Annotated in this window: 101 protein-coding genes and 2 pseudogenes (1 of these 103 cut by a window edge); 84 read left to right on the top strand and 19 right to left on the bottom strand. The window is 60.3% G+C overall.

The genetic code is table 11. From position 1 onward, the window contains the following. Positions 1–124 precede the first annotated feature (124 nt). The 9 genes and pseudogenes from C3F12_03360 (at position 125) to higA (ending at position 4,390) form a co-directional block, all read left to right on the top strand. Positions 125–274, top strand: a pseudogene (locus tag C3F12_03360) (restriction endonuclease). A gap of 253 nt (positions 275–527) precedes the next feature. Next, the gene (locus tag C3F12_03355; GenBank protein ID PWB47997.1) at positions 528–779 is read left to right on the top strand and encodes an antitoxin; all 252 of its coding nucleotides are present in this window, start codon (positions 528–530) and stop codon (positions 777–779) included. Positions 780–782: 3 nt separating this feature from the next. Continuing rightward, the gene (locus C3F12_03350) at positions 783–1,142 is read left to right on the top strand and encodes a hypothetical protein (GenBank protein PWB47996.1); all 360 of its coding nucleotides are present in this window, start codon (positions 783–785) and stop codon (positions 1,140–1,142) included. Positions 1,143–1,283: 141 nt separating this feature from the next. After that, positions 1,284–2,192, top strand: a complete 909-nt coding sequence (locus tag C3F12_03345) for a methyltransferase (GenBank protein PWB47995.1) — start codon at positions 1,284–1,286, stop codon at positions 2,190–2,192. Between the two features lie 213 nt (positions 2,193–2,405). After that, positions 2,406–2,708 (top strand): hypothetical protein, encoded by a 303-nt coding sequence (locus C3F12_03340; protein PWB47994.1) that lies wholly within the window; start codon positions 2,406–2,408, stop codon positions 2,706–2,708. Beyond that, complete coding sequence (locus tag C3F12_03335; GenBank protein ID PWB47993.1) at positions 2,695–2,982, top strand: hypothetical protein; 288 nt, start codon at positions 2,695–2,697, stop codon at positions 2,980–2,982. Before C3F12_03340 ends, C3F12_03335 begins: the two co-directional genes overlap by 14 nt. Positions 2,983–3,275: 293 nt before the next feature. After that, positions 3,276–3,623: a DNA-binding protein gene (locus C3F12_03330; GenBank protein ID PWB47992.1), complete on the top strand. Its 348-nt coding sequence runs from the start codon at positions 3,276–3,278 to the stop codon at positions 3,621–3,623. A 167-nt stretch (positions 3,624–3,790) separates the two neighbouring features. Continuing rightward, positions 3,791–3,991, top strand: a complete 201-nt coding sequence (locus C3F12_03325; GenBank protein PWB47991.1) for a hypothetical protein — start codon at positions 3,791–3,793, stop codon at positions 3,989–3,991. An 84-nt stretch (positions 3,992–4,075) separates the two neighbouring features. Next, positions 4,076–4,390 (top strand): addiction module antidote protein, HigA family, encoded by a 315-nt coding sequence (gene higA / locus C3F12_03320; protein PWB47990.1) that lies wholly within the window; start codon positions 4,076–4,078, stop codon positions 4,388–4,390. 473 nt (positions 4,391–4,863) lie between these two features. On the opposite strand, the gene C3F12_03315 is transcribed toward higA, so the two are convergent. Then, positions 4,864–5,217 carry a hypothetical protein gene (locus tag C3F12_03315; GenBank protein PWB47989.1) on the bottom strand — a complete coding sequence of 118 codons (354 nt, stop codon included), beginning with the start codon at positions 5,215–5,217 and terminating at the stop codon, positions 4,864–4,866. An 813-nt stretch (positions 5,218–6,030) separates the two neighbouring features. Between C3F12_03315 and C3F12_03310 the strand changes: the two genes are divergently transcribed. Further along, positions 6,031–6,378 carry a carboxymuconolactone decarboxylase family protein gene (locus tag C3F12_03310; protein ID PWB47988.1) on the top strand — a complete coding sequence of 116 codons (348 nt, stop codon included), beginning with the start codon at positions 6,031–6,033 and terminating at the stop codon, positions 6,376–6,378. A 101-nt stretch (positions 6,379–6,479) separates the two neighbouring features. Here the strand turns inward: C3F12_03310 and C3F12_03305 are convergent, their stop codons facing one another. From C3F12_03305 to C3F12_03290, 4 genes are all read right to left on the bottom strand, one after another. Further along, a complete protein-coding gene (locus C3F12_03305; protein ID PWB47987.1) occupies positions 6,480–9,308 on the bottom strand; it encodes a hybrid sensor histidine kinase/response regulator in 2,829 nt (942 codons plus the stop codon). Between the two features lie 419 nt (positions 9,309–9,727). Further along, positions 9,728–10,156, bottom strand: a complete 429-nt coding sequence (locus C3F12_03300) for a protein-tyrosine-phosphatase (protein ID PWB47986.1) — start codon at positions 10,154–10,156, stop codon at positions 9,728–9,730. Between the two features lies 1 nt (position 10,157). Beyond that, positions 10,158–12,029, bottom strand: coding sequence for a PAS domain-containing sensor histidine kinase (locus tag C3F12_03295; protein ID PWB47985.1), 1,872 nt, complete (start codon positions 12,027–12,029; stop codon positions 10,158–10,160). 17 nt (positions 12,030–12,046) lie between these two features. Then, positions 12,047–12,730: a DNA-binding response regulator gene (locus C3F12_03290; protein ID PWB47984.1), complete on the bottom strand. Its 684-nt coding sequence runs from the start codon at positions 12,728–12,730 to the stop codon at positions 12,047–12,049. A gap of 188 nt (positions 12,731–12,918) precedes the next feature. On the opposite strand from C3F12_03290, the gene C3F12_03285 reads away from it, so the two are divergent. From C3F12_03285 to C3F12_03210, 16 genes are all read left to right on the top strand, one after another. Next, complete coding sequence (locus C3F12_03285) at positions 12,919–13,257, top strand: ModE family transcriptional regulator (protein ID PWB47983.1); 339 nt, start codon at positions 12,919–12,921, stop codon at positions 13,255–13,257. A gap of 52 nt (positions 13,258–13,309) precedes the next feature. Next, entirely contained in the window at positions 13,310–13,516 is a 207-nt protein-coding gene (locus C3F12_03280) for a molybdenum-pterin-binding protein (GenBank protein ID PWB47982.1), read from the top strand. A 9-nt stretch (positions 13,517–13,525) separates the two neighbouring features. Then, positions 13,526–14,404, top strand: a complete 879-nt coding sequence (locus C3F12_03275) for a tungsten ABC transporter substrate-binding protein (GenBank protein PWB47981.1) — start codon at positions 13,526–13,528, stop codon at positions 14,402–14,404. A 194-nt stretch (positions 14,405–14,598) separates the two neighbouring features. Further along, positions 14,599–14,937, top strand: coding sequence for a formylmethanofuran dehydrogenase (locus C3F12_03270; protein ID PWB47980.1), 339 nt, complete (start codon positions 14,599–14,601; stop codon positions 14,935–14,937). Continuing rightward, positions 14,930–15,301, top strand: coding sequence for a formylmethanofuran dehydrogenase (locus C3F12_03265; protein PWB47979.1), 372 nt, complete (start codon positions 14,930–14,932; stop codon positions 15,299–15,301). Before C3F12_03270 ends, C3F12_03265 begins: the two co-directional genes overlap by 8 nt. 12 nt (positions 15,302–15,313) lie before the next feature. Further along, positions 15,314–16,249, top strand: coding sequence for a formylmethanofuran dehydrogenase subunit B (locus C3F12_03260; GenBank protein PWB47978.1), 936 nt, complete (start codon positions 15,314–15,316; stop codon positions 16,247–16,249). Between the two features lie 26 nt (positions 16,250–16,275). Beyond that, the gene (locus C3F12_03255) at positions 16,276–17,790 is read left to right on the top strand and encodes a hypothetical protein (GenBank protein PWB47977.1); all 1,515 of its coding nucleotides are present in this window, start codon (positions 16,276–16,278) and stop codon (positions 17,788–17,790) included. 98 nt (positions 17,791–17,888) lie between these two features. Further along, positions 17,889–18,701 carry a molybdate ABC transporter substrate-binding protein gene (gene modA / locus C3F12_03250; GenBank protein PWB47976.1) on the top strand — a complete coding sequence of 271 codons (813 nt, stop codon included), beginning with the start codon at positions 17,889–17,891 and terminating at the stop codon, positions 18,699–18,701. A gap of 47 nt (positions 18,702–18,748) precedes the next feature. Next, the gene (gene modB / locus C3F12_03245) at positions 18,749–19,411 is read left to right on the top strand and encodes a molybdate ABC transporter permease subunit (GenBank protein ID PWB47975.1); all 663 of its coding nucleotides are present in this window, start codon (positions 18,749–18,751) and stop codon (positions 19,409–19,411) included. Then, the gene (locus tag C3F12_03240) at positions 19,411–20,505 is read left to right on the top strand and encodes an ABC transporter ATP-binding protein (protein ID PWB47974.1); all 1,095 of its coding nucleotides are present in this window, start codon (positions 19,411–19,413) and stop codon (positions 20,503–20,505) included. Before modB ends, C3F12_03240 begins: the two co-directional genes overlap by 1 nt. A gap of 144 nt (positions 20,506–20,649) precedes the next feature. Beyond that, entirely contained in the window at positions 20,650–21,348 is a 699-nt protein-coding gene (locus C3F12_03235) for a tungstate transporter permease (GenBank protein PWB47973.1), read from the top strand. Beyond that, entirely contained in the window at positions 21,345–22,436 is a 1,092-nt protein-coding gene (locus tag C3F12_03230) for an ABC transporter ATP-binding protein (GenBank protein PWB47972.1), read from the top strand. The genes C3F12_03235 and C3F12_03230 overlap by 4 nt, the downstream gene beginning before the upstream one ends. Positions 22,437–22,646: 210 nt before the next feature. Further along, on the top strand, positions 22,647–22,895 hold the full coding sequence (locus tag C3F12_03225; GenBank protein ID PWB47971.1) for a DUF465 domain-containing protein: 249 nt from the start codon (positions 22,647–22,649) through the stop codon (positions 22,893–22,895). Continuing rightward, positions 22,892–23,389 carry a cyclic pyranopterin monophosphate synthase MoaC gene (gene moaC / locus C3F12_03220; protein ID PWB47970.1) on the top strand — a complete coding sequence of 166 codons (498 nt, stop codon included), beginning with the start codon at positions 22,892–22,894 and terminating at the stop codon, positions 23,387–23,389. The genes C3F12_03225 and moaC overlap by 4 nt, the downstream gene beginning before the upstream one ends. Further along, positions 23,373–24,596 carry an acetoin utilization protein AcuC gene (locus tag C3F12_03215; protein ID PWB47969.1) on the top strand — a complete coding sequence of 408 codons (1,224 nt, stop codon included), beginning with the start codon at positions 23,373–23,375 and terminating at the stop codon, positions 24,594–24,596. Before moaC ends, C3F12_03215 begins: the two co-directional genes overlap by 17 nt. Positions 24,597–24,723: 127 nt before the next feature. Beyond that, positions 24,724–25,023 (top strand): zinc-binding protein, encoded by a 300-nt coding sequence (locus C3F12_03210; protein PWB47968.1) that lies wholly within the window; start codon positions 24,724–24,726, stop codon positions 25,021–25,023. Positions 25,024–25,244: 221 nt separating this feature from the next. On the opposite strand, the gene C3F12_03205 is transcribed toward C3F12_03210, so the two are convergent. Both C3F12_03205 and C3F12_03200 read right to left on the bottom strand, forming a co-directional pair. Beyond that, positions 25,245–25,664, bottom strand: coding sequence for a PIN domain nuclease (locus C3F12_03205; protein ID PWB47967.1), 420 nt, complete (start codon positions 25,662–25,664; stop codon positions 25,245–25,247). After that, positions 25,661–25,903 carry an antitoxin gene (locus C3F12_03200; GenBank protein ID PWB47966.1) on the bottom strand — a complete coding sequence of 81 codons (243 nt, stop codon included), beginning with the start codon at positions 25,901–25,903 and terminating at the stop codon, positions 25,661–25,663. Before C3F12_03200 ends, C3F12_03205 begins: the two co-directional genes overlap by 4 nt. Before the next feature lie 177 nt (positions 25,904–26,080). Between C3F12_03200 and C3F12_03195 the strand changes: the two genes are divergently transcribed. From C3F12_03195 to C3F12_03140, 12 genes and pseudogenes are all read left to right on the top strand, one after another. Continuing rightward, a complete protein-coding gene (locus C3F12_03195; GenBank protein PWB47965.1) occupies positions 26,081–27,517 on the top strand; it encodes an L-seryl-tRNA(Sec) selenium transferase in 1,437 nt (478 codons plus the stop codon). Positions 27,518–27,562: 45 nt separating this feature from the next. Continuing rightward, positions 27,563–28,249, top strand: a complete 687-nt coding sequence (locus C3F12_03190; GenBank protein PWB47964.1) for a dTMP kinase — start codon at positions 27,563–27,565, stop codon at positions 28,247–28,249. Beyond that, positions 28,228–29,292, top strand: a complete 1,065-nt coding sequence (gene holB / locus C3F12_03185; GenBank protein PWB47963.1) for a DNA polymerase III subunit delta' — start codon at positions 28,228–28,230, stop codon at positions 29,290–29,292. The genes C3F12_03190 and holB overlap by 22 nt, the downstream gene beginning before the upstream one ends. Beyond that, entirely contained in the window at positions 29,289–30,188 is a 900-nt protein-coding gene (locus tag C3F12_03180) for a stage 0 sporulation protein (GenBank protein PWB47962.1), read from the top strand. Before holB ends, C3F12_03180 begins: the two co-directional genes overlap by 4 nt. After that, positions 30,185–32,119: a methionine--tRNA ligase gene (locus tag C3F12_03175; GenBank protein ID PWB47961.1), complete on the top strand. Its 1,935-nt coding sequence runs from the start codon at positions 30,185–30,187 to the stop codon at positions 32,117–32,119. The genes C3F12_03180 and C3F12_03175 overlap by 4 nt, the downstream gene beginning before the upstream one ends. Continuing rightward, entirely contained in the window at positions 32,120–32,887 is a 768-nt protein-coding gene (locus tag C3F12_03170) for a hydrolase TatD (GenBank protein ID PWB47960.1), read from the top strand. 272 nt (positions 32,888–33,159) lie between these two features. Further along, a complete protein-coding gene (locus tag C3F12_03165; GenBank protein ID PWB47959.1) occupies positions 33,160–39,381 on the top strand; it encodes a hypothetical protein in 6,222 nt (2,073 codons plus the stop codon). Then, positions 39,382–40,725 (top strand): hypothetical protein, encoded by a 1,344-nt coding sequence (locus C3F12_03160; GenBank protein PWB47958.1) that lies wholly within the window; start codon positions 39,382–39,384, stop codon positions 40,723–40,725. A 61-nt stretch (positions 40,726–40,786) separates the two neighbouring features. After that, positions 40,787–42,493 carry a hypothetical protein gene (locus C3F12_03155; GenBank protein ID PWB47957.1) on the top strand — a complete coding sequence of 569 codons (1,707 nt, stop codon included), beginning with the start codon at positions 40,787–40,789 and terminating at the stop codon, positions 42,491–42,493. A 191-nt stretch (positions 42,494–42,684) separates the two neighbouring features. Then, a pseudogene (locus tag C3F12_03150) lies at positions 42,685–43,044 on the top strand (hypothetical protein). A gap of 31 nt (positions 43,045–43,075) precedes the next feature. Then, positions 43,076–46,405 carry a hypothetical protein gene (locus C3F12_03145; GenBank protein PWB47956.1) on the top strand — a complete coding sequence of 1,110 codons (3,330 nt, stop codon included), beginning with the start codon at positions 43,076–43,078 and terminating at the stop codon, positions 46,403–46,405. Positions 46,406–46,538: 133 nt separating this feature from the next. Then, complete coding sequence (locus tag C3F12_03140; protein ID PWB47955.1) at positions 46,539–47,060, top strand: hypothetical protein; 522 nt, start codon at positions 46,539–46,541, stop codon at positions 47,058–47,060. A gap of 99 nt (positions 47,061–47,159) precedes the next feature. Here the strand turns inward: C3F12_03140 and C3F12_03135 are convergent, their stop codons facing one another. From C3F12_03135 to C3F12_03090, 10 genes are all read right to left on the bottom strand, one after another. Next, a complete protein-coding gene (locus C3F12_03135) occupies positions 47,160–48,383 on the bottom strand; it encodes a hypothetical protein (protein ID PWB47954.1) in 1,224 nt (407 codons plus the stop codon). 394 nt (positions 48,384–48,777) lie between these two features. Continuing rightward, complete coding sequence (gene thiO, locus C3F12_03130) at positions 48,778–49,893, bottom strand: glycine oxidase ThiO (GenBank protein PWB47953.1); 1,116 nt, start codon at positions 49,891–49,893, stop codon at positions 48,778–48,780. A gap of 68 nt (positions 49,894–49,961) precedes the next feature. Beyond that, positions 49,962–50,279, bottom strand: coding sequence for a hypothetical protein (locus tag C3F12_03125; protein PWB47952.1), 318 nt, complete (start codon positions 50,277–50,279; stop codon positions 49,962–49,964). Between the two features lie 12 nt (positions 50,280–50,291). After that, positions 50,292–50,858, bottom strand: a complete 567-nt coding sequence (locus C3F12_03120) for a cytochrome oxidase subunit III (GenBank protein ID PWB47951.1) — start codon at positions 50,856–50,858, stop codon at positions 50,292–50,294. Positions 50,859–50,869: 11 nt separating this feature from the next. Continuing rightward, the gene (locus C3F12_03115; GenBank protein PWB48003.1) at positions 50,870–52,594 is read right to left on the bottom strand and encodes a cytochrome c oxidase subunit I; all 1,725 of its coding nucleotides are present in this window, start codon (positions 52,592–52,594) and stop codon (positions 50,870–50,872) included. After that, positions 52,591–53,295 carry a hypothetical protein gene (locus tag C3F12_03110; GenBank protein PWB47950.1) on the bottom strand — a complete coding sequence of 235 codons (705 nt, stop codon included), beginning with the start codon at positions 53,293–53,295 and terminating at the stop codon, positions 52,591–52,593. Before C3F12_03110 ends, C3F12_03115 begins: the two co-directional genes overlap by 4 nt. A 106-nt stretch (positions 53,296–53,401) precedes the next feature. Continuing rightward, positions 53,402–56,392: a hypothetical protein gene (locus C3F12_03105; protein PWB47949.1), complete on the bottom strand. Its 2,991-nt coding sequence runs from the start codon at positions 56,390–56,392 to the stop codon at positions 53,402–53,404. Next, positions 56,389–57,189 carry a mechanosensitive ion channel protein MscS gene (locus C3F12_03100; protein ID PWB48002.1) on the bottom strand — a complete coding sequence of 267 codons (801 nt, stop codon included), beginning with the start codon at positions 57,187–57,189 and terminating at the stop codon, positions 56,389–56,391. The genes C3F12_03105 and C3F12_03100 overlap by 4 nt, the downstream gene beginning before the upstream one ends. Before the next feature lie 59 nt (positions 57,190–57,248). Further along, entirely contained in the window at positions 57,249–57,683 is a 435-nt protein-coding gene (locus tag C3F12_03095; protein PWB47948.1) for a large conductance mechanosensitive channel protein MscL, read from the bottom strand. Positions 57,684–57,770: 87 nt separating this feature from the next. Further along, positions 57,771–58,271 (bottom strand): hypothetical protein, encoded by a 501-nt coding sequence (locus C3F12_03090; GenBank protein ID PWB47947.1) that lies wholly within the window; start codon positions 58,269–58,271, stop codon positions 57,771–57,773. 306 nt (positions 58,272–58,577) lie between these two features. On the opposite strand from C3F12_03090, the gene C3F12_03085 reads away from it, so the two are divergent. The 6 genes from C3F12_03085 to C3F12_03060 all read left to right on the top strand — a co-directional run bounded on the left by C3F12_03085 (position 58,578) and on the right by C3F12_03060 (position 64,460). Further along, positions 58,578–59,696 (top strand): hypothetical protein, encoded by a 1,119-nt coding sequence (locus tag C3F12_03085; GenBank protein PWB47946.1) that lies wholly within the window; start codon positions 58,578–58,580, stop codon positions 59,694–59,696. Between the two features lie 278 nt (positions 59,697–59,974). Continuing rightward, complete coding sequence (locus C3F12_03080; protein ID PWB48001.1) at positions 59,975–62,416, top strand: ribonucleotide-diphosphate reductase subunit alpha; 2,442 nt, start codon at positions 59,975–59,977, stop codon at positions 62,414–62,416. Between the two features lie 99 nt (positions 62,417–62,515). Continuing rightward, a complete protein-coding gene (locus C3F12_03075; protein ID PWB47945.1) occupies positions 62,516–62,713 on the top strand; it encodes a hypothetical protein in 198 nt (65 codons plus the stop codon). Positions 62,714–62,717: 4 nt separating this feature from the next. Beyond that, positions 62,718–63,272, top strand: a complete 555-nt coding sequence (locus C3F12_03070; GenBank protein PWB47944.1) for a dCTP deaminase — start codon at positions 62,718–62,720, stop codon at positions 63,270–63,272. Positions 63,273–63,451: 179 nt separating this feature from the next. Then, positions 63,452–64,021 (top strand): hypothetical protein, encoded by a 570-nt coding sequence (locus C3F12_03065; GenBank protein ID PWB47943.1) that lies wholly within the window; start codon positions 63,452–63,454, stop codon positions 64,019–64,021. Continuing rightward, positions 64,011–64,460, top strand: a complete 450-nt coding sequence (locus C3F12_03060) for a hypothetical protein (GenBank protein PWB47942.1) — start codon at positions 64,011–64,013, stop codon at positions 64,458–64,460. The genes C3F12_03065 and C3F12_03060 overlap by 11 nt, the downstream gene beginning before the upstream one ends. A gap of 144 nt (positions 64,461–64,604) precedes the next feature. Here C3F12_03060 and C3F12_03055 read toward each other — a convergent pair whose 3' ends face one another. Beyond that, the gene (locus tag C3F12_03055; GenBank protein PWB47941.1) at positions 64,605–64,859 is read right to left on the bottom strand and encodes a hypothetical protein; all 255 of its coding nucleotides are present in this window, start codon (positions 64,857–64,859) and stop codon (positions 64,605–64,607) included. A 330-nt stretch (positions 64,860–65,189) separates the two neighbouring features. On the opposite strand from C3F12_03055, the gene lptC reads away from it, so the two are divergent. From lptC to C3F12_02885, 34 genes are all read left to right on the top strand, one after another. Continuing rightward, positions 65,190–65,801 (top strand): LPS export ABC transporter periplasmic protein LptC, encoded by a 612-nt coding sequence (lptC, locus tag C3F12_03050; protein PWB47940.1) that lies wholly within the window; start codon positions 65,190–65,192, stop codon positions 65,799–65,801. After that, complete coding sequence (locus C3F12_03045) at positions 65,798–66,361, top strand: OstA-like protein (protein ID PWB47939.1); 564 nt, start codon at positions 65,798–65,800, stop codon at positions 66,359–66,361. The genes lptC and C3F12_03045 overlap by 4 nt, the downstream gene beginning before the upstream one ends. 12 nt (positions 66,362–66,373) lie before the next feature. Beyond that, positions 66,374–67,114, top strand: a complete 741-nt coding sequence (gene lptB / locus C3F12_03040; protein PWB47938.1) for an LPS export ABC transporter ATP-binding protein — start codon at positions 66,374–66,376, stop codon at positions 67,112–67,114. An 11-nt stretch (positions 67,115–67,125) separates the two neighbouring features. After that, positions 67,126–68,550, top strand: a complete 1,425-nt coding sequence (gene rpoN / locus C3F12_03035; GenBank protein PWB47937.1) for an RNA polymerase sigma-54 factor — start codon at positions 67,126–67,128, stop codon at positions 68,548–68,550. 42 nt (positions 68,551–68,592) lie between these two features. Then, on the top strand, positions 68,593–69,135 hold the full coding sequence (gene raiA, locus C3F12_03030) for a ribosome-associated translation inhibitor RaiA (GenBank protein ID PWB47936.1): 543 nt from the start codon (positions 68,593–68,595) through the stop codon (positions 69,133–69,135). A gap of 133 nt (positions 69,136–69,268) precedes the next feature. Then, entirely contained in the window at positions 69,269–70,135 is an 867-nt protein-coding gene (locus tag C3F12_03025; protein PWB47935.1) for an RNase adapter RapZ, read from the top strand. Between the two features lie 133 nt (positions 70,136–70,268). Beyond that, positions 70,269–71,036, top strand: coding sequence for an octanoyltransferase (locus tag C3F12_03020; GenBank protein ID PWB47934.1), 768 nt, complete (start codon positions 70,269–70,271; stop codon positions 71,034–71,036). 253 nt (positions 71,037–71,289) lie between these two features. Beyond that, on the top strand, positions 71,290–71,838 hold the full coding sequence (pgsA, locus tag C3F12_03015; protein ID PWB48000.1) for a CDP-diacylglycerol--glycerol-3-phosphate 3-phosphatidyltransferase: 549 nt from the start codon (positions 71,290–71,292) through the stop codon (positions 71,836–71,838). A 35-nt stretch (positions 71,839–71,873) separates the two neighbouring features. Next, on the top strand, positions 71,874–72,506 hold the full coding sequence (plsY, locus tag C3F12_03010; GenBank protein PWB47933.1) for an acyl-phosphate glycerol 3-phosphate acyltransferase: 633 nt from the start codon (positions 71,874–71,876) through the stop codon (positions 72,504–72,506). Positions 72,507–72,643: 137 nt separating this feature from the next. Beyond that, entirely contained in the window at positions 72,644–73,882 is a 1,239-nt protein-coding gene (locus tag C3F12_03005; protein ID PWB47932.1) for an aspartate kinase, read from the top strand. Beyond that, positions 73,879–74,283, top strand: a complete 405-nt coding sequence (locus C3F12_03000; GenBank protein PWB47931.1) for a hypothetical protein — start codon at positions 73,879–73,881, stop codon at positions 74,281–74,283. Before C3F12_03005 ends, C3F12_03000 begins: the two co-directional genes overlap by 4 nt. A gap of 3 nt (positions 74,284–74,286) precedes the next feature. Beyond that, on the top strand, positions 74,287–75,024 hold the full coding sequence (locus tag C3F12_02995) for a hypothetical protein (protein ID PWB47930.1): 738 nt from the start codon (positions 74,287–74,289) through the stop codon (positions 75,022–75,024). Beyond that, positions 75,008–75,601: an SMC-Scp complex subunit ScpB gene (scpB, locus tag C3F12_02990; GenBank protein ID PWB47929.1), complete on the top strand. Its 594-nt coding sequence runs from the start codon at positions 75,008–75,010 to the stop codon at positions 75,599–75,601. Before C3F12_02995 ends, scpB begins: the two co-directional genes overlap by 17 nt. Further along, entirely contained in the window at positions 75,582–76,586 is a 1,005-nt protein-coding gene (locus tag C3F12_02985; protein PWB47999.1) for a pseudouridine synthase, read from the top strand. Before scpB ends, C3F12_02985 begins: the two co-directional genes overlap by 20 nt. Beyond that, positions 76,583–77,659: a prephenate dehydratase gene (locus tag C3F12_02980; GenBank protein ID PWB47928.1), complete on the top strand. Its 1,077-nt coding sequence runs from the start codon at positions 76,583–76,585 to the stop codon at positions 77,657–77,659. The genes C3F12_02985 and C3F12_02980 overlap by 4 nt, the downstream gene beginning before the upstream one ends. Before the next feature lie 7 nt (positions 77,660–77,666). After that, positions 77,667–78,785: a histidinol-phosphate transaminase gene (locus C3F12_02975; GenBank protein ID PWB47927.1), complete on the top strand. Its 1,119-nt coding sequence runs from the start codon at positions 77,667–77,669 to the stop codon at positions 78,783–78,785. Continuing rightward, positions 78,782–79,795: a 3-deoxy-7-phosphoheptulonate synthase gene (aroF, locus tag C3F12_02970; GenBank protein ID PWB47926.1), complete on the top strand. Its 1,014-nt coding sequence runs from the start codon at positions 78,782–78,784 to the stop codon at positions 79,793–79,795. The genes C3F12_02975 and aroF overlap by 4 nt, the downstream gene beginning before the upstream one ends. Continuing rightward, the gene (locus C3F12_02965; protein ID PWB47925.1) at positions 79,795–80,736 is read left to right on the top strand and encodes a prephenate dehydrogenase/arogenate dehydrogenase family protein; all 942 of its coding nucleotides are present in this window, start codon (positions 79,795–79,797) and stop codon (positions 80,734–80,736) included. The genes aroF and C3F12_02965 overlap by 1 nt, the downstream gene beginning before the upstream one ends. Further along, positions 80,702–81,877 carry a GTPase HflX gene (gene hflX / locus C3F12_02960; protein PWB47924.1) on the top strand — a complete coding sequence of 392 codons (1,176 nt, stop codon included), beginning with the start codon at positions 80,702–80,704 and terminating at the stop codon, positions 81,875–81,877. The genes C3F12_02965 and hflX overlap by 35 nt, the downstream gene beginning before the upstream one ends. 30 nt (positions 81,878–81,907) lie before the next feature. Beyond that, positions 81,908–82,438, top strand: a complete 531-nt coding sequence (gene pgsA / locus C3F12_02955; GenBank protein ID PWB47923.1) for a CDP-diacylglycerol--glycerol-3-phosphate 3-phosphatidyltransferase — start codon at positions 81,908–81,910, stop codon at positions 82,436–82,438. A 63-nt stretch (positions 82,439–82,501) separates the two neighbouring features. After that, positions 82,502–84,460, top strand: coding sequence for an AMP-dependent synthetase (locus C3F12_02950; protein ID PWB47922.1), 1,959 nt, complete (start codon positions 82,502–82,504; stop codon positions 84,458–84,460). Between the two features lie 3 nt (positions 84,461–84,463). Continuing rightward, complete coding sequence (locus C3F12_02945; protein ID PWB47921.1) at positions 84,464–85,792, top strand: ribosome biogenesis GTPase Der; 1,329 nt, start codon at positions 84,464–84,466, stop codon at positions 85,790–85,792. A gap of 153 nt (positions 85,793–85,945) precedes the next feature. Then, positions 85,946–86,215 (top strand): hypothetical protein, encoded by a 270-nt coding sequence (locus C3F12_02940; protein PWB47920.1) that lies wholly within the window; start codon positions 85,946–85,948, stop codon positions 86,213–86,215. 9 nt (positions 86,216–86,224) lie between these two features. Continuing rightward, a complete protein-coding gene (locus C3F12_02935) occupies positions 86,225–86,494 on the top strand; it encodes a DUF2442 domain-containing protein (GenBank protein PWB47919.1) in 270 nt (89 codons plus the stop codon). Positions 86,495–86,565: 71 nt separating this feature from the next. Beyond that, complete coding sequence (locus tag C3F12_02930; GenBank protein PWB47918.1) at positions 86,566–86,688, top strand: hypothetical protein; 123 nt, start codon at positions 86,566–86,568, stop codon at positions 86,686–86,688. A 326-nt stretch (positions 86,689–87,014) separates the two neighbouring features. Then, entirely contained in the window at positions 87,015–88,595 is a 1,581-nt protein-coding gene (locus C3F12_02925; GenBank protein ID PWB47917.1) for a DNA methyltransferase, read from the top strand. Continuing rightward, on the top strand, positions 88,592–89,701 hold the full coding sequence (locus C3F12_02920; protein PWB47916.1) for a DUF1016 domain-containing protein: 1,110 nt from the start codon (positions 88,592–88,594) through the stop codon (positions 89,699–89,701). Before C3F12_02925 ends, C3F12_02920 begins: the two co-directional genes overlap by 4 nt. Further along, positions 89,679–91,007: a hypothetical protein gene (locus C3F12_02915; GenBank protein PWB47915.1), complete on the top strand. Its 1,329-nt coding sequence runs from the start codon at positions 89,679–89,681 to the stop codon at positions 91,005–91,007. Before C3F12_02920 ends, C3F12_02915 begins: the two co-directional genes overlap by 23 nt. 179 nt (positions 91,008–91,186) lie before the next feature. After that, the gene (locus tag C3F12_02910; GenBank protein PWB47914.1) at positions 91,187–91,540 is read left to right on the top strand and encodes a hypothetical protein; all 354 of its coding nucleotides are present in this window, start codon (positions 91,187–91,189) and stop codon (positions 91,538–91,540) included. Next, positions 91,537–91,899: a transcriptional regulator gene (locus tag C3F12_02905; GenBank protein PWB47913.1), complete on the top strand. Its 363-nt coding sequence runs from the start codon at positions 91,537–91,539 to the stop codon at positions 91,897–91,899. The genes C3F12_02910 and C3F12_02905 overlap by 4 nt, the downstream gene beginning before the upstream one ends. A gap of 116 nt (positions 91,900–92,015) precedes the next feature. Further along, a complete protein-coding gene (locus C3F12_02900) occupies positions 92,016–94,958 on the top strand; it encodes a restriction endonuclease subunit R (GenBank protein PWB47912.1) in 2,943 nt (980 codons plus the stop codon). Next, complete coding sequence (locus tag C3F12_02895) at positions 94,955–95,302, top strand: metal-dependent hydrolase (GenBank protein ID PWB47911.1); 348 nt, start codon at positions 94,955–94,957, stop codon at positions 95,300–95,302. The genes C3F12_02900 and C3F12_02895 overlap by 4 nt, the downstream gene beginning before the upstream one ends. A 268-nt stretch (positions 95,303–95,570) precedes the next feature. Then, the gene (locus C3F12_02890; protein ID PWB47910.1) at positions 95,571–96,020 is read left to right on the top strand and encodes a glyoxalase; all 450 of its coding nucleotides are present in this window, start codon (positions 95,571–95,573) and stop codon (positions 96,018–96,020) included. Positions 96,021–96,102: 82 nt separating this feature from the next. Continuing rightward, on the top strand, positions 96,103–96,468 hold the full coding sequence (locus C3F12_02885) for a VOC family protein (protein PWB47909.1): 366 nt from the start codon (positions 96,103–96,105) through the stop codon (positions 96,466–96,468). An 8-nt stretch (positions 96,469–96,476) separates the two neighbouring features. Here C3F12_02885 and C3F12_02880 read toward each other — a convergent pair whose 3' ends face one another. Next, positions 96,477–97,556: a redox-regulated ATPase YchF gene (locus tag C3F12_02880; GenBank protein ID PWB47908.1), complete on the bottom strand. Its 1,080-nt coding sequence runs from the start codon at positions 97,554–97,556 to the stop codon at positions 96,477–96,479. A gap of 320 nt (positions 97,557–97,876) precedes the next feature. On the opposite strand from C3F12_02880, the gene C3F12_02875 reads away from it, so the two are divergent. From C3F12_02875 to accC, 6 genes are all read left to right on the top strand, one after another. Continuing rightward, positions 97,877–98,365: an exonuclease gene (locus tag C3F12_02875; GenBank protein PWB47907.1), complete on the top strand. Its 489-nt coding sequence runs from the start codon at positions 97,877–97,879 to the stop codon at positions 98,363–98,365. Continuing rightward, positions 98,349–99,716, top strand: coding sequence for a tRNA (N(6)-L-threonylcarbamoyladenosine(37)-C(2))-methylthiotransferase MtaB (locus tag C3F12_02870; protein PWB47906.1), 1,368 nt, complete (start codon positions 98,349–98,351; stop codon positions 99,714–99,716). The genes C3F12_02875 and C3F12_02870 overlap by 17 nt, the downstream gene beginning before the upstream one ends. Before the next feature lie 38 nt (positions 99,717–99,754). Then, entirely contained in the window at positions 99,755–100,621 is an 867-nt protein-coding gene (gene mtnP / locus C3F12_02865; GenBank protein ID PWB47905.1) for an S-methyl-5'-thioadenosine phosphorylase, read from the top strand. Positions 100,622–100,707: 86 nt separating this feature from the next. Next, the gene (locus C3F12_02860; protein PWB47904.1) at positions 100,708–101,616 is read left to right on the top strand and encodes a sugar kinase; all 909 of its coding nucleotides are present in this window, start codon (positions 100,708–100,710) and stop codon (positions 101,614–101,616) included. Between the two features lie 18 nt (positions 101,617–101,634). Further along, a complete protein-coding gene (locus C3F12_02855) occupies positions 101,635–103,194 on the top strand; it encodes a methylmalonyl-CoA carboxyltransferase (GenBank protein ID PWB47903.1) in 1,560 nt (519 codons plus the stop codon). A 126-nt stretch (positions 103,195–103,320) separates the two neighbouring features. Further along, positions 103,321–104,178 carry the 5' portion of an acetyl-CoA carboxylase biotin carboxylase subunit gene (gene accC, locus C3F12_02850; GenBank protein PWB47902.1) on the top strand. It continues 645 nt past the right edge of the window, so the window shows 858 of its 1,503 coding nt (coding positions 1–858); it begins with the start codon at positions 103,321–103,323; its stop codon lies beyond the right edge, outside the window.

The raw sequence follows: 104,178 nt of genomic DNA, 5'->3' as shown, positions 1-104,178 counted from the left end.
TCCGCGCTACCGGGGGAAGATCAGGCTGTCTAACTCCGCACTGGATCGGACCGTTGGCTCGCTCCGCTCGCAGCGGCTGAACCGCACCGTTGAAGAGACCCAAGAAATCTGATACATCATGTCCATGAAGCCGGACGACATCCTGCGCGATTTATCCGCCCACATCAGTAAGGCTGTCGCCCACTACTGGAAGACCCGAGCGGGACAAAGAGACAAACAGCGGCAGACCGGCAAGGCCGACCAGGGACTCCGCAGCGCCGTGACCGGCGGCGCTCCTCGACATCGAGCCGCGCCTGAACCGCATCGCGGGATTTCGAGCGCTGCCCGTACTCCGTCAGGCGCTGCAGATCGAACTCGGTGCACAGGCACGACTGGCCGAACAGCAGGTTGGGTGATCTCATGACCGGGAGTTGGCTTCGCATAGTTCAACTAACTTTGGGATTGACTCGCTCAAGCCAGACGGGGAATAAATGTGGCACATTTGACCTCGCAACTGTCATGTGGTCATCAAGAAGGAGAGACTCCCTATGACTATTACCGACCGAATCGAGATGAACCCTAAGGTCATGATGGGCAAACCGGTTATCCGTGGAACACGAGTGCCCGTCGAGCTGATTCTCCGAAAACTGAGTGAGGGAGCACGAGAGAGGGACCTCTTGGCAGCCTATCCCAAGCTCACGCACGAGGACATCCAGGCCGCCATCCGGTATGCAGCCGACACGGTCGCCCATGAAGAGACCGTTCTCCTGAGCGCAGCCAAGCGATCCGCCCGGAAATAGACTGTGCGATTTCTCGTCGATGAAGGTTGCGACTATGGGGTCGTTCGTGCGCTACGCGTTGCAGGATATGACGTGCATGCCATCTCTGAAATGTCTCCCCGCGCGGAGGATACCGACGTGATTGCCCTCGCCGCTCGCGAAGAGCGAATTGTCCTGACCGAAGACGGGGATTTCGGCCAACTCGTGTATGCGCATGGTCAGCAGACGCATGGGGTGATTTTCATACGATACCCTATTGCGATGCGAAAGCAGCTCGGTAAAGACGTGGTCAAACTGGTAAAACAGCGCGGGGAGACCTTGGTTGGGTGTTTTGTTGTGCTCCAGCCCGGTCGGATCCGAATCAGTCGAATCCCTGGCAATTAACCCAGTCTCATAAGTCCCATACCCATGAGATCGCAACCCCACCCGTCATTCGGTATGCGGACTTGGAGGTGGCGTAGGGTGAGAGCCGTTGAGCGGTCGCCCGGACACTCATGGCCCACTTGGTGGCCTTCGCGTGAATCCATGAACACAACCGTTCACAGATTGATCAATGGCGATGCGCGAGAGCTCGCATACGTGGACGATGCGTCGGTTCATCTCGTCGTCACGTCGCCCCCTTATTGGAATCTGAAGCGGTATAACGAGAGCCCCGAGCAGCTTGGCCATATTCAGGATTATGAGGCATTCCTCTTTGAGTTAGAGAAGGTCTGGCGACATGTCTACAGAATCCTGGTCCCCGGAGGGCGGCTGGTGTGTGTGGTCGGGGATGTCTGTGTCGCGCGCCGCGATTTCGGACGCCACCTCGTGTTTCCCTTGCACGCCGACATCTGCGTCATCTGTCGACGGATCGGCTTTGACAATCTGAACCCCATCATCTGGCACAAGATCGCCAATGCGTCCTACGAGGTCGAAAACGGGTCGAAGTTCCTGGGGAAACCCTACGAGCCAAATGCCATCATTAAGAACGACATCGAGTTCATCCTGATGCAGCGAAAACCGGGCGGCTACCGGAAACCGACCAGTAAGCAGCGCGACACCAGCAGGATCGAAAAGGACATCTTTGATCGCTGGTTTCAGCAGATCTGGACGATAACGGGAGCATCGACCAAACAGCACCCCGCTCCGTTCCCGTTGGAACTGGCCATACGCCTTGTCCGTATGTTCTCCTTTACCGAGGACACGGTTCTGGACCCCTTCTGCGGATCGGGCACGACGATGGTCGCAGCACTGCGCACCGGACGAAACAGCATTGGGATCGAAATCGATCCGGAATACTGCCGCATGGCTGCCCGGTACCTCAAAGCAGAGACGGCTGACCTGTTCGCGACGGCTGAGCTTCGGTTTGAAAAAGCGCCGACGGACACCGCCGCCCTCGTGAAGGAAGACTATGCCCTCTATGAAGTCCGGCCGGCCAGGAAACGACTGGCATAGGCGAACGGCAGCATGACGCGGAGGGCGCTTGGCCCCCTACCTTGGCCGAGCGGACGAAAAACTCCTTGCCGATCGCCGTCGGGAAAAGGAAAAGGGTCAAGTCTGCTCTTGACCCATGTCGCTCTCTCGTCAACACGATACCTTGGCCGCCGGACCTTGGCACAGGGCCTTAAGCGCTTGATCACGTGTATATAACTATCGTATACTATCGATATGGCGGTGATACCAGAGCATTTCTCCGGCGTTGAATCGTTCGAGTGGGACGCCGGCAATCTCTCGAAAAGCGAGGGTAAACATGCCGTCACATGGACGGAGGCCGAACAGGTGTTCTTCAATCGACCGATTCTCGTAGCGGAAGCGCATCTGGGCCACGGCGAAGAACGTCACTTCGCTCTTGGTAAGACGAACGCCGGTCGGTTGTTGACGATCGTATTCACTATTCGCGGGAAGTCGCTTCGCGTGATATCGGCTCGCCCGATGAGCCGAACTGAAAGGCGGGCATATGGTAAAGCATAAGAAAATGAAAACTATTCCATCATTTACATCTGAGGCCGAAGAGCGCGCGTATTGGGCGACGCACGATACGGCTGAACACGTGGACTGGGCGAAGGGTAGGCCCGCGGTATTTCCGGACCTGAAGCCGTCAACGGAAACCATCTCTCTTCGTTTGCCTGCGGCGCTCCTGGCTGATCTCAAGATGCTTGCGAATCAGCGGGATGTGCCATACCAGTCACTGCTGAAGATGTTTCTTGCCGAGCGGGTTGCGAAAGAGGTCCGGACGTCCGCGTGAACCAGCGCCTAACGGCTGCATGCAGCCGAACAGGGTCGCAACGTTCTTGCGGGTCGAGATGACAACGAGTAGTCTGACGATAGCGCGGCGGGGCGGCAGTGCCGCCGCCCCGGTCGGCTGAGGCGGAAGGCGTTCGGCCCCTAGTCCCACCGCGGCATGTTGGACCTATTGACAACATGATCACATGCGGGAAAGGCGACCACCGACACTGCGGGGGAACCGATACCGCCACAGATTCACCACGCTCGACCAACTGCTGGCGGACTTCCAATCCGACATTGAGAGGTGGAGTAATGAAAACCGTGACGCTTGATGTTTGTTCGCCGGCCGATGCTATGGCGGATTTTACTCAGGCATGGAAAACCGATAAACCTCGGCGGAGCGCCCGCATCAGCTCTGCCACGCCTGAACTCCCCTGGAAGGTACTGACGGAAAAGCGGTGGGAACTGCTGAAGGCGTTGTGCGGCGCCGGCCTAGTGTCAATCCGTGAAACAGCCCGTCGGGTTCATCGAGACGTCAAGGCTGTGCACGGTGACGTAACGGCCTTGCTCAACGCCGGCGTCCTCACCCGAACCGCCGATGGCCGCATTGAGTGTCCGTTTAAAGCCGTGAAGGTTGAGTTTCTTTTGCGGGCCGCATAGGCTTGTAGGGTAAAGGAATACTGTGGCCACAGCAGCCTTGATCAGCCCGGCAGTGTCAGGAGATAGCCTGTCACGTTTGCAGTGGTCTGAACGGCTCAGTTAATAGTAAACTGATGGAAAGATGGAGAAGGTAGTACGGGCGTATTCTTCGGCTTATGAGGTGACATATGCGCAAACTTGATGAACTCGAGGAGGAGATTCGGAATTTGTCGGGAGCGGAGATTGTCGAATTCCGCAAATGGTACGCGGAGTTTGATGCTCAAGCATGGGATCGGCAGTTCGAGGCAGACGTGAAGTCCGGAAGGCTTGACGCTCTGGGCGAAGCTGCGCGCGGTGCCCGCCGTGAAGGTAAGAGTACTGACCTTTGAACCACTTCGCATCCCCGGAGTTTTGGCTTCACTACCACATTCTTCCGATCGTAGTGGCGGATGATCACTGACGTGAGGTGCAGAATGGGCATTCCAAAAACCAGACGGAAGACGGTGCGCCCGATCCATCCGGGCGAGATGCTTCGGGAGGATTCCCTTCCCGACTACGGGCTTACGGTGTCAGGTTTCGCGCACGTGCTGGGCGTATCCCGCCAGACGGTGAATGAATTGCTTCGTGAGCGCCGGTCGGTCAGCCCGGAAATGGCGCTCAGGCTGTCGCGTCTGTTCGGCAACTCACCAGAGTTCTGGCTCAACGCGCAGCGTGCGGTAGATTTATGGGATGCGGCCCAGAAGATTGCTCCGGAGGTCAAGCGAATCAAACCACTGCCTGCCGCGTAAAACCAGGCTGGATCGGCCCGGCTGCACCGGCCATTCAGCTTACCGGATTACCCTCGCCTGTCACCCCGATCGCAAGAGGTTACATAGGTGTAGTCTCGACTCCGCTGCGTGACCCTGACACTGGTCTGCCCATCCTTTTCGTCGTGTATTCCGGACCAATACCCCATACGCCCGCGGTGCGCCCATGGGCACGAAAGTGTGTGGCGCGACCGTCCCGCCACTGGCTCGTCGTTGCGAGCGACCGACGGGAGCGCGGCGATCTCAGTGTTGTCGAAGCTGCGAAGAACGGTAAGATTGCTTCGTCGCTGCGCGTGCAGAGGTCACGGTCGCATCAGCTATTGCAGCTCGAGAGAAGCCGACGTATAGCTCCAACCCTGCATCTTGAGCAGCCTACTCTCACACTCGCCGACTCCAGCGGAGGGAATGTAGAAGCCGCAGCCGGGATGACAAGTGTAGCCCGTCAAATGTCACTGTTACGGCACAGCCCTCCCATTCACGGTTACCTTCGCGCTGATCTCAGGTCCGACCTCCTGGTGACGCGTATTCGCCGCGACGATCCTGACGACGTGCGGTCCGTTCGAGAGCCCTACGAGTTGCATCGAAGTCCCAAACGGTGGCCCCGGGTTGCGCCCGTCCAGGTAGAGATGGATGTGGTCGATATCCCCTGCCTCCTTGAACTCCCACTGTATCAACATACTGGAACCTATGACTTCCCCGTCCTTCGGCGACAAGAGCTTGACCGTAGCCTGTTGCCCCCAGCCAACAGAGAGCCCCGCGACCAAAATCACTGCAAATACCGCCATCATCGACGTTATCGACCTTCCCATGTGGTGTCTCCCCATGCAAGATGCTGGGGCCTGCCGATGCCCGGACCGACTGCGGAGTGGCTGACCTCGGTGGGGGCCTTGCCGAAGGCGGCGATTATGACGGCTGTTGCCGTAGTAACGACCGCCGGCAGCCGACTGGAGAGCCTTCAGGCAAGGCCCACCGCAACGTTGGTTGTGCCACACCAGGTGGGCACGGAAGATCCCGTTCGAGCCTTCGAAGGCTCAGTGAACACTATTCTCCCGTCGTGTCGGTCCTTGGGCTTGAGAGTCTTTTATCCACTCTAAGCCCTTGGGATAAACCTGCATTGTCGCGTCGATTGTTGTCAAGCAGGTCCTCGTATAGAACTTGGAATACACGTTGATCAGATTGACTTGCTGTAGAATCTTGTCAGCAAATCCTGCTCTCCCCGAAAGCATCATTGCGGAGAATTCACGGGCCGCCTGCCTATTGCTGACCGACAACGGATTGGGGGTCGGGGTCACCGAAACGGTACGGCCCTTCAGGGCTCAATCTGCCCGAAAGGGCCATACGCATGCAGCTTAGCACTGGTCTGGTTCGATTAGGGTCCATGCCCACCGCCATAACCGATGCCTCCCCTGCCGAAGAACAGAAAGTTATCACTAAGCATACATCTTCAGGTTGGATTCACCCCATTGTCAAGGAGAAAGTATACCTGAGGAGATCCCACAGTGCTTGCAACCATGGCGAACGGGGGGTATCATGCGCGTAAGTTGCGAGAGGCAGTGTGTGAAAGATGCCGGCGCGTTCCACGGCTAAGATGGCCCACGTCACCCTCGATGAGGAGAACAATGATGCCGAAGCAGAAGCTCCCGATCCCGTTTCAGCAGTTTACGCAACTCTTCCCTGAGGCGCATGCCGCGTACGAGCGCCTCGGAGGCGCCTGTCACACTGCGGGTCCCCTGGAGGCCAAGACGCGGGAGCTGATCCAGCTCGGCATGGCGATCGGGATCCGGTCGGAAGGGGCGGTCCATGCTCACGTTCGAAAGGCGCTGGAAGCGGGTGCCTCGCCGGAGGAGATCAGACATGCGGTCCTGCTCGGGATCCCGACCCTCGGGTGGCCCGCGACCGTGGCTGCCTTTACCTGGATCGGCGACATCCTCAAATCTGGTCCTCGGTCCCGCGTCAAGAAGAGGGTCTAACGGCGGTTGGTTAGTGATGTAACCGTCGCCGCCATTCATCCACGCGGGCCAAAGCGAGATGCTCGCGTAGCATCTCCCGCGGCAGATCGCTCTTGCTCCGGTCAGTGCTTACCAAGGACTGACCCATCGATGGCGGTGCGGACCGCCGTAGCCAGATCACCCTGACTAAACGGTTTTCGGATATAGCCGCTGATCCTCAGGTGGTTCAGGGTTCGGCGGATCTGATCTGGAGCGTACCCAGTGCAGACCAACACCTGAATATCTGGGTTGAGCGCGCGGAGCGCCGGGATCAGGTCTACCGCCCCCATCCGAGGCATGATTGCGTCGGTGAGCACGAGCGCAATGTCAGGGTGCGTTCGGAAGACTGCCAGTGCTTCGACACCGTCGGCAGCGGCCAAGACGGTATAGCCAAGATCGTTCAGGAGGGTCTCTCCCATCTCCAGGGACACCGGATTATCCTCCACGAACAGAAGCGTCTCACGCCCGTGCGGCATCGCCTCTTTGATCGAAGGCGTGGCGTCTGTCGGGGTAGGCACGATAGGGAGAAAGACATGGAAGGCGCTCCCCTGCCCTTCGGCCGTCTCGACCTCGAGCCAACCCTCATGCTGGTGAACGATCCCGTAGACCGAGGCGAGGCCCAAGCCGGTTCCATGCCCAGGCGCCTTGGTTGTGAAGAAGGGTTCGAAGATTTGGTCTCGAATGGCCGATGGGATGCCGGTTCCGGTATCGGCCACGGTCAGGCAGGCAAACGGACCCGGCCGGCGATGCGGGTGACTGCCCAGGCTCGCCTCCGTGAGGGTCACCGGAACCAGGCGGAGGGTGAGGGCGCCCCCGCAGGGCATGGCATCGCGGGCGTTGGTGGCGAGATTGAGGATAATTTGCTGCACCTCACCCGGATCCGCATTAGCAACAAGGGCTTCGAGAGCGGGTTCGACCTGGATCGTAATCGTTTCGGGGAATGTTTGCCGCAGCAGCTTTCTGATCTCTTTGAGCAGCGGGTTGAGGTCAAGCGGCCGTCGCTCCAGGGGGGCCTTGCGCGCGAAGGCCAGCATTTGGCCGATCAGACCGGCGGCCTGGCGGCCCAGTCTCGGGACTCGGCTGAGGTACGAGGCCCCTTTTGAGCCTTCCGGCAGCTCCTTTAAGGCGAGCTCTGCAAAGCCGATGATTCCGTTCAGGAGATTGTTGAAGTCGTGGGCGATCCCTCCGGCCAGGAGGCCGATCGCCTCCAGTTTCTGCGCCTGGCGCAGGTTCTCCTGCAGGCGCTTAGGCTCGGTCATATCCTGTTTGATGGCAATGAAATGGGCGATGTTGCCGTGTTCGTCCGGCACAGGCGTAATGGTTTGCGCCTCGGTGTAGAGGCTGCCATCCTTGCGACGATTGACGATTTCGCCCTGCCATACGCGACCGGACAGCACAGTCTCCCACAGGTTATGGTAGAATGCCTGATCGTGTCGGCCAGACCTGAGCAAGCGCGGAGTTCGGCCGATGGTCTCCTCGGCGGTATAGCCGGTCAGCCGCGCGAAGGCGGCATTGGCCCACCTGATCGTCCCATTGCGATCAGTAATAATAATGCCGTTTGCAGCGGCTTCCAACGCGGCGGCCTGCAGGCGGATCTGCGCCTCGGTCCGCTTACGCTCGGTCATATCCACCATGATTCCGACGATGCCGGTGGTGCCGCCTTGCTCATCCCGAAGTGGCGCTGTCCAGAGGCTGATATCGATCGGAGAGCCGTCTTTTTTCCGGCGAATGACCTCGACGCCGCCTAACGCTTCACCGGCCAACGCTCGATCGCGCAGCACTCGGTGCTCTTCGCATCTGCCGGACGGAACCGTGGGCAGCGGACGTTCGAGGACCTCTTCCTTGCGCCAGCCAAACATGCGTTCCGCCGCCGGGCTCCACAGCTTGACGTTACCCTCGCGATCCAAGATGGTGATGCCCGCTGTTGAGGCGTCGATGACCGCTTTCAAAAGATCGTACGTCTCGCGCAAGGCCAACTCTGATCGCTTCCGCTCGGTGACATCACGCAGGATCCCCCGGAAACCAGCAACCCTGCCGTCTTCCAGGATGGGAACCGATCTCACCTCAATAAACACGCACTCTCCATCCGGGCGTACGATCTGAGTCTCCACGACGTCAGCCGTGATCCCTGTGTCTACCGCATCGGTAAACACCTCCTTCACGTGGTTCAGCGCGATAGGGGCGATGAACTCGAAGAGGTTGCGGCCCACGAGTTGCTCCGGGCTTTCAAGACCATGAATCTGAGCCAACGCTCGGTTTGCAAAGGTGATCACTCCCCGGGCGTCCACTGCAAACAGCCCATCGTTGATCTCATTCACGAGTACGCGATATTTGTTCTCGCTTTCCTGCAGAGCGTGTTCTGTCCCCTCGTGTTCGGCGATTTCGGCCTGCAATGCTTCAGCAGTGCGTGTCAGCTCCCTGGTCCGTTCGCGAATGCGCTCCTCCATCTCGTCGTACGCCGCGCGCAACGCCTCCTGCGCGTGGTGGCGTTCGCGGACCTCTTCCTGGAGTGCGACATTGGCGGCTTCCAGTTGGGCGGGACTGGGGAGCGCAAGCGCCTTCGGGATCAACGGCCACAGCGCCACCGCGGTCCCGACTGATGCGGCGGCCGTCACGGCCTTCACGGCCGCATCGAGCCAATACAGGGGACTCCAGATGGTCCACAACGCCATGAGGTGCGTAGTCCCGCACGCGACGATGAACACGGCAAAGAACACGAACACCGGTCTGAAGGCGAGATCACGCCGTTTGCGGACGAAGTAGATGAGCGCGATCGGAATGGAATAATACGAGAGTGTGATCAGCGAATCCGAGACGATATAGAGCCACAACAACGGTCGCGTCCACAGAAAGCAGTAGCCGTGCGGCTCAAAGCCTTGTGGGGTCAAAATGGTCCATAGGAGCGATACCATTTTCTCGTTCCTCCCTGCCTCGAGTCTTGCCGACCACCTACGCGAACGCCTTCTCAGGTCGAGTAATACCCGAGAGGGCGCTAGACATTGGTCAGGCACTAAGCATAATCAGTATAGTGTGTACAACTCAGTATTAACTCTTACTGGCTATTGGATGTCAACATAAACTCTAATCTATCACAGGGTCAGATACGGTGCCTCTTCCCACTGTCCTTAGTCCTGTAACAGAAGTGCGGGTTAGATCCCTAGTCTGCACTCGCTCGAAGCCATTTCCGCCTTCGACTCCATGGTGCCACATATTACCGAATTCGTATCCGCATAACTGGCTGGCAGAAGCGAGACCGCACGAAGCAGCGGTTTCACATTGGGCTCAACGGCGGGGAGCGAAAGGCGGGCGCCTGAAGCACTCGGGGGCTTGATCACTGCCACGTGTGATCGGTAAGCCACGCGCGGATACGGGCGGAGATGTCGTCACGCACTCGCCTGAACGTGTTCAGGCGATCCCTATCAGTGCCGGTGGCCTGTGACGGGTCGTCGAAGCTCCAGTGGATGCGGGTCGTCCCACCAGGAAATATTGGACATCGCTCATTAGCGCTGTCGCAGACCGTGATCACGTAGTCCCATCGCTCCTCCAAAAAGGCGTCGACGGTCTTCGAGGTGTGTCCTCTCAGATCGATCCCGACCTCGTCCATTGCTCGGATTGCCAGCGGGTGAACACGCGTGGCCTCGGTTCCGGCGCCGGCCGTCTCGAAACGCTCTCCCGCGAGGGCGCGCAGCCATCCTTCCGCCATCTGACTCCGCGCCGAGTTGTGCGTACAGACGAACAGGACTCGAATCGGGTGAGCCATCTTATGTGGGTTCCTGATTAACGGGGGCGAGCGGGAGCGTAAAGCGGACCGTGGTCCCTTTGTTCAGCTCGCTTTCGATATACAGGTCTCCGTCGTGCGCCTTGACCAGGTGCTTGACAATAGCCAGTCCAAGCCCCGTCCCGCCAAGCTCTCTGGAGCGGGCCCTGTCCACCCGGTAGAACCGCTCCGTAATCCGTGGTAAGTTCTGGGACGGTATGCCGATCCCGGTATCCCGTACGGCGACTTCGATGAAATCGCCAGGGTCTGGGGTATAGGGTTTAGGGTCTGAACGGGAGTCATCACGAGACCCTAGACCCTGAACCCTAAACCCTCCCCGGGCGGTGACCGTCACTCGCCCGCCCTTCGGCGTAAACTTGATGCCGTTATCGATAAGATTGATCAGAATCTGCGCCAGACGGTCGCGGTCGGCCAGGACGCGCGGCAGACCGTCAGGCAGCTCTGTCGCAAGTCCGATCTCCTGCTTCACGGCCTGCGGTCCATAGATCGTCATCACATTTTGCACGACCTCGGTAAGCGCCGTCGGTCGCCGATGCAGCGTCACCTTTCCCAATTCGAGGTTGGACAGGTCCAAGAGATCGCCGACGAGTCGACCCAGACGCTCGGTGTGTTTGTGGATCACCTCAAGGAAGGGACGGGCATGCGCCCGATCCTCAAGCCCGCCTTCCAATAGGGTTTCCAGGTACCCCCTGATCGAGGTGAGAGGAGTTCTCAGCTCGTGAGAGACGTTTGCCACGAACTCGGTGCGCACCATTTCCAGCCGTCGCAGTTCGGTGACGTCGTGCAGCACCAGCATTGCGCCCACGATCTGCGCCCGACCCCTGAGGGGCGAGGCGTGTACTTGCAGGACGCGCTGTACCGGGGCAAAGATCTGAAGTTCCTGTTGGGCAAACGTGCCCTCGGTGAGCGTTCGATTGAGAAGATCGAGCATCTCTTTATTGCGGATGACTTCGAGAAACGGCCTGTCGACGCTGGCATCCGGCGACGTACTGAGGAGACGACAGGCGCCGGCGTTGATGAGCAGGATGCGGTCCGCCCCATCGACCGCCACGACACCTTCCACCATGCTGTCCAGGACGGCCGCTCCCTTCGCGCGCTCTCCTTCCAGTTCCGCCAGCCGGTCCTCCAGCCGCTGCGCCATCAGATTCAGCGTACGCCCCAACTGACCGATTTCGTCGGAGGAGGGCATCGGCATCTTGCGGGAAAAGTCGCCTTCGGCCATGCGATCGGCGACCCTCGTCATCTCCGCGATGGGCCGTGTCACCCGACGAGCAAAGATGGACCCAAGAATTGCGGCAGCGACGAGTGCGAGCAGCCCCCCGATAATCAACGGTCGACGGATCAGTGTCAGCTCCCGGTCCAGATCGGAGAGCGGCATGGCCACGCGAAGCACCCCCGTCATGGTCCCCTGGTGTCGCAGGGGAATCGCTGCGTACAGCATCTTGACGCCCAGGGTGTCGCTTTGGCGAAGAACGCTCCCGACGCCGCCGGCGACCGCCGCCTGAATCTCCGGACGGTGCAGGTGATTATCCATCAGACCGACCTGGTCGGGGGTTGTCTCGGAATCGGCCAGGACCGTCCCGTCCGTCCGGATGACCGTGACTCGGGCGCCGACCTGTCTGGCGAGCCGGTGCGCGATCGTGTGAAGCTGCCCGGGGTCCCGGACGATCAGGGCCGGGTTGATCTCGTTGCCCATGAGCTGCGCCTGGGCCTGCAAGCTGAACTTCAGTCGTTCAATCGAGGCGCGTTGGAGGGAGGTGAGAAGATAGATGCCGGCAACGGCAACGATGGCCAGTACGACGAGGAGATACGTCGCGATCAGCTTGCGCTGAAACCGGCCCTCAATCCACAACATGCTGACGGTTTCGCCGATCAGGCGTCCTGGTCGAATCGATATCCGACACTCTTGACGGTGACGATGCGTGCGGCCTCCGATCCCAACTTTTCCCGGAGACGCCTGACGTGGACGTCCACCGTCCGCGATTCGATCTCGGAGGCCCGCTCGTATCCCCACACCCGTTCCAGCAGGTAGTCGCGCGTGAGTACCCGTCCCCTGGCGAGGATCAGGGCCTTCAGCAGGTCGAACTCTTTTGTCGTCAGCTCGACCGGTCGATTCCGGATGGTAACGGTATATCGGCTGAAATCGATCTGCAAGCTGCCGGCCTTCACAATCTCTTCACCTGGGATCTCTTCGGTTCTTCGAATCAGGGCCTTGACCCTGGCCACCAGTTCCCGCGGACTGAACGGCTTGGTGAGGTAGTCATCGCCGCCCAATTCGAGCCCCAGAACCTTGTCGGCCTCTTCCGCTTTGGCGGTCAGCATCAGGATCGGGAGCCGGGCTGTGTCGGACTCTTTGCGAAGCCGTCGGCAGAGATCCAACCCACTGAGGTGCGGCAGCATCAGATCGAGGATCAGCAAGTGCGGCCGGTCCCGCTTGATCAGCTCCAACGCCTGAAGGCCGTCATGGGCCTGTACGACATGGAATCCTTCCCGTTCCAGATGATAGGCAACGAGGGCGGTAATGTCGTTTTCATCGTCTACGACAAGGACCTTCATGACCGTATCTCCTGCTGGTCAGACCAGGGTCTCCTACTGATTGTTCGATCTCGGGCAAGATGATAGCCTCGTTCACAGACAGGCCGCAAGCAGTTTTGCGTAAGGGCTGCCTGGTAATCAGGCTTGACACGATGAGTAAGTGGTGTAAATATAGCGATATGTTCCATCATACATATCGCAGGTGATCGATGCAGCTTGAGGTAAAGTCGAAGACCTGGCTGGAGGCGGACGGCAAGTTCATCATGGGAGAGCATGGTATTGCGCTCCTCGATGCCATCGATGAGCTTGGGTCGATTCAGCATGCGGCGAAGCGGGTCGGATGGTCCTATCGACGCGCCTGGGGGTATCTGAAAACGATGGAGCGACACGCCGAGGTGCCGATTCTGATTATCAGCCATGGAGGAACGGCCGGCGGCGGGACGCGACTCACGCCGCAGGCACGTAAACTCATACGGGATTATAAGCGGTTGCAGAAGGCGCTGCGTGCCGCCCTCAAAAAAGAATCGCGGATACTATTTTCGTATTGAGCGAAGGCGGGGAGAACAGCAAGAGCGGGGCATGAGGAAGGAGGTGGAGGGGATGCAGATGAGTGCGCGGAATCAGTTGGCGGGCGTCGTTAAGAAGGTGAAAATCGGAGCCGTCATGAGCGAGGTGGTCGTGAAGGTGGGGGATCAGGAACTGGTCTCGGCCATTACCAGCGGCTCGGCCAAGCGGATGAAACTGAAGGCTGGGGACCAAGTCTATGCCGTCATCAAGGCCACAGAGGTCATGATCGCCAAGGAGTAGCGGGAGACGATGAGCACCATGGGTAAGAGATACTTGAGAACTGTTCTTCAGTACCTAATCGTGGGTCTGGCGGTACTTGGCGCCGCACAAGGGGCACCAATCCGCGTCGTCCAGGCTGGAAGTCAAAATGTCATTCTGGCGACCACCACCAGTACGCAGGATTCCGGGCTGCTTGACGTCTTGGTTCCATTGTTTGAGCGACAGACCGGCTACGTCGTGAAAACGATCTCCGTCGGAACAGGCCAGGCGCTGGCTCTTGGCGGTCGCGGCGAAGCAGACGTAGTATTGGTCCACGCCCCGGAGGCCGAGAAGAGGTATGTGACCGAGGGGACACTCACCAACCGTCGCCTGGTCATGCACAACGATTTCATTATCGTCGGCCCGAAGGAGGATCCGGCTCAGATCCGTAGTCTGAAGAAGGCGAGTGAAGCGCTCCGTCGAATCGCGGAGCGAAAAGCGACGTGGGTCTCTCGAGGTGATAATTCGGGGACCCATCAGCTTGAAAAACGCCTATGGAAAGCTTCGGGACAAGAACCTGTCAGCGACTGGTATCTGGAAACAGGCCAGGGGATGGGGCAGACCCTTGGGATTGCGACGGAGAAGCGAGCCTATACCCTCACCGACCGGGGCACCTACCTTGCCTTAAAAAAACGCCTCGCTCTGGAGATTCTCATTGAGCGCGACCCATCGCTCCTGAATATCTACTCGGTCATGGAGGTGAATGCCGACAGATTTCCCAAGGTGAATGCTGCCGGCGGCAAGGCGTTTGCGGACTTTATCATCGCGGCTGACACTCAAGCGATCATCAAGACGTTTGGCGTTGAGAAGTTCGGCGAGCCGCTATTTTATCCGGATGCCGGCAGACAGGAGGAGGAGATCGGACGCTGAAGAGATCGTGATCCTGAACGATAGAAGAAGACGACAAGGGGCGTTCAGCTCACCCGGCCAGGTCGATACTGAACGCCCCGGAGAGATGAAGCGGTCGCCCGCCTCAACGCCCGTTCTATTTCCGCACCGACCCCGATGATTGTCAAGGGGAAAGACGAGCGTGAGTACGACCGTCATCAAGGAGCGTGTGTGAGATGACGAAGAAGCGGTTCACGGTGATCACCTTGCGAACACTGACGCAAGGCCAGGCCATGCACGTCGGAAAGGAGTCGAAGGAGTATATAGAGGAGATCTCAACAGTACGAATGAACCTCAAGGACATCGAAGAACTCGCCCTGCAGGACGGCGACCGAGTTCGATTGTCCACGCCGCACGGTTCGGCCATCCTGAAGTATGCCAAGGGCGATGTCCCCCAGGGGATGGTATTGATCCCGTGGGGACGGATCATTAATCCGATCATCGGCACCGATACCCAAGCGACCGGGATGCCGGACTACAAGGGTATCGAGGCGGAGGTGGAGCGCTATGTCTGAAAATGTCACGGTACAAGCCGCGAAACAGTTGAAGATCTTTACCGATGTGGTCTGCCCATTCTGCGGCACCGCATGCGACGACCTGGAAATCCATGTCGAGGAGGGGCGCATCAAGACGGTCAAGAATGCCTGCGCGCTGGGCAAGGCCACCTATATGCACTACCAATCGGATTTGGCGACACCGAGGATTCATGGGCAACCCGCGACCATCGAGCAGTGCATCGACGCAGCCGCAGCGATCCTCGCCGCGGCCAAGTACCCGCTGATCTATGGTCTGGATTCCACGGAGTTGAGCGCACAAAAGAAGGCGATCCAACTGGCTGAACTGATCGGCGCCAATATCGATCATACATCGTCCGTCTGACACGGCCCAGGTCTGCAGGGTCTGCAGACAGTTGGCCTTCCGACCTGTACGGTCGGGGAAATTCAGAATAGGGCGGACCTCGTCGTGTACTGGGGATCGAACCCGGCTGAAGCGCATCCCAGGCACCCCAGTCGCTACGCCGTGACAGCCAAGGGACTCTTTACCCCAACCGGGAAGAAGGGGCGAACCATCATCACGATCGATGTGCGGCCGACCGCCTCGGCCAGAATGGCCGATATCGCCTTCCAGATCACGCCGAACACCGATTATGAGGTCGCAACGTCGCTGACGGCCCTTGTGAACGGGCACGAGCTGAATCGCGCTGAAGTGGGCGGGGTCCCAGTCGCGGAGTGGAAGGCGCTTGCGGATAAACTGAAGAATTGCAAATTTGGGATCATCTGCTGGGGGATGGGCATTACCATGAGTCGCGGCAAGACGATGAACGCCATCGCCCTCCTGAAACTGGCCCAGGCACTGAATCGATTCACGAAGTTTTCCGGTATGCCGATGCGGGGTCACGGCAATGTCGTGGGGATCGCGCAGGTGCTGACCTGGCAGACCGGCTATCCCTTCGCCGTCAATTTCAGCCGGGGCTACCCGCGCTACAACCCCGGGGAGTTCTCGGTAGCCGATCTCGTCGCGCGAAGAGAGGTCGATGCCGCCATGATTATGGCTGCGGATGCGGTCGGTCATCTGCCCGGCAGGACCTCGGAGCATCTTCGGTCGATCCCGCTGATTGCGATCGATCCCAAGGAGAGCGATACGACAAAGGTCGCCACGGTCGTGATCCCCGTGGCGCAGTCGGCGGTTGCGGCCGCCGGCATGCAGTACCGGATGGATCACATCCCGCTCAAGCAGAAGAAGGTGGTCGACTCGCCCTGGCCGACGGATCGGGAGGTCCTGGAGCAGATCATCGCCAAGGTGGTTGCGATGAAAAACGGCAAGTAATCTGATAAACCAGACAGAGGAGAACCATGACGTCAAGAGGGTGGTGGGTTCGTGGTGTCGTCCTGGGTAGCGCCCTGCTGCTCGCCCCCGTTGGGGCGTGGGCCGACAAGCTGACAGAGCTGGAACAGACGTACAAGACGCAGCAACAGTCGCTGCGGCGGTTGCAACAGGAGTTGCAGCAATTGCGTCAGGAACGGGCCACGCAACAGAATGAGATGACTAGGCGCGTGATGGAGGTGGAGAAGAAGGCCGCCGAGGCCGCGGCCTCGTCTCTCAATACCGGATATGAACCTGGGAAGGGGTTCTTCCTGAAGTCTGCCGATGGGCAGTTTAAGCTGAGCATAAGCGGCTACACGCAGACCTGGATGCAAGTCGAAGGGGCGCGACAGGAAGAAGATTTCCCAGGGATCGTTGATGGCCAGGATGTGACGGCAGCGGGGCTCGCGCGGCACGACCCGAGTACATTTCGGATGCGCCGTACCCGCCTCCTCGTGACGGGCCAGGTCTTCAACGACTATGGCTTCTACATCGAGCCGGAGATTGCGGGCGGTTCTACGGGTACGCGGCTCCAACAGGGCTGGCTCAGCTACACCTATGCCCCCTGGGCCAAGGCGTTTGTTGGGCAGCGCAAGCCCCGATTCGGTCTTGAAGAAATCACCTCCGCTCGGGATCTAGATTTCGCCGAACGGGCGGTCGTCACCAGGGCGCTGGCTCCAGGCCAGGAGGTTGGTGCCACCATCGAAGGCAATCTGCAACTCGCTGCCATGCCGGTCTTTTATGGCGTGGGGATCTATAACGGCTGCGGCCGGGTCGATCAGTGCCCAGGCGGTATCGATAACGACGGTGATAAGGAGTTCACCGGTCGATTGACCGTTTCGCCACCTACGCCGTTCGGGAATCTCACTATCGGTATGAATGCCGATCACCGCACCTTTCGAACAGTGAGAGGCAACGGCGCGACCGATAACAACGGCGTCACAAGACCTATTGGTGGCACCTCGTTTCATCGCTTTAACCCGATCGGTCCGACCGGCGTCACGCTGGCCGGCAACGGGGTCGGCGGCACTCAGAACGGTTTCCGGATCAACGGCAATCGGGTCACCGGCGGGGGCGACATCGTCTTCGACCTGTATCCGTTTATCCTCAAGGGTGAATACCTCTACGCCTCCCAGGAGCGTGACGGTTTGGGCGCCGGCGGCGAGAACCTCGACAACCTCATCATGCAGGGCGGGTATGGGTCGATCGGCTACTGGGTCTTCGGCAACAAGCTGAAGGGTCTGCTGGTCACCGGCCGCTATGAGCATTTTCGTATCGATGACAATAAGGGCGCGTTTACTTCTCCCGACTCGGCCACAAACGAGATCCCGTTGGAGATGCGCTCAGGCACCATCGGCCTGACCTGGTATGTCAATCCCAACGTCCGGCTGCGAGGCAACTACGTTGTTGCCGACCTCAGTCCGGGTCGGAATGTGGTTGGGATAAGCAATAGCGCGGGGGGCAACGCGCATGAAGGGATCGCCGAGTTGCAGGTTCAGTTCTAACGCATCGACAGAGCTGGGCGGCACAGGGAGGTCAGGCGCGAGGGCCGATGCGGGCTCGGATTGCGTTTGGAGGCATACATGGCCTATACTGAACCAGAATGCTACGGTGTCATCGAGAGATGGTTCCACGGAGATTGGATCGGATGCTGGGCGTTCTGGTGGTTGTCGCATGGCTCACCGGCGTATCCGCGGCATCGGGCGCCGAACTGCTGGTGTCGGCGGCGATCAGCCTAAAGGAGCCTTTACAGGAAATCGGTGCGCGGTTTGAACAGCAACATCCGGACTTGAAGGTGGTTTTCAACTTCGGCGCGTCCGGTGTCTTGCAGCAGCAGATCGAACAGGGCGCCCCCGTGGATGTGTATGTGTCCGCCGCGCCGAAACAGATGGACGAGCTTGAGGCGAAGAGCCTCATCCTTCCGAACACCCGACGTATCCTGGCCGTCAACGTGGTTGTCCTCATCACCCACGCGGCCCTCAAGCCATCTCTTCACGCCTTCACCGATCTGACCAAACCGGAGGTCAGGCTGATCGCCATCGGTAATCCGCGTACCGTTCCAGCAGGTGCGTACGCCCGGGCGATCTTGACGAGCCTGGGGCTGTGGGATACCCTGCAACCAAAGCTGATCCTCACCGAGAATGTGCGTCAGGCTCTGGCCTACGTCGCGCGAGGCGAGGTCGACGCCGCCCTGGTGTATGCCACTGACGCGCAGAGCGCCGGTGAAGCGGTTCGCGTCGTCGCCGTGGCGCCGGAGGGGAGGTATCCGCCTGTCCTGTATCCGATCAGTGCGATCAGTGCCTCAACCCAGCCCGCTCTCGCCAGCGCGTTCGTCGACCTGGCTGTGAGCGAGGTCGGACAACAGATTCTGAAAGCCCACGGATTCCTGCCGCCGCCGAAGGGTGCGGCTCGCTGAAGGCGCGGTCCGGACGAGAGACGACCGCTAATCATAGGCGGACAGCCATGACACACATTCCGCTGTCACCTTTGCTCCTATCGTTGAAGATCGCCGGCATGGCGACGGTGGTGACGCTACTCATCGGCACGCCAATCGCCTGGCTGTTGGCCCGAGGTCGATTTCCCGGTCGGGCACTCCTGGAATCGATCGTGGTGATTCCGCTGATCCTGCCGCCGACCGTGACCGGCTATTACCTGCTATGGCTGATCGGCCGTCACGGATTGCTGGGGCGATTTCTGGAGTACGGACTGAATATCGGCCTCATCTTTACCTGGAAGGCCGCGGTGCTCGCGTCGACCATCGCGGCGCTACCGCTATTTATCAAGGCGGCCCAGGGGGCGTTTGAAGGGATTGATCGTCGGATCGAAGACGCCGGTCGGACGTTCAAGCCTATTCTGATCGTCCTGTGCACGATCACCTTGCCGCTCGCCTGGAGGGGCATCTTGGCCGGATCGATTCTGGCATTCGCCAGGGCCATGGGGGAGTTCGGAATTACACTGATGATTGCCGGGAACATCCCGGGGAAAACCCAGACGCTCGCCCTGGCGATCTATGATGCGGTTCAGGCCAATCAGCCGCAGGAGGCGAATGCCCTGTCGATCCTGGTGACGGCCGTGGTGTTGATGATTCTTACGTTGGTCGGACGGATGACCAAGGTCAAATACTGATGCTGGAGGTTACGCTCGACAGGCGGCTCTCCGGGTTTCACCTCCGGACGCAACTGACGGTCGGTGATGAGATCGCCGCCTTGTACGGCCCGTCCGGCTCGGGCAAGAGTCTGACGCTGCTCGCCATCGCCGGTCTGATCAGGCCGACCTCCGGAACCATTCGTATCAATGGCCGGACCGTCTTTGACGGCAGCGCCGGCATTGATCTGGCGCCGCACCTTCGACGTGTGGGTCTGGTCTTCCAGGAATATGCGCTATTCCCGCATAAGACGGTATCGGGGAATCTCTTGTTCGGATTACCGCGAGGGACGCCTCAGAATAAAGCGGCCGATCGGGTCAACGAGATGCTGCATCTTCTGCGGCTGGCGGCGTTTGCGCAGCACTACCCGAATCAGCTTTCTGGCGGACAGCGACAACGGGTTGCGCTGGGACGCGCCCTGATCGGGCATCCGGAGATCCTGCTGCTGGACGAGCCCTTTTCCGCCCTCGATCCGGCCGTTCGCGAAACCCTTCGCCAGGAGCTGCTTCAGATGCTCGCCGACTATAAGGGGACGGTTCTGCTGGTGACCCATGATCTGCAAGAGGCCTATCTTATGGCGTCGACCATCGCCATCATCGACGGCGGCACGGTGCTCCAGACAGGAACCCGGGACGAGGTGCTCCATCGACCGCAGAGTCGGCGCGTCGCCGAGCATACGGGCGCCAAGAATATCCTGCGAGGCGTGGCGTGTGTCGACCCGGACGGCCTCTGGGACATCGTCTGGCGAGGGCATCATCTGCGGGTCCACGGTTTGGAGCCGATGGCGCCTGGGGAGGTGGAGTTCTGTATCCGACCCGAGGATGTCAGGCTGGTGTGGCCGGACCGGGTGGGCCGGCGGGATAATCTTCTGCGCGGCCGGATCGTCCACGAACTCGGGCGCGGCCTGGATTACCTGCTCTTTGTCGGTCTTGCCGACGGAGACAACCGGGGAAAGTATGATCTGGAAATTCAGGTTCGAAGCCGACTGCACGACCTGATGTCGCTGTATGTGGGGAAAGAGGTGTGGGTGTCGTTGCCCCCGGACCGTCTGCGCCTGCTCCAGCCAGACGACTGACGATCAACGGTCGTTCATTCGAAAGCGTCCCGGGTCATTGCGAGGCGTAGCTGAAGCAATCTTGCAGTCTTTCAGGATAATGACGGTGAGATTGCCGCGCTCCCGCTGGTCGCTCGCAATGACGGCATCGGTTAAGGGGCAAAGATGGAACTGATCTGGCAAGGTATGAAGCAGGCGATCCTGCTGCTGCTGCGCGGCGATCCGGAGGTGCTGCGGATCATGCTGCTGTCGCTGCAGGTCTCGGGTGGCGCAACCCTGCTCAGCCTGCTGATCGGTATTCCGTTCGGCGTCGTCCTGGCCTTAAGCCGCTTTCCAGGGCGCCGCATCGCCATCAGCCTGGTCAATACCGGGATGGGCGTGCCGCCGGTTGTGGTCGGCCTTTTCGTCAGTATTATGCTCTGGCGCAGTGGACCGCTTGGCTTCCTGGAGTGGCTCTATACGCCCACGGCGATGGTGCTCGCACAGCTCGTCATTGCCGCCCCGGTGGTGACCGGCCTCACCATCGCTGCCGTTCAGCAGCTCAACCCTCGACTGCATCTGCAGCTTATCGGACTCGGCGCGTCGAGGATTCAGGTCGTCTACCTGCTCCTCAAAGAGGCGCGACTGCCGCTCCTAGCCGCGCTGATGGCCGGCTTCGGCGCGGTCATCTCGGAGATCGGGGCCTCCATGATGGTAGGCGGCAACATCTACCGGCAGACGCGGGTACTGACGACCGCCACCGTCCTCGAAACCGGCAAAGGAAATTTCGATATGGCAATCGCGCTCAGTCTGCTGTTGCTGCTGCTGACCTTTGCCGTGAACGTGACCCTCACCTGGATTCAGCAACGGGGGCGGATATCATGAACGATCCGATCCTCCGGCTCGACACGATCAAAGTCACATATGACGGCAGGGTGGTCCTGGATGTGCCGTCACTGGACATCCCGGAGGGCGAGACGTTAGCGGTCATCGGTCCCAACGGGGCCGGCAAATCGACCCTCCTTCGCATCCTTGGACTGCTGGAGCAGCCCACCGAAGGGTGCGTCGTCTTCGCGGGGCGATCGATCCGGCCGTACCACAATCTACTGAGCGACCGTCGCCGGATGGCCAGCGTCTTTCAGGAGCCGTTGTTGACCGACGGAACCGTAGAGGCCAATGTCGCGCTGGGGCTGAGATTGCGGCGCGTCGATGCGGCTGAGGTCAATAGGCGCGTGGCTGATGGTATGGCAACCTTCAACATCGGGCATCTGGCGAGACGGCGGACGCGAACCCTCTCGGGCGGCGAGGCTCAACGGGTAAGTCTGGCGCGGGCCATGGTCCTCGATCCGGAGGTGTTCCTATTGGATGAGCCGTTCGCCGCCTTGGATGCGCCGACTCGCGAGGCGCTGTTGCTCGACCTTAAGACGATTCTCGACAAGCGGCGGATCACCACGATCTTTGTGACCCACGATCGAAATGAGGCGCTCGTGCTCGGCGATCGGGTAGGGGTGATGATGGGGGGGCAGGTGCTTCAGATCGGCGCCCCCGAGCGGGTCTTTACCGAGCCGGTCAACGAGCAGGTTGCCCGGTTCGTCGGTATTGAGACGATCCTTCGCGGCCATGTACAGCGCGTAACCCTTGGGCTCGCCACCATACAGGTGTCAGGGTGGACCCTGGAAGTTGCTGCGCCAGTGATGCCTGGCGAGCGAGTCCTGATCTGCCTGCGGCCGGAAGAGATTACGCTGTCTCCTCGGACGGCGATAGCACCCGCCTCCAGCGCGCGGAATCAGCTTCACGGTACGGTAGTCCGGCACCTGCCAGCCGGCCCTGCTTACCGGGTAACGATCGACTGTGGCGTTCCGATCGTCGCGATGGTGACCCGACAGTCGTGGGAGCAACTCGACCTGGAGGACGGGGCCGAGGTGATTGCCGCATTCAAAGCGACCGCCCCCCATGTCATTCAGTGTGTTTAACCGTTTTTGTCCTTGACTTTCGCCCGCGTGTTGGGTAGGGTAAAAACGAAAATGGTAGATCCCTCACAGCAGATACGCACCGTGACACACGAGCAGTCGAGCCTGTCAACGCTGACAGGTACCCGCCAGTGCGAGCCGTTCGGCGTTCAATTCCACCCGGCGACGGGCTGTCGCCATCGCAATAAAATCCCACCGGAAAGGAGGTACAAGATGGAAGAAACGGAAGCACAACTCTTTGCTCGCCTCAGGGAGGAGAATCCGGAGTTTCAGCGACTGGCCGAGAAGCACCGAGAATTCGATCTGAAGATCAGTGAGTTGGACCGGATCTATTACCTGACAAGCGAGCAGGAGCGCAAGCGGAAGGAGCTGCAGAAGCTGAAGTTGACCATCAAAGATCAGATGCACGCGATTATGCGTCAGTATCGACGCAACCACACACCGGCCACGTCTCAAAAATGAAACGGCTGACTCACGTCGACCGACGCGGCCAAGCCCGTATGGTCGATATCAGTGAGAAAGATGAAACCAGGCGAGAGGCTGTGGCCAGGGGCACCGTCACCATGCAGCCCGAGACCCTTCGTCTGATTGCGAAGGGGAGGGTCTCAAAGGGCGATGTCCTGGCCGCTGCCAGGCTCGCCGGGCTGATGGCGGCAAAACGCGTACCCGACCTCATTCCCCTCTGTCATCCCCTCCTGCTTTCCAGTGCTGAAGTAGAGTTTACACCCGTCGAGACGGCGGGGCGCCTGGACATCGAATCACGAATCAAGGTCACCGGGCGAACCGGGGCAGAAATGGAGGCCCTGATGGCCGTGGCGATGGCGGCCTTGACCGTCTATGACATGTGCAAGGCGGTAGACAAGGAGATGGTCATCGGCGCCATCCGGCTGGTCGGAAAGACGGGGGGAAAGAGCGGAGTCTATCATCGACCTGGTGAAAATGGGGGCGGAGTCTGAGAGACTCCCGTATCCGATAGACCTCCGTCAAGGATGTAGGACGCCGAGACGCAGCTCGGCATTGACCATGTCTGCAGGATTGGGGACGGCATTTATTTATAGCCCGCGGTTCCTTGACTTCGACTACGGACCGGGGCATCCCTTGCGCAACGAGCGACTTGGGCTTACCTATGATCTGATCCGCGCCTGCGAGTTGCTGTCCCTGCCTTCAATCCGCACCGTCGAACCTGAACCCGCGACCGACGACGAACTCCTGGTGTTTCTGAGGCCCGGCTACTTAGAGGTGCTCAAGGCAGCCGATGTGGGTCGCGCGACCGCCGAGGCGTATCAGTACGGCCTCGGTACCCCGGATAACCCGATTCTGCCGGGCATCTTCCGATGGTCTGCGCTGGTCGCCGGCGCGTCGCTTCATGCCATGCGGATGGTGGAATCCGGTGAGGTCAAGACCGCGTTCAACATCTCCGGAGGCCTGCACCACGCCGGTCCCGGAAGGGCGTCCGGATTCTGCTATATCAATGATGCGGCGCTGGTCGTCGCCGATCTCTGTCGGCGCGGACATCGGGTGGCCTATGTGGACATCGATGCGCACCACGGCGACGGCGTCCAGGGAGCATTCTACGGTACCGATCAAGTGCTGACACTATCAATCCATGAGAGCGGCGCTACCCTGTTTCCAGGCACCGGGTTCGCCGGCGAACTCGGTGAAGGGAAGGGGGAGGGGTACTCCGTCAACATTCCGCTCCCATCTTCGGCCGATGATGAGATCTTTCTCTGGTGTTTCGATGAGGTTATCCCCCCGGTTGTCGATGCCTTCCGACCCGATATCCTGGTGACGCAGCTTGGTATCGACGCCCATCGAACCGATCCCCTCTCCCATATCGGGATCAGTCTTGGGGCGTTTGTCCGGGTCGTCAGACGCCTGAAGGATTGCTGTGGCCGATGGATCGCGCTTGGCGGGGGCGGGTATGACCTGAGAAATGTCGCGCGCGCCTGGACGGCAGCCTGGGCCATTATGAATGAGTGTGAGCTACCGGCCTTACTGCCGAAATCGTTTCTGGCTCGACATCAGGCAATCGAGTGGAACGGCACGGCCTTTGTGGATACCCCGGCAATCATTAAGGGGAAGGCCAAGGCGCGCGCCTGGGAAGAGGTGCGGGAGTCGGTAGCGTATCTCAAGCGGTCGGTATTTTCGCGGCACGATCGCTGATGGTGGACCTTTTTACGGAGGGGCCTATGGCGAGACAACGGTAGGGGTGAGACAAGCACAGTGCTCGGGGAGCGTTGAGACACGGAAACAGGGTAATAACGGGTTACGGTTTGGCAGGAGGCAACCAATGGCATTCCAGGATAGGTCACTGACATGTGTTGATTGTGGGCAGCAGTTTACCTTCACCGCAGGCGAGCAGGAGTTCTATGCGCAGAAAGGGTTCATGAATGAGCCGAAACGGTGCAAGAGCTGCAAGTCGGTCCGCAAAGGGGTAGGCGGCCATGGAGGCCCCCGCCAGGAGTATGAGGTGGTCTGCTCGAACTGCGGCCAGCAGACCTCCGTTCCGTTCAAGCCGATCCTCGACAAACCGGTCTTCTGCAAGCCCTGCTTCGTGGCCAAGCGATCCGGAACTGGGAGAGGTATGTAACGCTCAATAGCCTATCGTCGTCAGCGAGTACACAGGGCCGGGCACGTCTATCGTGACCCGGCCCTGTGTTTTTCGGATACGATCACGGAGTCCGTCATTGCGAGCGTGGCGAAGCAATCTCACCGTTCTTGGCTCCGAGTTCTCCAAGCTCACAGTTCGTCATTCCGGGTTGACCCCGACTTCGATGATCTTGCCGCCCGTTATTGGACATTCATCCGATTTTACGGCAGTGTCCGTAAGATCCGAATCAGTTCATCAGGGGCATACACGCGGAGCGTCGCGTACTTAAAGTCCTGTCCATTGCGCGTCACGATGCCATCGGCCCCCGCGTGCCGAGCGGCTTCATGAATGACCGCATCCCCATAATCCGGAAAGTGCATTTGGAAGGCGTCCTCCAGGACGGCGCGATTTACCGGAGCTACTTCAAACAACTTCAAAATATTCCGAAGATGCACTCGGGCTTGACGGTTTCCGACAATCTTGTGAGCCAGATAGTAGAGGGTGGGGACCACAGATGCGGGGATCAGGCCAGTCAGCATCCCATACTCCACCGTCGCGAACAACCGAACAGCGGTCGGAGCGTGCGGCTCTCGCTTGAGGAGGACGTCCAGGATGACATTGGTATCAAAAAGCACCTTCATCGATGCTTTTCTTTGAGGTAAGTGTAATAGTCTGCTTCATCGAGCCGGCTTGGGGCGAGCGCCCCATAAAGCGACCGGGTCAGCGGGGGCAGCGTGTCTTCACCGGTGGCGGCGGTCTGATCCAGCAGCGCGAAATAATCCGCGACAAGTTGCGAGACCGACTTCCCGGCCTCGCTGGCGTACGCCTTGGCGCGTCGAATCAAATGGTCCTTGAGACGAAGTGTCAGCTTTGTCTGCATAGCGCCTTCTTATGAAAGACGTATAAATCATATGAGGACTATACGTCATTCAAGTACCAGAGTCGAGCTTACTCTGCCCCCACGCGGGGTTGAATCAGGCGGGTAAGTGTGATAGCCTGACAATAACGTAGGCATCCGCCAGCGCCTTCCGGTGTCAATTGTCGATTGGAAAGAAGAGTGCCTGTAGATAGTGGGACCAGACTCCAGCTTAGGCAACTCCCCTCGGTGGATGAGCTGTTGCAGAAGCCGTCGATCCGGGAGTTGACGCAGACGCTGCCGCGCTGGACGGTCGTTGAGGCGATCCGAGAGACGCTTCAGTGTCGGCGGCGGATGATCGCCGACGCGCAGTCCGGTGCCGGGGCCGTCGATCTGCCGTCCAATGCCGCACTGGCAGCCGAGGTCCGGCGGATCGCGCAACGGTTGAACGGACCGACCCTGCGGCGCGTTATGAACGCCACCGGCGTGGTCATCCATACCAACCTTGGTCGCGCCCCGCTCGCCGAGGTGGCCGTTGAACGTATAGTCGAGGTGGCACGGGAGTACTCGAATCTGGAGTACGACCTTGACCGGGGTGACCGGGGGTCCAGGCAGGATCACGTAGCGGGGCTCTTGTGCCGTCTGACCGGGGCCGAGGCGGCACTCGCGGTGAACAATAACGCCGCGGCTGTCCTGCTGACCATTAATACGCTGGCCGATGGACGGGAGGTCATCGTCTCGCGCGGGGAGCTGGTGGAGATCGGCGACTCATTCCGGATTCCCGATGTGATGCGCCGCGCGGGAGGGATCCTGCGGGAGGTCGGGACGACCAATCGGACCTATTTGCGGGATTACGAAGAGGCTGTCGGCCCGGCGAGCGCGATGCTTCTGAAGGTGCACACCAGCAACTTCCGCATCCAGGGGTTTACCAACCAGGTGCCGGTGGCCGAGTTGGCCGCCCTGGGCGAAAAGATCGGCCTGCCGGTGGTGGAGGATGTCGGGAGCGGCGCCCTGATCGATCTGTCGGCGCTCGGCTTTTCGAAGGAGCCGATGCCCTCGGAGAGCATCCGGGGCGGAGCCGATCTGGTGACCTTTAGCGGCGATAAGCTGCTGGGTGGGCCGCAGGCCGGCCTGGTCGTGGGGAAGCGACGGCTGGTCGAACGGCTGCGCCGCAATCCGCTGGCGCGCGTCGTCCGGATCGACAAGCTCTCACTGGCCGCACTGGAGGCGACGTTGCGCCTGTACTGTGATGAGGGGCAGGCTGCGGCCCACGTACCGGTGCTCCGGGCGCTTGTCATGCCGCTTCAGGAGGTCGAGCGTCGGGCCGTGTATCTACATGATCGAATTGCCGCAGTCTCGTCTGGTCACCTTGATGTCTCTGTCATCGAGGGGAGTTCGGAGGTCGGCGGCGGCGCGCTGCCCCTCGAGGCGATCCCGACGCGACTGGTGGCCGTACGGGGCGTCCGTCTGACGGCTGCGGCGTTGGAAGAGCGCCTGCGTCGGACCGACCCACCGGTCATGGTCCGGATCAAGGACGACCGGGTTATCCTGGATCCCCGCACCGTTCTGGCTGATGAGCTGGACACACTGGCCGGGTTGGTGGCCTCGGTCGCATTTTCAAAGGAAGCTGTTAGCTGATAGCTGACAGCTAAAGCGAAGAAGGGCGGAGGGACAAGTAAGGTCATGCGCGGACTATTCGTAACCTTTGAGGGGGGCGAGGGGTCTGGGAAGACGACCCAGCTTGCACTGTTAGCCGATCGTGTTCGCGCCTCCGGTCAAGAGGTCGTTGAAACCCACGATCCAGGCGGGACCGCCATCGGGAAGGAGATCCGTTCACTCCTGCTTCATTTGGGGTCCGGCCCTATCGCACCTGCCACGGAACTGCTGTTGTACGAGGCCAGCCGCGCACAACTCGTCCGCGAGCTGATCGCGCCCGCTATCGGACGAGAGGCCGTGGTGCTGTGCGATCGTTTTACCGATTCGACGGTTGCCTACCAGGGATTCGGGAGGGGGATCGATCTGGATCTGATACGGCGGCTGAATCGGTTTGCGACTGACGGACTTGCGCCGGACCTGACCATCCTGCTCGATCTTGATCCGCAGGTCGGACTGGCACGGTGCAGACAAGTCGACACCCCAGAGAAGCCGATAGGACTGGGCGCAGCATCGTTGTCTTGGGACCGGATCGAGGCCGAGCCGCTGGACTTTCACCGGCGGGTCAGAGACGGCTACCTGACGTTGGCTGCGGAAAATGCGGATCGAGTGATCGTGATCGATGCGGGCTTGGATGCGATCGAGATTGAGGCTATTGTGTGGAATCGGTTTATTCGGCTCACATCGGTGCAACGATGCCGTTTCATGATGTCGTAGGCCAGACGCGGGCTATCGGGTTCCTGCAGCGGGCGCTGGCGACCGGGCGGATCGCGCACGCCTATCTGTTCAGTGGGCCGGCCGGTGTCGGCAATTGCGCCGCCGCGCTCGCCTTCGCCCAGGCGCTGAACTGTGAAGAGGCGGCCCAACCCCCAACCCCCAACCCCCAACCCCCCGAGTCCCCTCACGCCTTACGCCTTACGCCTCACGATGCCTGCGGGGCGTGCCGGTCCTGTCGTAACATTGCCGCCGGACAGCATCCCGACGTCCAGGTGATCGAACCGGACGGCGCGTTTATCAAGATCGAGCAGATCCGGACCCTGGAGGCCGACGCCGCCCTGGTTCCATATGAGGCGCCGTGGAAGGTCTTTATTCTCGACAGCGCCGAGCGCATGACGGAGCAGGCGGCCAACGCCCTGCTCAAGACTCTGGAGGAGCCGGCCAAAGATACCGTGTTCATCTTGCTGACAAGCGCCGTCGCGGCCCTGCTTCCCACCATCGTCTCCCGGTGTCAGTCCGTCACCTTTACCCCGCTGCCGCACGGGGAGATCGAGACCGTGTTGAGGAGACAGGGGATGGAGCCGTCGCAGGCGCGGCTGATTGCCTCCTTAAGCCGTGGGAGCATCGATCGGGCCTTGAGCCCGGAGGTGGCGTCGCTCCCGGCGACGAGGGATCGGTTGCTCGAGGGGATTGGTCGAGGGCTCGGCGAAGGGCCGGCCGCCCTGGTAGAACTGGCCGAAAAGCTGGCGAAAGATCGGGACACGCTTCAACAGCAGTTGGAAATCCTGTCGGCGTGGCTGCGTGATCTGATGGTCGTGAAGGCTTCGGGACATACCAGATGGCTTGTCAACGATGACCGCGGCGAGGCCATCGCCGGACAGGCGAAGAGCATCTCCCTGAATGCCGTTCTGGACGGACTTCGCGCGGTTCATGCCGCCATGGAGAATATAACCCGCAACGCGAACCCGCGCCTGTCAATGGAGGATCTGCTGCTCCGACTGCGGGAGCTGCTTCCGTCAACCCTATTGTCGGTATCAGTATGAAAACGGTACGTATCAACCTGGGCGAGACCGAATATCAGGATCAACATTACGATCCACGAGGGGTCACACTGCAACCCGGTGATCAGGTGGTGGTCGAAACGAAGTGGGGGCAGGGGCTGGGCCGTGTCTTCTCCACCTTCCCGCTCTTTCCTGATCAGAAGATCACCGAGCCGCTGCCGGCCGTCATCCGCATAGCCACGGCACGGGACCGCGCCAACGAGGAACGCATCAGGCGTCTGGAAACGGATGGACGCGCGTTCTGCTCACGAAAGATCACGGAGTTCGGGTTGCCGATGAAGCTGGTCGATGTGAAGGCGAGCTTCGACCGCAGCCGGGTGACATTTTATTTCTACGCCGACGATCGGATCGACTTCCGCGAGTTGGTGAAGGACCTGGCGCAGCACCTGCATACCCGCATCGAGATGCGACAGATCCGGGCCCGGGACGTCGGCAGCAAATTAGGATGCGTCGGGCCGTGCGGCCGGGAGCTGTGCTGCAAGACCTTTTTGAAGGAGTATGAGCCGATTTCGGTCCGGATGGCCAAGGATCAGAACCTCCCCCTTAATCCGAGCAAGCTGGCGGGGATGTGCGGACGGCTCAAGTGCTGCCTTCGCTACGAGCACTCGATGTATGAGGAGGTCAAGCGGCGTCTGCCCAAGATCGGCTCCCCGGCCGAGGCGCCAGAGGGGATCGGGATTGTAAAGACACGGAACCTGCTGGCCGAAACGGTGGTCATCGAACTGGAAGACGGGGCGCAGATCACCGTCAAGGCCGCCGATCTGATTCATGTCGGCCCACCACTGGACGAGGACGGACCGAGAGGCGGTTGCGGCGGCGGAGGCTGCCCCAGCGGTGGCCGAGGGGTCGGCCCCGAGGCAGATCCTACCCACTCATGAGCGATCAGACCTTCTATCTGACCACCCCGATCTACTACGTCAACGCGACCCCGCACCTGGGGCACGCCTATACCACGATCCTGGCCGACGCGATGGCTCGTTTTCAGAGGCTTCGGCTGGGACCTGAGCAGGTCTATTTCCTCACCGGCACCGACGAGCACGGCGACAAGATCGTCCAGGCGGCGGCGCAGGCCGGTGAGAGCCCGCAGGCCTATACCGACCGGATCAGCGGGATCTTCCGGGAGACCTGGACGCGGCTGGGGCTTACGCCGAATCAGTTTATTCGGACGACCAGCGAGCCGCACAAGCGTGCCGTTCAGCGGTTCCTGCAACAGATCTACGGTGCCGGAGATATCTATTTCGGCGAGTACGGCGGGCATTACTGCTACGGCTGCGAGCGGTTCTATACGGAAAAGGAGCTCGAAGCGGGCAAATGCCCGGATCACCAGACGGTCCCCACCTTTATTAAAGAGCAGAACTACTTCTTTCGGATGGGGAAATATCAGGAGTGGCTGATCGACCATATTCACCGCCATCCCGACTTCATCCGGCCGGAGCGCTTTCGGAACGAGGTCTTATCGTTCTTGAGGGAGCCGCTGGAGGACCTCTGTATCTCCAGACCTGCGACGCGCCTCACATGGGGAATCCCGCTTCCCTTTGATGACCGGTACGTCACCTACGTCTGGTTCGATGCGCTGATCAACTATATCTCCGCGCTGGGTTGGCCGGACGGTGAGGCGTTTCACCGTTTCTGGCCCGCCCAGCATCTGATCGCCAAGGATATCCTGAAGCCGCATGCCATCTACTGGCCGACGATGCTGCGGGCGGCGGGGCTCCCGCCGTACCGACATCTGAATGTCCACGGCTACTGGAAGATCGAAGAGGCCAAGATGTCCAAGAGCCGAGGGACGGTGGTCCGACCGCTTGATCTGGCCGACAAGTACGGCGTCGATGCCTTTCGCTACTTCGTGCTGCGGGAGATGACCTTCGGCCTGGACGCCGCCTTCAGCGAGGATGCGCTGGTGGCACGGCTGAACGCAGACCTGGCCAACGATCTGGGGAACCTCTACAGCCGCGTTCTGAAGCTGATCCAGCGATATTATGCCGGTGCTATCACGTACGCGTCCGGTGCCGGAGATCTGGTCGAACCCGCACGCGGCGCCGCGGTGGAGGTCATGGCCGCTATGGAGCGCTTCGCGTTCAGCGAGGCGTTAGCGGCGATCTGGAACCTGATCTCAGCAACGAACAAATACCTGGTCACCAACGAACCTTGGAAGCGCGACCCGAACGATGCACGGACGAAAGCGGTCCTGTCCACGGCAGCGGAGACCCTCCATACGATTGCGTTGCTTCTGTGGCCGTTCTTGCCCCAGACGGCCGAGCGGATGCTTCAGGGCTTGGGGGTCTCCGACACGATGACGCCGATTCGGCTTAATGACGTCACACCGGCGGAAGGGATACAGACGCGAGAGTGGCGAGTCCAGGAGGTGCAGGCCCTCTTTCCCCGTATCCAGACGAGCGCTCCCCGCTTACAACCTGCCGGGACAGGCGCAAGGCAGCCTCATACAGAGAAAGAGTCGCCCATCGTTTCCGAGACCGCACCTGAACAGATCATGATCGAGGAGTTCCGTCGCGTCGACCTGCGCGTCGCGGAGGTGATCGAGGCAGAGGCGATCAAGGGATCCAAGAAGCTGGTGAAGCTGCGGGTGAGGCTTGGGGAGGAAGAGCGGACCGTCGTTGCGGGCCTGAAGGCGCACTATCCGCCTGAAAGCTGGACCGGGAAGCGGATCATTCTGGTGGCCAATCTGAAGCCGACCAGCCTGATGGGGATCGTGTCCCAGGGGATGGTGCTCGCGGCCGAAGACGACACCGGCCGGATCGTTCTGCTGACATCCGAGACCCCGGTGACCTCTGGTGCAAAGATTCGCTGAATGTTCGTCGACACCCACGCCCATATCCAGATGCATGAGTTCGATGCCGACCGGGCCGAGGTGTTGGCGCGGGCCGGAACTGCCGGGATCGACCTGATCATTACCGTCGGCTATCATCAGGCGGCCAACCGGAGGGCGGTGGAGGCCGCGCAACATCACCCACAGGTGTTTGCCGCCGTCGGCATTCATCCGCACGATGCCGAAAGCTACGATGATGCTGTCGACGAGAGCCTGCGCGCCATGGCCAAACAGCCCAAGGTGGTGGCCATCGGCGAGGCGGGTCTCGACTTCTTCCGCAACCGCGCCCCGCGCCCCGCCCAGTTCGATGCCTTTCGCCGCCAGATCCGACTGGCCAGGGAGTTGGATCTGGCGCTGATCGTCCACGACCGAGACGCCCATCACGACACGATGTGCGTCCTTGAGGAGGAGGCGGCACAGGCCGTCCTCCTGCACTGCTTCTCCGGAGATCCGGTAATGGCGGAAGAGGCCTGGCGGCGAGGCTACTACCTGTCTATCGCCGGGCCGGTGACCTATCCCAAGAACGAGGCGCTGCGCGACATCGCGCGAAAGGCGAGGACCGACCGCCTGCTCTTGGAAACCGATTGTCCCTACCTGCCGCCTCAAACCTTTCGAGGACAACGGAACGAGCCGGCGTATCTCGTCCACACGGCCCAGGAGGTCGCCCGCATCCTGGAAATGCCTCTCGAAGACCTCGGTCGCCTCACCACCGACAACGCCCGCCGCCTCTTCCGACTCCCCTCCTTGTAAGATCTTCACCCGATAGAACCGCGTCACATAGGATTTACCACGTGTGGCTATATTGAGTCATAGTGTATGCGCGAAAATGCGTATTGACATAGTCACACTGTGTTAGATAGATTAAGCGGTATTGTAACAGTGTCAAATATTGTGTCCTTGACTTGCTGAGAGTGAGCGTGTATAAAGCTCCGCGATATTGTCTTCACTTCGAATAGAGCCTAGTCCTGCGCAGTAGCCGCATCAGCCTTCGTGGCATACGAAAGCCTGTGGAGGGATCGGTCATGCTCCTGAGCCGGACGGTCCGACATGTTCGCAAGGCAGTGCATGCTGTCGCGAGTGGTGTCCGGCGGAGGCCGGCGCTGCTCACGGCCGTTCTCCCGGCTGCTGTTTTGGCTGGTACGGCCGCCTGGCTCAGTCCCTTGCAGGCCGCTCAGGGCATGATCAAGACAATCACCCCTCGGGCGGCCTACATCGGCGATCAGGCGCGCATCAAAGGCCACGGCTTCGGCGCCCACAACGTCCAGATCACCGTCGGCGGTATCGCGGCCCCAGTCCTCTCCGCGACCGGCCACTCGGCCGTCTTCCTTGTCCCCCCAGGTCTACACCCGGGGCCCACCACCGTCACAGTCACCAACCCCGGCGGCCGATCGGGGAGCATCGCGTTCACCATCCTCAATCACCCACCCCTCGCCAACGCCGGCCTTGACCAGACCGTCTCCGTCGCTACTACTGTCCAGCTTGACGGCACCGCCTCCTCAGATCTCGACGGCGACCCGCTGACCTTCCACTGGACGTTCGTTTCGGTCCCAACAGGCAGCACCGCGACACTGTCCGATCCCACAGTGGTGCGCCCCACCATCCTCATCGATCGCCCGGGGACCTACGCTGTCCAGCTCCTCGTCAACGACGGCTACACCGATAGCTCGCCCGACACCGTGCAGATCAGCACAACCAACTCACGCCCGGTAGGCGACGCCGGCCTCGACCAGACCGTCCACATTGGCAGCCTCGTACAGCTTGACGGCTCTTTATCCTCAGACGTCGATGGCGACCCGCTGACCTACGGCTGGACCTTCGTCTCCGCGCCAACCGGCAGCCAGGCCACCCTGAGCGACGCAACCACAGCGTACCCATCCTTCGTGGCGGATCTTCAGGGTCGCTACATCGTCCAGTTCATCGCCAACGACGGCGCCCTCGACAGCAAACCGGCTACGGTGCAGATCGACACCACCAACTCCCGCCCAACGGCCGATGCCGGCCACGACCAGCAGGCGACCATCGGCGACACCATCCAGCTTGACGGCACCGCCTCCTTCGACATCGATGACGACCCGCTGACCTACCGCTGGTCCTTCACGACTGCGCCGACCGACAGCGCGGCACGCCTGCTCAATCCCACGACAGTGCAGCCCAGGTTCGTGCCGGACCTGCTTGGCGACTATGTCGCGCAGCTCATCGTCAACGACGGCTTCGAGGACAGCCTTCCGGACACCGTGGCCGTCACTGTAGCGCCGTCGCCCAATCGACCGCCCATAGCCGGGGATGATACCGCCGTCACCGACGCAAACGCCTCGATCAGCATCGCCGTGCTGGGCAACGACGGCGATCCTGATGGCGATTCGCTCACGATTACGGCGGTCATGCAGGGGAGCCAGGGCGGGACGGTGACCCTCAACGGCGTCACGGTCACCTATACCTCACCCACCAACTGGAGCGGCACGGACAGCTTCACCTACACCATCAGCGACGGGCGCGGCGGGACGGCCACGGCGAGCGTGACGGTGACGGTCAACGCTGTGCTGCCCACGATCACCGGGTTCACGCCCACCTCAGGCGAAGTGGGCGACAGCGTCACGATCACCGGTACGAACCTTGGCAGCGTCCGCTCGGTGACGTTTAATGAGGTGCGGGCCGGCATCGACGGCAGTACGTCGACGAGCATCCGGACAGTAGTGCCGATCGGCGCCGCTACTGGGCGCATCACCGTCGAGACCGCCGGAGGGGCCGCGACCAGTGGCGACGATTTCGTTGTCCTGCTGAGTCAGGACTTCGCCCTCTCCGTGAGCCCGCCATCGGGGGCCGTCGTCCAGGGGACGTCCACAACCTACATGGTTCGGCTGGCCAGTACCGGCGCGCATCAGTTCACTGGACTCGCGAGCCCTTCCCTGGAAGGTCTCCCCCAAGGCGCGACAGCCTCCTTCAGTCCGGCGTTGCTCGCAACCGGGCAGACCGCCACCCTGCGCGTCAACGCCGCCTCGACGACGCCAGTGGGGATCGTGCCGTTGACCATCGTTGCCGTCGCCTCCATCGATGGCCGGCCTGTCACGCGCTCGGCCTCTGCCTCGCTTGCGGTGGTGGGCGCCGGGATCACCGCCCTCGCCGGACGAGTCCTCGATACCGACGAGCAGCCCATTCAGGGGGTGACGCTGCGGATCGAGACGGCACAGGGCAGCATCGAGGCCGTCACCGATGCGGGCGGCAACTTCCTGATGCAGAACCCGCCGGTCGGCGACCAGGTCGTACTGATCGACGGTCAGACGGCCAGCACCTCCACGAAGCACTATCCTACGATCCCGACCAACGTAACGATCCTGTCGGGCGTGGTGAATCAGCTCCCATTCATCCCCCACCTGCATCTGCAGAAGAATTTCAACTTTACCCAGATCAGCCCGACCCAGGAGACCATCGCCAGCGACCCCGAATTGCCGGGCGTCGCCCTGCGCATTCCGGCCGGCACCCAGATTATCGGCTGGGACGGACAGCCCAACGACAAGGTCTCGATCCGCACGGTGCCGATCGATCGTCTGCCCATCAAGCCGCCGCCACCCGAGGTCCGCGCCCGGACGGTCTACATGTTCTACTTCGGGAAGCAGGGCGGAGGCACCCCCAGTCGGCCGATTCCCTTCGCGGCCCCGAATGACCTCGGCCTCGCCCCCGGGGAGAAGGCGGAACTCTGGTACTTTGACGAGTCGCGCAATCCCGGTGAAGCGCCCAACGACTGGAGAATCGCCGGGACGGGTACGGTGAGCGCCGACGGCAAGACGATCGTCACCGATTCCGGCGTGGGAATCCCCAAGTTCTGCTGCGGGGCGAGCCTCTTCTCCAGTCCCAGTCCCGACGGAACGCCGATTAACATTATCGGCCAGAGCCCTCAAGGCGGCGACCCGGTCGACCTTGCCACTGGCGCGTTCGTGCTTCGCAACACCGACCTGGTACTGCCTGCAAGAATTCCAATTGTTATCGAGCGGACCTACCGCACGATGGACACCGTCCGGGGACCTTTCGGCTCCGGCACATATCTCGGCTACAACTGGCTCGTCAGGCGCACCGTGGACGCGGCTACGCTCATCCTCCCCGGGAATAGCCGCATCGCCTTCAGCCGTCAGCCCGACGGCACCTTTACGAACGGCGACCAACCGTTGTTCCTGGGTGCGAAGCTGGTGTTTAATGTTGACGGTTCCTCCATTCTGCACCTTAAGAACGGCGCCTTCTACACATTCAGTTCAGCAGGCATTCTCGTCGAGCAAGCCGATCACAATGGGAACAAGGTCACGATCAAGCGTGAGTTCGCGAGCGATGCAACCCGTGTGATCGCCCCGGACGGGCGCGAGTTCAGGCTGCAGATGCGAGAGGGTTTCCCGAACCTGATCACCAGGATCACCGACCCGCTTGGCCGCGCGGCGACCTACGAGTATTCGGGCGGCCAACTGATCAGCGCGACCAACCCAGACGGGGGCGTGACCAGCTACACCTACGACGGCAGCAGCCGCATGACCGCCATCACCGATCCCAAAGGGATCACCTTCCTGCGCAACACCTACGACGTGAATAGCCGCGTCTGTGAGCAGCAGCAGGCCGATGGCGGCACGTTCCGGTTCTACTACATCACGGCGGATCAAGCCAGCCTCCCAGAAAGCGCCCAGCTCCTGCAAGAAGCGGCCGGCGGCGGTCCCATCTCCGTGCCGCCGTGCAGCGCCCAGCCCTCCACCGGGATCGTCGGGGCCACCGTCGTCATCGATCCGCTCGGGCGCCCCACCACCTATCGCTTCAACGGTGCCGGCTACCTTACGTCGCAGACCGATGCCGTGGGCCAGACCACGAGAATGGAGCGAGAGGAGGGGACCAACCTGCTGCTCGCTACGACCGACCCCGTTGGGCGCACCACCCGCGTGACCTATGATGACTCTGGCAATGTACGCTCGATCACCGATCCGGCGGGCCAGACGCGCAGCTTCGAGTACGAGCCGACCTTCAGTCGGCTCACGCGCCTGACCGACCCGATGGGCAACGTCACCACCTTCGCCTATGACGGGCTGGGCAACCTGACCAGCCTGACCGACCCCACGGGTGCCAGCACCCGCATCGCCTACAACGAATTCGGCCAGCCCATCTCGACCACCGATCCGCTGGGGCACGTCACCCGCTTTGAGTACGACCTCGTAGGCAACCTCGCCACCATCACGGACCCGTTGGGCTACACCACCCAGCGGACCTACGACCTGGTCTCCCGCCTGCTCACCCAGACCGATCCGCGCGGCCGGACCACCAGCCTCAGCTACGATACCCTGAACCGGCTCACGCAGCTTGTCGATGCCGTCAATGGCCTGACCCGCTTCACCTACGACGGTAACGGCAATCTCCTGACCGTCACCGATGCACAAAACCACACCATCACCCACACCTATGACGACATGGATCACCTGGCCTCCCGGACCGATGCTGTTGGGGCCGTTGAGTCGTTCACCTACGACGGCAATGGGAACCTAACGAGCACCACCGACCGCAAGGGCCAAGCCAGCACCTTCACCTACGATGCGCTCAACCGGCGCACGAAGTCCACCTTCGCCGACGGCAGCAGCACCAGCTTCACCTATGACGCCGCCGGCCGCCTCCTCCAGGCCGGCGACTCTATCGGCGGGACGATCCTGCATGAGTATGACACCCTGGACCGTCTCACGACCCAGATCACGAATCTCGGCGCCATCCACTACGCCTACGATGCCCTCGGCCGCCGGACGCAGATGCAGGTGGGTGACCTGAGCCCGGTGAGCTACACCTATGACGCCGCCTCGCGCCTGCGGACCATCACGCAGGCGCCGCTGAACCCGGCGTCGATCGACTACGACACCCTCGGTCGGCGCACGAATCTCACGCTGCCCAACGGCGTCAGCACCGAGTACCAGTACGACGCTGCGTCTCGGCTCACCGCCCTCATCTACCGCAACGCGGCGGGCTTGCTCGGCGACCTCACCTACACCTACGACCCCGCCGGCAACCGGATCGGCGTCGGCGGCTTGTTCGCCCGGACGCTGCTGCCCGACTCGATTACCGCTGGCACCTACGACCCCGCCAACCGCCAGCAGAGCTTCGGTGACAAGACCATGACCTACGACGCGAATGGCAACTTGACCTCTATCACGGACCCGAATGGCCTCGCCACCTTTACGTGGGACGCGCGCAATCGGTTGGTTGGCCTTGCCGGCCCTGACGCGACTGCCAGCTTTGTCTACGACGCCTTCGGGCGTCGGGTCGTCAAGCAGATCAACGGCTCGGCCACCCAATATCTGTACGATGGCCTCGACATCACGCAGGAGGTACGTCCCAGCGGTCCCATCTCCTATCTGCGCACCCTCACCATCGATGAAGTGCTCGGTAGCCTGCGACAAGACGGCGCCTACTTCTCCATCTATGATGGCCTCGGCAGTACGCTGAGCGTAATGGATCAAACCAGCAATCCCGCCGTGCAATATGCCTATGATCCCTTCGGCACGACCTCCTCGACTAACCCAGCCTTCTCAAATCCATTCCAGTACACTCGCCGAGAAAACGACGACACCGGGCTCTATTTCTATCGTGCCCGCTACTACCATCCTGGGCTGGCTCGTTTCATCTCGGAAGATCCCCTGGGCTTCCGCGACGGACTCAATGAGTACACGTACGTTCGCAACAACCCAACCAATGCCAGCGATCCGCTGGGGCTCCTCACGGTGATGGTGCATGGAGTCCGCTTGGGAGCGCCACGTCCAGGAACCTATGCGGAGAACCCACTCGGACGCGCGATCCGAGAAGCAGGTGAACGGGTTGAGGAGGTTCGCTGGAACGGCAATCCCTTGAGCGTACAAGCCCAGACCGCAGTCTTGAATAAAATTGCCGACTACGCGGCACAGGCTGCGGCGAGGGGTGAACCGTTCAATATTATTGGTCACAGTTGGGGATCTGGTCTTGCTGTCGATTATAACGTGTCAACCTTATTAGCCGGCGGGCAGTCGGTAGATCTGCTGGTCACGATGGGATCTCCGGTGATGGGGGGAGATACCGGTTTTGCAAAAGACTGGGTCAATATCTGGTCGCCCCTCGATCCTATCTCCTGGCCATCGGCGCTCACGCTGGGCGCCGCGCAACAGGTGCGGACTTGGGCTGGACATATGGGCTACTGGGAGGACCCAACGACGATCAATGAGATCGTCAGGCGCATCGCGCAACAGAGGGGACGGCAAAAATAGATGCGCTCATGGCGCCGGGTTCAGAACGGAGAGTGTGACCGAGGGCCGTTATGCTGCGCGCTGGTGCTAGCTACGATGTTCTGGCTCAGCATGATGACCGGGTGTGGGAGATTGGGAGAGGCCGACGTGGCAGATCAGCCAAGAGAACGGTGGGCGTACACGACTAAGGCCCACCTCTTTTTCTATGGGCTTCTCGCCGGGGCACCTATAGCCCGGGAAGAGATCCGCGGTGTGCTGCTTGACCGGGATCGTTGCTATCTTGCCGTCGGTGCTCCGAAGCTCGTGGCGCTGGATCGCCATCGGGGCAACGTGGTATGGGAGAGGGCACTGCCATACAACGGGGGTCCCCTTGGAGACATGTTTGTCGAGGTAGGCGAACGACTGGTGATTGGCCTGTATGACGAGCAGACAAGGGAACTCGTGGTCCTCGGGTTGGATCGCGCAGACGGCACAACCGTCTGGCGAGTGAATCTTCCCGGTGCGAAGGGGCCTACCCTGGTAGGAGATGAGGCGAGCCTCGAGGTTGGCCCACGTGGGGACGCGGTGATCGCGAGCATCCCAGGGCCAGGGGCCAACGAATGGCATCGAATCGTCCTCAGGGCAAGCGACGGCGCCAAGGTGGCCGAGGCTCGGTATCCCGGCTACGTCTGGCGACGGCGACTAGGCACTCCTCAAGTAGCCGGGTTGATCCTTGGGTACGAGGGAGATCCAAGTGGTTCGGGTTGGAAGGCGTACCGCAAAGTGCTCGCGTTTCACGAGAGTACGGGCCAATTGGCATGGAGCCTCCCGCTTGTACCGGAGGGCGCCTCGTCCCCTACTGTTCTAGAGGATTCCTTACTGATCGCCAACGGAACTCAGCTTCTACGGATTGACCTCCGTACCGGTCAGCCCCGCTGGAAGGTCAATCTCGGGGGGCGGATTCCAGATAACGCGGATCCTCCACTGGTAGTCGGGGCGAAAGTTGCCGTGGTCCATAGGGCTACACCGGATCCCAAGGATAGGCTCTGGAAGCTTGGCATTCACCAATTGGAGGACGGCGCGCAGGAGACCCACGTAAACCTTGTACTAACCGAAATCGATGTTCCATCTGATTTACGAGGAATGGGTAACCGTGCCATTACAGGATCAAGCCTTAGAGTCAACGTTGTCGATGTCCAGCGAGCGAGACTCGTTGCCGCGCTCGACTTCAGGAAGATGTTTTCCTCGTTTGTCTATGCCGATCCCCGCTCGATGTGGATCGGCGGTAGCGACGATCAGGGATTCGTCGCTGTGACCACGGACGGGGTCCTTCGCTATTTCGCAGCAGAGGACTTCCGCGACGCTGCTGGGTCACCCGGTAGGTAGACAAGATGCCCGAAGAAGGGTCCATGAATATGGCTTGGACGAGACTGTTTTATCCATTGACATGCGTACACTGCGGTTGAAATCGCTTACGCTCCTTTTGGCACTCCAGGCGATGCTGGGCCTTGCGGTCTCCGCGCAGGCGCAGGTGGCGTCGGTCAGCTATCTCTACGACGACCTGGGGCGTCTGATGCGCGTTGTCAATGAAAACAACGAGTGTGCGACGTACGAGTACGATGCGGTGGGCAACATCCTGTCGATCAAGCGCAGCACGAACTGCCTGAGCGCCCCCACCATCGCGAGCATCGTTCCGAACAGTGCCCAGGCAGGCGATACGGCCTGCATTGCGATCACCGGGACCAACTTCCTTGGGGCGTCGGTGACCACCGACAACCCCGAGGTCCACATCAACGGCGTGCGGGTCTCGGACACGCAGATCGATGCGTGCCTCGCCGTTTCGTTCCTGTCGCCGATTGGGGCCGCCAGGCTCACGGTCAGCACGCCGGGCGGCGCGGCCGAGGGGAGCTTCACGATCACGCCCGCCCCTCCGACGATCACCGGGATCGATCCGTCTTCAGGCCCGCCCACCCGCCTGATCACCATCTCCGGGACGGCCTTCAGCCCGACCGCCTCGCAGAACGACGTCCGCTTTAACGGTGTCAGCGCCCCTGTCTTCAGCGCCACAGTGTTCAGTATCAACGCAGCCGTCCCCGCAACGGTCTCCCCTGGTCCTGCGCCGGTCACGGTCACCGTCGGCGGCCGTGTCTCCAACGCCTTCTCGTTCACGGTCACAACCCCTACAGGACCGCCACCGGTGATTACGTCGGTCACGCCGAACAAAGGCTCTGTCGAGGGGGGAAGTGTCGTGACCATCAGCGGGTCCGGTTTTGCCGCCGGCGGCAAGGTGTTGATTGACGGCAGAGAGGTGTGGACGTACTCTACCATCGACTCCACGGCAATCAGGGTCACCACCCCTCCCGGGACGGAAGGGCCTGCCGACGTCTGGGTGAGCAATCCGAACGGTGATGCCCTCCTCCCCGGCGGCTTCACGTACGTGAGCGGTCCGCCGCTGCGGGTGGCGGCGGTCAACCCCATGCTTGGTTTCTCCGGCGTCCCGACCAATGTCTCTGTCGGCGTGCTGTTCTCGATCCCTATCGACCCGACAACGTTGAATGCATCCTCTTTCGCTCTGACGCGCTGCGGGACCACCGAGCAGGTCGCGGGGAGCTTTGCCTTCGATTTCAACAACGCCGCGGCGATCTTCGCGCCGTCGGCCCCGCTTGCACCCAGTACCTGCTTTACCCTGTCGCTCACCCAGGCGATTCAAGGTGCCCAAGGGGTTCCACTTGACGCCCCCCTGAGTGGCTCCTTCACCACGGCCGGATCGCCGGACACCATCTCCCCCAACGTAAATGTGAATCCCCCCAATGGCGCGACCGGCGTCCCGCGGAACAGTTCTATCGTCTTCGCCTTCTCTGAGCCGATCAATCCGGTTACGGTCAATCCGGTTACGGTCAATTCGACTACGCTGCGGGTCTCCAATAACGGGGAGCCAGTGACCGGGAGCATCACCGTGGGACAGGACAACCGGGTCGTGACCTTCAGACCGGCGGCGCTCTTGCAGGCTAACTCGAGCGTGGAGATCGTCCTCTCACGCAAGGTGACAGACTTGGCCGGGAACCCCATCGTCGGAAGCGGAGGACCGGGGACGGATTTCCTCAGCACCTTCTTTGTGGGCGCCGGGGCCGATCTCTTCCCCCCCCACGGCTGATCGCTGTGAACCCGCCTGATGGCGCCTTTGGGGTTCACGTCAGCAGCAGCGTGTCCGTCACCTTGAATAAGGCGATCGATCCGGCGTCCATCACCACCGAGAATTTCAGGCTGTCGGCGGCCGACACCAACCTGGCGGGCACGATTTCTCTGTCGGGAGGCAATACGATTGCCACCTTTAACCCGGATGCGCTGCTCCCGCCGACGACGCAGATCACGGTGCATGTGGACCAGACCGTACGCGACCTGAGCGGGAACGGTCTGATCGAATCGTTCACCAGCACCTTCACCACCGGCAGTACCCTCGACAACGTCCGCCCCTTCGTCGTGAGCGTCAACCCCGTCGCCAACCAGACGGCCGTCCCCGTCAACACCGAGATCACCATCGTCTTCTCCGAGCCGATGGATCCCACGACATTGCACGCCACCACCACCCCGGTACAGTTTTACACCTGCATCTGGAACGTTTTCTGCCCGGGCTACCAGCCCGTGGTAGGGGCCTACAGCCTCTCGGCCGACGGCCTCACCCTTACGCTGACTCCGGCTGCCCCCCCTGGTCCCCAACAGCTCGCACCGGATCCAGGTGAGCACCGGCGCCAAGGACCTGGCCGGCAACCCCTTGCTCAGCGCCTTCTCCTCGACCTTTACCACCGAGGCAAGCCTCGACCTGACGCCGCCCACCGTGGTGGGGATCAGCCCCCCCGACGGCGGGACCGAGCTTCCCACGAACGGACAAGCCTGCGTGCAGTTCTCCGAGGCGCTCGATCCGACCACCGTCACGGCCGAGAGCGTGGTAGTCACCGGCGGCGGAGTGCTGCTCGAGCTGGAGCGTCGCTTAAGCCTCATGAACCGGGTCCTCTGCGTGCGCCCAGCCAACCTCTTCCCCTTCGCGGCCAGCACCACCTACGTGCTCACGCTCACCCCCGAGCTGACCGATGCGGCTGGCAATCGCCTCCCGGCCCCGGTCGAGAGCTTCTTTACGACCAGCACCACCGCCGATACGGCTCCCCCGATCGTCACCGCCATCAGTCCCATGAGCGGGGCCACCGGGGTCGCGGCCGACACGGCGGTTACGCTGAGCTTTAACGAGCCGATCGAGCCAGCCACGGTGCACCTGGCCTCGTTCACGCTGCGCGACTGGACCACGAGTCGGGTGGTGGCCGGCAGCTACCAGGTCTCCGCCGACCGGCGCCAGGCGAGCGTGATCCCCGCCGAGCCGCTGTGGGCCCAGCACACCTACCAGGTAGAGCTGAGCACCGGGGCGGCATTGACCGACCTAGCCGGCAACGCCGCCGCGCGGCAGACCTTCTCCTTTACGACAGGGGCAGCGCCTGGGACCGACCTCACCACCCTGCCGACCGGGGCGAGCGTGACGGTCAATCCCCCGAGCCTCTTCGCCGACGGACAGAGCAGCGCTCAAGTCACGCTCAGCAACGTCAATCGCAACGGGACGCTGGTCCCCAACGGCACCCGCCTCGGGGTGACGGTCGTTTCCACCACCTTCGCCGACTCGGCGGGCGGGACGCTATCGGGTGGGGTGCCGAGCGCCGCCGATCCGGCCTTCCAGGTGGTGACCACGCTCGACGGCGGAGCGACGCTCACCTACCGCTCCCTCGACCTGAGCGACCTGCCGCCCGGCAGCAGTCGCACCGCCACGGTGCAGGTGGTCTCGCTCGATACAGCGGATCGGCCCGTGCGCCTGATCGGCTCGGCATCGGTTACGCTGTTCCGCAGTGCCAGTGCGACGGTTACCTCGAATCCGACTTGGATACGGCCTGATAATAGCTGTTTTGCCGACGTGACCGTCACCATCGTGGACAATGACGGCAATCCGGTTCCTGTCGGAACGAGGTTTGCGGTTACCGCCGATCCGGTCTTTGCAGTCGGCAGCGCCGGCGGGACGATGAGTGGGTCGGAATGCAGCGCGAGTTCGATCAATCCTCGGTTTCTGCTGTGTGACATCGCATATGGAGGAACGTTAACCGTACAGTATGCACCTCCGACGCTCTCGTTACTCTCCGGCGAGACCCGCACCGCCACCATTCAAGCCGCTGCCGTAAACACGGACGAAGAGATCACCGGAGTCTTGGGGGCAAGAAGCCTGTCCTTGCGGAATGACGGCCTCTGCACCCCGCAGCCAGTCCTGGGCGTTGCCGGCGTCAGCCCAGCGTCGGGTGAGACTGGGGTCGGGCTCAACGCGCCGGTTGTGGCTAAGTTCAGCCAGCCGCTGGATCCGGCCAGCGTGACCAGCGCCAATTTCTACGTCCAACGGACCTCTCCAAATTGCTGTCAGACGATTCCGGGCACGCTTGTCATGGGCAACAGCCCCAAGGGAGCAAATACAGTCGTCACCTTCATCCCGACAAACCCGCTGGCCCCAAAAGCGGGTTACGCCATTACGGTGACGACAGGAATCCGTAGCGCAGAAGGGAATCCGTTGGCAAACAGCTTCTACTCCTCCTTTACCACCGGCCTTGAAAGCGATAGCACAGCACCCGCTGTTGTGCAGATCAGTCCCCGCGAAGGGAAGACGGACGTATCCTTGAATACCGTCATGCAGGTGGAGTTCTCCGAGCCGATGAGACCCGCCTCGCTCACGGCAGAAAGCTTCCGTGTGGAGGTGGGCGCTGTGCCGATCGGCGGGCAGGTGAGTGTGGGCAATGGAGCGCAAGGACCGAATACGCTGGCCACCTTCAGGCCTGACGGACCGCTGGCTCCCAATACGGCGTTTACGATCCGGCTGATGACGGCGGTCACGGACACCGCAGGGAATCCGCTGGAGGCAGAGTTTACCAGTACCTTCGGGACGGCTACCGCGGGGGATCTTGGCCGTCCCAAAGTGGTAAGTGTTGATCCCGCCAGTGGCTCCTTGAATGTGTTGTTCACGGCAGCCGTTTCTGTGAGGTTCAGCGAGCCTGTCAGTCCTATTACGGTGAATGCGTCGACCTTCTTTGTCTCCGACAGCTTAACAGGTCTCCGCCTGGCTGGCGGTATCGCTTTCTCAGAGGGCGATACCGTGGCGACGATCACCTTCGACAATCCGCTGTTTACAGGGAGAGGCTACACGGTGCGTGTCACGCAGGAGGTTCGGGACGTAGCATCAAATCGGCTGCTGAATGCCTTCAGTTCTTATTTCAGCGTTCCCATGGCCTCGGGGACGGGGTCGCTCCCGACGAGCGCCACTGTTCTGATCAACCCGCCCATCCTTTTTGCCGATGGGAGGCTGCCGACCACCGTCACCGTCAGCAACATCAACAGGAATGGAACGTTGGTAGCAAACGGCGCGTTGGTGGCGGTGACGGCCGAGCCGGCGTTTTCCACCTACTCAGCGGGGGGTCTGATCAGCGGGTCCAGCGTTGGGCCGAGCCCTGACGGCCGCTTCCTGCTGTTCGAAACCGTCGGGGCAAGTATAAATCTCTTTTACACCCCCCAAGACCTCACAGGTCTTGCTCGAGGACAATCTCGCACGGCGGTCATTCAAATCGCTTCGGTGGACGCCGGCGGCAGGCCTGTTAATCTTGTCGGTCAAGGGAGTGTGACCCTCGTGGGGATCGATAGCGCGACGGTGGTTGCCAACCCGGCATCTCTGCCCGCCAATGGCACGAGTACGTCAACCATCACGGTGACGGTGAACGATCGAGAGGGCAATCTTGTTCCCGATGGAACTCCTGTGGGGCTGACGGTGGCCCCGATCTATAGCGTAACAACGGCGGGTGGAATGATCATTGACGGCACCACAAGCACCGCCGATCCCCGTGTCCAGCTCTTTACCACGGCAGACGGCCGATTTACGGCGACATATCGCCCCCCCACCTCTCGCGGCTCAGGAACAGCGGTGATCCAGGTGTTAACGGTCGATCTTCTTGAGCGACCGACCAGCCTTGCGACGACGGCCAATATCAGCTTGCAGTAAGCATGTGGGCTGTTTGTGCTCATGCCACTCCTCTTAGGTGACCGGCTCAAGCAAGACACAATAGCCTGGTTGTCTGGAATCCCACCGTCTGTTAAGATGAGGTTAATTTCAACCCCAGAAATGGATACTCACGATGCGCGCGAGCGCCTTTTGGAAAACAGTGACGATAGACCGGACCGATTGTCTTGAGCGGGTGATCGGTCTTCTCACGGATCACGACATCCGATATTGCGTGGTCGGTGGGCAGGCTGTCAACGCGTATGCGGAGCCTCTGGTTAGCCTCGATCTTGATCTGGCGATCGTGGCGGAGCAGCTCTCGAATGTTGAGGTGCCCTTATGCCGGGAGTTTCAGGTCGAGCGATTTGCGCATAGCCTCAATGTGTCTGATCCAGGTTCCGATCTGCGTATCCGGATTCAGACGGATGCCAGATATGCTGCGTTCGTAGACCGAACTGCCATCCGCGAGGTGTTAGGGTACCGCCTGCCGGTCGCCTGCTTAGAAGATGTGATCCAGGGAAAAGTGTGGGCGGTCACAGACGCTGCACGCCGCCCGAGCAAGCGCCAAAAGGATCTCGCCGATATCGCGCGACTTCTCGAAGCTTATCCATTCCTGCGTGATCAGGTATCTGCCGACGTGCTTAGCAAACTGGTGTAACGGAACAAGCCCGACGTACTCCCTCACCTCAGTCCTCTCCCTCATATCTGGAGGAGAGGGGATCGTGGATTCGGGGGGAAGCGGTGGCAGTAGGGGGATCTACGAAAGTATAGTCCCCAACGGGATCGCCCATAATTTCTCACCGAGTCTCACCGCCTGTTCGCCGTTATAGGCGAGAATCCCGGCCACGCATTGCGGTGTTGCCGCAATAAAGGCCCTGAGGCCGGAGAGGTCCTTGTCATCCCAACGGGTTGCCCCCTTGACCTCGATAGCGAGGCATCGTGTGCCTGCCTCGACAATGAAGTCAACCTCGTACCTTCCCTGAATGCTCCAGAAACAGAGACTTGCCTCGGGCCACTTTGTAGCCATGATCGCCGAAAGATTCTGCGCCACATATGTTTCGAGCATAGGCCCCCTGAGAATCTCTTGAAGATCTCGATCGGGACCTTTGATCCCTGCCAGATAACAGGCAAGGCCCGAGTCGCACATATAGACTTTCGAAGACCTGATGAGCCTTGACGCCGGGTTTCTGAGATAGGGAGGAATGCGGTGTACAACAAAAGATGCCTCCAATAAAGCCAGGTATCTCGATGTCGTTGCTACGTTCAGCTTTGCATCTCTCCCGAGTTGACTGATGCTCAAGAGCTGGGCGGACCGCAATGCGGTGAGGTGTAGCAGATGTCTGAACGAGACGATGTGTCCGATCTGGCTCAAGTCTCTGAGGTCCCTCTCAAGGTATGTCTGCTCGTACCCCTTAAACCAGAGGTCCTTGTTCCTTACCTCCCCAAGACATACGGAGGGCATGCCCCCCGTAAGAACATCCTCCGAACTTACCGGCGTTACTGTGACAGAGCTCGGAATCTCCTGTGTATGAAAGAAGTCATAGATAAAAGGGGCTATCGAAATCTCCCCCGTAATTTCCCTACGGGAAAAGGGGTGCAGGGTGAAATAAATCGCCCTCCCGGCGAGTGTTTCAGAGATCCCTTTGAGCATTGCGAAATTTGCAGAACCGGACAGTAAGAACTGCCCTGGCCTTCGGCGGCTATCTACGACCTTCTTGATCGCCGTCAATATCTCGGGACACTTCTGCGCTTCATCAATGGTCACCGGTTGGTCATTCGGTACAAACCTTTCAGGGTCTTCTCTTGCGGCCGCGAAGTATGCAAAATCATCGAAGTTGATATATCGCCGCCCCTTGAGACCGGACTCCATCTTCAAAAGGGTGCTCTTACCAGTTTGTCGTAAGCCGGTAACCACCACAACGGGCATATCCTGTAGGGCTTCCTTAATGGCTTGCGTAATCTCGCGGCGTCTATATATCATAGTGTTTCACAGTATAGTGGCATTATGACACGCCGTCAAGAGATGGTCTTGTACGGCCGGGTGTCCCATAAGACGCTCTTCCTGAGATACCGGGTCGCTCCATGATGCAGTTCCTTCTCCAACGCTGTTGCTATTGAAGCTTGCATAAGTAAGGCGCGGAGTTGATGTCTCATTTCCGTTCGTGGTGAGCCAGTCGAACCATGAACGGAACGGCCTTCGACAAGCTCAGGCTGAACGGATAGGTGTCTGGTTCGCTTTCCATTACTTATGCAAGGATCAATAAGGGGAGCGCGCGAAGAGGGGATGGTTCGGGACAAATCGTTTCTGGCAACGACCCAAGGCGGATCACTGTGTGTGGAGCCGGCGAGAGCTGAAGGACTGTTGGCCGGTGCGATTACCGGCCAAAGCGATCGGGGGAGAAGGCCTGGAGGGGAAAGGCCGGCTCTTTACCCAGGATCAGATCGGCAAGCAGTTCCCCCGTGAGCGGTCCCAGCAGGATCCCCGTCCGGTAGTGGCCGGTCGCCACGTACAGATTCAGGATATCCGCAAAGCGGCCGATGGCCGGCAGGCCATCGGGCAGCCGGGGTCGCAGTCCCGCCCAGACCCGATCGAAGGGCGCGGCCATGAGCGTGGGCGCCATTGCCCCGGCGGCCGCAACCAGCCCCGCGACACCTGCCAGGGTGGGGGTCGAGGCGTATCCTGCCTGCTCCACGGTGGTTCCGATTAAGACCTCGCCGTTCAGTCGTGGTACCAAATAGCCCAACGGACCCCAGACCAGGTGGGTAAGCGGCGGGCGATCGAATCGAGTGCGAACGATCTGGCCGCGCACCGGCTCCGTCGGCAGCCGGTGGCCGATGCGATCCAGCAGATGCCCGGACCACGCCCCGGCGCTGACCACGACGGTGTCCGCGAGGATCGTCTTCCCGCCGACGTTCACACCCCGTACCCGGTCGTCGCTGAGAACGAAATCGACCGCCTCGACCTGCTCGAGAATCTCGGCGCCGCCGGCTTGTGCTGCGGCCGCCAGCGACGAGACGACGGTGCAGGGCCGTACATGCGCCTCGTCGGGAAAGAAGAGCGCGCCGCCGATCTCGGGACTCAGGATCGGCTCCAGGGCGCGTACTTCACGTCCGGACAACTCCTCGACGCGGAGGCCGGCCGCCCGCTGCCACGCGGCTCGCCCTTTGGCGGCCTCATGTTCGGCCGGATCGACAAGGTACAGCAGTCCCCACCGACAATACTCGATGTCCTCCCCAGTCGCGTCTCGAAGCTCATCGGCCAGTGTCCGATAGCGATTTCGTGCGGCAAGGGAGAGGTCGAACAATGGTCCGGGTCCCTCCGCCTCGCCCTGGGGCACCAGCATACCCGCCGATGCTCGCGACGCCTCGCGGCCAAGCCTGCCACGCTCAACCAGGACGACACGTTTCACGTGAGCGCGGGTCAGGGCGTAGGCGCAGGCTACGCCGATAATCCCGCCTCCTATAATAACGACATCCGCGCCTTTAGCCATGGTTCTGCCCAATGCTCCTTACGATACAGGGAATGAGAGATATCATGATGCTACGCCGGACGAGAGACTCAATGACGATAGACGATATCCGGAAACAGGACCAATATCATGGCCACCACCAACAATACCGGCACGATCGCCAGGGCGTAGATCAGCCAATTCTCAGATTTCAGGTGCATGTAGTTCAATGCGACCAGGACGGCCTTGACGGACGCAATGACAAAGATCAGGCCGACGATGACTGAGCTGTCCAGCGGCAGTAAGGTTGCCATCACCCCGGCCAGCATCAAAACGATCAGCCAGATCCAGATTGTAATATAGTTCGGATGGACCCGTTCAGCCGTCATCTGAGGTGTCCTGTACACTCTTCCGCCCGCCGCCCGCATCTACGTCTCATATTAGTACGAAAGATAGAGGAGTGGGAAGAGAAAGATCCAGACGATGTCGACAAAGTGCCAGTAGAGTCCCGCAATCTCGATGCGATAGCCGGTGCTCAGCCCCTTGCCGGCTGCCAGCCATACGATCTCGTTGACAATAAGCCCGGCAACGACATGCAAGGCGTGCAGGCCGGTCAACAGGTAATAAAAGGACCAGAAGGCTCCGCTCCAGGGGACCAGACCCTCTCCAATATGGGAAACATACTCGTAGGCCTTGATCCCGAGGAATGCGAGTCCAAGCAGGATGGTGAGTAAGAGAAATTTTCGTACCCCGCGCTGATCCGCCGTTTGATAGGCCGCAAAGGCCATTGCCATCGTCATGCTGCTGGTCAGCAGGACAAAGGTGTTGATCGTAGCCAGGACGGCGCTCAGGTGTGCGGCCTCTCCAGTCCATCCCGGGCCGGCCGCCCTGGCCAGGATATAACTGCCGACGGCGCCTCCAAAGATCATCACCTCGGAGGCGATCAACCACCAGACCGCGATCTTGCCGCGACGAGCGGGCTGGTCGGAGGCCAGTGCCATGCGCATCGATGTCGCTCCTAGCCGGGCCTTGCCGTCGTCGCGCGATCCTGCGGCAGATAGTCCTCGCGAACGCCCGGCGGGCTATAGTCATAAGGACCGCGGTAGACGGTCGGAAGTGTCTCGCCCCAGTTGCCGTGAGGGGGAGGGGAGGGGAGGGTCCACTCGAGGGTCGCCGACTCCCATGGGTTCGCATCGGCCTGTTTTCCGGCCATAATGCTCCAGGCAAGGTTGATCAGAAAGAGAAACTGGGCGAGCGTCAGCCCGATGGCGCTGAACGTAATGTAGACGTTCAGCGGTTGAACCGATTGTAGAAGCTCGTACTGGAGTGGGTTTGCGATACGGCGCGGCATCCCGGCCAGTCCGACGGCATGCATCGGAAAGAAGGTGAGGTTGAAGAAAATAAGGGTAAGCAGAAAGTGCAGATAACTGAGAGGCGCGTTCATTATCCGACCGAACATCTTGGGGAACCAGAAGTAGATGCCGGTAAAACTGCCGAAGATGACGACGCTCAGCAGGACGTAGTGAAAGTGGGCCACGACAAAATAGGTCCCGTGGACCTGAATGTTGGCCGGCGCGGAACCGAGGACGATGCCGGTGAGTCCGCCGGTGATGAACATGACGACAAACGCCAGGGCCCAGAGCATCGGGATGGTAAACCGGATCGAGCCTTTCCACAGGGTGAGAATCATCGAGAAGACGATCAGTGCGATCGGGACGGAGATCAGGATGGTGGTGATGCTGAACGGCATCGCCAGTCGAGGGTCCATGCCGCTGATAAACATATGGTGGGCCCAGACGATGAGGCTGAGGAGGCCGACGGAGATCGTCGCGTAGATGATCCACCGGTAGCCGAAGACCGGTTTTCGCGAAAAGACCGTAAGGACTTCGAGCACCGCCCCAAGACCGGGCATCAGGAGGACGTAGACCTCCGGGTGGCCAAAGAACCAGAACAGGTGTTGCCACAGCAACGGATCGCCGCCCTGTTCGGGCACAAAAAAGCCGGTGTCCAACAGCCGATCCATCAGCAACATCAGAGCGGCGGCGATCAAAGGTCCGACGGAGAGCAGAAAGATGACAGAGGCGGTCATCTGCTGCCAGACAAGGAGCGGCAGGCGGAGGTAGGTCATCCCCGGCGCGCGCATGGTGATGGCGGTCGTCAGAAAATTGACGCCGCCCATCAGGAATGAGGCAAACTCAAGTGCGTGGGCGAGCAGCCAGAGGTTGATCCCCCAATTCACGCCGGTATATTCGGCCCTGGCGCTCAGCGGCGCATAGCCGGTCCACCCCGCTGCCGCCGCGCCTCCTGGAACGAAAAAGGACGACAGCAGGACGAGTGATGCGACAAAGAGGGTCCAGAAGGAGAGCATGTTGAGCCGGGGGAAGGCCATATCCCTGGCGCCGATCATGAGGGGAATCAGGAAGTTGCCCAGGGCGCCGAGCAGGATCGGCATCGCCACAAAGAAGACCATGATCGTTCCATGGTTCGTGGCCAGGGCGTTATAGGTCTCCGGCCCCACGAATCCGAATCCCGGGATCGACGTGTCGGGGAAGGCGAGTTGCCATCGCATCACATAGACCAGGTAGCCGCCGACCAGCGCCATAAAGAGGCCGAGGAACAGATACTGTTTAGCGATGGTTTTGTGATCGGTTGAGAAGACGCAGGTCTGCCAGAACCCGTGCGCCCCATGGACGGGAGGGGCTGTAGGGGAGGGAATGGGGCCGACTGCCGGAGGGGTCGTCATGGTTGAGTGATTGCCGTGGTCGAGCGTGACGTGGACGGCCACTGTTCCTGCACCCATTGGTTGTAGTCGTCGGCCGAATGGACGATCAGACGTCCGACCATCCCGGAATGGCCGAATCCGCACAGTTCCAGGCAGGGGATCTCGAAGACGCCGGGCTGGGTGGCCTGGAACCAGGCATGCAACTCGCGCCCCGGGATGACGTTCTGTTGCAGGCGGAGATTGGGCAGATAGAGACTGTGGATCACGTCCTTTGATTTGAGGACGATACCGACGACCCTGTTGACGGCAACGTGCAGTTCGTTGTCCATCTGCAGATCGTCTGGTGTCCCGAAACGGCCGTCCGGCCCAGGATAGAGAATCTCCCAGTTGAACTGCTTTCCGGTTACCTGCACCTGGAGGTCGCTCGGCGGCGTGTGAAGCTTAATCCGTGCCCAGGCATCGCCACCTCGAAAATCGATCCACAGGTCAAGTGCGAGGACAAGGGCGGTGGGGATCAACAGCCATGCGGCCTGCGACAGGCGATCGCCGGTGATGTAGGCGGCGCGCCGGCCGTCACGCCGACGGAAGAGGAGCGCGAAGGCGAGGAGCGCTCCGACGGTGACGATAAACCAGACCAGTGTGACAGAGTAAATCAGGTGGAGGATCGAGTCGATCTCCCCTCCATGAGTTGAAATATTCTTTGGCAGCCAGTCTAGAAACATCGCTCACCCGCCTTCATCCGATTCGCCAGGTTCTGATAGCGGTGCAGCGCAAGCAGGGCCAAACTGTTTCTAACATCCGCTTCAGCCGGTGTCAATGTGAATCGAGTCAGCGAATTGTGAAATCGACGCGGCTTTGCTTGAGCGTATCACGTTGCTCAGACGTGAGCGACCTGGGCTCGATGATGAACAGACGTTCCGGCTCGACCGTCTTGGATTGCAGGATGACATCCTTGACCTTCATCGCGCGTTGAGACGCGAGCAGCCGCAGATCGTCATCGGTAATCTGGATGTGGGTCAGCATCAACTTCACCATTTCTGGAACCGGCAGATCCTTGGCCAACCCCAGGACATTACGCGGCTTTGGAAAGGTTTCCGCCTTATACGCGAGCTTCAGGTATGACTCGTACTCGGCGGGTTCAATCGTCAGCTCATCGGCCGGAATTGAGGGCTCCCCCTTCTTGAGAAGCTGATTGAACTTCTGAACCTTCAGCTTCCGCATGAACGCACGCTGCCGTAATCCCTCCCGATCTTTCTCCGCATCCACATGACCTTCGATCTCAAGCCTCAGCGAGGGCCGTTCATACAGCGCCTTGATCAACTTCTCGATCTTTGCAGCATTCGCATCGGTTATGACAGCACTCCCCGGCTCATACTCGAGATATCCTAACTCCTCCCCGCCGCCGATCAGTGCACCGAGCAGGGCAAATGGCGCGGTCGCTGCCTTCGAGATCAGATTGACAAGGATCTCAAGCACCACCTTCCACACGCGGAATTCCGGGTCATCAAGGCTGCCGGTTACCGGGAGGTCGAGATGGATCTCACCTTTTCTGTCTTTGAGGAGGGCAATGGCCAATCTGACCGGCAGGTTGGTGGCGGTAGGACTCTCCACCTTCTCCCCGAGGGTGAACTGATCCAAGAACAGATTGTTTGTGGATTCGAGCTTCCGCTTGGCAATCTGATAATTCAGGTCAAAGGAAAGCTTACCCTTCTCGATGGTGTAGCCGACATATTTGCCGGAGTAGGGGGTCATTGGACTCAGGTCCATGTCGCGGAATCGAGCCTTCAGATCGACAAACAGGTCCTCGCGCAACGGGTTGATCTTCCCGACAATCTCAAGGGGCGCAAACTGGTTGACCTTGCCCCTGAGATCCACATCCGCAAAAGTGGCTTCGCCGGACGAAAGTCCGGATACCCTTCCGCCGATCTCCGCCAGATCCATGGAGTAGGCCGGTTTGAGCGACGTGTCTGAGAAACTGATACGTCCGCCTTGAAGGGTGATGGTCCGAATCTGGACATCGGTGCCGGGTTTGTCCGAGGTCTTGACAGGCGTGGGTTGTGGCGCGGTCGCGGTCGGTGCCGCCGGCTGCGTCTCAGGCGCCCCTGGTTCCATGATCTGGGCCAGATTGACCGAGCCGTCGGGGTATACAATCAGACGGGTGTAGAAATCGGTCAACGCGACCTTGCCGATATGAACGTAGATCGGATTATAGCCTGCCTTCAGATCATCAAGCGCGAGCGACTGCCAACTGAGAAAATCCTGCGCATACGTCTTATCCACTGATCCGAACCGCGTGATGGACAGCTTCCCTGTATAGGCGGCCTGCAGGCCGGACTCATCCCGTTGGTTGATCGACAGATTGCCTGTTGCCGATACGGTGCCCCGCGTCACACGGATCTTGATCCGATCGGTGACATAAGGTTGAAACGGACGGAGATCGACAGCCTTGAGGTTCAGGGCCAATTGCGCGGATAAGGGGGTAAGGCCGACGGGGCCCTCGACCGTGATAGTGCCCCCCTTATTCAGTTTTAAAGAGAGAACGGCCGTGCCCTGCCGCTCGCTGCCGGTCGTGAGGTTATCGGCCCTCATCGTGATGTCCTGGGCGACAACGCTGACCGGTTCGGCGGGCGAGCGTTCGTCGGCATCCTTCTTCGCGTTGAATGCGCCTACCGCCGCGTCCGAAAATGAGACTCTCCCCTTGTTCAGTTGAAACGTGTCGATATCGACGACGGCAGGGTTCGAGGCCTCTTGAGTCGTGGCATCAGTGGGCGTGCCGGAATCCTGGGGTAAGAGATTCTGAATATTCATCGTTCCCGGCGGATCGCGTCGAATGAACAGTTCTGGTGAGTCGAGGATGACGGACGCGGCGTGGAATCGCCGGGCGATGGGCTCCGTGGGCGCAAGTGCAACGTCCAGAAGGGGCAGCGTGAGCAGCGGCCGATTCTTCGCGTCGCTGACGGACAGTCCGTGGACGGCGACGCGGCCCTCGACCGTCAGGGCCGGTTGTGGCGTTTGAATGAACGAGAGTTGCGCCTTGACGGTCATCTTTCCTGAACCGATCGTGAAGTTGGTTTTCACCGGCAGATAGGCGAGATAGTAGGGAATGTCGAGATCGGTAATGTCAATATCGAGCGTAGTCTGACGGGAGGAGGCGAACGGTTTGGTGTTCCCTTCAAGGAGATACCGACTATCGTTGATGGTTGCCGATATCCTGGGTTCCACAGATGTCTCGATGTAGTGGGGGGTATTGGAGATAAACGGGAGGGCGATGTTGAGCTCTCTGACGGTGTGGTCGGTCCGTTTCGGCTGATCGATGAAATCGATGCTGCCGTCCACGATTTGAATATTGTTGACCGAGAAACGGCTGGGGGCGCCGCCGCCACCCCGATCTGCGCCGTCGCCTTTCAAAAGATCGGAGAAGTTGTAGGAGCCGTCCTGATGGTGAACGATCCGAATATGGGGCCGATCCAGACGTACCTCTTTCAGAATCAGTGCCCAGCGAAATGCAGAAAGGCTCTCAAGGTTGATAAAGAGCTGGTCGAACGACGCAAATGTGTCGGGTGTCTCACGGTCCTTGACCGTGAGACCTTTCACGGTCAGTGAAAGTGTGAACGGATTGATAGCGATCTGTTGAATGGCGACCTCGCGATGCAGCGCATCAGAGAGGGTTCGTATCAGAAAGGACCGCGCCAGCGGCGGGAGGACAAAAAACGCGATCAGCGTGACCGTCACAAAGAGTGCGGTGAACCAGATGAGGAGTGTCCGGAGACGCTTCAAGGAGAACATCCGAGTCAAGAACGTTGGCATAGTGGCCCTCATGATCCCGATACGAGACGGACTTCCCGTTGCGGAATGGGCTTGGCGATCCGACCCGCCTCGAATCGCTCCATAATAGTCTGATAGAGTTCCGCATGGGCGGTGTCGTAATCGTCGACCTTGACCCATGGGCGGACCGAGATGATGATGGCCGATTCGTCAAGCATGGCGATACCGATAAGCGGGGTCGGCTCTTTCAGGACATATGCGCTGCCTTCCAATACCTGGCGCACGATGGCCAGCGTCTGATTCACATTGGTGCCGTACGCGACACCCACCTTCAGATTCAGTTGACGCATGGTCCCAAAGTTGTGCAGAATCTCCCCGACAATCTTGCGGTTGGGAATGACAACCCTGGAAAGGTCCGGATGAACGAGCGTCGTCGAAAAGAGGTCGATCATCGTCACCTCACCCTGTTCCCCTACCAGCTCGATATATTCGCCGACGCGGTACGGTTTGGTGAAGACGATGGTGAGACCGGCCACCACGTTGCTCAGGACACCCTGCAGCGCCAGCCCGATGCCGACGCCGGCCACGCCGATGCCGGCGAGAAACGGTGTGATCTGGACCCCGAGGTTGTCGATCACCACAATCAGCGTGAGAAGGACCACCGTTGCCCGGATCAAGCGGACAATCAGGACTCTGACCGGGGGCTCGATCTGCTGGCGCGCAACCCACGCGTGGACAATATTCCCGCTCCATCGGGCTACGAGCAGACCGCCCGCCAGGATCACCACGGCTCCAAGGACCTTGAAGCCGTATCGGATCATCAGGTCGATCACCAGATCTGTCGGCGCCATCCCCGTGCTGAGCATCTGAGTTCTCCCCATCTATTGTGATTCAACGGTCGCTTATCCGCTCAGATCGCGGATGTACAATAGGCGCAGCGTGTTGCCTCCAGATGGATAGCGGACAAACAATGGGGGCACGTCTTTGTGGTCGGTGCCGCCGCCGGCGCTTCGGGCTGTTGCGTCATCCGGTTCACCTGCCTGATCAGCAGGAAGATCGCAAACGCCACAATGAGGAAATCGAGGATCGTATTCAGGAATACGCCGTAATTGATCGTGGCGACGCCCGCCGCCTTGGCCGCTGCGAGTGTCGGATGGGCATTGCCTGAGAGATCGATAAAGAGGCTGGAAAAATCGGCCTTGCCGACTATCAGGCCGACGGGGGGCATCAGGATGTCGCTCACAAAAGAACTCACGATCTTACCGAAGGCCGCGCCGATGATGATCCCGATCGCCATGTCGAGGACATTGCCGCGCATCGCGAACTCTTTGAACTCTTTGAGCATCTGCGTCCCTCCTCGTAAATGAGCGCTTGCGCCACGTTTCCACGGTTGCTATGATTTATGGCATCGGTACTATCCCTTCGGGCCGGTTCAGGCCAAAGAGATTCGGTGTTCCCGCATCATCTGTCGAAGGCGTTGGCCGTTGATGAGCTCAATGGTCGGCCCTTCGGTGAGTTTCGGAACCTCTTCCGAGAAGAACCCGTTGGTGATAAAGATACCCTTTAATGCCCGTTCGGCGAGCACTGTGCTGCTGAGCGCAATGACCTGGGTGGAGTGGATCGGTCGTTCAGGCGGGATCAGGACGCAACGAACGATGTAATTGCCGCCGGTAATCGGTTGCGAGCTGACGGCGGTGATATCGATCTCTTGCTGTGTATTGCGATGGCAGCCCGAGATCGACAGGCCCATCTGTTCCACAAGACGAAGACAGAGGCGTTCGAACTGTTCCGGTGCGAGACGTTCCAACTGCTGCTGCTCGGCGCCTCTGGGCTGGTAGTACGCCTTTTCGACGGCTATCGGCTGGGCAGACCGATTCAGCAAGAGAATCAGGCCCAAGCCGAGCAGGATGGCGACCGTCACCAGAATGAACATAGGTGTCGCCTTTCAGGCAACGACCGGGACGAGCCAGGCAACAGCCGGACTGCGTCTATCGATACATCTCTTCGAAGATACGATCTTTCCGGCCTTGTTTGATCAGGCGGTCATGGCGAAATGCCTGCTTCATCGCTGAGCCGAGACAGACCAGGGTCAGGATCAACATCCCGATGATAGGAATATTGTCCGGCTGGGTCGCGATGGCCAACACATTCTCCATACAGCACCTCCTTTGCATCGCGATTCTAGCACCACTCTGTACAATGGCAAGTCTTTTATAACGCGGTTCCAGCGGCTGAACTGATGCCGTCGTGGATGGATGCGCAGATGAGTACACAAGTCGGGCTGGTGAGCCGACCGATGCACCGGCTGATCTACGCCCTCGTGATGAACCTGTTGTTGAGCGGGTACGCCTGGGGGGCTCCGCTAACGGTGGCGCGGTCCGATGAGGCGGACCGGGCGTACCGGCTTGGGCTTCGTCGGCAGCAGGAGGGCCGGATGGCAGAGGCGATGGAGGCCTTCCGAGCCGCGCTTCAGATCGATCCCCGGCGTAGTGTGGCCTATACGAGACTGAAGGAGGCGTATGGTCCCGGGCGACCGGCCGATCAGATTATGGCGGAGCTTCAGACACGGGTCGAACGGGACGCGACCGACTTCGTCTCCTGGAATCTGCTCGGTGTGCTGCATGCCAGGCAGGGGCGTTGGGCTGAAGCCGTTACCGCACTTCAACGAGCGGTCCGGATCCAGCCCGCCGATATTGATGCATGGACCAATCTCGGGTGGATCGCCTCAACACTGAAGCAGAGCGAAAAGGCCGCCGGCGCGTTCCGCCGCGCCCTTGCGTTCGATCCTGCCTATGGGCGCGCCCATGCGGGCCTGGCCGGTCTGTATGCGGAGGCAGGGAACGGGTATGATCAGGCGATCGAAGAGTACCGCCACGCGATATCGGCCGAACCGACGAATCCGACCTATCTGTACGATCTGGGGTGGGTCTACTACCGGAAGGGGATGATGGATGAGGCCCTGGAAAGCCTGATCGAGGCATCCAACCTGAAACCGGACGACCCGGCCGGACGGACAAAGATCGGGTGGGTGCGGTTCCGGCGAGGGGAGCACTGTGCCGCCATTGAGGAGTTCGAGCGGGCGTTGCGCCTGCAACCGGATTATACCTTCGCTCGGTTTGGGCTTGCGCGAGCGTTTCAGGCGGAGGGTCGCGACGCCGCAGCCGCTGCAGAATATAAGCGGGCCTGGCGCGAAGCCGACAACGACATCTATCTACTATATCTGCTGAAGCTCTACCTGCGACAATACCTCTGGGTGATACTCCTGGCCGCCATGTCAATAATGGGCCTGGCGCTGATATGGCTGATACGCCGTAGAGGCCTTCCCCACAGTTCCGGTGCATCCTCTGGAAAGTCATAGTCTCGCGGGGTAGATCGTGCGGCTGCTGTACGAACATACTTCAGCCACATCTGCCGTCTCCGGGCGACATGAAAAGTTCTACCCCCATCCATTTTATTCTTGACAGGCACAATATATCGTAGTAAATAGAATCCACTGATACAATATGTAGTGTGCCACGGAAACGAATGTTGAGGGATCGATTCGGGATAGATGGCGAAGGAACGCGCCTGACGCAGGGCGCCGACGATCGCAGCCGGTCCGAGGAGCCGACATTATCCGATATGGAGGGAGCAACGATGCCTGGTAAGGCGAGCGAGGCAATTGTGCACGGGATGGCAAAGGGGGGCGAGGCGACGCCGGGATTCGGATCCCGACCGACGAAGGATGGGCAGTGGAGTGAATCGGCCCTTCGGGTACTCAGGGAGCGGTATCTGGTCAAGGACGCGACAGGCGTGGCCGAGACGCCAGAGGAGATGTGTTGGCGCGTGGCGGTTGCGATCGCGAAGGCTGAAGCGCAGTGGGGTCGAACAGAGGCGGAGGCCCGCCAGGTGGCCGAGTCGTTTTATGATCTGATGATCGAAGGGAAGTTCCTGCCGAACTCGCCGACAATGATGAACGCCGGCAAGGATAACGGACTGCAGTATTCGGCCTGCTTCGTGCTCCCCGTCGAGGACTCCATGGAGGGGATCTTCGAGGCGGTCAAACGGGCGGCCATCATTCATCAATCGGGCGGCGGGACGGGGTTCGCCTTCTCGCGCCTGAGGCCGAAGGATACCCTGGTCAAGTCGACGGGCGGCAAGGCCAGCGGCCCCATCAGCTTCCTCCGGGTGTTTAACGCAGCGACCGAGGCCGTCAAACAGGGGGGTACCAGGCGGGGCGCCAATATGGGAATTCTCAGGGTGGATCACCCCGACATCCTCGAATTTATCGACTGCAAGCTGGACGGTGGGATTACCAACTTTAATATTTCGGTGGCGACTACCGAAGCGTTTATGAATGCGCTGACACAGGATGAGGAGTACGCGCTGGTCGATCCTCATACCAAGCTTGTGACCGGTCATCTTCGAGCGAGAGAGGTCTTTCAGCGAATGGTTCAGGCGGCGTGGCGAACCGGCGATCCCGGGATGATCTTTATCGATCGAATCAATGCCAGCCCGGCCAATCCCATCCCCCAGGACGAGCTGATCGAGGCCACGAACCCCTGCGGTGAGCAGCCGCTTGGACCCAATGATGCCTGTAATCTGGGGTCGATCAATCTGGCCAGATTTTACCTTCCCTCGATTCCGGCGGACGCGGCAACGACGGAACGGATCGATTGGGTTGGGCTTGAGCAGGCGGTGCGAACGGCGGTCCGGTTCCTGGATGACGTGATCGACGTGAACCCCTATCCGCTTCAGGATATCAGCGAGGAGGTTCGCAAGAACCGGCGGATCGGTCTTGGCGTCATGGGGTGGGCCGACCTGTTGCTCGAGCTCGGCATCCCCTACGACAGTGATGAGGCGGTGACGTTGGGTGAGGAGGTGATGGGCTTCGTCCGACGCATCGGTCACGATGCCTCCGAGAAGCTGGCGGAGGCGCGGGGACCGTTCCCGCGCTGGTCGCGGAGTATCTACAAAGGCGGGAGGCCCGTCCGCAACTCCACGGTGACGACCATCGCCCCGACGGGGACCATCAGCATTATCGTCGGGTGTTCGTCCGGGATCGAGCCGATCTTTGCCGTCGCGTTCAGACACATCGTCGGCGACCGGCATCTGACCTTTGTCAACCCGATCTTCGAGGAGGTGGCGAGGCGGCGCGGTTTCTATAGCGAAGAACTGATGCGGCGTGTGGCCGAACGGGGGGCTGTTCGCGGACTTGAGGGCGTGCCGGAGGATGTGCAGCGGGTGTTCGGGACGGCCCACGAGGTCGAGCCCGCATGGCATGTGAAGATGCAGGCGGCGTTCCAGCACCAGACCGATAACGGTGTCTCCAAGACGATCAACCTGCCCAATTCGGCCACCCCGGAGGATATCGCCAGGGCCTACATGCTGGCGCATGAACTGGGCTGCCTTGGGATTACGGTCTTTCGTGACGGCTGTAAAGACACACAGGTGTTGCATCTCGGGACGGGTACCAAACCTGCTGCGGGCAGCATCGAAGAGCCTGCACTGCGCGAAGTTGAAGAGGCCGAACCGGACGCCTCACGCCTCACACCTACCGCCTTATCCTTCTCAGAGGACAGACTCAGGGTCAAGCCGAGACCGCGAACCATGAAGGGCGTAACGTACCGGGCAGAGACGCCGCTGGGGACGGCCTTTGTGACGGTGAACCAGAACGGCGAGGGTGAGCCGTTTGAGGTGTTCGCCAGCGTGGGGAAGGCCGGGAGCGACACCTCTGCTGTTTCCGAGGCGATCGGCCGTTTGATCTCGCTGGTCCTCCGGCTCCCGTCGCCGATGTCGCCCCGAGAGCGGGTGACGCAGATCGTCAACCAACTCACCGGCATCGGCGGCCGGCGCCCGATGGGCTTCGGCAAGGATCGGGTCCGGTCGCTGCCGGATGCCATTGGGCAGGTGCTGGCCGAGCATATTGGTCTCAGCGAACCTGGGGTCCAGGAGCTGCTCGCGGCCCGTGGGAAAGGTACCGATGCGGAAGTGACCGCCCTCAAGGTGGGCGATATGTGCCCCGACTGCGGTCTCGCCACCCTCGTCTACGAAGAGGGCTGCCAGAAGTGCTACTCCTGCGGCTTCAGCGAGTGCTAACAACAAAGCGTTCATCAGCCGATGAATAGCGTATAGGCTATAGGTTTCGGTTTTCTCAGGGCTGAGACAGCAGGGTTATTGTGGGAAAGGAGGGAGCGGATGACGAACATACAGCGCGGGGGCGTGATCCTGATAGGTGGGACGTCATACCCATGTGACGTGAAGTCGTGCGCGGCGCTTCGCGGCAGTGTCTATCCGTTGCCGTGCATGGACTATCATCGAGTGCGGGGAGGCGGAAGCGATGAGGGAGGCCCCATCAACTGTGTCCTTACCTCCGGCGATGACGAGAGGAGATGAGCCTATGTCGATTAAATCGGATAAGTGGATTACGCGGATGGCGACGGAACATCAGATGATTGCCCCCTTTGAGGAACGGCAGGTTCGAAGCGGCGTCATCTCGTACGGTTTATCGTCCTATGGATATGATATCCGGGTCGCCGACGAGTTCAAGATCTTTACCAACGTCAACACGACCATCGTCGATCCGAAATGCTTCGACGAGCGCTCGTTCGTCGACTTCAAAGGCGATGTCTGCATCGTGCCGCCTAACTCCTTTGCCCTCGCCCGGACCGTCGAATATTTCAGGATTCCTCGCAACGTGTTGACCGTTTGCCTCGGCAAAAGCTCCTACGCGCGTTGCGGTATCATCCTGAACGTTACACCGTTCGAACCGGAGTGGGAGGGGTTTGCGACCTTGGAGATCAGCAATAGTACCCCGTTACCGGCCAAAATTTATGCCAACGAGGGGATCGCTCAGGTGATCTTTTTTGAGAGCGATGAGCCCTGTCTCGTCTCCTACGGCGACAAGAAGGGCAAATACCAGGCACAGCATGACATTACACTGCCCCGTATTTGAAGGCCTATCGTTTCATGCGCCTATGCTGTCAGGACACCCATCGGAAGGCAAGGATCGGGGGGGTCGGCATAACCCGTTCTATGGCTGCAAAAAATATTTATTTTTTTTGTCGATTTATGTTGACATGAAAAGAACGGTTGTTGTAAAAATATCAACAACGCCAATGGTGAGGTGGGCTGTTGTTGATCCGGTTATTCTCGTCAGAAATACGGGTAAGTATTCTCACACTGTTTTTTACTAGGTTGGATAAGCGCTATTACGTCAGGGAATTGGCGCGACACCTTGGGCGAGACATCTCCGGGATCAAGCGAGAGTTGGACAACCTGGAAAGGGCCGGTTTGCTGGCTAGCGAAAAGGTTGGGAATCTTCGGTACTATCGGGCCAACAAGGCGTCGCCCCTGTACAGTGAGATGCGGGCAATTATTGCCAAGACGACTGGTATCTATGCCAGTCTCCGAGAAGGGCTCAGAAGGATTAAGGGAATCCAGCGGGCCATGGTGTACGGGGCTGAGCAGCTTGAGGGCGAGGAAGGGCTCGGCCCTATACGATTGATGGTGATCGGACAGGTCGATTTGAACGACCTGAACGATGCCGTAAGGGTGTTGGAGGGCCGCTTGAGCCGGGAGATCCACTATCTCGTGTTTGACGAAACGGAATATCATCGGCGGAAGGCGGAGAACGACCCGTTCCTCGTGGAGGTGCTCATGGGTCGGAGGTCGATCCTCATCGGGACGGACGATGGCCTATGAGGACCTTAGAGAACGGGGGTTGGTGGAGGAAATTCGACCCGATTTCCGTCAGGTGTCGACGCTGCTCGCGCGCGCAGCGAAGGATATGGCGACAGCACGGGCGAATCTCAGCATCGATAAGGAGTGGGCGTACATCATTGCGTATCAGGCCATACTGAGAGCAGCGAAGGCCGTAACGTTGGCGGAGGGGTGGCGGGTGAAAGGGCGCGAGCAGGCACGAACCTTCGTAACGCTGATCGGGGAACTGTTGGGTGACGAGGGACGCACGCTTGTCAACGGGTTCGATCGAATGCGGCGCAAGCGGCAGGACTTTATGGATGAGCCACAGACCCCGATTCCTCGGTACGAGGTGGAAGAGGCGTTGAAGGATGCGCAGGTATTGATTGATCGGCTTATGGATCTGGCGCGGGATAAAAATCCTCAGTTGGCGTTTCTCTAGCGATGCCGACCGGATTGCCGATGGCGTGGAAAGGGGGTGAGGACCCGAATGGCCGCGAAGAAAAAGGAGGCGAAGAAGCCGGCACCAAAGACAGCGAAGAAGGGCGGAAGAGGGTGCTAGCCTCAATCAGCGGTAGCAGAGGCCTTAACAGGGAAAGGAGGTGAGGACCTCAATGGCAGCGGCAAAGAAGAAGGCAGCTCCGAAGAAAGCGACGAAGAAGAAGTAGGCAATCGTAGGGTGTGGCGACCGGATCGGCCCCGAGCGGTCGTAGAGGTCGCAGAGAAGGTTGCCTGATAACGACGGCTCGGGATTGAGAAGCGCGAAACAGCCGGTCGGTCGCCCAGCCGGTGGAAAGTATGCCACCCGATGCTGGGGGGGGCGATCCCCCCCAGCCGACATCTTATAATAATATTATCATACGGCTCAGTATGATCCGGTGTAAGAGGGTGAGTAGAATTCGATATTGAGGTGAGACGGAACGGAATCTTACCAAGCGAGAATGAGCGCGTAGAGAAGTTTAAAGGAGTAAAAGAGCCAAAAAACCCTTATCAATGGTCGAAGGAGCGAGGCCGGACCACCAATCGATCGTTGATTGTACCCTCCATAATGAGTGACGGGCCATTCGCATCAAGCGAGTGTTGAACGCTCGCTCACATCATTGCGTCTTCCGGTTTCCCCCATCCCGCGTCTCTTTACTTCAACTCCACTTTGTGTTATAGGAAAGCAGGAATGCGAATTGCTGTACGCGTGTGGATCGTAAGGATAACGGCGATAACGGTCGTTGCGTTGTGGGCGCTCTCGGCTGCCGACAACGGATCGTCCGCCCTCGGTCAGGATAAGCCCAGCACCGCAGCCGATGTGAAGATCACGAAGTTTCACCTCGTTGAAACGAAGGACGGGAAAACATTATGGGAGGTGTGGGGTGATCGCGGGGAGGTATTTGATAAGGAGGGCGTTGCCAGGGTCGAAAAGGGGACGAACCCTGTCACCGTGATGCTCTACTCAGAGCGGGGTACGCTGACGGTTCGGTCGGACAGCGCGACGGTCAATATGCGGACCAAAGATATTCGTTTGGAGAAGAATGTGATTGCGACCTCTGAGCAGGGCAACAGTCTGCAGACGGAATCTCTGGACTGGTCGTCTAAGGATAACCGGGTATCTACTCGATCGCCTGTCATATTGGTGAAAGGTGGGATGACGAGTTCGGGCGTGGGTATGGAGGCGGAGACCGATCTGGAGCGGGTGACGTTTTTGAGTCGCGTTCGGTCGCAGGTGAGACCCGAGGGCGGGGGGCTGGAGCAGAAGGAGCGTTCCGGCGCCCGAAAGGGAGGAACGCGGTGAGCCATCGTAGTTGGTTTGTGGGGGTCGTGGTGCTCGCGTACGTTGGCGTATTCATCCGTTCGGGACTGGCCCAGGAGCAGCCGAAGGCGAAGAACCCGGTGACGATCACTTCGGATCGTCTGGAGGTGAACCGAAAGCTGCATACGGCGGTCTATTCCGGGAACGTGATGGCCGACGATAAGGATCGCGGTATGGTGGTCCTGGCCGACAGGATGGAGTTTCTGTTCGATGAGAAGATGGAGCGGATCCAGAAGGGGATCGCAACCGGCAATGTGAGGGCCACTATTAAAGAGAAGAGGGTGACCGCCGATCAATTAGAACTGTTTCCTGATGAAGATAAAGCCGTCCTGACCGGGAATCCTCGGGCATGGCAGGACAACGATCTGGTGACCGGGACGAGGATGACGATCTATTCCAAGGAGGATCGAGCGATCGTTGAGGGCGAGCCCTCGAAGCGCGTGACGGCGATCCTCTACCCCAAACCTGACGGATCAGGGCGATCCGAACCGGCAGCGTCCGACAAGATCGACAAAGCGCCAACGACGCAGGGAGGGTCCTGACGAGATGGAGCTGTGGTAAGCCCGTCGAATCCACGGACCCTTCGAACCGAGAGCCTGGTCAAGTCGTTTAAGGGCCGACAAGTTGTGGCCGGCGTCAGCATCAACCTTGAAGCCGGCGAGGTGGTCGGGTTGCTCGGGCCGAATGGCGCCGGGAAGACGACGACCTTCTACATGGTGCTCGGTCTGCTGAAACCGGATCAGGGTCAGGTCATATTGAACGGGGAAGTGGTGACCGACCTTCCGGTGTACAAACGAGCCCGCAAAGGTTTGGGGTTTCTCCCGCAAGAGCCCTCGATCTTTCGTAAGCTGACAGTGGAACAGAACATCATGGCGATCCTGGAAATCCTGGATCTGTCGGAACAAGAGCGGCGGCAACGGCTTGAGAGCCTGCTTCAAGAGTTGGACCTCACCCATCTCGCCAAGAGCAAGGCCTACACGTTGTCGGGCGGCGAACGTCGCCGGGCGGAGATTACCAGAGCCCTGGTCACCTCCCCGGATTTCATGCTGCTGGACGAGCCGTTTGCGGGGATCGATCCGATTGCGATTGCCGATATCCAGACCATCATTGCCAGGCTGAAGGCCAAGGGCGTCGGTGTATTGATCACCGACCACAACGTGCGGGAGACGCTACAGATCGTCGATCGAGCGTATCTGATCTATGAGGGTCGGGTGCTGGTCTCCGGGACGGCGCAAGAGCTCGCCTCCGACGAGCGGGCCAGAGAGATCTATCTGGGCGAACGGTTCAGTCTGTAGGGGTGCCGACGATGGCGTTTGAAGCGAAACTCAGTCTGCGACAGATGCAGAAGATGGTCATGACGCCGATGCTGCAACAGGCGATCAATCTCCTGCAGTTGTCCCGGATGGAACTGCTTCAGTCGGTACGGCAAGAGTTGGAGGCGAATCCGGTCCTGGAAGAGATGATGGAGGAGACGGAGGAACTGAGCGAGGTGCCCGCACTCAAGTCGGCGATCGAAGAGGGGACGACGGAGCGCAACGGAGAAGGGCCGACCGTAGAGATCGATTGGGACAGCTATCTTCAGGATGCCTCGGATTATCGGCCGTCGATCCAACGCGAGGCGGTCGATCGGTTCGACAGCGGAAGCCTGCTGACGAGGTCGAATTCGCTGGAGGACCATCTGCTCTTCCAGCTTCACCTTACCGTCAAGGATCAAGAGCTCCTGAGGCTGGGCGGGCTGATCATCGGGGAACTGGACGACAACGGATACCTGCGAAGCGGTCTCGAGGAGTTGGCGTCGTTGGCCAGCGCCTCGTTGGAATCGATGGCATCGGCTCTTCGGCTGATTCAGGGTTTCGATCCCACCGGGGTTGGGGCGCGGGACCTGCAGGAGTGCCTACTGATCCAACTGAGGGCCCGTCCGGAAGGGAGTGCATTGGCCGAGGTGATCGTCGGCGGCCATCTCCATGAGGTGGAGCGGCACCGATTTGGAAAGATTGCGGCTGCGCTCGGCGTATCGGTTGGAGAGGTGCAGGAGGCTGTTGCGCTCATTGCCTCGCTGCAGCCCAAACCGGGTAAGAATTACGGCAGTGAAGAGCCCCAATACATTACGCCGGACGTCTATATTCTTAAGATCGATGGGCGATTGCTGGTGTCGCTGAATGAGGATGGTCTGCCGCGTCTTCGGGTCAGCCGCTACTACCGGCAGATCCTCTCCAAGCAGGCGCTTGCGCCGCGTGAGGCCAAGGGGTACGTCGAAGAAAAGATGCGCTCCGCGCTCTGGTTTATCCGCAGCATCGAACAACGAAAACGGACGCTGATCAAGGTTACTGAAAGTCTGGTCAAATACCAGAGAGAGTTCTTTGAGTACGGGATTTCGCATCTGAAGCCGCTGACGCTCCGGGAGGTGGCCGATGACATTTCCATGCATGAATCGACCATCAGTCGGGTGACGTCGAATAAGTATGTCCAGACCCCGCAAGGTCTCTTCGGTTTGAAATACTTTTTTCATCGTGGGGTACCGTCGACCGTCGGCGAGGTGGTGTCGTCTCGTCGGGTGAGAGACTTGGTCCGCCGATATCTGACGGAGGAAGACTCGAGCAAGCCGCTGAGCGATCAGAAGATCGTGGAGATACTGGCGAGGATGCACGGGGTTGAGATCGCCCGTCGGACCGTGGCTAAGTATCGAGGTCAGCTCAAGATCCCGTCATCCAATCAACGCCGCTACGTCTAATACGGTACAGAGGCAATCCATTCTCTGATGAGGAGTCTACTGATGCAAATGACCCTTACGACCCGCAACATTGAGATGACCGACGCCCTCAGACGCTACGCGGAAGAGAAGATCGCGCGCCTGCAAAAGTTCGTCAATCAGATTACCTCGGTCCACGTCATCCTGTCGGTTGAGAAGCATCGACAGATCGCGGAGGTGACGCTGCATGTGCGGGAGCACACGATTCGCGGGGAAGAATCGAGCTCCGATCTCTACTCGGCCATTGATCTGGTGGCGGACAAGCTGGAGCGCCAGATCCTTCGCTATAAGGACAAAATCGTCGAGCACTCCGGCCGAGGTCGGGGACGGTCGCACGCCTCGGAAGCGGCCGTGCCGACCGAGGGCGAATCGTTGACTGACGACGACCCCCGTATCGTGAAAACGAAGCGCTTTGCCGTCAAACCGCTCGCTCCTGACGAAGCGGCAGTACAGATGAGTCTGTTGGGCCATAATTTTTTTGTATTCCGAAATGCTCGGACCCACGAGGTCAACGTGCTGTATCGGAGACGCGATGGGGACTACGGCTTGATTGAACCCATCGGTTGATCCCCCCAATACCTGTGATCGTCAGGCGTCGGACGTACGGCGTGAGGGAAGCGGTTCCTTCCACCCCTGGGGTTGTACGCCTCTCGAGTCGTACGGTGTTGCGGGGCGAGGCGTAAGGGGAAGGCGAAGCGCGGTGCAGGCGGCTGAGGTTGTCATCGTTACCGGGGTATCCGGGGCCGGGAAGAGCCAGGCGATCAAGTGCCTTGAAGATATCGGTTTTTTCTGCATCGATAATCTGCCGACGACATTAATTCCCACCTTTGTTCGGCTCTATACGCAAACAGAGCACACGACCGCCCGGGTGGCCCTGGTCATCGACGTTCGGGAGCGCGAGTTTCTTACGCCGTTGTCCGATATCCTGAAGACGCTGCGGACGGAAGGCCATACCGCAAAGATCCTCTTCCTGGATGCGAGCAACGAGGTCCTCGCCCGACGATTCAGTGAAAGTCGACGGCCTCACCCGCTTGCGGCGGGAAGGTCGGCGCTGGTCGGGATCGAGATCGAGCGCCGGATGCTGGCGCGGCTGCGCGAGGAAGCGGATCTGATTATCGATACCAGCGCGCTCACCATTCATGACCTGAAGCGATTTCTGGTGCAGGCGTTCGTGGTCAAGCGGTCTGCCGCGAAGATTGGTATCTCCCTTGTCTCTTTCGGCTATAAGTACGGGTTGCCGTTCGACGCCGATCTGGTCTTTGATACCCGATTCCTGCCAAGTCCTCACTTCATCGATGATCTGCGGCCGCTGACCGGTCGCGATCCTCAGATCGGCGAATTTCTCATACGGGCCTCTGTGACCAAGCCATACCTTGAACGCCTGACCACGCTGCTCGACTTTGTCACGCCGCTGTGCGAAGAGGAGGGTCGGGCCTATCTGACCATCGCGCTCGGCTGTACCGGCGGCCATCATCGTTCCGTTTTTTTTGCGGAACAGCTTGCCGGCCATTTTCGGGAGGGCGGCTATCCGGTCAACGTCCGGCACCGTGACATCGACAGATCGTAATCGAACGGACCTTTCAAACCAGGGTCCGGACGGTCGCGCAGACGGAGAATTGGCCCCCTCTGGACACCACGCGCGGGGCCGGAGCGCGAGGCGCTACACCCGATCTCTTCGAGCTATAGGCCGACTTCTCAGGATGGATGCGTGCGCCGGACCTCTGAACATGGGGATCGACGAGGCGATGGCGGCGCTGTGTTCTGACGGTACGACGCTGCGCCTTTACACCTGGGACGCGCCGACCCTGTCCATCGGCTATGCCCAACGAAGCGGCGATATCGATCTCTGGGCGTGTCGCGCCGCCGGGGTATCCGTGGTACGCCGTCCTACAGGGGGTCGCGCAGTACTGCACCGATACGATCTGACGTATAGTCTGATTGTACCCCTGCGTCCGCCTTGGGCTGAGATCTCGGTAGCCGAAAGTTATCGCGTGATCAACCGGTGCCTCCGTCGCGGCCTTGAGAGGGTAGGCGTCGATGTCAGGTCGGCCGGTCGTCACCGACAGACGGGGGGACCGTTGACCCCGTTTTGTTTCTCGGCGACGTCACCGGATGGGCTGCTGGCAGATAACAAAAAGATTATCGGTTCGGCCCAACGCCGATTTCCCGCAGCGCTTCTTCAACAGGGGAGCGTCCTCCTGGATTTTCACCCCGACGATCTTCTTCAGTGCCTGCGCCCGGACCACCGGTCCACAGCAGCAGGTGCGCTCAAGACGATCGGTTCGCTGCGTGAGGTACTGGGGCGGCTGCCCGGCCGTCCGGAGGTGGAGACGGCAATCCGGCTTGGGTTCGCGGAGGAGATGGGGGTCGAATTTGTAGAAGGCGAGCTCGAACGCCATGAGGTCGAGTTGGCCGCGGAACTGGCGGCTGCCCGCTACGGCTCGGCGGACTGGACGTTTCGCCGCTGATGGCGCATGGGTTCGACCTTGACAGTATCCTTCAGCCTTTGGTACGGTACCGTTGTCGAAATCGGACGCGGGGGCCGGCGCATGTGACCGACCGGAGGAACGACTGACGAATATGAACAGGTGGCGACCATGGCGAAGATGATGGCGCCGCTTATATCCGCATCGCGGGAAAAGAAAAGTGATCGACCACGGCAGGACCGATCAAGAAAAGTCGATGCAACTGAGCAGAGATCTGAAGAGATCACGAGTCTACATGAATCTGCCCAATAAGCTCACGATCGGCAGAATCTTCCTTGTTCCCTTTGTCATTGTGTTCCTGGTTGTGGGGGAGAAGGTCCCCAACTATACGGCGGGGGCCATTTTTCTGGCGGCGGTACTGACCGATTGGCTGGACGGTCGAATTGCTCGTACCACCCGACAGATCACAACGCTGGGGAAATTGCTCGACCCGATCGCGGATAAGCTGCTCATTTCGACGGCACTCATCGCGTTGGTAGAAATCGGTCGCGCGCCGGCCTGGATGGTCGTGCTGATTGTCGGTCGTGAGTTGGCGATCAGCGGGCTCAGGATGGTCGCCGCCTCGCAAGGCATCATTATTCATGCGAGCGAATTCGGAAAGTATAAGATGCTGGCCGAAGTGGCGGCGGTGACCTTTCTGATTCTCGATTGGCCCTCGCAGTGGAATTTCCTGGGGACCCCGTCACTGGGCTTTGTATGCCTGTGGGCGGCGATTGTATTAAGTGTCGCATCGGGCATAGACTATTTCCTGAAGTTCTGGAAGGTAATCGATCTGAGTCGATAGCCCCTTAGCCTGGTGATTGTGCTGTCCGGAGGGTGATGAGCGGAAGCGTGTGGCTGATCCCGTTGGGATACCTTGCGGGTTCCATCCCATTCGGTTTGTTGATCGCCAGGGCGATGACAGGAGTCGATGTCCGGAAGGCCGGAAGCGGTAACATCGGCGCGACCAATGTCCTCCGGGTCGTAGGCTCGAGGGCCGGTGCGTTGACACTCGCGCTGGATGCGATCAAGGGATGGGCGCCGGTGGCGTTGAGTCAATCGTTGGGGTCGCCGGAGTTGCTCGTTGCAGCGGTCGGGCTGGCGGCGTTTCTGGGCCATCTCTACCCGCTCTTTCTGGGTTTCCGGGGCGGGAAAGGGGTCGCGACCGCCCTGGGGGTGCTGGCGGCGCTGTTTGCGAAGATCGCGTTACTGATTGTAGGGGTCTGGTTGGCGGTGGCCGCGCTCTTTCGCTATTCGTCGCTTGCGGCGCTTGTCGCCACCGGGACGGCGCCTTTTCTTGTCTGGATGTTTGACGGCCGCCCGCCCTATGTGGTGCTGACGATCATGATCTGCGGATTCATCCTGATCCGACACCGGGACAACTTCTCGCGCTTACTGGCGGGGCAAGAGGGAAAGATCGGAAAAAAGCCGGAGAGAGCGGATCTGCCGCGGCACGATCGGCTTGCCTCCTAGTCCTTAATTACATTAACACCCGTACGTCATTCCCGCAGTCCCCAAGCGGGAATCCATTGATTGTACTGGATACCCGCTTTCGCGGATATGACGGCTTAGGTGCGCTAACTTTCGCACGTAAGTACTAGGAGCCAGATATGCCTCTTATCGTTCAGAAATACGGCGGGAGTTCTGTTGCGGATGTCGAGCGGATCAAGAATGTGGCCCGCCGTGTGGTGGAGACGAAGGTTCAGGGGAACGATCTTGTTGTGGTGGTGTCGGCCATGGCCGGCGAGACGGACCGCCTGTTGGGCCTGGCCGCCAACATCTCCGATCGGCCGAATGAACGGGAGCTCGATGTTATCGTGGCGACCGGCGAACAGATCTCGATCGGGTTACTATCGCTGGCTATACAGCAGCAGGGTTACAAGGCGCGCTCTTTTACCGGGGCCCAGGTCAGGATTCAGACCGATACCGCTCATACGAAGGCGAAGATCATCAGCGTTGAGGTCGACCGGGCCCAACAGGCGCTCCGCGAGGGGGCCGTCGTTATCGTCGCCGGATTCCAAGGGGTCACGGCGGAGGAGGACGTCACGACGCTGGGTCGCGGCGGGTCTGACCTGACGGCGGTTGCCATGGCGGCGGCCCTGAAGGCCGACCTCTGCGAGATTTATACCGACGTGGAAGGGGTCTACACGGCCGATCCGAATATTGTCCCGGAGGCCAGGAAGCTCGCAAAGATCTCTTATGACGAAATGCTCGAACTGGCCAGTCTGGGGGCCAAGGTGCTTCAGGCCCGGTCGGTGGAGTATGCCAAGAATTATGCCGTACCGGTTCACGTCCGTTCCAGTTTCAATACGAATCAGGGGACGTTGGTCGTCCAGGAGGATGCGGAGATGGAGAGGGTAGTCGTCTCGGGGATCGCCTGCGACAGGAACGAGGCGAAGATCACCGTACTGCGCGTAGCGGATCGGCCCGGGATTGCCGCTAAACTGTTCGGCCAGGTGGCGGAGGCCAACATTGTGGTCGATATGATCGTCCAGAACATCAGCCAGGACGGGACGACCGATATCTCGTTCACGGTCCCCAAGTCGGACTTCTCGAAGGCGATGTCGCTCGTAAACGGGGTGGCCAAGGAGATCGGGGCCCAGCAGGTGATCGGTGACGACCGAATCGCCAAGGTCTCGATTGTCGGGGTCGGGATGCGGACGCACTCCGGCGTGGCCGCACGGATGTTTGAGACCCTCTCACGCGAGAACATCAATATCATGATGATCAGTACCTCCGAGATCAAGGTCTCATGTGTGATCGACGCCAAGTATGGAGAGCTGGCCGTCCGGATTCTCCATGAGGCCTTCGGCCTCGCCGAGCGCAACCTGGTCGAGGAGCGCGTGTGAACGGGATGTACGCCAGGCGCGAGGCGGTCGCCGCCGGTCTTCTCGGCATCGCGATTGCCGCGGTGATATGGGGTCCGGTCATCCTGCGTCCGTTTTATGCCTCGCATACCGTCGATCTGAGTGCACTCCGCCTCCCCGAGGATCGGCCTGCGGCGCAACCGCGCCCGTCGGGGCCCCATCACAGCGGCGCGAAGGCCGCACCGACCAGTCGGGTAGACGTCAACCATGCAGGCTCCGCCGCGCTGCAGACCCTGCCGGGGATTGGTCCGACGTTGGCCGGTCGGATTATCACCCATCGGAAGGCCTACGGCCCGTTCGCGAATGCCCGCGAACTGCTGGAGGTCGACGGGATCGGTCCGAAGCGCCTTGACAAGATCACACCCTGGATCGAGGTCCGTTGAGCGATGAGTTATCGCGTTCACCTGGAGATGTTTGAGGGTCCGCTGGATCTCTTGCTCTATCTGATTCAGGTTAACGAGATCGATATCTACGACATTCCTATCGCGAAGATTACGCAGGAGTATCTGGGATGCCTGGCGGAGATGAAGGAGCTGGACCTGGAGGTGGCAGGCGAGTTTCTGGTGCTGGCGGCGACGTTGATTCATATCAAGTCGAAAATGCTGATCCCGGCCGAGGAGTCGGAAGAAGAGGGAGCGCCGGCGCAAGACCCGCGACAGGAGTTGGTGGAACGTCTCCTCGAATATAAGCGATTCAAGGATGCGGCCATGACGTTTGAGGCGTTGGAGGCGAGTCAGTCGCGTCTCTATACGAGACCGGCCGATCCGGCCGTTCCGGCGGCCGACGGCCCACTGGACATCAGTCTCTCTGCGTTGCTGCGCGCATTCATGACGGTGATACAGCGGGCGCCGGAGGCAAAGACGGGGGAAATTACCCCGGAGATGATCAACGTGGGCGAGCGGATGATGGCGCTACTGGATCGGCTGGCACGTGAGAGTCCGGTGTCGTTCATGGCCCTCTTCGAGGGAGTGACGACGCGTCTGCAAATGATTGCTACCTTCCTCGGACTGCTTGAGATGCTGCGTCGTGGCCTGGTCCGAGCCCGGCAGGCCGATCCTGCAGGTGAGATTACGATCTATCGAATCGTGGAAACGGCGGTGGGAAACGATGGATACGCAGCCTGATCTGAGCCGACTCGGTATCCTCGAGGCGTTGTTGTTTGTCGCCGAGGAGCCGCTTTCGCTGGAGCGGATCGTGGAACTGCTTGATGGCTGCTCCAGGGCGGAGGCACACGGTCTGCTTGCCGAGTTGCAGGACAGATGTCGGCAATCCGAGCGAGGGATGATCGTCAGCGAGGTGGCCGGCGGCTATCGCCTGACCACCAAATCCGAGGCGGCGCCGTGGATCCAGCGGCTCCGAGGGTCCAAACCAACCAGACTCTCCAGGGCCGCGCTGGAGACACTTGCGCTCATTGCCTATAAGCAACCGATTACCAAGGCGGAGATTGAGGCGATCCGCGGCGTTGCAGTCGACGGCGTCTTGAAGACGTTGGTGGAGCGTGACCTGGTCCGTATACTCGGACGGAAGCCAGAGGTGGGCCGACCGATCCTGTATGGGACAAGCCGGGCCTTTCTGGAGTACTTCGGATTCAGGGACCTGTCCGAGTTGCCGACGCTAAAGGAGATCGAGGTGTTGGCCCCGACGACAGCAGGGAAGGAGGTTGCCGACGAGCCGATTGCTGATATCGAAAAGACCGGGTAGGCCATCCAGGCCGACGACCCCGACGGGACAGACAGACGGTGGTGAGGAACGGCTGCAACGCTATCTGGCGCGAGGCGGGCTTGGGTCTCGCCGAAGCTGTGAAACGCTGATCCTGGAGGGGAGGGTGCGCGTCAATGGTCGGATTGCCGCCCAACTTGGGACCAAGGTGACCTCGGGCGTCGATAAGGTGACGTGCGACGGCAAACCGGTGACGCCGGCGCCCGGTCATCTTTATCTGATGCTGCACAAACCGGCCGGCGTGCTGACGTCGTTATCCGACCCGCGCGAGCGGCCGGTCATCGGCGACCTGCTGCCGGCACGGGGCCTGCCGCGGCTGTTTCCTGTCGGGCGCCTTGACTATCACACCGAAGGACTTGTGCTGCTGACGAATGACGGGGCGCTGGCGCACGGGCTGATGCACCCCAGCTTCGAGATCGAAAAGGAGTATCTCGCCAAGGTGCGCGGGTGCCCAACGCTCGACGATCTGGTCAGGTTGAAGGCGGGGGTGATATCGGACGGCGAGCGGCTGTGGGCGACTGAGGCCGAGATGGTACGATCTGGGGCCGGGTCCGCATGGCTGAAACTGGTCGTCCACCAGGGACGGTATCATGAGATCCGGCGGCTGTGCGACGGCATCGGACACCCGGTGGTGCGACTTCGGCGGGTCCGCATTGGCCCGTTAGTGTTGGGAAAATTGGCGAAGGGATGCTGGCGGCGCCTTACCCCTGTGGAGCTTGCCGGTATCCGTCGCGCGGTCAGACGGGGCACTGTCCCATCCACCAGTCCTCCGCAAAAAGGTACGAACGTGCGTGGCGCCTTACCCTCCGCCGCCCCACGGGTACGCTCCGGAACCGGACAGAACGCAATACGTAAGCCACGCCCCGTTCAGGGTGGAAGGGCGCCGGCTAGTGGAGGCCTCCGAAACGCTACGAGCAGGCCTCAGCGTGGAGGGAGTGCGCGCCGTCAAGAACGGAGAACCCGATGAAGATCACAACGTTGCGGCGTAAGATCGATCAGATCGACTCGAAGATCCTGTCGCTGCTGGGCGACCGGGCCGAGCTGGTGGTCCAGGTCGGCCGGGAAAAGGCCAAGGCCAATCTGAACGTCCACGTTCCCCAGCGCGAGGAAGAGATCGTGACCCGTCTGATGCGACAAAACAGGGGTCGCTTTCCCGCTCATGCCATCAGATCGGTCTTTCGCGAGATCATCTCGGCCTGCCGCGCCGTACAGGGCCCGCTGAGGCTGGCCTATCTGGGTCCGGAGGGGACCTTTACCCATCTGGCCTGCACGCGGCGGTTCGGCGGCTCGGCCCGCTCTGTGCCGGTTCACACGATCGGCGAGGTGTTTGCCGAGGTGGAGAAGGGGAACGTCGAGTATGGGATCGTCCCGATCGAGAACTCCAGCGAAGGTGTCGTCAGCCACACCCTGGATATGTTTGTAGACTCCGATCTTAAGATCTGCGGAGAGATCCTCCTGGGGGTCTCTCATAGCCTCTTATCAAAATCGGGCGATCTCAGAAAGGTCACAAAGGTCTACTCGCACCCCCACGCATTCGCCCAGTCCCGAAAGTGGTTAGAGGCGAATCTGCCGCGCGTCCCGCTCTTTGAGGCGGCGAGCACCGCGGCGGCTGCCAAACTTGTGGCAAAGGACAGGACGGCGGCGGCTATCGCGAGTGAACTGGCGGCTACACTGTACAACCTTCAGGTGATTTCTAGGAAGATCGAGGATACCCCTTATAATATCACACGATTTTTAATCATTGGACGAACGGTACCTCCACCGACCGACCATGATAAGACCTCTCTGATGTTCTCGATCAAGGACAGGGTCGGCGCCCTCTATCGTATCCTGGAGCCGTTCGCGAAGTATCAGATCAACCTGACGAAGGTTGAGTCTCGTCCATCGAAGACCAAGGCATGGGAGTATATCTTCTATTTGGATATCGAGGGACACGTTGCGGATGAGCCTGTGCGGGAGGCGCTTGGCCTCCTGCAGGAGGAGTGCCTCTTCCTGAAGGTCCTAGGGTCCTATCCCAGAGAAAGCTCTATCGAAACCTGAGAAGATAATGGCTAAGTCACTGGAAGAGCTGGCGTCTCCCTATCTACACGGGCTCATGCCGTACGTCCCTGGAAAGCCGATTCCGGAGGTGGAGCGGGAGCTTGGGATCGCAGGGGCGATCAAGCTTGCGTCGAATGAGAACCCGCTCGGTCCCTCGCCGCTGGCACTGCGCGCCTTGCGCGAGGCGCTGTCGGAATGCCACCGCTATCCCGATGGCGGCGGTTATTACCTGAAGCGGGCGTTGGCAAAGCGTCTCACGCTGAGCCCGGACCATGTGATCCTGGGCAACGGCTGCAATGAACTGCTTGATCTGACGGCGCGATGCTTTCTGTTGCCCGGCGATGAGGTGGTCATTGCCGATCCGGCGTTCGTGATCTACGGGATGCTGTCGCATCTGCATGGGTGCAGGACGGTTCGCATCCCCTTGAAGGCATGGACCCACGACCTGGAGGCAATGGCAAGGGCGGTTACATCCAGGACCAAGATGGTCTTTATCGGCAACCCGAACAATCCGACCGGGACGGCGGTGAGGCCGACGGAGCTGACCGCATTCATGGATGCGATTCCGGAGGAGGTCGTAGTCGTCATCGACGAGGCGTATATCGAGTATATCTCACCAGAGATGGTGCCTGATTCCCTCAGCTTTGTCCGGCAGGGACGTTCGGTAGTTGTGCTGCGGACCTTTTCAAAAATCTATGGTCTGGCAGGGCTCCGGGTTGGATATGGAATGGCACCGCCGCCGATGATCGAGCTCCTTGAACGGATCCGCGCGCCGTTTAACGTGAATGCCCTGGCGCAGTGCGCTGCACTGGCCGCCCTCGATGACAAGGCCCATCTGAGCAGCAGTCGAGCGTTGAATGAGCAGGGTAAGGCGTACATATCGAACGAGCTTCAACGCCTGGGGCTGGGGTGTCCGCCGTCAGCAGCCAATTTTCTGCTGATCGATCTCAGGCAGGACGGTCAGGCAGTGGCGGATGCGCTGCTCCGCATGGGTGTCATCGTGCGCCCCTTGGGGGGCGCCATCTTAAAGACCCACATCCGTGTGACCATCGGGACACCACCGGAGAACGAGCGGTTCGTGGAGGCGCTGAGAACTGTACTTGGCAAGGAGCAGCAGTCAGCATGATCATCATTCTGAAACCGGAGGCGACGGAGGCGGAGATTGCCTTGGTCGTCAAGAAGATCGAAAGCTTCGGGCTGGCGGCCCATATCTCGAAGGGGACTGAGCGGACCATTGTCGGGGCGATCGGCGACGAGCGGGTCCTCCAGGAGGGGCCGCTCGAGGCCTTTCCCTTTGTGGAGGAGGTTCTGCCGATCCTGAAACCCTACAAGCTGGCGAGCCGCGAATTCAAGCCGGGGGGTTCCGTCGTGAATGTCGACGGGGTGCTGGTGGGCGGCCGGCAGGTGGTCGTCATGGCCGGTCCGTGTGCGGTCGAGAGTCGCGATGGTCTCCTTGAGATCGCGCAGTACGTCAAGGCCGGCGGAGGGCATATCCTCAGGGGCGGTGCCTACAAGCCGCGGACATCGCCGTACACCTTTCAGGGACTGGGTGAGGAAGGATTGGGTTTTCTCGCAGAGGCAAAGGCGGCAACCGGCCTGCCGATTGCTACCGAACTGATGGATACCCGGGACGCCGATGCGGTCTATCAATATGCCGACCTGATTCAGATCGGCGCGAGGAACATGCAGAACTTCAAGCTCCTGACGGAGGTCGGGTCGCGTCGAAAGCCGGTGCTTTTGAAGCGGGGCTCCAGCAACACCGTGAAGGAGCTGTTGCTGGCTGCCGAGTACATCCTGTCGGAGGGGAACTACAACGTTATTCTGTGCGAGCGGGGGATCAGGACCTTTGAGGATGCGACTCGCAACACCCTAGATCTGTCGGCTGTCCCACTCATCAAGCGGCTTTCGCACCTGCCGGTAGTGGTCGATCCGAGCCACGGGACGGGCAAGTGGCATCTGGTCTCCCCGATGGCCCTAGCGGCCGTCGCAGCCGGCGCCGACGGCGTCATGGTGGAGATTCACCCTCACCCTGAGGAGGCGCTGTCCGATGGCCCCCAAGCGCTTCTGCCCAGTACATTCGAGACACTGATGAATGAACTCCATAAAGTGGCTCAGGCCGTAGGACGGTCGCTGTGATGACGGACTCAAGACCGGAACCGGTCGAGGCTGCAGTTTCACCGTCACAACCGCTCGTGGGGCGGCTCGCCATTGTGGGCCTGGGCCTGATCGGTTCCAGTGTGGGATTGGCCTGTCGCGCTCGGAAACTCGCGAAAGAGATCCGAGGGGCGGATATTGTACCTGACCATCGCGCGCACGCCGTCGCGTTGGGGGTCGTTGATGCCGCCTTTGCGGATGCCGCCGATGCGGTCGAGGGGGCCGATATGGTCCTGCTTGCCGTACCGGTCGGCGCGATTACGCTCGTGCTGGAGCAGATCGTTCCGCATCTCGCGCCCGGCGCGGTGGTAACGGATGTGGGGAGCGTCAAGGGGGTCGTGGCTGAGGCCATGGAACGGCTGGTACCGGAGGGTCACGGGGTTCCGGGGCATCCCATCGCCGGTCGCGAGACATCGGGGCCGGGCGCGGCGTGTGCCGATCTGTTCGCCGGTGCGAAATGCATACTGACCCCGATCCATTCGACCGATCATGCGGCCCTTGCACGGGTACGCGCCCTCTGGAGGGCCATGGGTTCGGAGGCGCTGCAGATGCGTCCGGAGTGCCATGACGAGATCTTTGCGGCCATCAGTCATCTGCCCCACATCGTGGCGTATGCGTTGATAGGTGCTATACTCGATCTGGAGGGGGGCGAGAACCTGCAAGCACTGGCGGGAGGCGGATTGAGGGATGTTAGTCGAGTGGCGATGAGTCACCCGGTGATGTGGCGGGATATCTGTCTCGCCAACCGTGAGCCGATCCTGAAGATGATCGCTCACTTCCAGAGCGCCTTGGGCGATCTGGCGGCGATGATCAGCGCCGCAGATGGGGAAGGGCTGTATCAGCGGTTTGCGAGCGCGCGCGCCTGTCGGGAGCGCCTCGGAAACGGCAATGGAGGGAACGATCGCGAGCGTCGAGATCTATAAACCGAGCGAACGGGCGCTGTTGGTCGGGATTCATTGTCGGCGCAGCCCGCGCTGGGAGGCCGAGGATTCGCTGGAGGAACTCGCGCGTCTTGCGGAATCGGCTGGGGCTATGGTGATCGGGACCATCTTACAGGAACGCGATGCGCCGGACCCACGGTATCTGATCGGGAAGGGAAAGGCGCAGGAGATCAAGGCGGAGTGGGGCGGCAAGGTTGATCTGCTGGTGGTCGATGAGGAGTTGTCGGGCTCTCAGCAGCGAAGTCTTGAGGAACTGACCGGATGGAAAACGGTAGATCGGTCGTTACTGATCCTTGACATCTTCGCCCAGCGAGCCAGAAGCCGGGAAGGCAAACTGCAAGTGGAGCTGGCGCAGCTCGACTATCGTCTGCCTCGTCTGGTCGGGCGTAGGACTCAACTGTCGCGTTTGGGCGGCGGCATCGGGACGCGCGGACCCGGCGAGACCCAGTTGGAGACCGATCGGCGGACGATCCGCCGGCGTATGGGAAAGATTCGAGAGGATCTGGCCAAGGTCCGACGTCATCGGGCGCTGTTGAGGCGACCTCGAAAACGCCATGCCATCCCGATCGTGGCCTTGGTCGGTTACACCAACGCCGGGAAGTCGACGCTCTTCAATGCCCTGACGCACTCAGGCGTGCAGACAGATGATGCCCTCTTTGTGACCCTGGATCCGATCTTGCGGCGGGTGACCACGGCCGATGGTTTCACCTTTCTGCTCTCCGATACCGTCGGGTTCATCCGCCGCCTGCCTGAGCAATTAGTGGCGGCGTTCAAAGCGACCCTTGAGGAACTGGACGACGCCGATCTCCTGTTGCACACGATCGACGCGAGTCATCCCCAGGCGATGGAGCAGAAAGAGGCGGTCGATACGATCCTCAGGGAACTTGGCCTTTCGACGAAGCCGATTGTCGAGGTCTTCAACAAGGTCGATCTCTTGCCCGGCGGGACAACCGGATCGCTGATCCTCGGCAAGACCCCGGCGCCGCGGGTGGCGGTCTCTGCCGTAACCGGGCACGGGTTTGATCGATTGCTGCAGAGGGTCCGTGAGTCGCTCGCCGCTGTCGCCACACCGGCCGAGGCATACGCTCAGCTTTCCTATCCCGCCCTTCACGCACAAGGGTGATGACCCGTTTCCCCCGTTCGGAGCCCTTTGATGCTGAACCTCGCCAATAGCCTCACCATTCTCAGGATCTTGATGACCCCCATCATCGCGATCCTGTTAGTCTATAAGTATTGGCAGCTTGGTCTGGCGACCTTTCTCCTGGCAGGGGTCACCGATGTCCTGGATGGATTTATCGCCCGTTCGAGGGGCGAACGAACAGAGTTGGGGACGATCCTGGACCCCCTCGCCGATAAGCTGCTGCTTTCTGCCACCTTCGTCACACTCGTCTATCTGCACCAGATCCCCGGATGGCTGTTCATTATTGTTGTCAGCCGCGATCTGATCTTGATCGGCGGGTTTCTTGTCGTCTACCTCGTCACCGGAAAAACGACAGTGTCGGTATCCTGGATGGGTAAGCTCACGACCGGTCTGCAGGTCTCGACCGTTCTGGCGACACTCGTCGCGCGCGTCGCCGGCGGCGTCGAGGCTTATGTGCCGGCAATCATTTATCTCGCCGCAACAATCACCATCGTATCGGGGCTCGATTACGTCCGCCGAGGTGTGAAGGTGCTCAGCGAATGACGTGCGCAGCAGCAGGCGTTGTGATAGTGGGTCGAGATTATTTACAGGTATAGGAATTCTCTGATGACTCGCACATCCCAGGTGGCCTGGAGACCCGACCCGCTGATTATTGCGCAGGCCAACATCACCCGGTTCATGCGGGAGCACGGCATCGCCTCGTACGACGAGCTGATCCACAGATCCACCACCGAGATCGAGTGGTTTTGGGATGCACTGCCGCGCGCCCTCGGTATCGAATGGTTTACCCCCTACACCCGGGTGATGGACACCGCACCGGGGATTCCGTGGACAGAATGGTACGTCGGCGGGACGCTCAATATTACCCACAACTGCCTCGACCGCCATGCTGCAGGGATTGCGGCCGACCGGCTGGCCCTCATCGCCGAGACCGAGGACGGGGAGGTCACGCAGTGGACCTATCGCATGTTGGCGGAGCGCGTCAATCGTCTCGCCTCAGCCATGCGAGGTCTTAGAATCAGGCGGGGGGAGACGGTAGGGATCTACATGCCGATGCTTGCCGACGTCGTCACCATCCTGCTGGCCTGTCTGAAGATCGGGGCCGTCGCCATTCCGATCTTTTCAGGCTTCGCGCCACGAGCCGTGGCGGAGCGGCTGCGAGACGGCGGCGCCCGTCTGCTGTTTACGGCCGACTATGCGCTCAGACGGGGACGACGGGTCGAGTTGAAAGCGGCGGCGGATGAGGCCGCCGCCCTGACGCCGTCCGTCGAGCGCCTGGTGGTGTATCGCCGTTCAGGCGAGGCGATCCCGTGGACGAGTGAGCGAGACCTGGCCTGGGACGAGTTCCTGGACTCCGGTGCGCCGATCTGCGAGACGGAGGCGATGGCCTCGATGGAGCCGGCGATGCTCCTGTACACCTCTGGGACGACCGGGCGACCGAAAGGGACGGTCCACTCGCACGCCGGTGCCCTCATCCAGGTTGCGAAGGAGATCGGGTATCACTTTGACCTCAAGACCACCGATCGCTTGTTCTGGCTGACCGATATCGGCTGGATGATGGGACCCTGGATGATCATCGGGTGTCTGCACCATGGCGGAACTGTGGTGCTGTACGAAGGGGCGCCGGAATACCCGACACCGGACCGCCTGTGGCAGCTCGTGGACCGTCATCGAATTACGATGCTCGGTATCTCTCCTACCGTCATCCGTATGCTGATGCGGGAGGGTGTCGACTGGGTCAGGCGCGATGCCCTCTTGTCGCTGCGCATTCTTGGCTCCACGGGTGAGCCGTGGGATCCTGACTCGTGGTGGTGGTACTTTGAACAGATCGGCCAACGTCGCTGCCCGGTCATCAATATCTCGGGTGGCACAGACATTATCGGTTGCTTCCTGGCGCCGCTTATCATCAAGGATCTGAAACCCTGCTCGCTTCAGGGGCCGGGGCTCGGCATGGCGGTAGAGGTCTGGAACGAGGCGGGGCAGCCCGTGGTGGAGGAGGTGGGGTATCTGGTCGCAACAAGGCCGGCTCCCTCCATGACCCGCGGATTCTGGAAGGACCCCGACCGATACATCGAGGCCTACTGGTCGCGCTGGCCTAACGTCTGGAACCACGGCGACTGGGCCTATATCGATGCGGATGGCCACTGGTTCCTCCACGGTCGGGCCGATGACACGATCAAGGTTGCGGGACGGCGGATCGGTCCCGCCGAGATCGAGGGCGCGCTGATGGAGCATCCGGCCGTGGTCGAGGCCGCCGCCATCGGGGTGCCGGACCCGATCAAAGGAGAGGTCATCGTCTGCTTCGCCGTTCTGGGCCGCCAGGACGCGCCATCGATGGAGCTCAGCGAGGAACTCAAGCAGGTGGTGGTTGCTCACCTTGGGAAGGTCGACCGCCCGGAACAGGTGCTGTTTGTCGCAGACCTTCCAAAGACTCGGAGCGCCAAGATCATGCGCCGCCTCATTCGCGCCAGATATCTGGGATCGACCGATCTGGGCGACCTCTCCTCGTGCCAGAATCCGGAGGCGATCGGGGCTATCCCGCATCAAGACGTAATGGAGTCATAGTCAATGTCTCTGCCTATCGTAACAATTGTGGGTCGGCCCAATGTCGGGAAATCGACCCTCTTCAACCGACTGGTCGGCGAGCGAAAAGCGATCGTGCACGATCAACCGGGTGTAACCAGGGACCGGCTCTACGCGACCGTCGCATGGAGGGGCCGCACATTCACCCTCAGTGATACCGGGGGGTTGGAACCGGGCGCGGAAAGCGGCCTGGCGGCCCATGTGCTGGCTCAGGTCCGGCAGGCGGTCCAGGCGTCCGCCCTGGTCATCTTTGTGGTCGACGCCCGGGAGGGACTGACGCCGCTTGATGAAGAGATCGCCCGACTGCTTCGACACGATGTGCAGGCCCGCATCATCGTGGCGCCGAATAAGGTCGATCGGCCGTCGCACGAGGCGTTGGCCGCCGAATTCTTTCGGGTCGGATTCGAGCAGCTCTGTCCGGTCTCTGCCGAGCACGGCCTGGGTGTCGCGGAACTCTGCGACGTGATCGTCGAGGCGCTGCCGTCCGCAGAGGTGGCGCCTGAGCAGAAGGCCATCCGTGTGGCGGTGGTCGGGCGCCCCAATGTCGGCAAGTCCTCGCTGGTCAATCGGCTGCTGGGGCAGGAGCGCGTCATCGTGAGCGAGCAGCCCGGCACCACAAGAGATGCGATCGACACCCCGTTCACGTACAACGACACGCCATATATTCTTATCGACACGGCGGGACTCCGAGCTCGCAGCAAGGTTCAACAGCCGTTGGAGCGGTTCAGCGTGGTGCGGGCGCTCAAGGCCATTGAGCGGAGCGATGTCGCCCTGATCGTGGTGGACGCGAAAGACGGAATTACCGACCAGGATGCCAAGATCGCCGATTATGTGCAGGACACCGGCTGCGGCGCAATCCTGGTGGCAAACAAGTGGGACCTGATGCCGTCTGGCGCCGATGCCCGGCAACAGTTTACCCTGGAGGTCCGCGAACAGTTGCGCCATCTGGACTTTGCGCCGATCGCCTGCGTGTCGGCATTAACCGGCCTTCACGTACCCACACTGTTCCCCTTACTGAACAGCGTCGCGCAGGCGCGCATCCATCGGGTGCCGACCCCCCAACTCAACGAACTGATCGGCGAGGCGGTTGCCAAGTACCCCCCGCCTGCTCACGGCAAACGGCCGGTCCGGTTTCACTACGCCACGCAGGCCGCCAAGCCGCCCCCAACCTTCCTGCTGTTCGTCAGCGACCCGCGCGCCGTCCGCGTCCCCTACCGGCGGTATCTGGTCAACCAACTTCGCGCCGCCTACGGCTTTGTCGGCGCCCCCATCCGCCTGGTCCTGAAGCCCAAAGAAAGTAGGGCCGGTTCCTGAAGACTTGACAGTGTCCAGGAACGGCGGGACAATCTCGATATTCCGTGGAGCGCCTAAGGCGTTACAGGGCAACCAGCCTACTCACATCTGAAAGCGTTGTACCCATCAGTAGATGGACGACAACGGCTTGTGATCATGTAAGGGAGAAATGCCGTGCCAATTCTGGCCATGTTCTACGGCATCGTCATTCGCATGTATTTCTTTGATAACAAACAACATCACGTACCCCATTTGCACGCCGAGTACGCCGGAAATCTGGCTGTATTCAGCATTGACGATGGTGAGGTGTTGGCTGGAACGCTGCCGGCTGGAAAGGCTCGACTGGTGCAAGCATGGATCGAGATCCACCGCGAGGAACTGCTGGCTGACTGGCAATTGGCCGTGATCGGTGAAGAGGTGTTCAAGATTGAACCATTGAAATAGGAGGCGTCCATGAGTCCCTATATTAAGCACATCCGTCCGCTGGACGATTACCGGCTGGAGATATTGTTTGAAAACGGCGAGCTCCGGATGTTCGATGCGAAGCCGTATTTGCATCGCGGTATCTTCGTCCGTTTGCAAAATCGCGCTGTATTTCAAGCGGCACGGGTGGTTGCTGGATCGGTAGAATGGCCCGGTGGGTTAGATCTGAGCTACGACACGCTCTACCTGGAAAGTCAACCGGTTGCCGCGACAGCAAGCGTAGAAATGTTGCCTACATGATCGATCCTGACTAAGACCAACGATGCTGTGGTATTCATAGTCCTGCCTCGCAATACGTCGGGCCGCCTCGTATGACCCCATACGCGCGCTGTCCGGGTTCCCCCTACCGGCGCTATCTGGTCAACCAACTCCGCGCCGCCTACGGCTTCGTCGGCACACCCATCCGTCTGGTCCTGAAAGGCAAGTCTGAATAGGCGTAAGTATCCCCTATCGGGCCGGAGGGCGTGTATGGCCTGGCGGATCAACGCAGGATTGACTCAGGCCCCCCCGTAGCCGACAAAGGCTGATAATAGTGCAATGTGTGTCATGCTATTTTTCATTGCCAAGCAGCGAAACAGATTATACGATTGCCCATATTCATGAAATGGTCTAACCTCCCCCTTTTGAAAAGGGGGATTGAGGGGGATTTTCTGATCGTTCAAATCCCTCCGTGCTTCCTTTGCGAAAAAAGGAGACAAGCGATTGTATGCTCTGAGTAATATCCGCAAGAGCAATCAAACACTCAAAGGGTAAGTTGACGATGGCCAACGGTAAGAGCAACGACAAATCGCTCGAATCCTGGATCTGGGACGCCGCCTGTTCCATCCGCGGCGCCAAGGACGCGCCTAAATACAAAGAGTTCATCCTCCCGCTCATCTTTGCCAAACGCCTCTGCGATGTCTTCGATGACGAACTAAACCGCATCGCCCAGGAAGTCGGATCGCGGGCCAAGGCGTTCAAGCTCGTCAAGCACGACAAGAAACTCGTCCGCTTCTACCTCCCGCTGGAGCCGAAGAACCCCGACGACGCCGTCTGGTCTGTCATCCGCACGCTCTCGGACAAGATCGGCGAGCAGCTCACCACCTACCTCCGGGCCATCGCCGACGCCAATCCGCTGCTCAAGGGCATCATCGACCGCATTGATTTCAACGCCACCACCCACGGCCAGCGCGACATTGACGACGCCCGGCTGAGCAACCTCATCGAGTCCATCAGCGCCAAGCAGCTCGGGCTGACCGACGTTGAGGGCGACATCATCGGGCGCAGCTATGAATACCTCATCCGCAAGTTCGCGGAGGGCGGCGGGCAAAGCGCGGGCGAGTTCTACACCCCCGGCGAGGTGGGCGAGATCATGGCGCTCATCATGGACCCGCAGCCCGGCATGAGCGTGTACGATCCCACCTGCGGCTCCGCCGGCCTGCTCATCAAGTGTGAGCTGGCGCTGGACGCGAAAAAGCGCGCGTACCAACTCTCCTCTCCCTCTGGGGGTGAGAGTCGGCGCTATGCGCCGCTCAAGCTCTACGGCCAGGAACAGGAGCCGGGTACCTGGGCCATGGCCAACATGAACATGATCATCCACGACATGGAGGGCGAGATTCAGATCGGCGACACCTTCCGCAATCCCAAATTCCGTCAGGGTAATCGTCTTCAGACGTTCGATCGCGCCGTGGCCAATCCGATGTGGAACCAGACCGAGTTCAAAGAAAAGGACTACGACGCCGACGAACTCGACCGCTTCCCCAAGAGCGCGGGCTTCCCCGGCGGCAAGGCCGACTGGGGCTGGGTGCAACACATCCTCGCCAGCCTGAATCCGCAGGGTCGCGCCGCCGTGGTGCTCGACACCGGCGCCGCCTCGCGCGGCTCCGGCAATGCCAACACCAACAAGGAAAAAGATGTGCGCCGCTGGTTCGTGGAGCAGGACCTCATCGAGGGTGTTATCTATCTGCCGGAAAACCTCTTCTACAACACCACCGCCCCAGGTATCATCCTCGTGCTGAACCGGGCCAAGCCGAAGGAGCGAACGGAAAAGCTCTTCCTGCTCAACGCCAGCCGCGATTTCGCTAAGGGCGATCCGAAGAACTACATCCCCGCCGACGCCATCCACCGCATCGCCGACACCTTCACCGCATGGAAGGAAGTGGAGAAATACTCCCGCATCGTCGATCGCGAGGAGATTGCCAAGAACGATTTCAACATCTCGCCCAGCCGCTACATCCACACGGGCGAAGCCGACGAATACCGACCGATTGCGGAGATTGTGGAGGAACTGAATGCGCTGGATGATGAGGCCAAAGAGACAGACCGTACCTTAAAAGCGATACTTGCAAGGATAGGCGTATGACGAAAAGGAAGAAACCGGCCATAGTCCCGCGAACGACTGGCAATAAATCAGGGGTACCCATTCGGGACGCACTGCATCACGAATTCTATGAGTCCATCGCAGAAGTCCTCCGCACCTCCCGCGCCAAAGCATATCGGGCTGTCAACTTCACCATGGTCGAGGCCTATTGGAATATTGGCCGGATGATTGTCGAGGAGGAACAGCAGGGCAAGGAACGGGCGGAATACGGGGCATTTCTGATCCAAAATCTTGCTATCCGTTTGTCCAATGAGTTTGGGCGGGGTTTTTCGGAGCCAAGCCTGTGGAATATGCGCCAGTATTACCAGTGCTTTCCAATGCTCTCCGCACTGCGGAGAGAATTGACGTGGACCCACTATAAATTGCTCATACGGGTCGAAAACGAAGCCGCCCGCGCGTGGTACCTGAAGGAGGCTGCCGAACAGAGTTGGAGCACCCGCACGCTGGAACGGCAGATCAACTCCCTCTACTACGAACGCCTGTTGATAAGCCGAGACAAGGCGGCGGTCACCGAGGAAATGCAACAGAAGACCGGCGCGCTTGCCCCCACGCCACAGGACTTCATCAAAGACCCCTACGTCCTTGAGTTTCTCGGCATTCCGGGTTCGCATGAGTTCCGCGAATCTGAACTCGAACAGGCCATCATCGGCAAGCTCCAGGCCTTCATGCTCGAACTCGGCAAGGGCTTCGCCTTCGTCGCCCGGCAGCAGCGCATCAGCACCGAGACCAAGGACTTCTTCGTCGATCTGGTGTTCTACAACTACATCCTGAAATGCTTCGTCCTGATCGATCTGAAAATCGGCGAACTGACCCACCAGGACATCGGCCAGATGGACATGTACGTGCGCCTGTTCGAAGAGACAGTGAAGAGCGCGGACGACAACCCCACTGTCGGCATCATCCTCTGCACGGAGAAAGACCATACGGTAGTGAAGTATTCCGTGCTCAACGAGAGTCGCCAACTCTTTGCCTCGAAATACATGCTCTATCTGCCGACGGAGGAAGCGCTGCGTCAGGAGCTGGAGCGGGAACGGGCGCTGGTGGTGCGGGAACAGCAGGTGCAGTATGGGGTGGCTTTGCATGTCTGAAATGGATTCGGTCACCTCAACTGAACTCGGTGAACTTCCGGCGCACTGGCCAGTCCAGCGGTTCGATTCGCTCTTTGCCGTGCAGCAAGGGAAGCAGGTCTCCAGGACGAATCGCATCGGCGAAAACCAGCGACCGTTCCTTCGCACCAAGAATGTCTTTTGGGGTGCAGTAGACCTGTCGGACCTCGACGAGATGCACTTCACCGAGGCGGAGGAAAAGCGGCTAGCTCTGCACCCAGGCGACCTTCTGGTGTGCGAGGGCGGTGACATTGGGCGAACTGCCATCTGGAACGATACACTGCCTCGGTGCTACTACCAAAACCATCTCCATCGCGCCCGTCTCCGGGATAAAGGTGCTGCGGATTCCCAGTTCGCGCTCTATTGGCTCTGGTATGCGTTTGAGATTGGCAGCGTCTATTTCGGACGCGGCAACGTTACCACGATTCCCAACCTTTCGCAGTCCAAGCTCTGTGAACTTCCCCTGCCCGTTCCTCCGCTTCTTGAGCAGCGGAAGATCGCGGGGGTGTTGGGGGTGGTGCAGCGGGCGATGGAGCAGCAGGAGCGGCTGCTGGCGCTGACCGCCGAACTGAAAAAGGCGCTCCTGCACCAACTCTTCACCGCCGGCCTCCGCGGCGAACCCCAGAAAGAAACGGAAATCGGTCTTGTACCGGAGAGTTGGGAGGTCGGACCACTCGCCACTCTATTTTATACCCAACTTGGGAAGATGCTCTCCCAGAAGGCTCGCAAGGGAGGCGACCCGAAGCCTTACCTGAGGAATAAGAATGTCCAGTGGGGAGCCATCGACACCACCGACCTGCTTTCGATGGGCTTCAATGAACGTGAGCGCGGGAAATTTATTCTCGTTCCTGGCGATCTACTCATCTGTGAAGGCGGCGAGCCAGGACGTGCCGCCATTTGGCACGGGGACGTGAAAGAGTGCTATTACCAGAAAGCACTTCACCGCCTCCGCCCAAAATCCGAGAATGCCAGCAACGAGTTCCTCGCCTACTGGCTGGAGTTTGCCCTGCGTTATCAAGACCTCTACGGAGTCGCCGGAGCCAGTTCAACCATTGCCCACCTTCCTGAGGTTCAGCTCAAGATGCTACAGCTTCCACAGCCCAGCAGGGCCGAGCAAGATGAAATCGTTGAGTGCCTGAGCGCCGCGGACAAGAAGATGGTATTCCATCAAAGCAAATACGTAGCCCTCACCGCCCTCTTCCGCACCCTGCTGCATCAGTTGATGACGGCGCAGCTTCGGGTCCACGACCTCGACCTGCCTGAGCTGGAGCAACTCACCAGGGACTGATCCATGTCCACACAACGCGATATTGTCACCTCCTCCACCTGCCGGAAGACATGCTGCCATGAGTAAAGTTCGGCGAGATTGCCATCCCGACCGGCGAGCGGATTCTGATTGACGGTCTGCTGCGGGTGACGGCGGCACGACGTGCCGTGCGAATACATCAATAATAATGTTGCACAGCCATGGACTTTACCGTAGAGTTTTATGAGACACAGGCGGGGAAGCGCCCCGTGCAGGAGTTCCTTGACGATCTCAAGGCCAGCGACCCGGGGGACTTTGCGGCGGTAATCGCGGGGCTGGCAAAACTGCGGGACCGGCGGTACCATCGGGAGCCGCTATCCAAGCCGCTCGGCGGCGGGCTGTTTGAACTGCGGCATGTGGGCAAACTCAATACCCGCGTGCTGTGGTTCTTCATGAAGGGTCGCCGTATCGTCGCGGTGCATGGGATTCGCACCAAGGGCCAGAGCATTCCGGTCCGCGACCTGACCATTGGGCGGGGACGGATGGCCGATTGGCAGGAAAGAATGAAACCATGAAAAAGACTAATTTCGACCGTTACCTGGAAGAGCAGATGCGGGATCCGGCGTTTGCGGCCCGCTTTAAGCGCGCAGGCGAGGCTTGGGATGTGGCACTGCAACTCGCCGCTCTCCGGCAGCGCGCCGGGCTTTCCCAGAAGGACCTCGCCCGCCTTCTGAAGACCTCCCAGCAGCAGATCAGCCGGCTGGAGTCCCCCGACTACGAAGGCCACTCCCTGAGCACCCTGCGCCGTATCGCCCGCGTCCTGCACGCCCGCGTGCGCGTCGTATTCGATGTGGAAGAGAACACGACCGGGACGCACGTGGCCGAAACCGCCGCATCGTATCGCACCAAACGCGTCGCAACCAAGCGACTATGAACCAGACATGGAACAACCTTCACCGGCCTGCATCATACGCGGATGCGTTGCAGGCGAAGGCCCGCGCATTGGGTATTGTCGCGGATGATCGCGAGCTTTCGAGATAAGACGGACTGATGCCCGCACCCACGGAACACAAAACCGTTCAGGCCCGTATCCTCGGTTATGCGCAGGAGATCGGCTGGACCTACGTGCCCCGCGCCGAAGCCGAGGCGCGGCGGGGTTTTGATCCCGATGGCGCGACGCCAGAGGACCGTGCGCGGACGGCATCGCTGTATTTCGGCGATCTGCTCCACGCTCAGGTGCGCGCGTTCAATCCGAAATACAAAGAAGCCGAGGGCGCGCTGATCGGCGAGTTCCAGCGGCTCAATACGGATATCGCCGGCAACCGCGACCTCCTCAGCTACCTGCGCAACCAGGGCAAATTCTTCTGCGCCGAGGAGAGCCGGGAACTGGACCTGACGCTGATCGATTACGGCGACCTCGCCCGCCCGCGCGAGCAGTGGCGCAACGCGTATGAAGTGACGGAGGAGTTTTACGTCCACAACGGCCGCTACGGGACGCGGGAGGACGTGGTGTTCCTCATCAACGGCATCCCGGTGCTGGTGATCGAGTGCAAGAATGCGAGCAAGGACGAGGCGCTCGCGCTCGCGGTGGACCAACTCCGCCGTTACCACGACGAGACGCCGGAGGTGATGGTACCCGAGATGATCTTCACCGCCACGGAAGCGATCGGGTTCGCCTACGGGGTGACGTGGAACACGGTACGGCGAAACATTTTCAACTGGAAGCACACGGAGGCGGGCAATCTCGAAGCCAAGGTGAAAAGCTTTTGCGCTGTGCCGCAGGTGCTGCGCCTGCTCAAGGATTTCATCCTGTTCGTGGAGAAAGACGAGGAGCTGCACAAGTTCATCCTGATGCAGCATCAGATGGGGGGAACTGACAAGGTGGTGGCGCGGACGCTCGATCCGCAGCGCACGCGCGGGCTGGTCTGGCACACGCAGGGCAGTGGCAAGACGTACACGATGATCAAGGCGGCGGAGATACTCTTCAAAGCGCCGGAGGCCGAGAAGCCGACCATCCTCTTCATGATCGACCGCAACGAGTTGGAAGATCAGATGCTCAAGAATCTTGCGTCGGTGGGGCTGGGCAATGTGACGCACGCCGACAGCATCGCAAAGTTGAACCGGCTGCTGCGGGACGATTACCGGGGCATCATCGTGACAATGATCCACAAGTTCCGCGATATGCCCGCGAACCTGAACCTGCGGGAGAACATCTACGTGCTTATTGACGAGGCACACCGGACGACGGGCGGCGACCTGGGCAACTTCCTGATGGCGGGTCTGCCCAACGCGACCTTCATCGGCTTCACCGGCACGCCGGTGGATAAGACGGCCTACGGCAAGGGGACGTTCAAGACGTTCGGCTGCGAGGACGACAAGGGCTACCTGCATAAGTATTCCATCGCTGAGAGCATCGATGACCGCACGACCTTGCCGCTCTATTACCAACTTGCGCCGAACGACATGCTGGTGCCCCACGCGATCATGGAAAAGGAGTTCCTGGCACTGGCCGAGACCGAAGGGATCGCGGACATCGAGGAGCTGAACAGGATTCTCGAACGGGCGGTGAACCTGAAGAATTTCCTCAAGGGCAAGGAGCGGGTGAAGCAGGTGGCGCGGATGGTAGCGGATCACTTTCGCGATAACATCGAACCGCTCGGTTACAAGGCGTTCCTTGTGGCCGTGGACCGCGAGGCCTGCGCGTTCTACAAGGAGGCGCTGGACGCGATGTTGCCGCCGAACTATTCCGAGATCGTCTTCACCGGCAACCACAACGACCCGCCCCACCTGAAGAAGTGGCATCTCGATCCGAAGCGGGAGCGGCAGATTCGCAAGGATTTCATGAAGGTTGACGAATGGCCGAAGATTCTCATCGTCACTGAAAAGCTGCTGACCGGCTTCGACGCGCCGATCCTGTATGCGATGTATCTGGACAAGCCGATGCGCGACCACACGTTGCTCCAGGCCATCGCGCGGGTGAATCGGCCCTATGAGAACGAAGCGGAAGAGATGGTAAAGCCGCACGGGTTCGTCCTCGATTTTGTGGGCATCTTCGACAAGTTGGAGAAGGCGCTGGCCTTTGACAGCGACGAGATCAACGCCATCGTCAAGGATCTGGGACTGCTCAAGCACCTCTTCAAGGCCAAGATGGAGACGAAGGCGCCGGCGTATCTCACGCTGGTGACGCAGAACTTCAACGACAAGGATGTGGACAACCTGATCGAACACTTTCGCGACAAGGAGCGGCGGAAGGAGTTCTTTAAGGAATACAAAGAGATCGAGATGCTCTACGAGATCATCTCGCCAGATGCGTTCCTCCGGCCGTTCATCGAACATTACGCCACGTTGTCCGGCATCTACGAGGTGGTGCGTAACGCGTACGCGCGCCGCGTGTATGTGGACCGCGGTTTCCAGAAGAAAACCAACGAACTGGTGCAGCGTCGCATCGGCGCGGCCGTCAGCGACCGGGTGTCGAAGTACGTCATGCTGGATGCCGATGCGATCGACACCATTAAGAACCGGGAGGATGGACAGGCCACCAAGATCATCAACCTGGTCAAGGCTATTGCGAGGACCGCGGAAGAGCAGAGCGACGATCCGTTCCTCGTGGCGCTTTCGGAGCGCGCCAAAGCGGTGCAGGAAAGCTTCGAGGATCGGCAGACCAGCACTGCTGCCGCCCTCGCCGAACTCTTGCAGGAGATCGAGAAGAATGAGCAGCGGAAGAAGGATCAGGCTGCCAGAGGGCTGGATGGGCTGACCTATTTCGTGCTGTGCAAGCTGACCGATGACGGCATTCAGAACCCTGAGTCGGTGAGCAAGAAGGTGCGCGCGGCGTTCGCAACGTTCCCGAACTGGCAACGGAGCGAGGCGGAGCTGCGAGAGGTGCGCAAACAGGTGACGTTCGCCATCTTCGCCGAAGAGGACGACATGGCCAAGGTGACGGCGACCGTTGACGCGCTCTTCATCCTGCTGCACAAGAGCTTCCGCCCATGAGTGCTTGGCGCGACAAGGAGGAGTTCAAGGCCCGCGTGCTGGTGTGGGTCGACAAGTTGGGCGTGAAAACACGGGCGCTGGCTCTGCGCCCGATGCGCAATAAGTGGGCGTCGTGCTCTACGGCGGGAAATCTGAACTTCAACACCGAGTTACTGGCATTGGACCGCAGGATTGGCGACTACGTGATCGTCCATGAACTCCTGCATTTCTCCGTCCCGAACCACGGCAAGCTCTGGAAGAGCCTGATGCGGGCGCATCTGGGCGACTACGAATCCATAGCAGAGCGGTTGGAAAAGATCTCACAGACCAGGTCGCTCCATGGAACGGCCGGCCGCCGCCAGTGACCCGTAGCGGATGAGCGCCTCGTAGGTCACGACCTCGACTCGCCGTTTCTCTCAAAAAATGTCCCTCCATCCCTTCAGGCGTTCACCTGATGGTCATTTCGACACTTACGGCGTATTATTAAAAGTGGTGGTATTCCACGCCAGCATCTTCGGGCACCCCTGGTAGCTATAGACGATTTGAACCGTTCTAGCTCCATCTCGATTATACGGGGGACATCCCGACCCCGTTGTTCTGAGGATTGTGTGTATCGTATAGGAGGAAACAACCATGGCAGCCAAACCTATTCCCGACGGTTTTCACACCGTCACCCCGTGTCTGAACGTTCAGGGAGCAGACAAACTGATCGACTTCATGAAACAGGCCTTTGATGCGGTTGAGGTGTTTCGTATGGTGCGTCCGGACGGCATGATCGGACATGCCGAGGTTAAGATCGGCGATTCGATCATGATGCTGGGCGAGGCAAGCGGCGAGTGTCCGCCGATGCCTGGCACGTCGTATCTATACGTGAACGACGCGGATGTCACGTACAAGCGTGCGCTCCAGGCGGGCGCCACCTCGCTGATGGAGCCGACGGATATGTTCTGGGGCGACCGCCATGCGTGCGTCAAGGACCGGTGCGGCAACCATTGGGGGATCGCCACGCATAAGGAGGATGTATCGCCGGAGGAGCTGTCGAGGCGCGCAGAGACCTTCTGGAAGCAACAGCCCCGGGGCTGATTGCAACCTCTACAGGAGAGAGTCGCGTACTCGGATATGAAGCCGTAGCTGGTCTGAGGCTTTTTGGCAGGAGGCGTGACCGATGGCTATCATCTTAAACCACACCATCGTGCCGGCGCACGACAAGGAGGCTTCGGCGCGGTTCTTCGCGCGCACCTTCGGCCTCAAGTACAAAGGACTGGAGGGCCATTTTGCGCCTGTCCGGATCAGCGAGACCCTCACCCTCGACTTCGACAACGCTCGCTCGTTCGAACCTCACCACTATGCGTTTCATGTCAGCGATGAGGAGTTCGATGCGATTCTCCAACGCGTGCAAGCGGCTGGGATCCCCTACGGCAGCGACCCGTGGGATCCGGAGAACGGACAGCTCAACTCGCGACAGGGAGGTCGGGGTGTGTACTTCCGGGACCCCAACGGACATCTTCTCGAGCTGATGACGCGGACATAAATACAGAATCAGACATTGAAGCGGATCGTCATGATGTCGCCGTCGGTGACGAGGTACTCCTTGCCCTCAAGACGGAGCAGGCCTTGGTGACGGGCTGCCGCCAGCGACCCGCAGCGGATGAGCGCGTCATAGGCGACGACCTCGGCCCTGATGAAGCCCTGCGCAAGATCGCTGTGGATCGCCCCTGCCGCCTGCAGGGCCGTCGCGCGGAGGGGAATCGTCCAGGCCCTCACCTCGTCGCTTCCCACCGTAAAGAAGGTCATGACACTCAGCAGGTCATAGCAGGCCTGGCGTAGTCGGGGCGCCGCGAGGGTCTCGATTCCGAGTTCGGCGCAGAAGGCCTTCGCGTCCTCTGGCGGAAGATCGGCCAGCTCCAACTCCAGCTTGGCCGCGATCGCAATCGAGGTCGGCCTGGAGCGTTCCGGCGTCGGTACGGCCCCAGAGTCGGCTGATCCACCGGCGGTCTCTTCATCGATATTGACCACCAGAAGACTCGGCTTAGCCGTCAGGAACTGAAAGCCGCGCAGCAGCCGCTCCTCTTCGGCGGTGAGCGACATTCCCCGCAACGGCTGTTCCTCCTGCAGCGCCGCATAGCACCGCTTCAAAAGGGATAGTTCCTGAGGGTTTTCTGTCTTTTTTCCTTTTCGCAGCGTCTCTTCGATCTTGGCGATTCGTTTTTCCACGACATCCAGATCGGCCAATACCAACTCAGCCCACAGTGTCGCCGCGTCCGTGACCGGATCGACCCGCCCCTCGATGTGGGGAACTCGCTCATCCTTGAAAGCGCGAACCACCATGAGGAGTGCCGTGCTCTGCCGCATCTGGGGGAGGAGCTGCGTGCCGGGGCTCGTGGGCTTGCCCGTCTCCTTGGCGAGCGGAGCGAAGTCGACGATCTCAAAGTTGGCCGGTGTGACCTTTTTCGGCTGGAACATCTGCGCCAGGCGCTCGAGGCGGGGATCGGGGACCTTGACGACCGCGATAGACGCCTCACCCAACTGGCCGATCTGGTGGCTTGGCTGGCCGTGGGTCAGCAGCCGGTATACGGTGCTCTTGCCGGAGGCCGGTAGTCCAATAATTCCAATGCGCATGGGTTGATTCCTTATCGTGACCGCCCTGCCGCAGCAACAGAACCTGTCATTGTGAGCGACCAACGGGAGCGCGGCAATCTCACCGTCGTTGTCCCGAAGAACTATGAGATTGCTTCGGCTTCGCCTCGCAATGACATGGTGGGCTCGTGGCGATGATACAGGCTAGAGCAAGTTCAAGAGTATGTCTTTTTTTAGGCTAATAGCCGGCTGCTGATAGCGGGCTTCACAATACCACAGCCTGAAAGGGCGCGCCACCGAAACCCATCAGTACGGTGCTTTTGAATTGAAATTTTCACGACCTGTGGTAAGCTCAAGTACCGATGAAGGCCTACCTGGATATCGAAACCTCGTTCGAAGGCGCCATCACGGTGGTAGGCTTGTATGCTGCCGACCGCGGTCTGATCCAGTTGATCGATCCGCAGATCAGCGATGTCACAGTCTGGCGGGCGCTTGAGGGCGTGGCGACGATCTGTACCTATAACGGCAGCCGCTTCGATCTTCCGGTGATCCGTCGCCGACTGGGCCTCGACCTGGGAGTGACGTTTCAATCCCACGATCTGATGTATACGTGCTGGCGGCATGGCCTGTTCGGTGGGCTGAAACGGGTGGAGGAACAACTGGGTATTCCGCGTGATTTGAAGGGAATTGACGGCATGGAGGCCATGCGGCTGTGGTCCCGCTACGAGGATGGTCATGACAAGGAGGCGTTGCGGACGCTGCTGACCTATAACAGGGAGGACGTTCTGAACCTTCCGGTTCTCGAAGCGCGGCTGATGGAGCGTGAGAGTATAGATGCGCGTCGCGATTAAGACCTTGGGATGCCGGCAAAATCAGTGCGAGAGCGAGGCGCTCCAGGAGGCGCTGGGACGCGACGGGTATACCCCGGTCGGCCCGGACGAGGCGGCCGATCTGTGTATCATCAACACGTGCAGCGTGACGAATGAGGCGGACGCCGACTCGCGACAGATGATCCGTCGGGCGGTTCGCCGTAACCCATCGGCGCGTGTTGTCGTGACCGGCTGCTATGCACAGGTGGGCGCCGAAGAGATCGCGGCGATTCCCGGAGTGGCCTTGATTACAGGCAACGGCGAGAAGACGCGTCTGCCGGAGTTGATCGCGGGGCTGTGCGACCAGGCGCCTCCGCGTATCGCCGTATCGGATATCCAGCGATCGCACCGCTTTGCGCCGCTGTTGCCTGCGGTGAATGCAACCCGCAGTCGGGCCCTCCTCAAGATTCAGGATGGGTGCAGCTATCGCTGTACCTTCTGTATCGTCCCGGATACCCGCGGACCCAGCCGAAGCCAGACGATAGAGGCGGCATTGCGCGATGTGCGGACACTCGTCGAGGCCGGTTATCCGGAGGTGGTCCTGACCGGGACGCACCTGGGGACCTACGGGCGCGACCTGCCGATCGACGGCTCGATCAGCGGACTGGTAGCGGCGATGCTCGAAGCGGCTACGCCGGCGCGACTGCGTCTGAGCTCTCTTGATCCGCATGAGGTGGGGGAGGAACTGATCGGCTGTTTTGATCGCTTTGACAACCTCTGCCGTCACCTGCACCTGCCGGTGCAGAGCGGCGACGAAGACGTCCTCAAGTGGATGCGACGGGCGCATACCGCCGACGAGTTTCGACGGTTGGTGGACCGGCTTGCGGAGGCGGTTCCCGGAATCGCCATCGGGACCGATGTGATTGTCGGTTTTCCGGGTGAAGGAGACGCCGAATTTGAGGCCACCTACAGCCTGCTCGACCGTCTGCCGATTGCCTATCTGCACGTGTTTACCTACTCGCCGCGCAGGGGCACGATTGCGGCCTCCATGCCTGACCAGGTCCCCAAGGGGGAAAGGGCGGCGAGAAGCGCGGCGCTCCGGGCGCTGGGCGACGCGAAGTGGGAACGGTTCCGACAGACGCAGGTGGGGCAGTCGCTGACGGCCGTCGTCCTGGAGGGGCGGGATGCGCAGACAGGGCGGCTTCAGGCGCTGACCGATAACTACATCACGGTACGGCTCGACAACGCTGAGGGGGCAATCGGCCGCACGGTCGATCTGACCATCGACGCCGTCGCGGGTCGAGAGACCTTTGGTCGGTTGATATGCGGGGACGAAAGAAAAGGTGTAGGGCGTAGGGTGGAAGAAAAACGCAACCGTCCTCAAGTGGCGTAGCTTTTCTACCCCCTACACCCCGTTTTCTTGGAGGGAAGATGACCCAAGGGCTGATCGGTATCATCGGTGGAAGCGGATTGTACGATATGGAGGGGCTCGAAGGGGTTGAGGAGCGGCAGATCGAGACCCCCTTTGGAGCGCCGTCTGACGCCTATATCGTCGGATCGCTGGAAGGGCGGCGGGTGGCGTTTCTCGCGCGGCATGGACGCGGCCATCGCCTGATGCCGTCCGAGTTAAATTTTCGCGCCAACATCTTCGGGTTTAAGGTTCTGGGGGCGGAGTGGGTGATTTCCGCCTCGGCCGTCGGCAGCATGCGTGAGGAACTGCCACCTTTGGATATTGTGATCCCCGATCAGTTCTTTGATCGAACGAAAGGGCGGGTGAGTACCTTCTTTGGCGGCGGGGTCGTCGGGCATGTGAGCCTGGCCGACCCCACCTGTCCGGCGCTGGGTAAGCTCCTGTTCGCCGCCGGGCGGGCGGTCGGGGCCCGCATCCATCATGGCGGCACCTACCTGTGCATCGAGGGGCCGCAGTTTTCAACAAGGGCCGAATCGCGGATCTATCGACAATGGGGGGTCGATGTCATCGGTATGACCAATCTGCAGGAGGCCAAGCTCTGTCGCGAGGCCGAGATCTGTTATGCGACGATGGCCCTGGTGACCGATTATGATGTGTGGCATGAGACCGAGGAGGATGTGTCGGTCGAGGCGGTGGTGGCGATCCTCAAGCACAATGCTGAAACGGCGAAGGCCATCATCAAGGCAACGGTCGCGTCATTTCCGGCCGCCAGGGAGGACTGCATGTGCGGGAGCGCGATGCGGGACGCGATCATCACCGCCCGCGACGCGATTCCGGCCGATGTTCGGGAGCGGCTGCAGCCGATTATCGGCAAGTACCTTAAGTAAAGTGTCAAGTTTCGAGTTTCAAGTATTGAGTAAGAACCCAGAACCCGAAACTAAAAACAAAAAACTGGCAACTACGCGGAGCAGATATGAGTATCCTGGTTGTGGGTTCTGTCGCACTTGATTCGGTTCGAACGCCATTCGGCGACATGAAAGAGGCGCTGGGGGGATCGGCCACCTACTTCTCCGTGGCGGCCAGCTTCTTCGCCGATGTCCGGGTCGTGGCGGTGGTGGGGGAGGATTTTCCCGAGGAGCACCTGGCGTTTCTGAAGAGCCGGTCGATCGATCTCGAGGGGTTGGTGCGGGTTCCGGGACGGACCTTCCGGTGGACCGGAGAGTACGGGTTCGATCTCAACGACGCGAAGACGCTGGAGACGCAGCTTAATGTCTTTGCGACATTTCAGCCGGAGATCCCGACGGCGTATACGGAGAGCGACCTGGTCTTCCTGGCCAACATCGATCCCGAGCTGCAGCGGAAGGTCCTGGGCCAGGTGCGGTCACCGAAGCTGGTGGCGGCCGATACGATGAACTACTGGATCACCGGAAAGCCCGATGCCTTGCGGGAGACGCTGAAATCGGTGGATATTCTGCTGATCAATGACGCCGAGACGCGCCAGCTTGCCGGCGAGCCGAATCTGGTCCGTGCCGCCCAGAAGATCCTCGGTTGGGGGCCGACCTCGCTGGCCATCAAGCGGGGCGAGTACGGCGCGCTGATGGTCCGCAAGGACGGCTGGTTTGCCGCCCCCGCGCTGCCGCTCGATTCGGTGTTCGACCCGACAGGCGCGGGCGACTGCTTTGCCGGCGGCTTTATCGGTTATCTGGCCAACACGATGAATTTTGAAGAGGTCAATATCCGGAAGGCGATCGTCATGGGATCGGTGATGGCCTCCTTTAACGTTGAGGCGTTTTCGCTTGATCGTCTGCGACGGTTGACCTATCCGGAAATCGAGGCGCGATATAAGCTGTTCAAGCACCTCGCGCATTTCGAAGACCTGTAGGTCGAAGGGGAGAACAGGATGTTGAATGAGCGCCACAAGGACAAGTTGAAAGAGTTGCGCCGTCGACGTGAGGCCGCTCTGCAGGGCGGCGGGCAGGAACGCGTCGATCGGCATCACCAGTCCGGGAAGCTCACGGCGCGCGAGCGGATCGACCTGCTCCTTGACCCCGGGAGCTTCACCGAGCTGGATGCCTTGGTCGCCCATCAGTGCCACGACTTTGACATGGACCAGCAACGGATCCCCGGCGACGGGGTCGTCATCGGATACGGGACGATCGACGGACGACAGGTCTACGTCTTTGCCCAGGACTTTACCGTTTTTGGCGGAAGCCTCGGCGCGGCGCACGCCGCAAAGATCTGTAAAGTCCTGGATCTGGCCGTCAAGATGGGGGCGCCGATTATCGGCCTGAGCGATTCGGGCGGGGCGAGAATCCAGGAGGGGGTCGTCTCACTCGCGGGCTATGCCGATATCTTTCTCCGCAACACCCTGGCCTCCGGCGTGATCCCGCAGATCGCGGCCATTATGGGGCCGTGCGCGGGCGGGGCGGTCTATTCGCCGGCCCTAATGGATTTCGTCCTGATGGTGCGTCACACCAGCCATATGTTCGTGACCGGACCGGACGTCATCAAGACGGTGCTGCATGAGGAGGTCGACTTTGAAGGGCTTGGCGGCGCGATGACCCATAACGCGACGTCGGGCGTCGCCCACTTCGTCGTCGATTCGGAAGCTGAGTGTCTGGCCTCGATCAGAGAACTGTTGTCGTATCTTCCGCAGAACAATCTGGAAGACCCGCCGCGCGCTGAGGCCCGAGACGATCCGGAGCGGTACGAGGAGTCGCTCAATACCCTTGTTCCCGACAACCCCAACAGGCCGTACGATATAAAGGAACTGATCCATATGGTCGTGGACGACGGCGACTTTCTCGAGGTCCAGGAACACTTCGCCCAGAATATGGTCGTCGGATTCGGACGTCTGGATGGACAGTCGGTCGGGTTTATCGCGAACCAGCCTGCGGTCCTGGCCGGATGCCTCGACATCGGCTCATCCGTCAAGGCGGCTCGGTTCATTCGTTTTTGCGATGCGTTCAACATCCCCATCATTACCCTGGAGGATGTCCCAGGCTATCTTCCCGGCACGGCTCAGGAGCATGGCGGGATCATTAAGCACGGCGCGAAACTGCTGTACGCCTACGGAGAGGCGACCGTGCCGAAAATCACCATCATTGTGCGAAAGGCGTATGGGGGCGCCTACTGCGTGATGGGGAGCAAGCACATGCGGGCCGATATCAACTTCGCCTATCCGACGGCGGAGATCGCGGTGATGGGACCAGAGGGCGCGGTCAATATCCTGCACAAACGGAAGATGGCCGAAGAGATTAATGTTGAGTCGTTCCGTGCCGAAAAGGTGGCGGAGTTCCGTGATAAGTTTGCCAATCCGTACATTGCGGCGGAGCGCGGCTATATCGACGAGGTCATCGAGCCGAAAGAGACCCGTCCGAAACTGATCCGGGCGCTCAGGTCGCTCAGGACCAAACGCGAGACCAATCCGCCCAAGAAACATGGGAACATTCCACTGTAAGAACAGGGGATAGGGTATAGGGGGTGAGTAAAAGACAGAATAGGAGCAATATGTTGTCTCTTTGTATTTACCCTAACCCCTATACCCTAACCCCTATACCCTAACCCCTATACCCTGGTCTTTACCATGTTCGATAAGATCCTGATTGCGAATCGCGGCGAAATTGCCGTTCGAGTGATCCGTGCCTGTCGTGAGATGGGCATCCGCACCGTCGCCGTCTACTCGGAGGCGGACCGCGCGGCGCTTCACGTCCGGTTGGCGGACGAGGCGTATCTCATCGGCCCCGCGCCGTCCCCAGAGAGTTATCTGAGGATCGACCGTATTATTGAGACCGCGAAGCGGACTGGCGTCAAGGCGATCCATCCCGGATACGGTTTCTTATCGGAAAATGCGGATTTCGCGCTGCGGTGTGAAGAAGCGGGGCTGGTCTTCATCGGCCCATCCTCTCGCGCCATCCGTGCGGTGGGCGGAAAGACCTCTGCCCGGAATTACGCCGGTCAGGCCGGGGTTCCCGTGGTCCCGGGGACGACCCGAGACCTCACCGACCGGGAGGTGCTTGACGCCGTTCGAGAGATCGGTCTGCCTGTGGTCATTAAGGCGTCTGCCGGAGGCGGCGGAAAGGGGATGCGGATCGTCGAGGATGAAGCGCTGCTCCAGAGCGCCATCCGCGCAACCCGCTCCGAGGCGTCCGCCGCATTCGGTAATCCCGCCATCTATGTCGAGCGGTATGTGGGCGCCGCCCGTCATATCGAGATCCAGGTTATGGCCGATACGCGGGGGAATGTGGTGTACATGGGGGAGCGCGAGTGCTCGCTGCAGCGGCGTCACCAGAAGGTCATCGAGGAGGCGCCGTCGCCATTTGTGGATGCAGAGTTGAGACATCGAATGGGGGAGGCGGCGGTCAGTCTGGCCAGGGCTGTCGGCTACACGAATGCCGGGACCATGGAGTTTCTGGTCGACCCCTCCAAGAACTTCTATTTCCTG

The organism is Candidatus Methylomirabilota bacterium, assembly GCA_003104975.1.
In the GTDB taxonomy this organism is placed as follows: domain Bacteria; phylum Methylomirabilota; class Methylomirabilia; order Methylomirabilales; family Methylomirabilaceae; genus Methylomirabilis.
This window is presented reverse-complemented; position numbering and strand designations above follow the sequence as displayed.

Excerpts from the sequence above, each read along its gene's own strand:
- C3F12_03355 (PWB47997.1), top strand. The coding sequence starts at position 528 with ATGACTATTACCGACCGAATCGAGATGAACCCTAAGGTCATGATGGGC.
- C3F12_03345 (PWB47995.1), top strand. The coding sequence starts at position 1,284 with ATGAACACAACCGTTCACAGATTGATCAATGGCGATGCGCGAGAGCTC.
- C3F12_03340 (PWB47994.1), top strand. The coding sequence starts at position 2,406 with ATGGCGGTGATACCAGAGCATTTCTCCGGCGTTGAATCGTTCGAGTGG.
- C3F12_03335 (PWB47993.1), top strand. The coding sequence starts at position 2,695 with ATGGTAAAGCATAAGAAAATGAAAACTATTCCATCATTTACATCTGAG.
- C3F12_03330 (PWB47992.1), top strand. The coding sequence starts at position 3,276 with ATGAAAACCGTGACGCTTGATGTTTGTTCGCCGGCCGATGCTATGGCG.
- C3F12_03325 (PWB47991.1), top strand. The coding sequence starts at position 3,791 with ATGCGCAAACTTGATGAACTCGAGGAGGAGATTCGGAATTTGTCGGGA.
- higA (PWB47990.1), top strand. The coding sequence starts at position 4,076 with ATGGGCATTCCAAAAACCAGACGGAAGACGGTGCGCCCGATCCATCCG.
- C3F12_03315 (PWB47989.1), bottom strand. The coding sequence starts at position 5,217 with ATGGGAAGGTCGATAACGTCGATGATGGCGGTATTTGCAGTGATTTTG.
- C3F12_03310 (PWB47988.1), top strand. The coding sequence starts at position 6,031 with ATGCCGAAGCAGAAGCTCCCGATCCCGTTTCAGCAGTTTACGCAACTC.
- C3F12_03305 (PWB47987.1), bottom strand. The coding sequence starts at position 9,308 with ATGGTATCGCTCCTATGGACCATTTTGACCCCACAAGGCTTTGAGCCG.
- C3F12_03300 (PWB47986.1), bottom strand. The coding sequence starts at position 10,156 with ATGGCTCACCCGATTCGAGTCCTGTTCGTCTGTACGCACAACTCGGCG.
- C3F12_03295 (PWB47985.1), bottom strand. The coding sequence starts at position 12,029 with ATGTTGTGGATTGAGGGCCGGTTTCAGCGCAAGCTGATCGCGACGTAT.
- C3F12_03290 (PWB47984.1), bottom strand. The coding sequence starts at position 12,730 with ATGAAGGTCCTTGTCGTAGACGATGAAAACGACATTACCGCCCTCGTT.
- C3F12_03285 (PWB47983.1), top strand. The coding sequence starts at position 12,919 with ATGCAGCTTGAGGTAAAGTCGAAGACCTGGCTGGAGGCGGACGGCAAG.
- C3F12_03280 (PWB47982.1), top strand. The coding sequence starts at position 13,310 with ATGCAGATGAGTGCGCGGAATCAGTTGGCGGGCGTCGTTAAGAAGGTG.
- C3F12_03275 (PWB47981.1), top strand. The coding sequence starts at position 13,526 with ATGAGCACCATGGGTAAGAGATACTTGAGAACTGTTCTTCAGTACCTA.
- C3F12_03270 (PWB47980.1), top strand. The coding sequence starts at position 14,599 with ATGACGAAGAAGCGGTTCACGGTGATCACCTTGCGAACACTGACGCAA.
- C3F12_03265 (PWB47979.1), top strand. The coding sequence starts at position 14,930 with ATGTCTGAAAATGTCACGGTACAAGCCGCGAAACAGTTGAAGATCTTT.
- C3F12_03255 (PWB47977.1), top strand. The coding sequence starts at position 16,276 with ATGACGTCAAGAGGGTGGTGGGTTCGTGGTGTCGTCCTGGGTAGCGCC.
- modA (PWB47976.1), top strand. The coding sequence starts at position 17,889 with ATGCTACGGTGTCATCGAGAGATGGTTCCACGGAGATTGGATCGGATG.
- modB (PWB47975.1), top strand. The coding sequence starts at position 18,749 with ATGACACACATTCCGCTGTCACCTTTGCTCCTATCGTTGAAGATCGCC.
- C3F12_03240 (PWB47974.1), top strand. The coding sequence starts at position 19,411 with ATGCTGGAGGTTACGCTCGACAGGCGGCTCTCCGGGTTTCACCTCCGG.
- C3F12_03235 (PWB47973.1), top strand. The coding sequence starts at position 20,650 with ATGGAACTGATCTGGCAAGGTATGAAGCAGGCGATCCTGCTGCTGCTG.
- C3F12_03230 (PWB47972.1), top strand. The coding sequence starts at position 21,345 with ATGAACGATCCGATCCTCCGGCTCGACACGATCAAAGTCACATATGAC.
- C3F12_03225 (PWB47971.1), top strand. The coding sequence starts at position 22,647 with ATGGAAGAAACGGAAGCACAACTCTTTGCTCGCCTCAGGGAGGAGAAT.
- moaC (PWB47970.1), top strand. The coding sequence starts at position 22,892 with ATGAAACGGCTGACTCACGTCGACCGACGCGGCCAAGCCCGTATGGTC.
- C3F12_03215 (PWB47969.1), top strand. The coding sequence starts at position 23,373 with ATGGGGGCGGAGTCTGAGAGACTCCCGTATCCGATAGACCTCCGTCAA.
- C3F12_03210 (PWB47968.1), top strand. The coding sequence starts at position 24,724 with ATGGCATTCCAGGATAGGTCACTGACATGTGTTGATTGTGGGCAGCAG.
- C3F12_03205 (PWB47967.1), bottom strand. The coding sequence starts at position 25,664 with ATGAAGGTGCTTTTTGATACCAATGTCATCCTGGACGTCCTCCTCAAG.
- C3F12_03200 (PWB47966.1), bottom strand. The coding sequence starts at position 25,903 with ATGCAGACAAAGCTGACACTTCGTCTCAAGGACCATTTGATTCGACGC.
- C3F12_03190 (PWB47964.1), top strand. The coding sequence starts at position 27,563 with ATGCGCGGACTATTCGTAACCTTTGAGGGGGGCGAGGGGTCTGGGAAG.
- holB (PWB47963.1), top strand. The coding sequence starts at position 28,228 with ATGCCGTTTCATGATGTCGTAGGCCAGACGCGGGCTATCGGGTTCCTG.
- C3F12_03180 (PWB47962.1), top strand. The coding sequence starts at position 29,289 with ATGAAAACGGTACGTATCAACCTGGGCGAGACCGAATATCAGGATCAA.
- C3F12_03175 (PWB47961.1), top strand. The coding sequence starts at position 30,185 with ATGAGCGATCAGACCTTCTATCTGACCACCCCGATCTACTACGTCAAC.
- C3F12_03170 (PWB47960.1), top strand. The coding sequence starts at position 32,120 with ATGTTCGTCGACACCCACGCCCATATCCAGATGCATGAGTTCGATGCC.
- C3F12_03165 (PWB47959.1), top strand. The coding sequence starts at position 33,160 with ATGCTCCTGAGCCGGACGGTCCGACATGTTCGCAAGGCAGTGCATGCT.
- C3F12_03160 (PWB47958.1), top strand. The coding sequence starts at position 39,382 with ATGCGCTCATGGCGCCGGGTTCAGAACGGAGAGTGTGACCGAGGGCCG.
- C3F12_03155 (PWB47957.1), top strand. The coding sequence starts at position 40,787 with ATGCGTACACTGCGGTTGAAATCGCTTACGCTCCTTTTGGCACTCCAG.
- C3F12_03140 (PWB47955.1), top strand. The coding sequence starts at position 46,539 with ATGCGCGCGAGCGCCTTTTGGAAAACAGTGACGATAGACCGGACCGAT.
- C3F12_03135 (PWB47954.1), bottom strand. The coding sequence starts at position 48,383 with ATGATATATAGACGCCGCGAGATTACGCAAGCCATTAAGGAAGCCCTA.
- thiO (PWB47953.1), bottom strand. The coding sequence starts at position 49,893 with ATGGCTAAAGGCGCGGATGTCGTTATTATAGGAGGCGGGATTATCGGC.
- C3F12_03125 (PWB47952.1), bottom strand. The coding sequence starts at position 50,279 with ATGCGGGCGGCGGGCGGAAGAGTGTACAGGACACCTCAGATGACGGCT.
- C3F12_03120 (PWB47951.1), bottom strand. The coding sequence starts at position 50,858 with ATGCGCATGGCACTGGCCTCCGACCAGCCCGCTCGTCGCGGCAAGATC.
- C3F12_03115 (PWB48003.1), bottom strand. The coding sequence starts at position 52,594 with ATGACGACCCCTCCGGCAGTCGGCCCCATTCCCTCCCCTACAGCCCCT.
- C3F12_03110 (PWB47950.1), bottom strand. The coding sequence starts at position 53,295 with ATGTTTCTAGACTGGCTGCCAAAGAATATTTCAACTCATGGAGGGGAG.
- C3F12_03105 (PWB47949.1), bottom strand. The coding sequence starts at position 56,392 with ATGAGGGCCACTATGCCAACGTTCTTGACTCGGATGTTCTCCTTGAAG.
- C3F12_03100 (PWB48002.1), bottom strand. The coding sequence starts at position 57,189 with ATGGCGCCGACAGATCTGGTGATCGACCTGATGATCCGATACGGCTTC.
- C3F12_03095 (PWB47948.1), bottom strand. The coding sequence starts at position 57,683 with ATGCTCAAAGAGTTCAAAGAGTTCGCGATGCGCGGCAATGTCCTCGAC.
- C3F12_03090 (PWB47947.1), bottom strand. The coding sequence starts at position 58,271 with ATGTTCATTCTGGTGACGGTCGCCATCCTGCTCGGCTTGGGCCTGATT.
- C3F12_03085 (PWB47946.1), top strand. The coding sequence starts at position 58,578 with ATGCCGTCGTGGATGGATGCGCAGATGAGTACACAAGTCGGGCTGGTG.
- C3F12_03080 (PWB48001.1), top strand. The coding sequence starts at position 59,975 with ATGCCTGGTAAGGCGAGCGAGGCAATTGTGCACGGGATGGCAAAGGGG.
- C3F12_03075 (PWB47945.1), top strand. The coding sequence starts at position 62,516 with ATGACGAACATACAGCGCGGGGGCGTGATCCTGATAGGTGGGACGTCA.
- C3F12_03070 (PWB47944.1), top strand. The coding sequence starts at position 62,718 with ATGTCGATTAAATCGGATAAGTGGATTACGCGGATGGCGACGGAACAT.
- C3F12_03060 (PWB47942.1), top strand. The coding sequence starts at position 64,011 with ATGGCCTATGAGGACCTTAGAGAACGGGGGTTGGTGGAGGAAATTCGA.
- C3F12_03055 (PWB47941.1), bottom strand. The coding sequence starts at position 64,859 with ATGTCGGCTGGGGGGGATCGCCCCCCCCAGCATCGGGTGGCATACTTT.
- lptC (PWB47940.1), top strand. The coding sequence starts at position 65,190 with ATGCGAATTGCTGTACGCGTGTGGATCGTAAGGATAACGGCGATAACG.
- rpoN (PWB47937.1), top strand. The coding sequence starts at position 67,126 with ATGGCGTTTGAAGCGAAACTCAGTCTGCGACAGATGCAGAAGATGGTC.
- raiA (PWB47936.1), top strand. The coding sequence starts at position 68,593 with ATGCAAATGACCCTTACGACCCGCAACATTGAGATGACCGACGCCCTC.
- C3F12_03020 (PWB47934.1), top strand. The coding sequence starts at position 70,269 with ATGGATGCGTGCGCCGGACCTCTGAACATGGGGATCGACGAGGCGATG.
- pgsA (PWB48000.1), top strand. The coding sequence starts at position 71,290 with ATGAATCTGCCCAATAAGCTCACGATCGGCAGAATCTTCCTTGTTCCC.
- plsY (PWB47933.1), top strand. The coding sequence starts at position 71,874 with ATGAGCGGAAGCGTGTGGCTGATCCCGTTGGGATACCTTGCGGGTTCC.
- C3F12_03005 (PWB47932.1), top strand. The coding sequence starts at position 72,644 with ATGCCTCTTATCGTTCAGAAATACGGCGGGAGTTCTGTTGCGGATGTC.
- C3F12_02995 (PWB47930.1), top strand. The coding sequence starts at position 74,287 with ATGAGTTATCGCGTTCACCTGGAGATGTTTGAGGGTCCGCTGGATCTC.
- scpB (PWB47929.1), top strand. The coding sequence starts at position 75,008 with ATGGATACGCAGCCTGATCTGAGCCGACTCGGTATCCTCGAGGCGTTG.
- C3F12_02980 (PWB47928.1), top strand. The coding sequence starts at position 76,583 with ATGAAGATCACAACGTTGCGGCGTAAGATCGATCAGATCGACTCGAAG.
- C3F12_02975 (PWB47927.1), top strand. The coding sequence starts at position 77,667 with ATGGCTAAGTCACTGGAAGAGCTGGCGTCTCCCTATCTACACGGGCTC.
- aroF (PWB47926.1), top strand. The coding sequence starts at position 78,782 with ATGATCATCATTCTGAAACCGGAGGCGACGGAGGCGGAGATTGCCTTG.
- C3F12_02965 (PWB47925.1), top strand. The coding sequence starts at position 79,795 with ATGACGGACTCAAGACCGGAACCGGTCGAGGCTGCAGTTTCACCGTCA.
- hflX (PWB47924.1), top strand. The coding sequence starts at position 80,702 with ATGGAGGGAACGATCGCGAGCGTCGAGATCTATAAACCGAGCGAACGG.
- pgsA (PWB47923.1), top strand. The coding sequence starts at position 81,908 with ATGCTGAACCTCGCCAATAGCCTCACCATTCTCAGGATCTTGATGACC.
- C3F12_02950 (PWB47922.1), top strand. The coding sequence starts at position 82,502 with ATGACTCGCACATCCCAGGTGGCCTGGAGACCCGACCCGCTGATTATT.
- C3F12_02945 (PWB47921.1), top strand. The coding sequence starts at position 84,464 with ATGTCTCTGCCTATCGTAACAATTGTGGGTCGGCCCAATGTCGGGAAA.
- C3F12_02935 (PWB47919.1), top strand. The coding sequence starts at position 86,225 with ATGAGTCCCTATATTAAGCACATCCGTCCGCTGGACGATTACCGGCTG.
- C3F12_02930 (PWB47918.1), top strand. The coding sequence starts at position 86,566 with ATGACCCCATACGCGCGCTGTCCGGGTTCCCCCTACCGGCGCTATCTG.
- C3F12_02925 (PWB47917.1), top strand. The coding sequence starts at position 87,015 with ATGGCCAACGGTAAGAGCAACGACAAATCGCTCGAATCCTGGATCTGG.
- C3F12_02920 (PWB47916.1), top strand. The coding sequence starts at position 88,592 with ATGACGAAAAGGAAGAAACCGGCCATAGTCCCGCGAACGACTGGCAAT.
- C3F12_02915 (PWB47915.1), top strand. The coding sequence starts at position 89,679 with ATGGGGTGGCTTTGCATGTCTGAAATGGATTCGGTCACCTCAACTGAA.
- C3F12_02910 (PWB47914.1), top strand. The coding sequence starts at position 91,187 with ATGGACTTTACCGTAGAGTTTTATGAGACACAGGCGGGGAAGCGCCCC.
- C3F12_02905 (PWB47913.1), top strand. The coding sequence starts at position 91,537 with ATGAAAAAGACTAATTTCGACCGTTACCTGGAAGAGCAGATGCGGGAT.
- C3F12_02900 (PWB47912.1), top strand. The coding sequence starts at position 92,016 with ATGCCCGCACCCACGGAACACAAAACCGTTCAGGCCCGTATCCTCGGT.
- C3F12_02895 (PWB47911.1), top strand. The coding sequence starts at position 94,955 with ATGAGTGCTTGGCGCGACAAGGAGGAGTTCAAGGCCCGCGTGCTGGTG.
- C3F12_02890 (PWB47910.1), top strand. The coding sequence starts at position 95,571 with ATGGCAGCCAAACCTATTCCCGACGGTTTTCACACCGTCACCCCGTGT.
- C3F12_02885 (PWB47909.1), top strand. The coding sequence starts at position 96,103 with ATGGCTATCATCTTAAACCACACCATCGTGCCGGCGCACGACAAGGAG.
- C3F12_02880 (PWB47908.1), bottom strand. The coding sequence starts at position 97,556 with ATGCGCATTGGAATTATTGGACTACCGGCCTCCGGCAAGAGCACCGTA.
- C3F12_02875 (PWB47907.1), top strand. The coding sequence starts at position 97,877 with ATGAAGGCCTACCTGGATATCGAAACCTCGTTCGAAGGCGCCATCACG.
- C3F12_02870 (PWB47906.1), top strand. The coding sequence starts at position 98,349 with ATGCGCGTCGCGATTAAGACCTTGGGATGCCGGCAAAATCAGTGCGAG.
- mtnP (PWB47905.1), top strand. The coding sequence starts at position 99,755 with ATGACCCAAGGGCTGATCGGTATCATCGGTGGAAGCGGATTGTACGAT.
- C3F12_02860 (PWB47904.1), top strand. The coding sequence starts at position 100,708 with ATGAGTATCCTGGTTGTGGGTTCTGTCGCACTTGATTCGGTTCGAACG.
- C3F12_02855 (PWB47903.1), top strand. The coding sequence starts at position 101,635 with ATGTTGAATGAGCGCCACAAGGACAAGTTGAAAGAGTTGCGCCGTCGA.